Source organism: Citrobacter freundii ATCC 8090 = MTCC 1658 = NBRC 12681 (genome assembly GCF_011064845.1).
In the GTDB taxonomy this organism is placed as follows: domain Bacteria; phylum Pseudomonadota; class Gammaproteobacteria; order Enterobacterales; family Enterobacteriaceae; genus Citrobacter; species Citrobacter freundii.
Window position 1 is genome coordinate 3,329,006 of record NZ_CP049015.1, and the last position, 115,343, is coordinate 3,444,348.

The following is a 115,343-nucleotide window of genomic DNA, read 5'->3' on the forward strand; positions in this document are numbered from 1 at the left end:
GTTAAATGGCTTGAAGGAATAATGATGTCTGACTTTTTGCCTTTCTCTCGCCCGGCAATGGGTGCTGAAGAGCTTGCCGCTGTAAAAGCGGTGCTGGACTCTGGATGGATAACCACTGGCCCGAAGAACCAACAGTTGGAAGAAGCCTTCTGCCAGCTCACAGGAAATCAACACGCCGTCGCCGTCTGCTCTGCCACGGCGGGTATGCACATCACACTGATGGCGTTGGGCATAGGTGCAGGCGATGAGGTCATTACGCCGTCAATGACGTGGGTTTCCACCCTCAACATGATTGTCTTGCTGGGTGCGACGCCAGTCATGGTCGACGTCGACCGCGATACGCTTATGGTCACACCTGAGCAAATTGAAGCCGCTATTACCCCTCGAACCAAAGCCATTGTTCCAGTACATTACGCAGGCGCCCCCGCCGATCTTGACGCGATTTATGCCATTGGCGAGCGTTATGGCATCCCGGTAATAGAAGATGCTGCCCATGCCGTAGGGACATTGTATAAGGGCCGTCATGTCGGTGCGCGCGGTACGGCAATCTTCTCGTTTCACGCCATTAAAAATGTCACCTGTGCGGAAGGTGGACTGATCGTTACCGACGACAGCCAGCTTGCCCAGCGGCTTCGCAGCCTGAAGTTTCACGGTCTGGGCGTTGATGCTTTTGATCGACAAACCTATGGCCGGGCACCGCAGGCCGAAGTGCTTGCGCCAGGATACAAATACAACCTGACGGATATCAATGCCGCTATTGCGTTGGTACAGCTGAATAAGCTGGAGCAACTGAATTCACGCCGGGCGCAAATTGCCCAGCAATATCAGCAGGCGCTGGCTGATACGCCATTTCAACCGCTGGACCTGCCCCGGTGGCCGCACGTTCATGCCTGGCACTTATTCATCATTCGTGTTGACGAAACCCGCTGCGGGCTGAGCAGAGATGCCCTGATGGAAGCGCTGAAGACTAAAGATATCGGCACCGGTCTGCATTTTCGTGCAGCCCATACGCAAAAATATTATCGCGAACGCTTCACTACCCTTTCGCTCCCAAATACTGAATGGAACAGCGCGCGCATCTGCTCGCTGCCGTTATTCCCAGACATGACCGAAGCGGATACCCAGCGGGTCATTACGGCACTTCGCGAGATTGCAGGACAATAATCATGTTTGAAGCAGCACCAATCAAAAAAGTCTCGGTGGTCATTCCCGTTTTTAATGAACAGGAAAGCCTGCCAGAGTTAATCAGACGCACCAGCGCCGCCTGCGAGAAATTGGGTAAAGACTATGAAATTCTGCTAATCGACGACGGCAGCAGTGACAATTCCGCTCAGTTGATGATGAACGCCTCCCAGGCACCAAACAGCCATATTGTTTCTATTTTGCTGAATCGCAATTACGGACAACACTCGGCGATTATGGCCGGTTTCAGCCATGTCACTGGCGACTTGATCATCACACTGGATGCCGATTTGCAGAACCCGCCGGAGGAGATCCCTCGGTTGGTCGCCACCGCAGATGAAGGCTTCGATGTGGTGGGAACGGTACGTCAGAATCGTCAGGACAGCGTATTTCGTAAGACCGCCTCACGCATGATCAACCATCTGATTCAGCGCACCACCGGAAAAGCGATGGGCGACTACGGCTGCATGCTACGCGCCTATCGCCGTCACATCGTCGATGCCATGCTGCATTGCCAGGAGCGCAGCACCTTTATCCCTATTCTGGCCAACATTTTTGCCCGTCGCGCTACGGAGATCCCGGTACATCATGCAGAGCGCGAATTTGGTGACTCCAAATACAGCTTCATGCGTCTGATCAACCTGATGTATGACCTGGTGACTTGCCTTACCACAACACCGCTTCGCATGCTGAGTCTGTTGGGCAGCGTGATCGCCGCCACGGGCTTTACCTTATCAGTCTTGCTTGTTGTTCTGCGCCTGACGCTCGGCCCACAGTGGGCCGCGGAAGGGGTATTCATGCTGTTTGCCGTCCTGTTTACCTTTATCGGCGCACAGTTTATTGGCATGGGTTTACTCGGCGAATATATCGGTCGCATCTATAACGATGTCCGCGCCCGCCCCCGCTATTTTGTTCAACACGTTATCCGCCCACAAACCACGCAGTCAACCGAGGAAAACCGCGCATGAAAGCCGTCGTATTTGCCTATCACGATATGGGATGTCAGGGTGTCCAGGCCTTGTTGGATGCAGGTTATGAAATCGCTGCAATTTTTACGCACACCGACAATCCGGGTGAAAAAGCGTTCTTTGGATCTGTTTCTCGCCTCGCGGCCAGCGCCGGTATTCCGGTTTACGCCCCGGACGAGGTTAATCATCCCCTGTGGATTGAGCGCATTAGCCAACTGGCACCTGATGTTATCTTCTCGTTCTACTATCGCCATTTACTGAGTGATGAGATCCTCAGCCTTGCCCCTAAGGGTGCATTTAATCTGCACGGCTCGCTGCTGCCGAAATACCGTGGCCGCGCGCCGCTGAACTGGGTACTGGTCAATGGTGAAACCGAAACCGGCGTCACGCTTCACCGGATGGTCAAACGCGCGGATGCCGGTGCCATTGTTGCCCAGCAGCGGGTTGCTATTTCGCCCGATGATGTGGCGTTAACGCTGCACCATAAATTGTGCCAGGCAGCGCGTCAGTTACTGGAAGAGGCGCTGCCCGCGATTAAAACGGGAGATTATGCAGAACACCCCCAACAGGAAGCAGAGGCGACCTGTTTTGGTCGCCGTACGCCGGAAGATAGCTTCCTCGACTGGAACAAACCAGCCGCAGAGTTGCATAACCAGGTACGCGCCGTCAGCGATCCATGGCCGGGCGCATTTAGCTATGTTGGTACGCAAAAATTCACCGTCTGGTCGTCACGTGTTTGCAAAAATGACCGCGCAGCCCGGCCAGGAACCGTCATCTCCGTTTCTCCTTTGCTGATCGCATGCGCTGATGGCGCACTGGAGATTATTACCGGGCAAGCTGGCGATGGTATTGCCATGCAGGGGTCACAGCTGGCGCAGGTTCTGGGCCTGGTACCAGGTTCTCGCCTGAACAGCCAGTCAGTTACTACCGCTAAACGCCGTACTCGCGTGCTGATCCTTGGCGTCAATGGCTTCATTGGTAACCATCTGACCGAACGCCTGTTGCAAGAAGACAATTACGAAGTGTATGGACTCGACATTGGCAGCGACGCCATTAGTCGTTTTCTGCAGCATCCACGATTCCATTTCGTCGAAGGCGATATCAGCATTCACTCCGAATGGATTGAATATCATGTGAAAAAATGCGACGTCGTGCTGCCGCTGGTAGCGATCGCCACGCCAATCGAATATACCCGCAACCCGCTGCGCGTGTTTGAGCTCGATTTTGAAGAGAACCTGAAAATCATTCGCTACTGCGTGAAATACCGTAAGCGCATCATTTTCCCGTCAACCTCCGAAGTCTACGGCATGTGTACCGACAAAGTTTTTGATGAAGACAGCTCGAACCTGATCGTCGGTCCGGTCAATAAACCACGCTGGATCTACTCCGTTTCCAAGCAGTTGCTGGACCGCGTAATCTGGGCATACGGCGAAAAAGAGGGATTGCGCTTCACCCTGTTCCGTCCGTTTAACTGGATGGGACCGCGTCTGGACAGCCTTAACGCCGCGCGTATCGGCAGCTCACGCGCCATTACCCAACTGATCCTCAATCTGGTGGAAGGTTCACCGATTAAGCTGATTGAAGGCGGTAAGCAAAAACGCTGCTTTACTGATATTCGCGATGGTATCGAAGCCCTGTACCGCATCATTGAAAACGAAGGCGGACGCTGCGATGGCGAAATTATCAACATCGGTAACCCGGAGAATGAGGCCAGTATTCAGGAACTGGCAGAAATGCTGCTTACCTGCTTTGAAAAACACCCATTACGCAACCACTTCCCGCCGTTTGCCGGTTTCCGTGACGTCGAAAGTAGTAGCTACTATGGTAAAGGTTATCAGGACGTTGAGCATCGTAAGCCCAACATTCGTAATGCAAAACGCTGCCTGAACTGGGAGCCCACCATTGAGATGCAGGAAACGGTAGAAGAGACGCTGGACTTCTTCTTACGCAGTGTGGATATCACGGAACACACATCATGACCAAAGTAGGCTTGCGCATTGATGTCGATACTTTCCGGGGGACGCGCGAAGGTGTGCCCCGCCTGTTGGAGACATTGAACCGGCATAACGTTCGGGCAAGTTTTTTCTTTAGCGTTGGACCTGACAACATGGGGCGCCATCTCTGGCGTCTTGTGAAGCCACAATTTCTGTGGAAGATGCTGCGTTCAAACGCAGCATCGCTCTACGGATGGGATATATTGCTCGCGGGAACCGCGTGGCCGGGAAAAGAGATTGGGCAGGCCAATGCGGCGATCATTGCGCAAACCGCCCTGATTCATGAAACCGGTTTGCATGCCTGGGATCACCATGCCTGGCAAGCGCGAAGCGGAAACTGGAATGATAAACAGCTGATTGATGATATTTCACGAGGCATTACCGCCCTTGAAGCCATCATCGGACAACCGGTTACCTGTTCTGCGGTTGCCGGATGGCGTGCCGACAACCGCGTCGTCGAGGCAAAAGAAACGTTCCATTTACGCTATAACAGCGACTGTCGGGGAACGTCGCTATTTCGCCCTGTACTGGCGTCCGGGAAAACAGGTACGCCGCAAATTCCCGTCACGTTACCAACATGGGATGAAGTGGTTGGTCAGGAGGTCCAGGCGGTGGACTTCAACGCTTATATTCTCTCCCACATCCAGATGAGCAGAGGAACACCGGTGTACACCATTCATGCGGAAGTTGAAGGCATCGCCTTTCATCAGAATTTTGACGAGCTGCTTACTCGCGCCGCGGACATGGGGATGACATTTTGCCCGCTTGGCGAGCTGTTACCAGACGATATCAGCACCCTGCCAACAGGGCAGATCGTGCGGGGAAAAATACCGGGCAGAGAGGGATGGCTCGGCTGCCAACAACCGGTGAGTGCGACACAATGAAACCTGCTGCCCGCTACACTCTGGCCTGTATCGCGTTTATTGCGCTGTATTTTATTCTCCCCATCAACAGTCGCCTGCTCTGGCAGCCTGATGAAACACGCTATGCCGAAATCAGTCGGGAAATGCTGACGTCCGGCGACTGGATCGTGCCGCACTTTTTAGGGCTTCGTTACTTTGAAAAACCGATTGCCGGATACTGGTTAAACAGCATCGGGCAATGGTTATTTGGCGCTAATAATTTTGGCGTCAGAGCAGGGGCTATATTTGCCACCTTGCTGACGGCGCTACTGGTAGCCTGGCTTGCCATGCGGTTATGGCAGGATAAGCGTACCGCCGTACTCTCTTCTGCTATCTTTTTAACGTTTTTCTCGGTTTACAGCATCGGCACCTACGCGGTACTTGATCCCATAATTGCGCTTTGGCTGATGGCGGGCATGTGCTGCTTTTGGGAAGGCATGCAGGCCACCACCAGAACGCGTAAAATCATCGCTTTTTTGCTGTTAGGGTTAACCTGCGGCATGGGCGTGATGACCAAGGGCTTCCTGGCGCTTGCCGTTCCTGTGCTCAGCGTACTGCCGTGGGTTTTCGCGCAAAAGCGCTGGAAAGATCTCATACTCTACGGTCTGCTGGCGGTTATCGGCTGCGTCGTGATTGTGCTGCCGTGGGGAATAGCGATTGCCCAGCGTGAGCCGGATTTCTGGCATTACTTCTTCTGGGTTGAACATATTCAACGCTTCGCACAGGATGATGCCCAACACAAGGCTCCCATCTGGTACTACATTCCGGTATTCGTGGCTGGCGCATTACCATGGCTCGGGCTGCTTCCTGGCGCGCTGCGTACGGGCTGGCGTGAGCGGGATGTTCCGCGCAGCGCACTGTACCTGTTAAGCTGGATTGTCATGCCAATCCTGTTTTTCAGCATCGCCAAAGGAAAACTGCCGACCTATATTCTTTCTTGCTTCGCCCCGCTGGCGATATTAACGGCGCGTTTCGGCCTGCAGGCCGCGGAAAAAGGCTCCGCCGCACTGCGCGTGAATGGCTGGATCAACGTGCTGTTCGGCGTGACCGGCATTGTCGCCACATTTATTGTTTCCACATTGGGTCCGTTAAAGACGCCGGTCTGGTCGCATATCGAAACGTATAAGGTGTTTTGCGCGTGGGGTATTTTTATCACCTGGGCACTGTTCGGCTGGTATACGCTAAATAACCGCGAGAAGAACTGGAAATTCGCCGCGCTGTGTCCGCTGGGACTCGCGCTGTTGTTTGGTTTCTCAGTCCCTGACCGGGTGATGGAGTCTAAACAGCCGCAGTTTTTTGTCGAGATGACTAAAGAGTCGCTGGAGTCGAGCCGTTACATTCTCACCGACAACGTTGGCGTTGCCGCAGGGCTGGCCTGGAGCCTGAAGCGTGACGACATCATGATGTACGGCCAAACGGGAGAGTTAAAATATGGCCTCAACTACCCGGATGCTCAGGGGCGCTTTGTTAGTCGGGAAGACTTTGCCGACTGGTTAGCGCAACATCGTCAGCAAGGAACTATTACGCTCGTGCTCACGATTGATAAGGATGAAGATATTAATCATCTCGCTCTCCCTCCCGCTGATTACATTGATAATCAGGGGCGACTGGTCCTGATTCAGTATCGGCCAAAATGATCTGGATAGCCTTAGTTCTCGCCAGCCTGCTCAGCGTCTGCGGCCAGCTATGCCAGAAGCAGGCGACCCGACCGGTGTCCGTTCGTGCGCGAAAACGCCACGTCACGCAATGGATTGGGCTTGCTCTGACAAGCCTCGGTCTGGCCATGCTGCTATGGCTGGCGGTACTGCAGAACATTCCTGTCGGCATCGCCTACCCCATGCTGAGTCTTAACTTTGTATGGGTGACGCTGGCCGCGTGGAAAATCTGGCGCGAACCCGTCACTACACGCCACTGGCTGGGGGTTGGGCTGATCATTACCGGCATCTTTATTCTTGGGAGCGCAGTGTAATGGGCATCTTTTGGGGATTATGTAGCGTTATTATCACCTCCGCAGCCCAGTTGAGCCTCGGCTTCGCAATGGATAATCTGCCGCCAATGATGCAGCCGCTGGAGTTCATCTCCGCCGTATTCTCTCTCAGTATTGGAGCGTTTGCTTTATCTGCCGGGCTGGCAGGCTATTTGCTGTCGGTTATTTGCTGGCATAAAGCCCTGCACCAGCTCGCGCTGAGCAAAGCTTATGCCCTGCTCAGCCTGAGCTATGTGCTGGTTTGGGTTGCATCAATGATTCTGCCCGGCTGGCAGGGAACATTTTCAGTAAAGGCGCTGGTTGGGGTACTGTGCATCATGGCGGGTTTAATGACGATTTTTCTGCCTGCAGACAAGCACCGGCGCTGAGCTCATTTATCTGCCGACAGTCGTAACAGGCGCTCCCATTCGTCACATATGTACTGTCTGGCATCGATTATTTTAATCACGCGGGATACATCGCGATTAACACAATACTGCGCATCTTTCAGCGGTGAAAGAAGATCGCCAGGTTTAACCCGCTCGAAAGATTGCGCCTCAGCGAGCATCTTAAGCGAACCACCACTATCGCAAAGTACGATATAGAGCCTCTCTGCTTTCTTGTGACAGCAAGACTTCTTCACATGCCATTCCATAGCGCACCTTTTGTTAAAAAATTTCACAATAGGTTACACTTCAGCAGATAAACAAAAGGACAATAGCTGCGGAATGACAAAAATGAGAAATGTAATTAATGCTTTCTTAATGTTAATGATGAAGCACTTACCCAATCCGACAACGCACGACGCGAGATTTTTATCCCTCCGGCTTTAAGCTCGGGTGGCAATGTCAACCAACATACCGGTTGCTGAAAGCGTGCCAGCTTATCTTTTACCCACTCTGCCAGATTAGTTTCTCCAGCATTAGCGTCATACTCAACGACCGCCACCGGGCGATGGCCAAATTCTTTGTCTTCTATCGGCACAATAAAGGCCTGCAGAACATGTGGATGTGCGGCAATCACGCGTTCCACCTCTTCCGGCTGTATGCCTTCCCCGCCGCTAAAGAACAGATTGTCCATACGACCGACAATGGTTAACTTGCCGTCCTTCAACACGCCGCGATCGCGGGTTGCAAACCAGCCTTCCGCGTTCACTAAAGGCATAAGCTGTCCGTTACGCCAGTAACCTTGCGCCATGCTGGCGGCTCGTAGCCAAACTTCGTCATTAACGATCCTGACTTCCCGCCCCGGTAAAGCAGAGCCCACATCCGCCAGGCCATCTGCCTCTTTCGCACAAACCGTAGAAGCAAACTCCGTCAATCCGTAACCGCACCAGCAACGAATCCCCTGTTCACGCGCCTGTTCCGTCAACTCAACAGGAATTGCCGCACCGCCCAACAGCACCGCTTTTAGCGTGACTGGCGTGTTATTAACAAGTAAGCGCCACAGTTGCGTGGGCACCAGTGAAGCGTGAGTGCATCCAGCCAGCATTTGATCCAGCGGCTGTTTGTCGCGCACGGTCATTCGCGCCCCGGCGAACAACCATCGCCACAAAATGCCCTGCCCGGAAACATGAAACAGCGGCAGTGAGAGCAGCCAGTCATCCTCAGCACCAAACGGCATTAATGACAGTACGCCCTGCGCGCTTGCCAGATGCGCCTGACATGTATGCACCGCCGCCTTTGGTAATCCGGTAGAACCTGAGGTTAACGTCATCGTGCTCAAACGCTCGGGCAACCATGCAGCGGCGTGATCGCCTGGCAACGACTTCATCTGTAACGGACTGAGTTCCGGGAGTGCGATAGCAGCCTCCAGATCCAGCGCAAAACGTAGCGTTAAGTCCGGGACCAGCGCATCAAGCAGCGACTGAGGCAACTGTGGGTTCACAGGTAAAACCCGCGCCCCACACTGCAGCAGCGCGAGCCAGGCCAGCAAAGCGCGCGGATGATTCCAGGCGCGAAGCAGGACGCCATCGCCTTCTTCCACGCCCTGAGCGGCAAAACCGCTGGCCAGATGGTCGATGCGCGCGCAGAGCTCGCTCCAGCTTAATGCCTCATCGTTGAGGCGTAAGGCTGGCGCCTTCGCACGAACCTGTCGCCAGTGACGCCACGGCCAGTCACTGGGTTGTATCAGGCCCGATAAGCTCACGCTATCGGGCCTTTCCTGCTGGGTCATAGCAGACGTTCCAGCGCATCAACGTCGATACACGGCAACGCGCTACCGGGCCAGGTGCGTACCTGCTGGCACTGCATCAGGCTCAGGGTATCCAGACCCGGGATGGTTTGCGGCGTCAACCAGGCGGCAATTCGCGCCAGCTGGGTTAAGCCCAGACTCGACTCGATTGACGAACTGATAACGGCAGTAAGACCAAGCGCATGCGCCGCTGCCACCTGTTCACGGACTTTATCGAGACTGCCGGTCAGCGTAGGTTTGATAACCACAGCCTTGACGCCCTCTTCGGCTTCGAAGGTGAAATCCGCTTCACGCAGACTTTCATCCCAGGCGATGGCAATGCCGGTTTCACGCGCGAAGGCACGAGAATCATCACGGGTTTTGCACGGTTCTTCGAGGAAGGCAATGCGTCCGCGATACTCCGGATTAACGTATTTCGCGAACTGCTGAGCTTTCAACGGCGTCCAGGCCCGGTTGGCGTCAAGTCGCAAATGCAGCTCCGGGATCGCCTCAAGTAACAGATTGGCTACCATGCCGTCGCGAACCGCTTCATACAGACCGACCTTAATCTTCGCCACTTTTTCGCCCGGCATGTCCGCCAGTTGCAGTACCAGATCGTCAGGATCGCCCGTACACAGCGGTGCAGCACGATAGTCTGCGTCCTGTGGCAATACGCCAGCCAGTTCGGCCAGCGCACAGCTTACGCCAAAGGCGACTGAAGGCAGTTGCGGTAAGGAGGCATCCCCTTGCAGCCAGCCTTTCACCCAAGCCAGCAACTCGGTTTGCGCTTCTTCCCAGCTTTCCTGACTGAAGCCCGGCAGCGGGGAGATTTCTCCCCACCCTTCACGCTCACCGTCACGAAGACATACGTATAACCCGTCACGCGTTTTTAACCGCCTGTCGCGCAGAATCACCCCCGCGTCCATGGGGATCTGCCAGCGGTATACCTGCGCGCTACGCATTACGGATTCCGTTTGAATTTGCTGAAATCAGGCTGACGTTTCTGGTTAAAGGCGTTACGGCCTTCCTGACCTTCTTCCGTCATGTAGAACAGCATAGTGGCGTTACCTGCCAGCTCCTGCAGACCTGCCTGACCATCACAGTCGGCGTTCAGTGCAGCTTTCAGGCAGCGCAGCGCCATTGGGCTGTTTTGCAGCATTTCGCGACACCAGCGTACTGTCTCTTTTTCCAGATCCGCCAGCGGAACCACGGTGTTGACCAGCCCCATATCCAGCGCCTGTTTCGCATCGTACTGACGGCACAGGAACCAGATTTCACGCGCCTTTTTCTGACCGACGATACGCGCCATATAGGAAGCGCCCCAACCGCCGTCGAAGGAACCGACTTTCGGACCGGTCTGACCGAAGATGGCGTTTTCAGCCGCAATGGTCAGGTCACACATCATGTGCAGCACATGTCCGCCGCCAATGGAGAAACCTGCAACCATCGCTACTACCGGTTTCGGACAGGTACGAATCTGACGCTGGAAGTCCAGTACGTTCAGGTGATGCACACCGGAGTCATCCTGGTATCCGCCGTAGTCGCCACGTACCTTCTGATCGCCGCCTGCACAGAACGCTTTATCGCCCGCACCGGTCAGAATAATTACGCCGATGTTGTCATCATAGCGAGCATCCGCCAGCGCCTGGATCATCTCTTTCACGGTGACCGGACGGAAGGCATTGCGTACCTGCGGACGATTAATGGTGATTTTTGCGATACCGTCGGTGGATTTCTCGTAAAGAATGTCGGTATAGCCTTCAGAGCAATCGTGCCATTCTACCGGTGCGTAAAGCATTGTTTCATCAGGATAGATCATAAAATGTCCTATAGTCAGCGACGCAGAATCTGAGCCAGACAGTCCACTACACCCGCGGGGTTGTCCCGATGCGCGTTGTGTCCGGCATTACGAATCACATGGTTTGGTACTGATATTTCCGCCGCCAGAGCGCGGAATTTATCGTCACGTTCACCACATAAATAATAAAACGGAAATGTGCGCGTCGTGAGTTGCGCAAGTAAATCAGGTTGTACGGCAAGCGAGGTGGCCTCCAGCATTGCCGCCAGCGTTTGCCCATTATTCTGGCTACGCAGAGCGACCAGCGCCTCTCTTTGTGCCGTGTTCAGCGAGGAAAAAACGGGCTGTTGATACCAGTCATTAAACACCTCACGTAGCGGCTCTGCGCGAAAACGCGCAGCCCAGCGGCCATCCGAGAGACGACGCTGAACGCGCGCCTCTTCGCCTTGCAAGCCTGGATGTCCACCTTCAACCACCAGACCACAAAGCCCAGGCATCTCCTGACAGGCCGCCATCATCGCGACTCTGCCACCAAGAGAGTATCCCACCAGCCAGTAGTTGTGTATGTTGTAACTAAGCAGAGTGTTACGCAGCAAAACGTTTACGTCATCGAATCCGCTCACGCTGATGTCAGCAGAGCCACCGTGTCCCGGCAGATCGATGTATAGCCGCGAATAATCCTGAAACGCTTCGCCGACCGTCTGCCATTCCCGACAATCGCCAGAGAAACCGTGCAGGAAAACCAGCCAGGGAAATCCCGTCTGGCCCTCTTTCGCCTGCGCATGCAGGATCATAGATGACTTACCTTCGCCAGCAGTTGCTGCAAGGTTTGCGCCCCGTCAGTTTCATTCACCACCAGCTCAATCACCGTGGCCGCAGGAGTACGCCAGGCGTTAGTCAACGCGCTCTCCAGCTGCTCCCAGTTTTCCGGGCGCTCGTATTTAAGGTTAAACATGGCGGCAGCATGCTCGAAATGTACGTTCTGCGGCATCAGATAGAACCGTTCGCGTTCGCTGGCTGGCGTCGGCAGCAGAGAAAAAATCTGTCCGCCGTTATTGTTGACCACTATCAGGACAAACGGTGCAGAAACCTGGCGCAATAACGCCAGCGCATTCAGGTCATACAATGCAGATAAATCGCCAACAATCGCCAGCGTCGATTTCGCGCTGGCACGCTGTACACCTGCTGCCGTTGACAGCAGACCGTCAATACCGCTCGCGCCACGGTTGCTATAGACCGGGTAACCAGCCGGAAGCTGCGACAGCGCATCAATCAGGCGTACCACCAGACTGTTACCCACGAACAGCTGCCCCTGCTCCGGCAAGTATTCGTGAATACGGTGGGCTAATTGCGCTTCACCGAACGCCTCACGACGGGCTTCTACCGCCTGCCAGGCCAGTTGTGCCAGGCGAGGGATTTCCACGTACCAGGGCTGACGTTTCTCCGCCGGATGCAGCTCCAGCCAGTCGCCAACTTTCGCCACCAGCCTGCGGCCACGATGGTGAGCCGGATCGAGGCGGCCTTCGATATTATCGACAATCCAGTATTCCTGCGGATCGCAACTGGCCTGCCATTGCAGGAGTCGTTTTCCGGTCAGGCTGCTGCCAAGCTGCACCACAATCTGCGCCTGCTGTAACTCAGCTACCGCTTTCGCATTTCCCAGCCACAGGTCGGCGCACGGCAGCGGTTGTCCGGTTTGCGACAGAACATCACCAATCAGCGGCCAGCCTAACGTCTGCGCCCACTGCGCAACTTTCTTACCTTCTTCAGCGCTCATGCGGCCCGCAATGACTACGCCGCGTTTTTGTCGCCAGAAAAACCAGTCGCGCTGTTTGTCGCTTTCCAGCCGACGCGCTTCTCGCAGCCAGGGTTTATCGTCCTGCCACCAGTCGCCGAGGCGCTGCTGCCAGGCAATCCCCGTTTCGTCCATATCGCCATACAGCGGTTCCGCAAACGGGCAATTGATATGAACCGCCCCGCTATGCAGGGTTGCTAACGCATTATCAATAGTGGACACCAGCCAGCTTGCCGGAATGTCCTGAGTGGGACGCGGTAAAGAGAGCGTTTGCGATGGATGCGAGGCAAACATTCCGGCCTGACGAATCGCCTGGTTCGCACCACAGTCGATAAGCTCTGGCGGTCGGTCTGCCGTAAGTAAAATTAGTTTTTCACCGGTCAGGCCCGCTTCAATCAACGCGGGATATAAATTCGCCACCGCGGTACCGGACGTCACAATCACGGCGACAGGCTGACGGCTAACTTTTGCCAGACCTAAGGCCAGATGCCCAAGACCACGCTCGTCAAAATGGGTGTGATGGATGAATGCGGGGTTTTCCGCTGCCGCCAGCGTCAACGGTGTAGAACGAGAGCCAGGGGCAATGCAGACATGCCTGACGCCGTGGCGAGTGAGTGCTTCCAGAATGACCGCCGCCCAGCGTCGGTTAAATGCGCTTACTGACATGAGATTGTCCGGTATCAATATTGCGACACAGTATAAAGAATCGAATAAATGGATTTTTGATATGAGTCGGTAATGTGTGACTCATTAGGCTTCCATCTGTAATAAAGTACGTAAACCCGCCGCTTTGTTGTCTATTTCTTGCCATTCCTGCTCAGGATCTGAACCACGTACGATCCCTGCCCCGGCATACAGGCGCACCACGTTTGCGCTAATTTTCGCCGAACGTAGTGACACGCAAAACTCACTTTGGCGCCGTGAAAGATAACCCGCAGAACCGGCATACCACTCACGTTCAAAGGGTTCATTTTGTTGGATGAATTCACGCGCCAGCTCTCGCGGAATACCGGCGACAGCCGCCGTGGGCTGGAGTTGCATCAGGCAAAGCGTATCGTCGGCCTGATTCAGTTCCGTCCAGATGCAACGGCGCAGGTGCTGCACTTTACGCAGCCTGAGCACCTGTGGCGGCAGCACGTCGAGAGTTTGCGTACAGCCTTGCAGGCGCTGGCAAATATCTTCAACCACCAGCATATTCTCACGCTGGTTTTTATCATCTTTCATTAGCCATTCACCCAACTGCCAGGCGCGATGATCCTCAGGGTGGTTAGCAACGGTTCCGGCCAGCGCCTCGGTGCGCAGCGCCGTGTCTCGCCGCCGATACAGACGCTCAGGGGAAGAGCCAAGAAAAGCGGAGTCGGCAGAGAATGCCATAAAGAAATGGTAGCAGTTCAGGTTTAAGCGACGGCTGGATGCCATCACGGCCGCGGCATTAACCGGCTGAGAAAACTGTAAATCGGTCGCCCGCGCCAGCACGACCTTATCGAGGTCTTCTCCTGCGATCGTTTGGGTGGCGAGTTTTATCAGATTTGTCCAGCCCGCTTTATCTGGCCAGTTCTGTTCTCCCGTCAAACTGAGACGCAACGCGGGTAGCGGCTTAACATTGGCGAGCGATGAGATAAACGCCACCGCCTGCGCGGCGTCGTCACGTAACGATACGTCGCTGTAGAGATGTAAGCGTAAGCTCGCCACTCCGGCGCAACGTCGCCACTCCAGCCGCGGCAGCAGCAAATTGCCACGCTGTGGCTCAAAGGCATTCAGGCCCCAGATGCGCAGGTCGGGATGATTATCATGCTGGTGTAAAAATTGCTGGGCCGATTCCAGCGAGGAAAATGCGGCGACGGCCCCTAATACGGCGGCCTCTTCGTCGCCGTTACGCTGCTGCCAGTAAAATTGGGGCCAGACGGGTTGACTGGCCAGCCATCCTAAAGCGTCAAACGCATCATTCAGTGGGAAAGGTATATCGTAAATACGAATTCCAGGTGCTGCTGGCATCTCTTGCGATAAATGACGCATCAGACTTTCCAGCGCAGTAGTGATTGAATGCACGCGGACCTCTCCCTGTTAAAAACCTCACATTATACGGGGTACTGAGCAGAAAAAGCAGTACCCCCAGTTAGGGAGTACGTACAAATGCGATGACAGAACGGAATTTATCGCCGTGCTAACAATAATCCCATCACTAAACCGACTGTGGCGCCAACGCCAATCCCGCGCCAGGGTTTTTCGTGCACATAATCATCCGCCCGACAAACAGCTTTTTTCGCACGGTAATAGTAGCTGTCAGAAGCATGGCTGACGCGATTTCTCACCTCTTCTAACGCCCGTTCTGCCCGCGCTTTTAACTCAAGGTATTTTTGATCTGCTGGGTCGCCAGAAGAACGCAGCACCTCTTCCAGCGTTTCACTCAATAATTCCAGATCATCATCGATACGTGATTCATAAGAATGAAAAGACATTATATTCTCCCTTTCAATTGACGTACCCGCTAACTATAGACAACCTGGACTGTTTGTGCCTGTTTACGCCTGATGTGCTTCCCGCGCCATTCCGACGTGTGGAATACCGTCTTCGTCATAGATATCCGTTACCGGAACAAAGCCAAAGCGCGCATAGAACGATTGCAGATGCGCCTGCGCGCCCAGATATAACGCCTTGTGTGGCCAGTGTTGCGCGCAGGATGCCAGCGTCTGGGCCATCAGCTGTTGCCCCAGTTTTTCACCACGCAGCACTTCGCTTACAATCACCCGACCAATCACCACCGGCTCCAGCTCGTCATCGCTTTTCAGAATCCTCGCATACGCCACCAGCTCATCGTTATGCCAGCCCAGAATATGGCGATTCTCTCCAACCAGGTCATCGCCATCCACATCCTGGTACGGACACTGTTGCTCAACTACAAACACCGCGCATCGCAACTGAAGTAGTGCGTACAGTTGTTGGGTACTCAGCTTTGCATGGTGGAGATCTTGCCAGTGAATCATTGTCTGCCCCTATGTTGTGATAACCTGAACACCCTGCCTTATTGATGGCGAAAAGTGTAACGCGAAGATGGAATTACTATTTTTAGGCACGTCAGCGGGAGTCCCCACTCGCTCACGCAATGTAACGGCAATTTTACTGAATCTGCAACACCCGACTCAGGCGGGGCTGTGGCTTTTTGATTGCGGTGAAGGGACGCAGCATCAGATGCTGACCACCCCTTTCAATCCAGGAAAACTCGATCGTATTTTTATCAGCCATCTGCACGGCGATCACCTGTTTGGTTTACCGGGACTACTGTGCAGTCGCTCAATGGCCGGCAATGTCCAGCCTCTGACGCTTTACGGGCCAAAAGGGTTGCGAGAGTTTACCGAAACCGCATTACGTCTGAGCGGCTCCTGGACCGATTATCCGATGGAAATTGTGGAAATCACCGCAGGTGAGATTGTCGATGACGGCCTGCGTAAAGTCACGGCGTACCCGCTGGCGCATCCGCTGGAGTGCTACGGTTTTCGCATTCAAGAGCATGACAAACCCGGTGCGCTTGACGCTAACGCCCTGAAGGCGGCAGGTGTTAAAGCGGGCCCGTGGTTTCAGGATTTGAAAGCCGGGAAAACTATCGTGCTGGAGGATGGACGTACGATCCACGGCGCCGACTTCCTCTCCCCGGCCACCAGGGGAAAATCAGTCGCTATTTTCGGTGACACAGGACCCTGCGCGTCCGCCATTGAACTGGCTCGAGGTGTAGATGTCATGGTACACGAAACCACGCTGGATGCCTCAATGGAGGAGAAAGCGAACAGTCGCGGGCACAGCTCAACCCGACAAGCCGCACAGCTGGCGCTGGATGCCGGAGTGGGACGCCTGATCATGACCCACGTTAGCTCACGCTATGATGAAAAAGGCTGTCAGCGTTTGCTTGAAGAGTGCAAAGCGATTTTTCCAGACACGGAACTGGCACACGATTTCGCCATTTTCAGCGTTTAACGCTTTATTTTTCCGCCTCAGTGCCGATAACAGTGGAAAGGCTGGCTTTCACACTGAGGACAGGATGAACAATTTCCAGAAAGATATTGATGACAGGACAAACCTAACCCTGTCTAACCGTTTTGAACTGCTGCTATTTCGCCTCGGCAAATCTGTTGAGGAGCAGAAATCAGAGCTATTTGGCATCAACGTATTCAAGCTGCGTGAAATCGTGCCGATGCCGACCTTTACGCGTCCGGCTGGTATGAAGGCCCCGCTGCTGGGTATGGTTAATATTCGCGATCAGGTGATCCCGGTGATTGACCTGCCCGCCGTCGCGGGCTGTAAACCAGAGACCGGACTCAACATCCTGTTGATCACAGAATATGCCCGCAGCGTCCAGGCATTTGCGGTGGAGTCAGTGGAAAACATTATGCGCCTGGACTGGCAACAGGTGCATACCGCCGAGAAAGCCGTCAATGGTCGCTATATCACCAGTATCGCTTGCCTGGACGACAACAAAGAGACCAACAACCTGGCGCTGGTGCTCGACGTTGAGCAGATCTTGTATGACATAGTACCGGCGAACCACGACCTGCGCGCAACCGATCTGAAAACCAATAAATTCAACATCACGCCGGGTGCGGTGGCGATTGTGGCAGATGATTCAAAGGTGGCCCGCGCAATGCTGGAAAAAGGGCTTAACGCCATGGAAATCCCGCATCTGATGCATGTAACGGGCCAGGATGCGTGGGAAAAAATACAGCAGCTTTCCGCAGAAGCACTGGCGGAGGGCAAGCCTATTAGCGAGAAGATCGCCCTGGTACTCACCGATCTCGAAATGCCGGAGATGGACGGTTTTACGCTTACCCGCAAAATAAAAACCGACGAACGCCTGAAGAAGATCCCGGTCGTTATCCACTCTTCGCTTTCCGGTAGTGCGAACGAAGATCATGTTCGCCGAGTAAAAGCGGATGGCTACGTGGCCAAATTCGAAGTCAATGAGCTTTCTTCAGTGATCCAGGAAGTGATGGATCGCACAGCAAAAGGCATCAGCGGTCCGCTGGTGAGCCGTCAGCTATTGAACTGACCGTATTTCACGCATAAAAAAACCCGCCGAGGCGGGTTTTTTCGTTACTGCATGTAGCCTTACATCAGCGGAGTCGCTAACTGCACAATGCTGATCAGCGGTTGCGGGTAAATACCCAGCACCAGTACCAGCAGGGCAGAAATCAGCACCACGATACCGCCCGCGCTGTACTGCCAGTTGGATGGCGCATCGCGGTTCAGCTGTTGCGGTGCGCTCAGGTACAGGCTCACGGCAACACGCAGGTAGTAGTACAAACCAATCGCCGAACCGACCACCACAGCGGCAACCAGCCACCACAGGTTAGCCTGCACACCGACTGCCAGTACGTAGAACTTACCGATAAAGCCCAGCGTCATCGGGATACCGGCCAGAGACAGCATCATTACCGTCATCACTGCCGCGAGGATCGGACGATGCCAGAACAGACCACGGTAGGAGAACAGAGAGTCCGCATCCGGGCCACGGTACGGGCTGGACATCAGGCTGACCACACCGAACGCGCCGAGGCTGCTGAACAGGTAACCGGCCAGGTAAACGCCAACCGCTTCCATCGACATCTCGCCGCTCTGCAGAGCAATCAGCGCCACCAGCAGGTAGCCGAGATGAGAGATAGAAGAGTAACCGAGCAGACGTTTAATATTGGTCTGGCTCAGCGCCATCAGGTTACCGAAGATGATGGAAGCAAAGGCAATCACGCCCAGTACAATACGTACCGCTTCGCTATCCCCTACCGGTGCGTACAGGAACAGACGCATCACCACGCCGAAGATAGCGATTTTGCTCGCCGTCGCCAGGAAGGTGGAAACCGGAGCCGGAGCGCCCTGGTAAACGTCTGGCGTCCACAGGTGGAACGGAACCAGCGAAAGTTTAAAGCCGAGGCCAACAATCATCAGACCGAAGCCCGCCAGCAGCAGCGGTTCGTGCAGCATGCCGTCGCCGAGGCTCTTACCGAGCGCAACAAACGACAGATTGCCAGACTGCGCGTACACCAGCGCCATACCGAACAGCAGGAAGGAAGACGCTGCGGCAGACAGAATGGTGTATTTGATACTGGCTTCCAGCGAACGTTTCTGACGGAACGCATAGCCAACCAGACCAAACAGCGGCAGAGAGATCAGCTCAATACCAAGGAACAGCGCCGCCAGATGGTTAGCGTTAGCCAGCAGAATACCGCCGAGTGCGGCAATCAGCACCAACAGGTAGAACTCTTCCCGGTTGTCGTCGTAGCCTTCCAGCCACGGGTAAGCAAAGGTACAGGTGGCAAGACTCGCCAGCAGCACCAGTCCGGTGTAGAGCATGGCGAAACCGTCAACCCGCATCAGCGGGGTGACGTCCATGGCGCCCGCCTGGCCAACAAACCAGAGCGAAACCAGCGCGGCGTTAAGCCCAATGACCGATAACGTGGCATTGAGGAAGTGATTGCGTCGCCACGCAATGGAGAGCATCACAACCACCACCGTCAAGCCGACGATCAGCAGCGGTAGCAGCGCAATCAGGTGTTGTGGAGTTATTGTCATGGCGATTTACGGCCTTGTAGTAGTAACGGAATTAACAAACCACTGCTGGATGTTGCTCATCGCAGAATGCGAGGTATCCAGAATCGGCTGCGGATAGAAGCCAAGCAGTACCAGAAGCACGACCAGCAACAGGATGATAAACAGCTCACGCAGCGACATCCCTGGCAGTTCAACACTGGCAATCTGGCTCTTCGCTTTACCGAAGTAAGCGCGATGCAACATCGCCAGCGAGTAAACAGAGGCAAACACCAGACCAAAGGTCGAGATCACGGTAATGACCGGAACTACCTGGTAGCTGCCGAACAGAATCATAAATTCGCCAACGAAGTTACCTGTACCCGGCATACCCAGCGTACACACGGCGAAGAACATCGACAGCGCAGGCAACCATTTCATTTTGCCCCACAGGCCGCCCATCATACGCATATCACGCGTGTGCAGACGTTCGTACAGCTGACCACACAGAATGAACAGACCGGCTGCGGACAGACCGTGCGCAATCATCTGGATAACAGCACCCTGGTACGCCAGCTGGCTGCCGGTGTAGATAGCAATCAGTACGAAGCCCATGTGCGATACGGAGGTGTAAGCGATCAGGCGTTTGATATCGTACTGATTAAAGGCCATCCACGCGCCGTAGAAGATACCGATAACGCCCAGCCACATTGCGATAGGTGCAAACTCCGCCGACGCGTTCGGGAACAGCGGCAGAGAGAAGCGCAGCAGACCATAAGCCGCGGTTTTCAGCAAGATCCCCGCCAGGTCAACGGAACCTGCCGTCGGCGCCTGGGAGTGTGCATCCGGCAACCAGCCGTGCAGCGGAACCACCGGCATTTTCACCGCGAAGGCGATGAAGAAGCCCAGCATCAGCAGATATTCCACACCGTGGGACATCGGGGTATTCAGCAACTCTTCATAGTTGAAGGTCCACACACCGGTCGCTTTATAGTGCACAAACACCAGCGCCAGGATGGCAATCAACATCACCAGACCACTCGCCTGGGTATAAATGAAGAACTTGGTCGCCGCCGTGATACGCGTTTTACCGTCAGAGGCTTTATGCCCCCACAACGCGATCAGGAAGTACATCGGCACCAGCATCATTTCCCAGAAGAAGAAGAACAGGAACATGTCGATGGCAAGGAACACGCCGATCACGCCGCCTAAGATCCACATCAGGTTCAGATGGAAGAAGCCCTGGTATTTTTCGATTTCATTCCAGGAGCAAAGTACCGCCAGAACACCGAGCAGACCGGTCAGCACTACCATCAGCAGCGACAGACCGTCGATAGCCAGATGAATAGAGATGCCAAAACGTGGGATCCACGGCAGGACAAACTCAGACTGCCACTGCGGAATGCCAGCGGATTGCGTCAGTGAATAGCCGCCCTGCAACCACAGTTGCAGGCCAAGCGCCAGCGTCAATCCCATGGTAATCAGCGCGATCCAGCGCGGCACCTTCACGCCAAAGCGTTCGGTCTGCCAGCACAGGAAGCCACCAATAAAGGGAATTAATATTAGCCAGGGTAGTAACATGGCGATCTTTATTCCTTGTTAAAGTCCCATCAGGACCTGATTTTCAACGAATTCTCAAACAGAAAATTCACTTCGGATTGCGGCTTTTTTTGCCCGGCGGCGCGAACGCTTACCGGGCCTACAGATTCCCGTAGGTCGGATAAGCGCGAGCGCCATCCGACATCAACCCCACAATCCTCAAACTCAACGCAGTACCATCAACAGTGCCAGCACAACGACGGCGCCGATGCTCATTGATGCGACATACCAGCGCAGATAACCGTTCTCGCTCAACAACAGGCCTTTACCTGCAAAGCGGGAAAGGATCGCCGGAATGTTCATCATTGAGTTGAGCGGATCGCGTTTCAGCAACCAGGCAACACCCAGGAACGGCTTGACGAACACTTTGTCATACAGCCAGTCGAAGCCCCAGGCGTTATACCACCAGGTACCCAGCAGGCGGCCCGGCGCACTGTTGGCAATCGATGTCACAAGCTGGCGTTTACCCAGCCACAGCCATGCTGCAATCAGGATGCCCGCAATCGCTACGATACCGGAGGTAATTTCCAGCGTCATGACGCGACCATGCTCAAGCTCGGTCGTCGCAGGCAGTACACCCTGCAGCGGCGGCACAATCAGCGCGCCAACGAAGGTGGACAGGATCATCAGCACAATCAGCGGCAGATGATGGGTAATCCCCTTCCCTGCATGAGCGTGAATTTGTTCTTTACCGTGGAACACGATGAAAATCATACGGAAGGTGTACAGAGAGGTCATGAACGCACCGACCAGACCTGCAACCATCAGATTAATATGACCATTCGCCATTGCACCGGCCAGAATCTCATCCTTACTGAAGAAGCCAGCGGTAATCAGCGGCAGAGCCGACAGCGCCGCGCCACCGATCAGGAAGCAGAGATACACCAGCGGAATTGACTTACGCAGTCCGCCCATCTTGAAGATGTTCTGTTCGTGGTGGCAAGCCAGGATAACCGAGCCGGATGCCAGGAACAGCAGCGCTTTAAAGAAGGCGTGCGTCATCAGGTGGAAAATCGCCGCATCCCACGCCTGTACACCGAGAGCCAGGAACATATAACCAATCTGGCTCATGGTGGAGTACGCAAGAACGCGTTTGATGTCGGTCTGTACCAGCGCAGCAAAACCCGCCAGCACCAGAGTGATGGCACCGATAATCCCCACCAGGTGCAGGATTTCTGGGGTCATCAGGAACAGGCCGTGCGTACGTGCAATCAGGTAGACACCGGCGGTAACCATCGTCGCAGCGTGGATAAGCGCAGAGACAGGCGTCGGGCCGGCCATCGCATCAGCAAGCCATGTTTGCAACGGCAACTGCGCAGATTTACCGACCGCACCGCCCAGCAGCATCAGGGTTGCCCACATCAGCATGTTGTTACCATCTGCAAAGTGCGCAGGCGCCAGTTCCACCATTTCGCGGAAGTTCAGCGTGCCCAGCTCGTTGTAGAGGATGAACAGCGCGAACGCCAGGAATACGTCACCAACACGGGTTACCACAAAGGCTTTCATTGCCGCAGCGCCATTCTTCGGATCGGTATAGTAGAAACCAATCAGCAGATAGGAGCACAGGCCCACACCTTCCCAGCCGAGGTACATCAGCAGCAGGTTATCCGCCAGCACCAGAACCACCATGCTGGCGATAAACAGGTTGGTGTAGGCGAAGAAACGAGAATAGCCCTCTTCTCCGCGCATATACCAGGAGGCGAACATGTGGATCAGGAAACCGACGCCGGTCACCACGGAGAGCATGGTCAGCGACAGGCCGTCCAGCACCAGGTTAAAACCGATGTTGAAGTCGCCGACTGACATCCAGGTCCACAGCGGCTGGCTGTAAGCCTGCTGGCCATTGGCAAAGAAATCAACGCCAACAAACGCAGTCACCAGCGCGGCCAGACCAATCGACCCGATACCCACGGTAGCGGACAGATTTTCTGACCAACGACCACGAGAAAACGCCAGTAATACAAAGCCAATAAATGGCAGAATAATGGTTAAGGCAAGCATGTTCATCCACGCATCTCACTTACTGAATCGATGTTCAGGTTCTGGCGGCGGCGATGAAGTTGCAGCAACAGCGCAAGTCCAATGCTCGCTTCCGCAGCCGCAAGGCTGATAGCGAGAATGTACATCACCTGACCATCGGTCTGGCCCCAGTAGCTTCCGGCGACCACAAAGGCCAGCGCGGAGGCGTTAATCATGATTTCCAGTCCGATCAGCATAAACAGCAGATTGCGGCGGATAACCAGACCGGTCAAACCCAGGACGAATAAAATCGCAGCGAGGATCAGTCCATGTTGTAAGGGGATCATGCGTGCTCCTCCGTTTTTCTTTTCGCGCGGTCATCAGTGCGATTGCTCAGCACTTCACCTGAACGCTCTTCGCGCCCCACGTGGAAGGCCACAACCAGGCCCGCCAGCAGCAGCATCGAAGCCAGTTCGACCGCCAGTACATACGGTCCGAACAGGGAAATACCGACTGCTTTCGCGCTAATTGGCGTCCCGTCGATGCCCTGATCGTTTACGCCCAGAATGGCGTAAACAATGACCACCAGCATGATGGCCGACAGAATCGCCGGACCAATCCACACCTGAGGTTTCAGCCACTGGCGTTCCTGTTCAATTTCAGAACCACCGAGGTTGAGCATCATTACCACGAATACGAACAGCACCATGATAGCGCCCGCGTAGACGATAATTTCCAGCGCACCGGCGAAGTAAGCGCCTAACGAGAAGAACACCCCAGAAATCGCCAGCAGCGAAATAATCAGATACAGCAGTGCGTGTACCGGATTGGTGTGGGTGATCACCCGCAAGGTTGCGAGAATGGCTATCAGGCCACAGATATAAAAAGCGAACTCCATTGCCCCTCTCCTTACGGTAACAGGCTCTTGACGTCGATAGGCTTGGCTTCGTTCTCTGCTTCGCCCTTATCTTTGCCGTCGATTGCCATACCTGCCATCCGGTAGAAGTTATATTCCGGGTATTTGCCCGGACCGGAGATCAGCAGATCCTCTTTCTCGTAAACCAGGTCCTGGCGCTTGTACTCACCCAGCTCGAAATCTGGAGTCAGCTGAATAGCCGTTGTCGGACAGGCTTCTTCGCACAGGCCGCAGAAAATGCAGCGTGAGAAGTTAATGCGGAAAAACTCCGGATACCAGCGGCCATCTTTGGTCTCTGCTTTTTGCAAAGAGATACAGCCTACCGGACACGCTACCGCACACAGGTTACAGGCAACGCAGCGCTCTTCACCGTCTGGATCACGAGTCAGAACGATACGACCACGAAAACGGGGCGGTAGATAGACCGGCTCTTCCGGGTACATCTGCGTTTCGCGTTTCGCGAACGCATGCAGGCCGATCATCCAGATACTGCGTACCTGGGTGCCGAAACCTACGAACAATTCTTTTAAGGTCATGGTCTTTGTGTCCCTTATTGCGCCTGCCAGAGAATGACAGCCGCAGTTACCAGCAAGTTGACGAGCGTCAGCGGCAGACAGACTTTCCAGCCGAAGGACATTACCTGGTCATAACGAGGACGCGGTAACGACGCACGAATCAAAATGAACATCATCATGAAGAACGCGGTTTTCAGCGCGAACCAGACGAATGGCGGTAAGAACGGGCCATGCCAGCCACCGAAGAACAGGGTAACCATCAGTGCAGAAATGGTGACGATACCGATGTATTCACCCACGAAGAACAGACCGAATTTCATACCGGAATATTCAATGTGGTAACCGTCGGCCAGTTCCTGCTCGGCTTCTGGCTGGTCAAACGGGTGACGGTGACACACCGCCACGCCCGCGATGGCAAAGGTGACAAAACCAAAGAACTGCGGAATAACGTTCCAGATATCAGCCTGGTTGTTGACGATGTCGGTCATGTTAAATGAACCGGCCTGCGCCACCACGCCCATCAGGGAAAGTCCGAGGAACACTTCGTAGCTTAGGGTCTGCGCAGACGCACGCATCGCACCGAGCAGGGAGTATTTGTTGTTACTGGACCAGCCGGCGAACAGCACTGCGTATACCGCGAGGCCCGCCATCATCAGGAAGAACAGGATCCCGATGTTCAGGTCAGCAACCACCCAGTTCGGACTCACCGGCACGATGGCGAAAGCCAGCAGCAGCGAGGTGAAGGCGATCATCGGTGCCAGGGTAAAGATGACGCGATCCGAGAATTTCGGGATCCAGTCTTCTTTAAAGAACATCTTGATCATGTCCGCAACCAGCTGGAGCGAACCGCCCCAGCCAACACGGTTCGGTCCGTAACGGTTCTGGAACAGACCCAGCAGACGACGTTCGCCAAAGCTCATGAATGCCCCGCAGGTGACCACCACCAGCAGGATCACCACCGCTTTGAGAATGCTCAGCAGGATCTCAATCAGATCGGGTGTAATCCAACTCATTGTTGTGCCTCCTGCAGATCCTCAAGACGCGCACCTGCCAGAACCGGCGCGATGCCAGGCATGCCCATCGGTAAACCAACCTGCCCTGCCGTTAATCCTTCAGCGATTTCAACCGGCAGCGTAACCGTGTTGCCATCGTAGCTGAAAGAAACGCGCGTACCGGCATTAACACCCAACTTCGCGGCATCAGCCGGGTTGAGTTTGATGTACGGCTGCGGCATACGGGTCTGGAAGACCGGCGCACGCTGGGACATTTCGTCACTGCCAAACAGGTGATAGTAAGGCGCGATACGCCACTGACCATCCTGAGCCTGGAAGCTCGCCGGAACGGTAGTGAAGTAATCCATACCATCCGCAGAAGCTTCGATCAGGCGCACGCCCGGATCGCCATGACGCAGTTTACCGCCCACTTCATCCTGGAACTTGTTCCACGCCTGTGGGGAGTTCCAGCCCGGAGCCCAGGCAAACGGAATTTGTGAACGCGGTGCAGACGGCTGGTTGTTCCCTTCCATAGAGAAAGCGAACATAGTGTCTTTGTCCTGCGGTTGACGCGGTTCGTGTACGCTGATGTTGGCGCGCATTGCGGTACGCCCACTGTAGCGGTGCGGTTCACGCGCCAGCTTCTGTCCACGGATACGGAAGCTTGCGTCCGGCGCGGCATCTTTAATGCCCGCCAGCTGCGGCAACTTCTCAACGACTGCGTCGATAACGTGGTCGAGCTGCGTCCAGTCCACTTCACGGCTCTGCACGGTGCTGTGCAGCGAGTGCAGCCAGCGCCAGCTTTCCAGCATTACGGTGTTGCTGTCGTAGTAGGATGGGTCATAGACCTGGAAGAAACGCTGGGCGCGGCCTTCGTTGTTAATCACCGTACCATCGCTTTCGGCGAAGCTTGCAGCGGAAAGCACCAGATGGGCGTTTTCCATAATTGCCGTACGCTGATGGTCAACGACCAGTACCAGCGGCGCTTTCGCCAGCGCGGCATCAACGCGAGCGGCTGAAGCATGGCGATGCAGGTCATTTTCCAGCACCACAACAGCGTCAGCGCGGCCTGTTTCCAGCTCGGTCAGCGCATCGTCAAGGGAACCACCGCCAATCATGCCGAGGCCCATGCTGTTAACCGAGCGAGCAATCATGGTGATGCCAACGTCTGCGCCACGGCCTTTCAGCGCCTTCGCCACGTTGGCAGCCGCCTGAATCACTTCGGCGCTACCGGCGTTGGTGCCGGAAATAATCAGTGGTTTCTTCGCCCCGGCTAGTGCCTGAACGATAACGTCAATTTTGTTCTGCAGGTCACGGTCAATACCGTCAACCGCCGGCGCGTTGTTATCCAGCGCGTGGGCGATAGCGAAACCTAAACGCGCCTGATCTTCAACCGGTGCGCGATAGGTCCAAGCGGCGATATCGTCCAGACGGGTGTTATCGACGTTGGTAACGAACAGCGGATGCTTAGCACGCTGGCCGATATTAAGGATTGCTGCGATCTGCCAGTCAGCCACTTTCTGTGCCGCCGCCATTTCACGCGCTTTACCTTTCACCGCCTGACGCACCGCCAGCGCAACGCGTGCGCCGGTCTGGGTGACATCTTCGCCCAGCACCAGAACCGCATCATAAGATTCGATTTCGCGCAGAGCCGGAGTATGAATCCCGCCGTCACGCAGTACGCTCAACGCCAGTTGCAGACGATCCAGTTCGCCCTGAGCGATACCGGTATAGAAGTTATCCGCACCGACCAGTTCACGCAGCGCGAAGTTACTTTCAACGCTGGCGCGCGGGGAGCCGATACCAATCACTTTCTTCGACTGACGCAGAATATCTGCCGCGCCCTGCATCGCCTGCTCGGCGTTCAGCGTGATCAGGTCATCGCCACGACGCTGTACCGGCTGACGCGGACGGTCTTTCAGGTTCACGTAACCATAGCCGAAACGACCACGGTCGCAGAGGAAGTAGTGGTTAACGGTACCGTTATAACGGTTTTCGATACGACGCAGTTCACCGTAGCGCTCGCCCGGGCTGGTGTTACAGCCGATGGAACACTGCTGGCAGATGCTCGGCGCAAACTGCATGTCCCATTTACGGTTATAACGCTCGGAGTGCGTTTTATCGGTGAAGACGCCGGTTGGACAAATTTCGACCAGGTTGCCAGAGAATTCGCTTTCGAGCGTACCGTCTTCCGGACGACCGAAGTAGACGTTGTCATGTGCGCCATACACGCCCAGATCCGCACCATCGGCGTAATCTTTGTAGTAACGTACACAGCGATAGCAGGCGATGCAGCGGTTCATTTCGTGAGAGATGAACGGCCCCAGGTCCTGGTTACGGTGAGTACGCTTCGTGAAGCGGTATCGACGGAAGCTGTGACCGGTCATGACGGTCATATCCTGCAGGTGGCAGTTGCCGCCCTCTTCACAGACCGGACAGTCGTGCGGGTGGTTAGTCATCAACCACTCCACGACGCTTTCGCGGAACTGCTTCGCTTCTTCGTCATCAATAGAAATAAAGGTGCCTTCGGTGGCCGGTGTCATACAAGACATCACCAGGCGACCACGCGTGTCTTCCGCGTTCTGATATTGCTTCACCGCACACTGGCGGCAAGCACCGACGCTTCCCAGCGCCGGGTGCCAGCAAAAGTACGGAATATCAAGGCCAAGAGACAGACAAGCTTCCAGCAGGTTGTCCGCTCCGTTGACCTCATATTCTTTGCCGTCTACATGAATCGTAGCCATAGTCAGCATGCTTCCAGTTGGCTCGGTCGTAACCGAGCGTTAATCGAATTTCTTATCGCGACACAGGGCTAACCCTGTGATCACCAGCGCTCTTTCAGCAGGTTCGGCTGAATACCACCAATAGCGTGGGTATTGCTGAAGGTCTGCTTGATGCCAGCTTCGAATTCTTCGCGGAAATATTTAATGGCGCTCTGCAGCGGTTCCACTGCACCCGGTGCGTGTGCACAGAAGGTTTTACCCGGGCCGAGGAAACGACACAGTTGCTCAAGTGTCTCGATATCCCCAGGCTGGCCTTCGCCACGCTCAAGCGCGCGCAGAATTTTCACACTCCACGGCAGACCATCACGGCACGGCGTACACCAGCCACAGGACTCGCGGGCAAAGAACTCTTCGAGGTTACGCACCAGAGGAACCATGCCAATCTCGTGATCGACAGCCATTGCCAGCGCGGTGCCCAAACGGCTACCTGCTTTACCAATGCTTTCGAATTCCATCGGCAGATCGAGGTGTGCTTCGGTCAGGAAGTCAGTCCCCGCGCCGCCAGGTTGCCAGGCTTTGAACTTCAGGCCATCGCGCATGCCGCCCGCGTAATCTTCGAGGATCTCACGCGCGGTAGTACCGAAAGGCAGTTCCCACAGGCCTGGGTTCTTCACACGACCGGAGAAGCCCATCAGCTTGGTGCCCGCGTCTTTGCTCTTCGAAATGTTCTGGTACCACTCCACGCCGTTCGCGAGGATAGCCGGTACGTTACACAGGGTTTCGACGTTGTTTACGCAGGTCGGCTTACCCCATGCGCCAGAGCTTGCCGGGAACGGCGGCTTGGAGCGTGGGTTAGCACGGCGACCTTCGAGGGAGTTGATCAGCGCGGTTTCTTCACCGCAGATGTAACGCCCTGCCCCAGTGTGGACAAACAGTTCGAAGTCGAAACCGGTGCCCATAATGTTTTTGCCTAGCAGACCGGCTTCGGTCGCTTCGGCGATAGCGCGACGCAGATGCACGGCTGCTTCGATATATTCACCGCGCAGGAAGATGTAACCACGGTACGCTTTCAGCGCAAACGCGGAAATCAGCATGCCTTCCACCAGCAGGTGCGGCAGCTGTTCCATCAGCAGACGGTCTTTATAGGTGCCCGGCTCCATTTCATCGGCGTTACACAGCAGGTAACGGATGTTCATGGATTCGTCTTTCGGCATCAGGCTCCACTTCAGACCAGTGGAAAAGCCCGCGCCGCCGCGCCCTTTCAGGCCAGCGTCTTTTACCTGATTAACGATTTCATCCGGTGACAGCCCGGTCAGGGCCTTACGCGCACCTTCGTAGCCGTTCTTGCTACGGTATTCATCCAGCCAGACCGGCTGTTTGTCATCACGCAGACGCCAGGTCAGCGGATGGGTTTCGGGAGTACGGATAATGTCTTTCATTTATACCGCTCCAGCAGTTCGGGAATGCCTTCCGGGGTCAGATGAGCGTGAGTATCCTCATCGATCATCATGTTTGGCCCTTTGTCGCAGTTCCCCAGGCAACAGGTCGGCAGCAGCGTAAAGCGACCATCAAAAGTCGTCTGCCCCGGCTTGATGTTGAGTTTTTTCTCAAGCGCGGCCTGGATCCCCTGGTAGCCGTTGATATGGCACACCACGCTGTCGCAATAGCGGATCACGTGGCGACCTACCGGCTGGCGGAAGATCTGGCTATAAAACGTAGCAACACCTTCTACGTCGCTTGCCGGAATACCCAGCACATCAGCGATCGCATAGATCGCCCCATCCGGCACCCAGCCACGCTGTTTCTGAACGATTTTCAGCGCTTCAATGGACGCCGCACGCGGGTCTTCGTAGTGGTGCTTCTCGTGCTCAATCGCTTCACGCTCAGCCGCACTCAGCTCAAAAGCCTCGGTTTGTGGTTGTTGATTCTCGTGCATAATTAGCGGTCCACATCTGACATAACAAAATCGATACTACCCAGATGGACGATTAGGTCGGACACCAGGCTGCCACGTACCGCTACCGGGATCTGCTGCAGGTGCGCATAGCTCGGGGTACGGATACGGGTACGGTAACTCATGGTGCTGCCATCGCTGGTCAGGTAGTAACTGTTGATACCCTTGGTCGCTTCTACCATCTGGAAGGACTCGTTTGCCGGCATAACCGGACCCCACGAAACCTGCAGGAAGTGGGTGATAAGGGTTTCGATATGTTGCAGCGTGCGCTCTTTCGGTGGCGGCGTCGTCAGCGGGTGATCCGCTTTGAACGGGCCTTCCGGCATGTTATTGAGGCACTGCTCAAGGATGCGCAGACTCTGGCGCAGCTCTTCAACTTTCAGCATCACGCGGGTATAGCAGTCGGACACACCGCCGCCAACCGGGACCTCAAAGTCAAAGTTTTCATAGCCAGAGTACGGACGCGCTTTACGCACGTCGAAATCAATACCGGTCGCACGCAGCGCAGCACCGGTACAACCCCAGTCCAGCGCTTCTTTCTTACCGTAAGCGGCAACACCCTGCGAACGGCCTTTCAGGATGGTGTTACGCAGCGCGGCTTTCTCGTAAGAATCCAGACGTTTTGGCATCCAGTCGAGGAAATCACGCAGCAGTTTGTCCCAACCGCGCGGCAGATCGTGTGCCACACCGCCGATACGGAACCAGGCCGGGTGCATACGGAAACCGGTGATCGCTTCCACGACGTCGTAGATTTTCTGACGATCGGTAAAGGCGAAGAATACCGGGGTCATCGCGCCGACGTCCTGAATGAACGTGGAGATGTACAGCAGATGACTGTTGATACGGAATAGTTCAGACAGCATGACGCGAATCACGTTGACGCGATCCGGCGTGGTGATGCCTGCCAGTTTCTCAACCGCCAGTACGTAAGGCATTTCGTTAACGCAGCCGCCGAGGTACTCGATACGGTCGGTGTACGGAATGTAGCTGTGCCAGGACTGACGTTCGCCCATCTTTTCAGCGCCACGGTGGTGGTAGCCGATGTCAGGTACGCAGTCGACGATTTCTTCGCCATCAAGCTGCAGCACAATACGGAACGCACCGTGGGAAGACGGGTGGTTAGGACCGAGGTTGAGGAACATGAAGTCCTCATTTTCGGTGCTACGCTTCATGCCCCAATCTTCAGGTTTGAAGGTCAGCGCTTCCATTTCCAGATCCTGTTTGGCTTTAGTCAGCTCAAACGGGTCGAATTCAGTCGCACGCGCCGGGTAGTCTTTACGCAGCGGATGGCCTTCCCAGGTATGCGGCATCAGCAGACGCGTCAGGTGCGGGTGACCTTCGATATCGATGCCAAACATTTCCCAGGTTTCACGCTCATACCAGTTGGCGTTCGGGAACAGTTTGGTGAAAGTCGGTACGCGCAGATCGTTTTCAGACAAAGCCACCTTGAGCATGATATCGCGATTGCGTTCAATGGAGATCAGGTGATAGAAAACGGAAAAATCCGCGGCGGGTAACCCTTCGCGGTGCGTACGCAGACGTTCGTCCATGCCGTGTAAGTCAAACAGCATGACGTAAGGTTTCGGCAGTCTCTTTAAGAAATCGCCAACTTCCAGTAATTGTTCACGCTTGACCCAAACAACGGGTACCCCGGTGCGAGTCGCCTGAACGGTAAAGGCATCCGGCCCAAAACGGTTGCGCAGTTCGCCAATGACCGGGTCATCAAGGTGATCCCGTGTTTGCCATGCAGCGTCTTGCGCGGTTAAGTCGGTCATATTGTTCACCATTGCAAATGGTCCGTGGTGGTCGGCAGTGCTTCGCGCTATTTATGTAGTGATAAGCGAAGGAAGTGCTGCTGCCGACAGGCGCAAATTAAATCTCGTCTGGTGTACGAAGATTCGTTACAGCAATACGTTCGCCGCGTTTACGCTCGCGTTCTGATTGCATATTGGCGCGATAAACGCCCTGATCGCCAACCACCCAGGAGAGCGGACGGCGTTCTTTGCCAATGGAATCTTGCAGCAGCATCAGAGCCTGCATATACGCTTCTGGGCGCGGCGGACATCCCGGGATGTACACATCGACCGGAATAAATTTATCAACGCCCTGCACTACAGAATAGATGTCGTACATCCCGCCGGAGTTGGCGCATGCGCCCATGGAAATAACCCATTTCGGTTCCAGCATCTGATCGTAGAGGCGCTGAATAACTGGCGCCATTTTGGTAAAGCAGGTTCCGGCTACGACCATCAGGTCAGCCTGACGCGGCGATGCACGCAGTACTTCCGCACCAAAACGGGCCACATCGTGCACGGCGGTAAACGAGGTCACCATCTCAACGTAGCAGCAGGAAAGGCCAAAGTTATATGGCCAAATTGAGTTTTTACGGCCCCAGTTAACCATGTCATGCAGTTTGCCCATGAACACGTTTTTGTTAACTTCTTGTTCCAGGGGGTCGGTTACGATCTCCTGTTTTTGCAGGGGGTAACGGTCGTTCTCACCGTTAGGATCTATGCGGGTGAGCGTATAATCCATCTTAATGCCTCGCGGTTAGCGTTGACGATTAGCGATACTGTTCGTTTCCGGGTTCATACGCTCGCGGCGTGAACGCGCGGGCGTCCAGTCCAGCGCGCCAATACGCACCAGATAAACCAGACCTGCCAGTAACACAAAAATAAAAATTGCAGCTTCCACAAAGCCAATCCAACCGCTTTCACGGATAGAAGTTGACCATGCGAACAGATACAGCGCTTCAACGTCGAAGATAACGAAGAACATGGCTACCAGATAAAACTTGGCAGACAGGCGCAGGCGGGCGGTGCCGACCGAGTCGATACCTGATTCAAACGGCACGTTTTTAGATCTCGCGCGTGCGCGACCCCCTAAAAACCAGCCGCCGACGAGCATCAGGCAGCACAGGCCAATGGCAACGATAAGAAAGATAGCGAATGCCCAGTGATGAGCGATGATTTCAGTGGATGTTGACATACTCATTGCTTACTCATCAAAAGTAGCGCCAAATTCTCTGCTCTTTTCGGCAGATGAACGCCACATCGATTCATGGGGAGGAATAAAAAAAACCTTACAATCACTGTGAAAAATCATTTTATACAGCTAATTGATGGGTTTTTTTACTCCTTTCTATAACCTTTTGTCAACTTTAACAAAAGTTTCCTCACATTATTTTACACTACTCCAACTCCATTAACATAAAGTGCTCTTTAGACCCATTTCGATTGCATCATCGGTCATTTTTAATGTTGTTGAATCGTGTCCGTAGTGAAGTAAAAAAGATAATACACGTCTATTTTGACAGGAATTCACCCAGATGCCTCCCCCTAAATGGGAGTATTTTCTTGATCTGTGACACGCTTTTGTTAATTCACCATAAAAAACAGCAACAATTTCTCTAGTTTTTTAACATGGAAACATTTAGCAACGCGGCTGATTATTTTTCACCCTATTGTCAGTCTGTTTTTTTACCTGCTGATTTTGTTAAGTTTTAGTATATGAATGAACAGAAAGCAGTAATATTTGCATAAAAAAAGAGCCGCTGGATGTTTTTTCATCATCAGTGGCTCTTTTTTACACTTACATTTTTAAACGTTTTTTTGTGACGCTTTACTCAAAGTCGCCTTCAACAATCAGCGAGTCATCTCCCCCTTCAGGGGTAAACTGATTGTATTGCCAAGGATTTTGATATGTCTGCATCGACTTAAAGATAGCCTGAGCTAATTCATTTTGCGTGGCCGGATCGCTGCACAACAGATACTCGGTATCAGGCAGAGGTGGCAATCCGTCCGCCGCACCCAGTACGCGTAAATCCGGGCTCATCATTTCTACAGGACGCGCAGTAACGCCAAGCCCTGCTTTTACCGCCGCGCGGACCGCAGGCAATGTTGAAGCGACATAAGCCAGACGCCACGGGATCTGTGCGGCATTCAACGTCGCCAGCACGATATCGCGAAACGGGCTGGGATCGTCCAGCAGAACTAACGGCACCGGTTCGCCTTTTTGCAGGATATATTCGGCTGCGCAATACCAGTGCGTAGGTGAAGTCCGCAAATTCAGGCATTCAAAATCGTCAGGGCGATTCGTGGTTACCACTAAATCCACTTCTTGCGACTTAAGCATCTCCACCATGTAAGCATTGCGTTTCACTCTTACATCAAGGGCAAGTTTCGGATAAACCGAACTAATGCGGTTAAGCAGAAATGGGAGTATGGTGTCGGCGGATTCATCAGAAGCACCGATAGTTAACACCCCCTGAAGATTGTTAAACATCAATGATGAGCATGCCTCATCATTAAATCGCAGTATTTTCCTGGCGTAACCCAACAGTTGGATACCATGTTCGGTCAGCAGTTTGTTGCGTCCATGACGCGCGAACAACTCTTTCCCCACAAGTTGCTCAAGGCGCTGCATTTGCTGACTTACCGCAGACTGAGTTCGACATACTGCAGCTGCCGCAGCCGCGAAGGTATTTAGGTCGGCAACAGCAACAAAGGTTCTCAGCAGATCGAGGTCGAGGTTAATTATCGGACGATTTGCATTTATCATAGTTTTTCACTTACTCGCGGGTCATACCGGGTTAATGCTGTGCATTCAGAATCAAACAACTCCATTTGTAATGTGCCTCCCTTCAGTTTCGCTTAGTGTAACCAAGTGAAAATAAGGATGTATTTGGTTTAACAAACGAAACAATGCTCTTTCTGAGCTATTTTAAAACCCGTGATATTCATCGGAATATAGCAACGAGAAAGAGCCGTATTTTTAGCTGCCGGATGATTCTGACTAATGGAAAACATGTAAATTTTGTAAATTTAAAAAATAGTTAACGAACAATAATTTACACATTAAAAACTAACTTTTCAGTATGTTATGAACAACCAACAAACATTTGAATTATCGTAAAACTCGTACTACACACCATTTCATAGGAGTTATCTTAACCTAAAACCACTATATTTATAAGTGTTATTGCGAATAATTCCGGGCGAATTGGTGTTATGTCAGTGCAACGGTTTTCGTATTATTAGCCCACTCAATTTGATGCCGTTTAAATAATAAATAATAATTAATTAAGAATCTCTCAATTCATTAATTATGCTTAACAATGGATTCACACCGCGTCACGTAGGGATCAGACCGATAACAGAATTCGTGGATGAAACCTCAGTATTTTCGAATCGCGCCGTATCGCACATATATCGGCTGCATTTTGTTTTATAGGGCTAACTTTTTTCGACCAGACAAATCACCATACCAATACCAACAAAGCAAAACATAAATCATAAAAAACACAACAATCCAGATTATTACACTGTAATAATTGTATAATTTAGTTATTAAAAGTTAATTATCGCCCTCCTGCTTTCCAAAATCTTCTACTAAAGACCCTTCAAAACTCACCGTCGTGGGAGTACATTGTGCTGGGCTGACTTCCACGGCAGGGAGTGGCATTCACAGCTAAAAAGGTCAACGTTCATGTCCCCCATTGAAAAATCCAGCAAATTAGAAAACGTCTGTTATGACATTCGCGGCCCGGTTCTGAAGGAAGCAAAGCGCCTGGAAGAAGAAGGCAACAAAGTTCTGAAACTGAACATCGGCAACCCTGCGCCTTTCGGGTTTGAAGCACCAGATGAAATTTTAGTGGATGTGATCCGCAATTTGCCAACTGCGCAAGGATATTGCGATTCCAAAGGCCTTTATTCAGCCCGCAAAGCAATCATGCAGCATTACCAGGCCCGCGGGATGCGCGATGTAACCGTAGAAGATATCTATATCGGTAACGGCGTATCCGAATTGATTGTGCAGGCCATGCAGGCATTGCTGAACAGTGGGGACGAAATGCTGGTTCCTGCACCTGATTATCCACTGTGGACGGCGGCGGTTTCGCTCTCTGGTGGTAATGCCGTGCATTACCTGTGTGATGAATCATCAGACTGGTTCCCGGACCTGGATGATATCCGCGCCAAAATTACGCCGCGTACGCGTGGGATCGTCATCATCAACCCCAACAACCCAACCGGCGCTGTTTATTCTAAAGAGCTGCTGATGGAGATTGTTGAGATTGCTCGCCAGAACAACCTCATCATCTTTGCAGATGAGATTTACGACAAAATTCTCTACGATGACGCCGAGCACCACTCGATAGCGGCAATGGCCCCGGATCTGCTGACTATTACCTTTAACGGCCTGTCAAAAACCTATCGTGTTGCCGGTTTCCGTCAGGGCTGGATGGTACTGAACGGACCGAAGAAACATGCCAAAGGGTATATCGAAGGCCTTGAGATGCTGGCTTCTATGCGCCTGTGTGCGAACGTCCCTGCACAACATGCCATTCAGACCGCGCTGGGTGGATATCAGAGCATCAGCGAATTCATCATGCCTGGCGGACGTCTGTATGAGCAACGTAACCGCGCCTGGGAACTGCTCAATGATATTCCTGGCGTCTCTTGCGTAAAACCGCGCGGTGCACTGTATATGTTCCCGAAAATTGACGCCAAGCGCTTCAATATTCATGACGACCAGAAGATGGTGCTCGACTTCCTGTTGCAGGAAAAAGTACTGCTGGTTCAGGGGACGGCATTCAACTGGCCATGGCCGGATCATTTCCGCATCGTTACGCTGCCGCGAATTGATGATATCGAAATGTCGTTGAGTAAATTTGAGCGTTTCCTGTCAGGGTATCGCCAGCTGTAACCACGCAAAGTGCTACCGGGTTTGCATCCGGTAGCACTCTCTGCGCAAAATACCGTTACTGAAGTCACTGAGTAAGGGTCGTTATGAAGCAGAGCCACTTTTTTGCCCACCTCTCCCGTCTGAAACTCATTAACCGCTGGCCGCTGATGCGCAACGTGCGCACCGAAAACGTGTCCGAACACAGTCTGCAGGTTGCTATGGTTGCTCATGCGCTGGCCGCGATCAAAAACCGTAAATTTGGTGGTCAGGTAAATGCTGAGCGTATTGCCCTGCTGGCGATGTATCACGATGCGTCAGAGGTGTTAACCGGCGATCTTCCTACCCCAGTGAAATATTTCAACTCGCAGATTGCTCAGGAATATAAAGCGATAGAGAAAATTGCCCAGCAAAAACTGGTCGATATGGTTCCCGATGAGTTACGCGATATTTTTGCACCGCTCATTGATGAACATGCCTCAAGTGAAGAAGAAAGATCGATTGTTAAACAGGCCGATGCCCTGTGCGCGTATCTGAAGTGCCTGGAAGAACTCTCCGCCGGTAACAACGAATTTCTGCTGGCGAAAACACGTCTGGAAAAAACGCTGGAGTCACGACGCAGCGAAGAGATGGACTACTTTATGGACGTGTTTGTCCCAAGCTTTCACCTTTCATTAGATGAAATCAGCCAGGATTCACCGCTTTAAACGATTTTGCCGGATGGCGTCTAACGCCTTATCCGGCCTACAGATAACGTGATATCCGTATGCCTGATAAGCGCAGCGCCATCAGGCGTTTACTGCGGCGGTCAAAACGGAAACAGCATCGGGATCATCACCACGCACACTGCCATGACAATCACCGTAAACGGTACGCCAATCTTCACGAAGTCGCTAAAGCTGTAGTTACCCGGCCCGAGCACCAGTGTGTTTACCGGTGAAGACACTGGCGTCATAAAGGCTGCGGAAGCCGCCATCGCAATCACCATCGCAAACGGATACGGCGAAACGCCCATCGACTTTGCCGCCGCCAGCGCAATCGGCGCCATCAGTACCGCCGTCGCGGTGTTAGAGATAAATAACCCAATGGTCGCGCACAGCACGAACAGGCAGCCCAGCATCATATACGGGCCGTACCCACCACCAACGTCCATTAGCCCTTTCACCACCAGATCGACGCCGCCCGTTTTCTGTAACGCCAGCGCAAAAGGCATCATCCCGACAATCAAAATAATGCTTGGCCAGTGAATGGCTTTGTAGGCGCTTTCGGCATCGATGCAACGGAATTTTCCCATCAGCAAACAAGCGATAATCGCGGCAACCGTATTAGGGATTTCATCGGTGAGCATTAACGCGACCATCAGTACCAGACAGAAAATCGCATGCGGCGCCTGGCTGTGCGCCGGAGAAGCTTCACTGACTTCCACAGGCATATTTAGCACCACAAAATCGCGCCCTTTTTGTCCAAGCAGCGTGATCAGCTTCCAGTTGCCCACCACTAAAATGATATCGCCCATCAACAGCGGCTCATCAACCACCGCCCCGGCCAGCGCCGTACCATCGCGCTTCAGCCCAACGACATTCAGCCCGTAACGCGTACGAAAAGCGATTTCCCGTACCGTTTTGCCGATCAATTCCGACTCAGGGATCAGAGAGATTTCGGCCATGCCCACATCAAGCGCTTGCTCGGAGAAGTATTCTCCACGCAGCACCATCGGTTCCAACAGTTGCTCAGCGCAAAATTCACGCAGGTCGACATCGGCCGCAGACATATCAATCAGCAATACGTCACGAGCACGAAACTCAGAAACCCCGTTTACGTCAACGATCACGCGACGAAAGCGACGCCAGCGCTCCACGCCAATCACGTTTGCCCCGTAGCGCTCACGCAGTTTCAGGTCGTCCAGACGCTGGCCTATCATAGGAGAACCCGGGCGAATCGCCAGGCGACGCGCGCGCCCGGTCAGGCGATATTCTTTAATCAGATCGCGAAAGGTCCGGCGCTTCCAGCCGTCGCCCGGCTGCCCGGAGTCTTCACCCTTCAGCATAAAACGCATCACCAGCATATAAATTATGCCAAGTACCAACACCACCAATCCCAGTGGGGTTACGCTAAAAAAGCTAAAACCATTAAGTCCTTCACGTAACAGTTCACTGTTGACGACCAGGTTTGGCGGCGTTGCCACCAGCGTCATCATGCCGCTTATCAAGCCGGCAAAACTTAGCGGCATCATCAGGCGTGAAGGGGAAATTTCCATGCGCATGGAAACACTTAAGACAACCGGAATAAAGATGGCGACCACACCGGTCGAACTCATGAATGCACCGAGTCCAGCTACGGTTATCATCAGCAACACCAGCATTTTGACTTCACTGCTACCGGCGACCTTCACCAGCCAGGCGCCCATTACTGTCGCCACACCGGTACGCACGAGGCCGTCACCGATAATGAATAAAGCCGCTATCAAAATAACGTTAGGATCGCTGAACCCTGAAAAAGCCTCTGTGATGCTCAATGTTCCACTCAGAACAAAGGCAATAATGACCAGCAAAGCGATCGCGTCCATACGCACTCTGCCAGTTGCAAACAAGACGACGGCAATCGCCAGCAATGAGAGAACCCATATCAATTCACCGTTCACAACATATCCTTGTTAAATGAGAGGATGGACTGATTCTGCCATAAAAAAGCCCCAACAATCTGGGGCTAAATCATGATCAGGTATTTCTTATAACGACCACATTTCCGTTGGGTTGTTTGGTCACAGAAATATGTTCCAGACTGGTCAGCGAAAAATCAACCTCGTTCAGACGCGGCGTATCCGCTGGCGCGTTGACCGCGATGACATGACACCCAGCTGCCAGTCCTGAAAGCACCCCGGCGGGGGCATCTTCCACCACGGCACATTCCTGCGGCGCCAGGCCCAGAAGCTGAGCGCCTAACAGATACGCGTCTGGCTCTGGTTTCCCTCTTTTTACCCGCTCGGCGGTGACAAACACTTCAGGAGCAGGAAGCCCAGCAACACGATGGCGCGCCCGTGCGACCGGCATAGAGCCGGAGGTCACAATTGCCCATGGAATACCCGCTTTATTGAGATGGTTGAGTAAATCAACAGCCCCAGGCAGCGCAGTGATCCCGGCGGTTTCCGTCGCTTCGATCTGCTCCAGACGGGTAAACTCCGCGGCGATCTCTGCCTCAGATTTGCCCACCATAAAGTGTCGCAGGGAGGTAATGGCCTGCTTGCCATGAATAAAGCCGAGCACCTCGGCGTGATCGAGGCCAAAACGATCGGCCCAGTTGCACCACGCACGTTCTACTGCGGGTAAGGAATCGACCAGCGTTCCATCCAGATCAAACAGAAAACCTTTGCACTGCACGCTCGCCCCCTCAGGCATTAATGATTTGGTTAATTTCATTCGCGCTCAGGTGATACTGGCGCGGGCAAGAGTGCCAGACGTTCAACATACGCTGATATTTTTCCCACATCGGGGTTTGGGCGTTGAAGCCATGCGTACCCGCATCAAAGTGGGTATAGCGACCTTCCACATTCACCATAAAGCGAACGTATCCGAGGAAACGGGCTTCCGTTGCGGCGTCAAAACCGAGGAAAGTCACGCGGCGCTCATCAATAGCCTGTGCATCCTTAAGATTAGTCCAGGACACATGTAATGCGTGATACATCTCCATAATATCGATAATCGTACGACAGGTTTCTTCCGTCAGTTCACCAAACTCACGATCCAGCTCACGCATCTGCAAGCCGTAACCGCGTTCAATAATCGTCTGCAAACGACGATAACGCTCGGCGTTAGTTGGGTCGAGCATAGTCATCATTTTGTACTGATTCGACAAAATCAGACGTTGAGCGTTGGTCATTTCCATTTGGGACTCCTGTATCACTACTACTGCGATGAAAAAAAAGAAGGCATCTTGTGCCTTCTTTTATATGCGTAATCAGGGGTCAATTACAAATCATCAAGGAAAGTTTTATCCAGTTGTTTGAAGGCGCGCTTAAGCGTGTCAGCCAGCGCCTGGTAATCCGGCTTTCCTTCTACCGGAGAGAGCGCCTGCCCGGCTTCTTGCAATTTACCCCGAACTTCGTAGAACCAGTTGAGTATTGAAGGCGGCAGCGGCGTTACGGAACGTTTACCCAGCCACCACATGCCTTGCATCGGCAGGCTGAGCGCAAACAGCGCGGTCGCCACGGCCGGTCCCAACTGTCCCCCTAGCGCAATTTGCCAGCATAAGGTGAAGACGGCGATAGGCGGCATAAAACGGATTGCGTAACGTGTCATACGGATCACGCGGTTCTCTACAAACACGGGCGCGAGGCGCTTTTCCATTGGCCACGTCTTCGCGTAGTGCTGCCCCCGGCGAAACAAGCTAAAAAAATTGACGGAACGATTATCCGGTGTCGACATGGCGGTTACCTCAACTTCACATATAAAAATTAAAAAATTTGTGCAAAACAACAACTACAAGGGACATCGTTCAAAACATTTTGTCTTTGATACCCACATTCAGGTATCCTGTGCCGGCCTGTAAGGCCTTTAGTCCAAAATCATTGAGTCGTCAAATTGACACATAGTATGCCATTGGCTGAAAAATACGCAAAATGACATAGACTCAAAGGTATTTATTCCATCGTGCCCAAAAAGACCATGGCGCATGATGTTAATCATAAACGTCGGTGTCATCATGCGCTACGCTCTATGACTCCCTGACGTTTTTTTAGCCACGTATCATAAATAGGTACTTCCATGTCGAGTAAGTTAGTACTGGTTCTGAACTGCGGTAGCTCCTCACTGAAATTTGCCATCATCGATGCAGTAAACGGTGAAGAATACCTTTCTGGTTTAGCCGAATGTTTCCATCTCCCAGAAGCACGTATCAAATGGAAAATGGATGGCGGTAAACAAGAAGCGGCTTTAGGTGCAGGCGCCGCTCACAGTGAAGCGCTGAATTTTATCGTTAATACTATTCTGGCACAAAAACCAGAACTGTCTGCTCAGCTGACTGCGATTGGTCACCGTGTTGTTCACGGCGGCGAAAAATACACCGGCTCTGTAGTTATCGACGATTCCGTTATTCAGGGTATCAAAGATGCAGCCTCTTTTGCACCGCTGCACAACCCTGCACACCTGATCGGTATCGCTGAAGCGCTGAAATCCTTCCCGAATCTGAAAGACAAAAACGTGGCCGTATTCGACACCGCGTTCCATCAGACTATGCCGGAAGAATCTTACCTCTACGCCCTGCCGTACAGCCTGTACAAAGAACATGGCGTTCGTCGTTACGGCGCGCACGGTACCAGCCACTTCTTCGTTACTCAGGAAGCGGCTAAAGTGCTGAACAAACCGGTTGATGAGCTGAACATCATCACTTGCCACCTGGGCAACGGCGGTTCTGTATCTGCTATCCGTAACGGTAAATGTGTTGATACCTCCATGGGTCTGACCCCACTGGAAGGTCTGGTGATGGGTACACGTTCCGGTGACATCGACCCGGCGATCATCTTCCACCTGCACGACACCCTGGGCATGAGCGTTGACCAGATCAACAAAATGCTGACCAAAGAGTCCGGCCTGCTGGGTCTGACCGAAGTCACCAGCGACTGCCGCTATGTTGAAGATAACTACGCGACTAAAGAAGACGCTAAACGTGCAATGGACGTTTACTGCCACCGTCTGGCGAAATACATCGGTTCTTACACTGCGCTGATGGATGGTCGTCTGGATGCCGTTGTCTTCACCGGTGGTATCGGTGAAAACGCCGCGATGGTTCGTGAACTGTCTCTGGGCAAACTGGGCGTTCTGGGCTTTGAAGTAGACCACGAACGTAACCTGGCCGCACGTTTCGGCAAATCTGGTTTCATCAACAAAGAAGGTACCCGTCCTGCGTTGGTTATCCCAACCAACGAAGAACTGGTTATCGCGCAAGACGCGAGCCGTCTGACCGCCTGATTTCACACCGCCAGCCTAGCTGGCGGTGCTGTTTTGTAACCCGCCTGAAACGGGCGGTAACGAAAGAGGATAAACCGTGTCCCGTATTATTATGCTGATCCCTACCGGAACCAGCGTCGGTCTGACCAGCGTCAGCCTTGGCGTGATCCGCGCAATGGAACGCAAAGGCGTTCGTCTGAGCGTCTTCAAGCCGATCGCTCAACCGCGTGCCGGTGGCGATGCGCCAGACCAGACTACCAGCATCGTCCGTGCTAACTCTTCTCTGCCAGCCGCTGAGCCGCTGAAGATGAGCCACGTTGAATCTCTGCTGTCCAGCAATCAGAAAGATGTGCTGATGGAAGAGATCATCGCGAACTACCACGCGAACACTAAAGACGCTGAAGTTGTCCTGGTTGAAGGCCTGGTCCCAACCCGTAAACATCAGTTCGCGCAGTCTCTGAACTACGAAATCGCGAAAACGCTGAATGCAGAAATCGTCTTCGTTATGTCTCAGGGCACCGATACCCCGGAACAACTGAACGAGCGTATTGAACTGACTCGCAGCAGCTTCGGTGGCGCGAAAAACACCAACATCACCGGCGTAATCGTTAACAAACTGAACGCACCGGTTGATGAGCAGGGCCGTACTCGCCCGGATCTGTCCGAGATTTTCGACGACTCTTCCAAAGCGAAAGTGATCAAAGTTGATCCGGCTAAACTGCAAGAATCCAGCCCGCTGCCGGTTCTGGGCGCGGTGCCATGGAGCTTCGATCTGATCGCTACTCGTGCAATCGATATGGCGCGTCACCTGAACGCCACTATCGTAAACGAAGGCGATATCAATACCCGTCGCGTGAAGTCTGTGACTTTCTGCGCACGCAGCATTCCGCACATGCTGGAACACTTCCGCGCAGGTTCCCTGCTGGTGACTTCCGCTGACCGTCCGGACGTGCTGGTTGCTGCATGCCTGGCAGCGATGAACGGCGTAGAAATTGGCGCCCTGCTGCTGACCGGTGGCTACGAAATGGACGCGCGCATTACCAAACTGTGCGAACGTGCATTCGAAACCGGCCTGCCGGTATTCATGGTCAACACCAACACCTGGCAGACCTCTCTGAGCCTGCAGAGCTTCAACCTGGAAGTTCCGGTTGACGATCACGAGCGTATCGAAAAAGTTCAGGAATACGTTGCTAACTTCATCAACGCTGACTGGATTGAATCTCTGACCGCAACGTCTGAGCGCAGCCGTCGTCTGTCTCCACCAGCGTTCCGTTATCAGTTGACCGAGCTGGCACGTAAAGCGGGCAAACGCGTTGTTCTGCCGGAAGGCGACGAACCGCGTACCGTTAAAGCGGCAGCCATCTGTGCTGAACGTGGTATCGCAACCTGCGTACTGCTGGGTAACCCGGATGAGATCACCCGCGTTGCGGCCTCTCAGGGCGTTGAACTTGGCGCTGGCGTAGAAATCGTTGATCCAGATGTGGTTCGCGAAAGCTACGTTGCTCGTCTGGTCGAACTGCGTAAGAACAAAGGCATGACCGAAACCGTTGCCCGCGAACAGCTGGAAGACAACGTGGTTCTCGGTACCCTGATGCTGGAACAGGACGACGTTGACGGTCTGGTTTCCGGTGCCGTTCACACTACTGCGAACACCATTCGTCCACCGCTGCAGCTGATCAAAACTGCACCGGGTAGTTCCCTGGTGTCTTCTGTGTTCTTCATGCTGCTGCCGGATCAGGTTTACGTTTACGGCGACTGCGCGATCAACCCGGATCCAACCGCAGAACAGCTGGCAGAAATCGCTATTCAGTCCGCTGAATCCGCGATTGCCTTCGGTATCGAACCGCGCGTTGCGATGCTCTCCTACTCCACCGGTACCTCTGGTGCAGGTAGCGACGTAGAGAAAGTTCGTGAAGCGACTCGTCTGGCGCAGGAAAAACGTCCTGACCTGATGATCGACGGACCGCTGCAGTACGACGCCGCCGTTATGGCTGACGTTGCGAAATCCAAAGCGCCGAACTCTCCGGTTGCAGGTCGCGCTACCGTGTTCATCTTCCCGGATCTGAACACCGGTAACACCACCTACAAAGCGGTACAGCGTTCTGCCGACCTGATCTCCATCGGGCCGATGCTGCAGGGTATGCGCAAGCCGGTGAACGACCTGTCTCGTGGCGCGCTGGTAGACGATATCGTCTATACCATCGCACTGACCGCGATCCAGTCTTCCCAGCAGCAGCAGTAATCTGCCGAGTGTGCCGGATCTCTTATCCGGCAACATATCTACTTATCAAACCGGAAATAGCTGATATTTCCGGTTTTTTTATGTCTGTTTCCCCTTTGGCATAATCTGAAATATTTGCCTGAATGCGCTGCATCAATGAATAACTATTCTTCTGTTCGCATACTTACCCTCTTTTGCATTGCAACAGGGATAGTCTTTCATGTCAGCAGTAACAGAATCACAGCCAGCCAAAAAATGGGCGATGCCCGACACGCTGGTGATTATTTTTTTCGTCGCCATTTTAACCAGTCTGGCGACATGGGTTGTTCCCGTCGGGATGTTCGACAGCCAGGAAGTGCAATATCAGGTTGATGGACAAACCAAAACCCGTAAAGTCGTTGATCCCCACTCTTTCCGCATTCTGACCAATGAAGCCGGTGAAGAGCAGTATCACCCGGTTAAGTTCTTTACCACCGGAGATGAGCGCCCAGGCCTGATGAATTTTCCGTTCGAAGGCTTAACCTCCGGCTCGAAATTCGGCACTGCGGTCGGCATCATTATGTTTATGCTGGTCATTGGCGGCGCATTTGGCATCGTTATGCGTACCGGCACCATTGATAACGGCATCCTGGCGCTCATCCGCCATACGCGGGGCAACGAGGTCCTCTTTATCCCAGTGCTGTTTATTCTCTTCTCCTTAGGCGGCGCGGTGTTTGGCATGGGGGAAGAGGCGGTTGCCTTTGCCATTATCATCGCGCCGCTGATGGTCCGGCTAGGTTACGACAGTATCACCACCGTTCTGGTTACCTATATCGCGACTCAGATTGGTTTCGCCAGCTCATGGATGAACCCATTTTGCGTGGTGGTCGCGCAAGGTATTGCGGGGGTGCCAGTGCTCTCTGGTTCCGGTCTGCGCATCGTGGTCTGGGTGGTCGCTACGCTAATAGGACTAACCTTCACGCTGGCCTATGCGGCACGCATCAAAAAGAATCCGCTTTTGTCCCGGGTACATGAATCCGACCGCTTCTTTCGCGAGCAGCAGGACGAGGTCGTGGAACGACGCTTCACGCTCGGTGACTGGCTGGTACTGATGGTGTTGACGGGCGTGATCGTGTGGGTCATTTGGGGCGTTATTGTCCACGCATGGTTTATTCCTGAGATCGCCAGTCAGTTCTTCACGATGGGCCTGGTGATTGGCATTATCGGCGTCGTGTTTCGGCTCAACGGCATGAAGGTCAACATCATGGCCTCCTCATTCACTGAGGGAGCACGAATGATGATTGCCCCTGCCCTGCTGGTTGGTTTTGCCAAGGGCATTTTACTGCTGGTCGGTAATGGAGAGGCGAGTGAAGCCAGCGTGTTAAACACTCTGCTGCACAGTATTGCCAACGGCATTAGCGGGCTGGATAACGCCATAGCGGCGTGGTTTATGCTGTTGTTCCAGGCGGTGTTTAATTTCTTCGTCACCTCCGGCTCCGGTCAGGCAGCATTGACCATGCCGCTGTTAGCGCCGCTGGGCGATCTGGTTGGCGTCAACCGTCAGGTTACCGTGCTGGCCTTCCAGTTTGGCGACGGATTCAGCCATATTATCTATCCGACATCGGCATCTCTGATGGCTACGTTAGGTGTTTGTCGGGTGGATTTTCGTAACTGGCTGAAGGTAGGTGCTACGCTGTTGGGGCTGCTGTTTATTATGTCCAGCGTGGTGGTGATTGGTGCGCAGATAATGGGTTACCATTAAAAAGCGCGCGTCCGGCCTACTCGATTTCTCGACGCAGTAGGCCGGATGAACAGAGGTTACTCAGCTTCTTCCTGCTTTTCGGCTTTCGCACCTTCATTCTTGGCGTTGCGGGTCATCCACAGCGCCAGGGCTTTCAGGGAGTCCGGAGTAAATTCGTCGCAGCGCGCGGTAATTTCTTCCGGCGTCAGCCAGCAAACTTCGCTAATTTCTTCTTCCTGCAGCGCAAACGGTCCGTGGGAAACGCAGCTAAACAACCCGCCCCATACGCGACAGTTCTGGTCTTCAAAGTAAAACTGACCATGCTCGGCAAACGGCACGCCCGCAATCCCCAGTTCCTCTTCTGCTTCACGGCGCGCTGATTCCAGCATCTGCTCGTCAGCCTGAACAACACCGCCTGCGGTGGCATCCAGCATACCGGGCAAAAAATCTTTTGTCTCAGTGCGACGTTGAACCAGAATTTTGCCCATACCATCATGCACAACGATATACGTTGCACGATGGCGTAAGCGTTGCGCTCGCATTTGTTCCCGGCTGGACTGTGCAATGACTTCGTTGTCTTCATTCACAATATCCACCCATTCAGTACTTGCCAAACGACGCTGTTCCACCATCAGGAAACCTTCTTTTTTCTGGCGCTCTTACGGCGCGTTTATGTTTGTGGGGTAAATTACGGATTAATCTCGACCTGTGCAATAACACTTTGATCATTGAGTGCCATTACGCTGAGAACATTATCATCCAGAATCCCGTAACTTGCCGCAAAGCCCCCTTTAGGGATGCTTACCGAGCCGGGATTGAAATGATAGATATCCTCGCGCCGCTCAGCAACCGGCAGATGAGTATGCCCATAAACCAGAACATCGCCCGCATTGAGCGCCGGCATATTTTGCAGGCCAAAAAGGTGTCCGTGCGTCAAAAAGAGTCGCTGGTTTTCTGTCAGAATTTGCTGCCACGGCGCAGTCATCGGAAAATGCAGGAGCATCTGATCCACTTCGCTGTCGCAATTACCACGCACCGCAATAATTCGCGATGCCTGTTCATTCAGCCGTTCTGCAACCTGCGCAGGTGCATAGCCTTCTGGAAGCGCATTACGCGGCCCGTGGTTTAAAACATCACCCAATATCACCAGCCATTGCGCGCCGCTTGCAGCAAACCGTTCGAGTACGCGTTCCGTGGCTGGCAACGAACCATGAATGTCCGATGCGAACATCAGTTTCATCACTCACTCCTCGCTGAAAAGTACCTTGTAATGATACTGGATTACGGCCCGTTTTTCAGCAGGAACGCTTCGCTGAAAGCGCGATAAAACGCTGTACTGAAGCGCGCTGCCACTGGAAGGTGGCGTATTCCGCAAGCGCTTCCGGAACCTCATCGCCATTCAGGACCAGGCGATTAAGCATTAGCGCTAAATCACAGTCAGCGATACACCATTCGCCAAATAAGTTCTGCTTACCGTGGCTCAGTAAACTTCCGGCAGTAGCGAACAATTTTTCCGCACTGGCTTTTCCCGCTTCGCTTAACGGTCCTTTCTTGACGCCAGCAAAAACGACATCCGTTGAGCGTTCTTCACGGATAGGCATTAAATCGCTGCGGATCCACGCCTGAACCTGGCGCGCCCGCGCGCGTTTTTGCACATCGTGCGGATAGATACGCTCCCACTGTGGCGGCGCGAAGCTCTCTTCGAGGAATTCCGTAATCGCTGATGATTCGCTCAGTTCAAAACCATCGATCTCAAGAACCGGCACGCGGCGCGTCAAGGCGTAACCTTGCCATGAAGGTTGCAAATGTTCGCCACTGTTGAGATCAACAGTTTTCAGCGTAAAAGGCAGCCCTTTCTCTTGCAGAGCGACATAAACAGACAGCACGTAAGGGGAGAAAAAATTGGCATCTGACCACAGCGTAATTGCAGGTTTGCTCATAATGTCCTCTGAAGTGTATTAGCTTGCCTTCAAAATATAGAGTCTTTCTCTCGCTGTCACTTGATGAAAACTCAAGCACGCCAACAGGCTCTATACTTGTTATGACCCGGTTCATGACAAAACGGATGCTGAAAATGATCGATCTCTATTACACGCCATCGCCAAACGGTCACAAAATCACGTTGTTTCTTGAAGAGGCGCAGCTGCAATACCGTCTGATTCATGTCGATATCAGCAAAGGTAGCCAGTTTCACCCCGATTTTCTGCAGATCTCGCCGAACAATAAAATCCCGGCCATTATCGATCATGCCCCGGTGGACGGCGGAAGGCCCATCAGCTTGTTTGAGTCCGGAGAAATTTTACTCTATCTGGCGGAAAAGAGCGGTAAGCTGCTCAGCGGTGAATTACGCGAACGCCACACCACGCTGCAGTGGCTGTTCTGGCAGGTCAGCGGTCTGGGTCCTATGCTGGGGCAGAATCATCATTTCAGTCATTACGCTCCGCAAACGATCCCTTACGCCATTGAAAGATACCAGGTTGAAACCCAGCGCCTGTACAACGTGATGAATAAACGTCTGGAATCGTCACCCTGGCTGGGAGGCGATCACTACAGCATTGCCGACATTGCCAGCTGGCCGTGGATCCACGCCCATCAACGTCAGCGCATCGACCTCGACAACTATCCGGCGGTCAATAACTGGCACGAACGCATCTGTACGCGTCCCGCGACTGAACGCGCCATGCAGCACGCACAAAGCGAGAAGCGATGACGCAATTCGGTTCTCGTGTATCATGCAAAGGTTCATACATGGAGGAAACCTGCAATGTCACAACCTGACGCTATTATTCGTATAAAAAACCTTCGTCTGCGCACTTTTATCGGCATCAAAGAAGAGGAGATCCTTAACCGCCAGGATATCGTCATCAACATTGCCATTCACTATCCGGCAGACAAAGCCCGTACCAGCGAAGATATCAACGACGCGCTGAATTATCGCACAATCACCAAAAGCATCATTGCCCACGTGGAGGGTAACCGCTTCTCATTATTAGAAAAATTAACTCAAGATGTGCTCGATATCGCACGCGAACATCACTGGGTCACTTATGCTGAAGTGGAGATAGATAAACTTCACGCATTGCGTTACGCCGACTCAGTTTCTATGACGCTGAGCTGGCAGCGCTAAAACGTAACCCGGGAGGCGACATGCAGATTCTGATTACTGGCGGTACTGGCCTGATTGGACGTCATCTGATCCCCTGCCTGCTGGAACTGGGGCATCAGATAATTGTAGTGACACGTACCCCTGATAAGGCTCGTCAGATTCTCGACTCTCGGGTCACGTTATGGGAAGGACTGGAAGAGCGGCAGCATCTCAATGACATTGATGCCGTGATTAACCTTGCCGGAGAACCTATTGCAGATAAGCGCTGGAGCACACAACAAAAGGAACGCCTGTGTCAGAGCCGTTGGGGCATTACGCAGAAACTGGTCGATTTAATCAATGCCAGCGAGACGCCGCCCTTAGTGTTAATCTCCGGTTCCGCTATCGGTTACTACGGCGATTTGGGCGAAGTTGTGGTTACGGAAGAAGAGCCACCGCATAACGAATTTACCCATAAGCTATGTGCCCGCTGGGAGCAAATTGCCAGCACTGCGCAAAGCGACAAAACTCGCGTGTGTATGCTGCGTACCGGCGTGGTACTAGCCTCTGCTGGCGGTATTCTGGCGAAAATGGTCCCGCCATTTCGTCTTGGCTTAGGCGGCCCAATCGGTAACGGACGACAATATATGGCCTGGATCCATGTTGATGATATGGTCAACGGAATTATCTGGCTGCTGAATAATGAGCTACGCGGTCCCTTCAATATGGTTTCGCCATACCCGGTGCACAATGAGCAGTTTGCCCACGCGCTAGGACACGCTCTAAACCGCCCTGCCATTCTGCGCATTCCCGCCACCGCTATGCGGCTGCTGATGGGGGAATCTTCAGTACTGGTCCTCGGCGGGCAGCGAGCATTACCCAAACGCCTGGAAGCGTCCGGTTTTGCATTTCGCTGGTACGATTTAGAAGAAGCGCTGGCGGATGTGATCCGATAATCCCGTAGCTCTATTCACGGTCGCTGTTGTGGTGGTAAGGTTATAGGCCAGATTTCCGCAATGGCGACGTTATGGCGATAATTTCGACTCCCCGACTTACCCTCTCCTTATTTAAATTTTCTGACTGGTCATTTTTCCAGAGATTACGTGAATCCCCGGAAGTCATGCGCTATATGGGTGATATTGCCCCGGCGAAAGATACGCGGCTGTTATTCGCCAGACGTCTGGCTGCACAGCATACTTTTGTCATCCGCGAGCATAACAAATCAACACCTCTCGGTGATATTGGTCTGCAAATCAGCCATTTATACCCACACGAGGCCGACCTCGGCTACGCCATTTTGCCAGAAGCTCAGGGGAAAGGGATTGCCAGCGAAGCCGTGACGGCAGTGTGCCAGTACGCTTTCGAGCGCACGGACGTCACTGCGATAAACGCTTACGCACTCGCGGAGAATAAGGGTTCTGTTCGTATTCTGGAAAAAACGGGGTTTGTGCGTACGCAGGTACTGGAAAAGGCGTATGAGATTGATGGCATCGCCTACGACGACTGGGTGTTTCGGCTGGAGCGCGACGCGCTAAAATTGTAAGCCCGGAAAACGTAACGCCTCCGGGCAGGTGATTTACTTCAACGAACCTTTGAGGAACTGCTGCAAACGTGGACTTTGCGGATTACCGAATACCTGCTCCGGGTCGCCCTCTTCCTCAATTTTCCCCTGATGCAGGAAAATCACGTGCGTGGAAACATGACGGGCAAACCCCATTTCGTGAGTCACCACCACCATGGTTTTCCCCTCTTCGGCCAGCTGTTGCATAATGCGCAGCACTTCACCCACCAGTTCAGGATCTAGTGCCGATGTGGGTTCATCAAACAGCAACACTTCCGGCTCCATCGCCAGCGCACGGGCAATGGAAACACGCTGCTGCTGACCACCGGACAGATGCACCGGATATTTGCCCTGCGCGCGCTCATCAATGCCCACTTTAGCCAGATACTTCACCGCACGGTCGCGGGCTTCCTGTTTGCTCAGCCCCAACACCTGGATCGGCGCTTCCATGACGTTTTCCAGCACCGTCATGTGGCTCCACAGATTAAAGTGCTGAAAGACCATCGTCAGACGCGTGCGCAGCAGGCGCAGCTGATTTTTGTCCGCAACCTTGAGCTGACCGTCTTTGTCGCGCACCAGACCAATGTTCTGACCACTGACTATAATCGACCCGGCGCTTGGTTTCTCAAGAAAGTTAATGCAGCGCAGGAAGGTACTTTTACCGGAACCTGACGAGCCAATAATACTGATAACATCACCCGCGTTGGCCTGCAGCGACACCCCTTTCAGCACTTCATGTTCGCCGTAGTGCTTATGTAAATCGATAACGTTTAATTTATTTTCAGACATCGTGTTACTCGAATCATTTAGAGGATACATGCTGCAACCAGCGTTTTTCCGCTTTACGGAACAGACTGATCAGGAAATACGAAATAATCAAATACAGTACAGCGGCAATACCGAAGGCGGTAAACGGCTGATACGTTGCCGAGTTGATATCGCGGGCGATTTTCAACAGGTCAGGTACCGTTGCGGTAAACGCCAGCGCCGTGGAGTGCAGCATTAAAATGACTTCATTGCTGTAAGCCGGCAGCGCAATACGCAGCGCGGAAGGTAAAATAATGCATCGATACAGTTTGAATGACGAGAAACCGTATGCGCGAGCAGCCTCAATCTCACCGTGAGGCACGGAACGGATAGCCCCGGCGAAAATCTCAGTGGTATAGGCGCAGGTATTCAGCGTCAGTGCCAGCACGGTGCAATTCAACCCGCTGCGGAAAAACGCGTTGAGGAAGTCCGTGCCTTTGACTATCTCCAGCGTATACATTCCGGAATAAAACACCAGTAGCTGAACGTACAGCGGCGTGCCACGAAAAATATAGGTGAACAGCCAGATAGGGAACTGGATAAATTTATTACTGGAAACGCGGCCAATAGCCAAAAAGAGCGCAAGTATTCCGCCCATCACTACTGACGAAATCAAAAGCCACAGGGTGATAGCGACGCCAGTGTAGCGATATCCGTCGGTCCACAGCAGGGACTTCCAGTATTCCTGAATAATCTCGATCACAGGTCAGCCCTCTTCACACCCACGGAATAGCGGCGCTCAAGGTACAGCAGCACACCATTAGAAACAGTGGTAAACACCAGATAGATGACCCCGCACACCACGGCAAAATAGAACGGCTCCCAGGTACTCTTCCCGGCAAGCTGGGTCGCTTTCACCACGTCTTCCAGGCCGAGCAGCGACACCAGTGCCGTGGCCTTAAGAATAACCTGCCAGTTATTACCGATTCCCGGTAAGGCATAACGCATCATCGCCGGGAACATAATGCGACGAAATATTTGTGAGCTGGTAAAGCCAAACGCCGTCGCGGCTTCAATATGGCCTTTTGGTACAGCCATAAACGCACCGCGAAAAGTTTCGGTAAAGTAGGCGCCGTAGATAAATCCAAGGGTGATAATGCCCGCAACCATCGGATCGATATCAATCTGGCCGATACCGATGGCATCGGTAATGGTATTCAGCGCGATTTGTAATCCGTAGAAGATGAGCAGCATTAAGACCAGATCGGGCACACCGCGAATTAGCGTTGTGTACCCTTCGAAAATAAGCCCCATTGCCCGGCTTTGCGACAGCTTTGCTGCTGCGCCGACAAGACCTATCAGAACCGCCAGTACCACCGAGCTGAGTGCCAGCTCCAGCGTAACAATTGCGCCCTGTAAAATAACACCTGAAAAGCCATACAACATGCTGCCTGTCCTGTCGTGTGTGGTGGAGTAGTAAGCCTCTTTTGATATTTTGTCTCGTCACTTTATGCCTGATGGCGCTTCGCTTATCAGGCCTACAAGCTTTCGTCGTAGGCCTGATAAGGCGCAGCCGCCATCAGGCAATAAGTCGATCAAAAATCTACGGGCTTTATCAGCACCTGCGGTAATTAACCGCCGTAAACATCAAAATCGAAGTACTTTTTCGCCAGCTTCTCGTAAGTCCCATCAGCTCGCATTTCGGCGAAGGCTTTGTTCAGCGCTTCGCGCAGCTCGTTATCGTCTTTGCGCAGCCCCATCCCGGTACCCACGCCGAACAACTTCTCGTCTTTCACAGACGGACCGCCGAATTTGTAATCTTTACCGACTGGCTGTTTCAGGAAGCCTTCGCTGGCCGCGACTTCATCCTGGAACGCGGCGTCAATACGCCCGGCAGTCAGGTCAGAATAGATATTGTCCTGCCCCTGATAAGAGACAATCTCAATACCTTTTGGCGCCCAGTGTTCGTTGCCGAACGTTTCCTGGGTGGTGCCCTGCAGCACACCAACACGTTTACCTTTCAGAGACTCAATGGTCGGCTGAATAGCTGAATCTTTAGCGACAACCAGACGCGAGTCGGCTGCATAAAGCTTGTCAGTAAAAGCGATTTCCTGCTGACGTTTTTCAGTAATGGAAAGCGAGGACATGATGGCATCGATTTTCTTCGCTTTTAACGAAGGGATCAGCGCGTCCAGCGGGTTTTCCACGAAAGTACATTGCGTATTAATACGTTTGCACAGCTCTTTAGCCAGATCGATATCAAAACCGACTAATTCACCCTGTGCATTTTTAGATTCGAACGGCGCATAAGTAGGATCGGTACCGATACGAATTTTTTGCGGAATGGCTGCAAATGCTGCGGTAGCACTGGAGAAAGCCAGAACCAGAGAAAGAGACAACACCAGTTTTTTCATAACTATCCTCAACAGACTGTCTTTTATAGGGGATCTTTACAGGACCAGGTGCAGTTATCGTGCCATTAATCAGGCCGACAAGGCAAAGTATTCTACCCTGCCGGCGGTATTTATTTGCATGAAAAGCGCTTAAGTATGCACTCATGCTTATTAAGTCAGCGATAAAAGCACCAAAACAGTGCACTGAATGTATTATGCACCGTAATAGTTACCCGCAATGGTGCAGTCAATTCCCCACGCCGCTGTATTAATCGCCGTAGACATTAAAATTAAAATATTTGCTCGCCATTTTGTCGTAGGTGCCGTCTTTACGCAGTTCACCCAGCGCTTTGTCGAAAGCGGCTTTCAGCTCTGCATCATCTTTGCGCAAGCCAATCCCGGTTCCGTCGCCAAAGTATTTTTTATCTTTCACCGAAGGACCTGCAAAGTCGTAGTCCTTACCGGCAGGTTGCTTCAGGAAGCCTTCGCTGGCCGCGACTTCATCCTGCAGTGCTGCGTCGAGACGACCCGCCGTCAGGTCAGAATAGATAAGATCCTGGTTCGCATAGGCCACCACATCCACGCCTTTGCTACGCCAGTTGTCATTGGCATACGCTTCCTGAGTAGAGCCTTGCAGCACGCCAACGTGTTTACCCTTGAGGGAGTCCAGAGTCGGTTTAATTGGGGAACCTTTCGCGGCGATCAGCCGTGAGTCTGCTGCGTAAAGTTTGTCTGAGAATGCAATCTCTTGCTGACGCTTCTCGGTGATAGAAAGCGAGGAGATAATGGCATCAATTTTTTTCGCTTTCAGCGACGGGATCAGCGCATCAAAGTCGCTGGCAACCCAGGTACATTTGATCTGCATGCGCTTACACATCTCATTTCCCAGATCGATATCAAAGCCGACAAAGTCGCCTTTGGCATCTTTAGAGGAAAAAGGTGCGTACGTTGTATCTGTACCAATACGAACCGTCTGCGGAAGTGCTGCGTAGCTGGCCGCGGTGGCGGAGAGTCCTACCAGCAAAGACAAAGCAAGAACCGTCTTCTTCATACATAACCCTCAAGTGGCGTAATTTTATTATGTTTTACGTTGTGTTGTGTGTTTGCAGACTTTTTCATGCAGGTCTTATGCCATTTTCGCGTCGATGAGGATATTCGACGTTAAATATGTTAATAAAACGTTGCAATAATGTCCTGATTTTGAAGATAGCAGGTCTGACGGTCGAACCGCAGCGTTTCGTTGAGTTTTAACGAATTAAATGTTGAGGATATGATCGCGGTTACAAAATTGCCCTGAAACAGGGCAACGGATATTTCTTTGCACGCTGATGGAACGGCTTACGCCCCTTGCCAGCGGGTGAACAGGTCCTGCGGAAGGGTAATATCAAACTGGTCAAGCACGCGATTAACCGTTTGATTAATCACATCATCGAGCGTTTGTGGACGATGATAGAACGCCGGGACTGGTGGCATAATCACTGCGCCAATTTCTGCCGCCTGGGTCATGAGGCGCAGATGCCCCAGATGCAGCGGCGTTTCGCGTACACACAGCACCAGCGGACGACGTTCTTTCAACACCACATCTGCCGCACGGGTAAGCAACCCATCGGTGTAACTGTGGGCAATGCCGGAAAGGGTTTTGATTGAACACGGCAGGATAACCATGCCGGCGGTCTGAAAAGAGCCGGAGGAGATACTGGCGGCGATATCGCGCGTATCATGATTCACATTTGCCAGCGCCTGCACGTCGCGCACAGAGAGGTCCGTTTCCAGTGCCAGCGTCTGCCGGGCAGCGGCACTCATCACCAGATGGGTTTCCACATCGGTAACGTCACGCAAAACCTGCAGCAGGCGCACGCCGTAAATTGCCCCGCTTGCGCCAGAAATACCAATGATGAGTCGTTTCATGTGTAATAGCCCTTACTTGCTCAGGGCCGACTTTGCAGGAAATTACGGTGAGTTGCAAGCAAGGGTGCAGGTTGCGCCCTTGCTTGCGAGCAAACATTAACCTTCGTTGTGCATTTCAAGGTTTTCCGCTTCGTTCTGACGCAATACCGCTTTAGCATCATCATTACGCAGGGAGTCGAGGAAATCGAGATATTGCTGGTCGACGTCTTTGGTGACGTACACACCGTTAAACACTGAACATTCAAACTGCTGAATATCCGGATTCTCAGCACGGACAGCTTCAATCAGATCGTTCAGGTCCTGGAAGATCAGACCATCTGCGCCGATTATCTGGCGAATCTCGTCCACTTCACGACCATGCGCAATCAGCTCCGTCGCCGTAGGCATATCGATGCCATAAACGTTCGGGAAGCGAATTTCCGGGGCGGCAGAGGCCAGATACACCTTCTTCGCTCCGGCTTCACGCGCCATCTCGATAATCTGTTCTGAAGTGGTGCCGCGCACGATGGAGTCATCCACCAGCAGCACGTTTTTATCACGGAATTCCGCACGGTTAGCGTTCAGCTTACGGCGCACTGATTTACGGCGCAGCTGCTGGCCCGGCATGATAAAGGTGCGTCCCACATAGCGGTTTTTCACAAACCCCTGACGGTACGGCTTACCGAGAATGCGGGCAATTTCCAGCGCGATATCGCAGGAGGTTTCCGGGATTGGGATTACTACGTCGATGTCCAGATCTTCCCAATCACGGGCAATTTTTTCGCCAAGCTTAGTCCCCATATTCACACGGGCGCTGTAGACGGAAATCTTGTCGATAAAGGAGTCAGGACGAGCGAAGTAAACGTATTCAAACAGACACGGATTGCTCACCGGGTTATCAGCACACTGACGGGTAAACAGCTGGCCTTTTTCGGTGATATACACCGCTTCGCCAGGGGCTACGTCGCGCAGGAATTCAAAGCCCAACGTGTCCAGCGCTACGCTCTCAGACGCCACCATATACTCGGTACGGCCATCGCCAATATCGCGTTTGCCCATTACCAGCGGACGGATACCGTTAGGGTCGCGGAAGGCAACCATACCGTGACCGATAATCATCGCCACGCAAGCATAGGCGCCGCGAATCTGGCGGTTGGTTGCCGCAATGGCAGCAAAAATATTGTCGGCCTCCAGCGGGTAATGGCGGAAGTTATCCAGCTCGCTGGCGAAAATATTCAGCAGAATTTCAGAATCTGAAGTGGTATTGATGTGGCGGCGCTTTTCTTCAAACAGCTTTTTACGCAACTCATGCGCGTTGGTCAGGTTGCCATTATGGGCAAGAGTGATGCCATACGGTGAGTTGACGTAAAAAGGTTGAGCTTCGGAGGCGCTGGAGCTGCCAGCCGTTGGGTAACGCACATGACCGATGCCCATATTGCCCTGCAAACGCTGCATATGGCGCGCTTCAAAAATATCGCTCACCATTCCGTTTGCTTTACGCAAGCGGAAGCAGTTGTTGGCATCAATGGTGATGATGCCCGCAGCATCCTGACCACGATGCTGGAGCACCGTTAACGCGTCATAAATCGACTGGTTTACCGGCATAACACCGGCGATACCGACAATACCGCACATACGTCTTTTCCTCGTTCAGCAACGACCCAAAGTTTATACTTTGGGCAAGAAACTTGACGAGCTTTGCAGATAGTCAAAGAACCATCTGATGATGAAACTGAACTGCGGAATCAGCTGCGACTTACCCCAGTCTTCACTTTTCGACAGACCGGTAAAGGTATCGAGAAAGAACAGTATGGCGGAAACGATCAACGCTCCACGCAAAGCACCGAAGCAGATCCCCAACACCCTGTCGGTACCCGACAGTCCTGTTTTCTCTACCAGTTGGCCTATCACAAAGTTAACGATAGCGCCGACGATAAGTGTCGCGATGAACAGTATCGCGATAGCAATCCCATTTCGAACCAGTTCGTCTTCAAAGCCCGTAAACCAGACAGACAGGTAAGTGTAGTAATGGCTGGCGACAAAGAAAGCACAACCCCAAGTCACCAACGATAATGCTTCACGAACAAAGCCACGGATCAGGCTAACCAGACAGGAAAAACCAATCACCGCGATAATGGCGTAATCAATCCAGACCATATGTGTCCCACGATTTTACGCCCTGTCGTCCTGTTCGGGGCGCATTCTAACAGAAAAAGAAAACGTTTGCGTAGGGATTTCCTTTCCACGCGTAAATAAAAATGGCGCTGAAAAAATCTTCAACGCCATACCGTTTTATGCCTCTTCGGGCACTGCCGGATAGCGGTGAAAACACCGTATCCGGCCTGAATAAGAGCTGCGCCGTAAACAGCGCAATCCCTTAATTAGGGGTGTACCCCATCACGACGCCACTCAGACCAGAGATCTTCTGCAGCTCGCCCAGCGAGTTCTTTAGCTTATCTTTGGAGGCGTCCGGCCCGACGAGAATGCGGGTTATTTTACCCTGCACCGGCGTTGACGGGGAAGTATATACCCGGAAGCCCGCGCCACGAAGTTTACCCACGATCTCATTGACCTTATCCGCATTTTTCAGTGCACCGAGCTGTACAACGTACGCTTTGCCGGTTGGGGCTGGCGCTTCTTCAGCGGCCGGTTTCGGCGCAGGAGTCGGTGCCGGCGTCGGAGCGACGGCAACAGGCTGCGGTTTCGGTTTAGGTTTCGGTGGTTCCACAGGCGCAGGGACAGGATCTAATTCCGCGCTGTTTGTCGTCGTCAAACGTGATGGATCCAACGATGGCGCGGCAGCATCACCCGCACGCACCTCTTCTGCCGCCCCTTCCGGCGGCTGAGTCGGCAGCGCCTGCGTTGCTGCAGGCATCATGTCTGGTTCATCGCGATCACCGGGTTTAGGCACCAGTGGGATCGCTGCAAATTCATCCTGATAATGCTTTTTCTGCCCGTCAAGCAGCCCGGGAAGCACAATTACCCCGAGCGCGACTAGCACAATTGTGCCGACTAATCGATTCTGAAACTTACTCGCCACCGCTTCTCCCCACGTCTATTACTTCCATGACATGTGCGACAGTGTGAAAGGATCCACACACCAACACGGTATCTTCTGGCTTCGCCTCAGCAAGTGCTGCAGACCATGCCTGCGCCACGCTGTCATAAGCGTTGCCTTTGCCCAGGTGCTCCAGCAGTTGTTCTGCCGTTGCGCCACGCGGCCCTTCCAGGGGCGCACAGTACCAGACGTCAACCACGCTTTTTAACCAGGCTAACGTACCGGCAATATCTTTATCATGTAGCATACCGATAACCGCAAGTACACGCCCGCTTTTCACTAACTTTTTCAGACGTCCGGTCAGATACTCTGCCGCATGCGGGTTATGGGCAACATCGAAAATCACTCGCGGCGACTCGCTCACAATCTGGAAGCGCCCCGGTAAAATCGCGCGTTCGATGCCGTCACGAATCGCCTGCTCGCTAACGTTCAGCCCGCTTGCGCGCAGCGCGGCCAGCGCGGTAGCAGCATTAGGTTGTGGTACCTGCGGCAACGGCAAATGCGCCAACGTTCCATGAGCATCCGTAAACGACCAGTCGTTCTCAGTGACCGCATAGCGCCAGTCCACGCCGCAGCGTTGCAAAATCGCCCCGCACTCTTGCGCGACATCCGCGATGGTGTAAGGCATTTCAGGCTCGCCGACGATAGCCGGTTTCTCTGCACGGAAAATGCCCGCCTTCTCACGACCAATACTTTCGCGATCCGGGCCCAGCCAGTCAGTATGGTCAAGCGCAATACTGGTGACTACAGCGACATCGGCATCGACGATATTGGTGGCGTCAAGGCGGCCGCCTAATCCCACCTCCAGAATAACGACATCCAGTTGGGCCTGTTTAAACAGCCAGAGTGCCGATAACGTACCGTATTCAAAATAAGTCAGGGAAATATCACCACGAGCGTCTTCAATCTCAGCAAACGAGGCGGTATGGGCTGATTCCGGCAGTTCCCCCCCCTGCACGCGTACGCGTTCCGTGTAGCGCACCAGATGAGGCGAACTATATACCCCAACTTTATATCCTGCCGCAGTCAGCACAGATTCCAGCGTACGACAGGTCGTGCCTTTTCCGTTGGTTCCTGCCACCGTAAACACAAATGGCGCGGGTTTCAATACACCCAGTTTGCGCGCTACCTGGCTTACGCGCTCAAGGCCAAGATCGATGGTTTTACTGTGCAGGTTTTCCAGATAAGAAAGCCACGACGCCAGGGGCGACGCGGCTTGAGGAATACGTTTATTGTCCATGATGCCTGTAATTTTATTACGTAGATTAAAGCAAAAGGCAGCGCCAGTTGGCCCTGCCCTTTTTTACTCGTCGTCTTTCAAGCTGCAGGTGTGTTGGCTGCTCTCGCTCACCCGAATCACTTGCCCGTGCAAGCTCATCGGGGTTCACTCTCTTGCCGTCTTCCTGCAACTCGAAATCCATAGAGTAAGTTATCAGGCTTCTGATTCCTGATCGGGTACCGGAGATACCACCTCGCCTTCACGCGGCTCATCCGGATTCGGCGCAGGAAGATTCATCAGCTTCGCCAGGATGCTTGCCAGTTTCAGGCGCATTTCTGGACGGCGGACGATCATATCGATAGCGCCTTTTTCAATCAGGAACTCGCTGCGCTGGAATCCCGGCGGCAGTTTCTCACGTACGGTTTGCTCGATAACACGCGGACCCGCGAAGCCGATCAGTGCTTTCGGTTCTGCAATGTTGAGATCGCCCAGCATCGCGAAGCTTGCGGAAACACCACCCATTGTTGGGTCGGTCAGTACAGAAATATACGGTAAACCGCGTTCCTGCATTTTCGCCAGCGCAGCAGAGGTTTTTGCCATCTGCATCAGAGACATCAGCGCTTCCTGCATACGCGCCCCGCCAGAAGCGGAGAAGCAGATCAGCGGACAGTTGTCTTCCAGTGCCTGCTCAACGGCACGGACAAAACGCGCACCGACCACAGAGCCCATGGAGCCGCCCATAAACGCGAACTCGAATGCCGCAGCAACGACCGGCATACCATGCAGCGTGCCTTTCATCACCACCAGCGCATCTTTCTCGCCGGTTTCTTTCTGCGCAGAAGCCAGTCTGTCTTTGTATTTTTTGGAGTCACGAAACTTCAGCACGTCTTTCGGCTCAAGCTCGCTACCCAGTTCCACAAGAGAACCTTCATCTAACAGGCTATGCAGGCGATTGCGCGCCGACATGCGCATATGATGGTCACACTTCGGACAGACCTCAAGATTACGTTCCAGCTCAGCACGGTATAAAACCTGACCGCAGCTATCACACTTGGTCCACACCCCTTCAGGAATGCTTGCCTTGCGGGTGGGAGTAATGTTGCTTTTAATTCGTTCAATCCAGCTCATTGGTGACCTTTCTGCCTGAACCCTAGTCAGCTTTGTTATAAGGGGCGCATAATGCCATTTTTGCCCCTAACAGACCATGAATGTTGCACATTAAAACATAACAGCCCGAAACTTTGGATAAAAAAGTGGTCGAACCGCTGAGTTACTTTCTATTTTGCAGCCCGTGACGCAGCACGCTTATGGCGAATTACTTCAATCACCCCCGGCAATACGGAAAGGACGATAATCGCCACAATCAGTAATTTCAGGTTTTCCTGGACAATCGGCAGATCGCCGAACAGGTAGCCTGCGTAGGTGAACAACAATACCCACAGCAATGCACCTACGACGTTATACATCGCAAAGTGACGGTAGGACATATGTCCCATACCGGCAACAAACGGCGCAAATGTGCGCACGATAGGCACGAAACGCGCCAGGATAATCGTCTTACCGCCATGACGCTCGTAGAACGCATGGGTTTTATCCAGGTAGCTGCGGCGGAAAATTTTGGAGTTCGGGTTACTGAAAAGTTTTTCCCCGAACAATCGGCCAATCGTGTAGTTCACTGCATCGCCCACAATCGCCGCCACAATCATCAGTGCCACCATCAGATGAACATTGAGATCATTGGTCGGCAGCGCAGAAAGCGCACCAGCAACAAACAGCAGCGAGTCTCCTGGCAGGAATGGTGTCACCACCAGCCCGGTTTCACAGAACAGGATCAGAAACAGAATGGCGTATACCCAGATACCGTATTCCGCAACCAGCTCCGCCAGGTGCACATCAATGTGCAGGATAAAATCGATAAGAAAGTAAATCAGGTCCATAGTTTTGCCTTTATACGACTCAAATTAGTCCGCCAGAAATAGCGGGCCCATAGGCGGTTTTGGCAGGTCGAACCGGTCCGGGTAATCTACTGCAACCAGATACAGTCCTTCCGCTTTCGCCGTTGCCGCTGCCAGCGTTCTGTCCTTTGCCGCTAACAGTTCTGCTATCCAGCTCTCCGGCTGGTTGTTGGCGCCAACTTCCATCAGGCTGCCGACAATATTCCTGACCATATGATGTACAAAGGCATTCGCTTTAATATCCACCACCACATATGCACCGAAACGTTCAACGTTAATGTGCATCACGTTACGCCACGGTGTGCGCGACTGGCACTGTACCGCACGGAACGAGGTAAAATCATTTTCGCCAATCAGACACTGGGCTGCACGATGCATACGCTCAGCGTCCAGCGGTTCATAATAATGGGTTACCCCTTTACCCAAAACCGCAGGGCGCAACCGATGATTGTAGATGATGTAGCGATAACGGCGAGCCGTAGCGCTAAATCTGGCATGAAAATCATCAGGTACAGCTTTCACCCAGCGCACGGCGATGTCACCAGGTAAATTCGCATTTACCCCCAGTGTCCAAGCCGCATCTTTACGCTGAGCAGTGGTTTCAAAATGCACGACCTGCCCAGTGCCATGAACGCCCGCATCCGTGCGACCTGCACAAAAAACATTAATGCGTTCGTTCGCCACCTGAGAAAGCGCTTTTTCCAGTTTTTCCTGAACGCTACGCACTTCGTTCTGGCGCTGCCAGCCATAATATTTGCTGCCGTCATACTCAATGCCCAGCGCAATTTTATGGGTTGACGGCTGTTGCTGGTCAGACATTAGTACAGGTACTCCTGCACCAGTTTTTCCGCAATTTTCACCGCCATTAACGCGCCGCCAAAGCGTACGTTGTCTGCCACAGACCAGAACTGAACTTGCTCCGGCATACCGTAATCGTTATGCACGCAGCCAATAGAAAGGTGCGGAGTACCTGACGCGTCGCCAACCTGAGTCGGGAAGTCGGTCTCTTCCGACAACACCACATCTTCGCCGCGTGAAAACGCATCACGTGCTTCTTCCGCCGCCAACGGGCGCAGGGCTTCAAAATTCACCATCTGCGCATGGCCATAAAACACCGGGGACTGCACGATGCTGGCTGAGATAAGCAGACCGTCATCCTGCATAATTTTGCGCACTTCATCAACAATACGACGCTCTTCACGCACGCTGCCTTCGCGATCGGGCAGCAGCGGCAGCATATTGAACGCCAGCTGACGACCAAAGAAATCATCTTCGTCAATCGGGATGCCGTTAAGCAATTTCGCGCTTTGTCCGGCCAGTGCGTCTACGGCTTTTTTGCCGTGAGCGGAAGCCGAAATAATATTGGTCACCGTAATCCGTGACAGCCCGCCGTCATCAATCAATGGTTTCAGCGCAGACAGCAACTGGCTTGTCAGGCTGTTTGGTACCGCAATCACATTGCGGTTACGGTAATCCGCCAGCACGAACGGGTTAACGTCCGGAACCACCAGCGGAACGTCTGGCTCAAGCGCGAACAGACCGCTGCTGTCAATCACCAGGCAACCCGCATTTGTTGCTTCTTCTACCCATGCGGCGGTGGCTTCAGTGCCCGCAACAAAAAATGCCAACTGTGCCTGCGTCCAGTCAAATTCTGCAACGTCCTGCACTATGACCGATTTACCGTTAAAACGCAGATGCTCACCGGCGCTTTCATTACGCGCCAGCGCATAAATTTCACCGACCGGGAACTGGCGTTCAGCCAGCGTATCGAGCAGGGCTTCGCCTACGGCGCCCGTTGCGCCCAGAATGGCAATATTCCAGCCTTCAGACATGGTGATTTACTCCAAGAAATACGTAAGCGTCCCTGTCGCATTATTCGACAGGGAGCATTAAGAAGACATTAATGTGCCGGATGATGAACAGCGTTAAAACCCAGCTTACACAATAAGGCAGCAGCCGTTGCGTCGTCACACATCACATATAAAGACGACCATTCACGACGCTCAAGGTAATTTTTACGCAGTTTATCAAACTCACCCGGAATTCCAGCGACTTTACGCAGCGGCGCATCATCGCGGCGCACATCATACACTAAATGCGCCAGCCTTTTCAGCGTTGGCTGATCTAACGGGCCATGCAGGGTGATACGACCAAATTCCGGCGCGGGTAACAGGGTACTGAGCGCAACGTGCTGCTCGTGACCAATAAACTTACTATAGGCCTCAAAGACCTGCGTGGTGCCACGCGCTTTTCCTTCAAGGGTATACCCGGCAATGTGCGCCGTGCCGATATCGGCTTTCTCCAGCAACGCCACATTGAGATCCGGCTCTCCTTCCCAGACATCCAGCACAACGCTCAGCGACTGACCGGCATTCAACCGGTTCAGCAATGCTGTATTGTCGATGACCGGCCCACGGCAGGCGTTGATCATAATAGTGCCCGGCTTCAGTCGGCTAATCAGCGCATCATCCGCCATGTGCAGCGTTTTGTAGGGTCCGTCTTTAAACAGTGGCGTATGGAAAGTCAGCACATCGGCTTGCTCTACCAGTTCGTCCAGCGAGCGGAAATCGCCCTCGTCACCGCGATCGGCTCGCGGTGGATCGCACAGCAGCGTGCGGATCCCCAGCGCTTCCAGACGCGCCTGCAAACGCCCACCCACGTTGCCCACACCCACAATGCCTACGGTACGATCGCGTAACGAAAACCCGTCACGCTCCGCCAGCATCAGCAACGCTGAAAAAACATATTCTACGACCGCTATCGCGTTACAACCGGGCGCGGCGGAAAAACCGATCCCAGCCTGCGCAAGCCAGGCGTCATCCACATGGTCTGTACCAGCGGTTGCCGTACCGACAAATTTAACCGGTTTTCCTCCAAGCAGTGATTCATTTACTTTCGTCACCGAGCGCACCATTAAAGCATCCGCATCATCCAGTTCAGCAACGGGAATCGGACGACCGGGAACCGCTTTGACCTCCCCCAAACGACTGAACAGTTCGCGGGCATAGGGCATATTTTCATCAACGAGGATTTTCACGTCTTTCGCACCTGTTTGAGAACGAGAGTTAACCGGGCAAGTGTGCCATAATCTCGCCGCCAGGCATACTGCGAGACCTGGTCAGCACAGATTTAAGGAACAGAGATGATGCAGCCCATTTCAGGTACGCCCGCACGCCCTCCCGGTGAAGGCCCAAATGCCCCTTCCGCTGCGGGTGAACAACCATTATCCACGCAACAACGTACTGTGTTGGAACGACTAATTACCCGTTTGATTTCACTCACCCAGCAGCAAAGTGCTGAGGTGTGGGCCGGAATGAAGCACGATCTGGGCGTCAAAAGTGATACTCCGCTGCAGTCACGTCACTTTCCAGCCGCTGAGCAAAACCTTAACCAACGGCTGGGAGTTGCTCAGCAAAATCATGTTAATCGTCAGGTGCTTTCGCAGCTCACTGAATTACTGAGCCAGGGAAATAATCGCCAGGCGGTGAGTGATTTTATCCGTCAGCAGTATGGGCAAACGGCGCTCAGCCAGCTCACGCCTGAGCAGTTGAAAAACGTGCTCACGCTACTGCAACAAGGGCAGCTGTCGATACCACAGCCGCAGCAGCGCCCGGCAACCGATCGCCCGTTACTCCCCGCAGAGCACAATACGCTGAACCAGTTAGTTACCAAACTGGCGGCGGCCACGGGAGAATCCGGGAAGATGATCTGGCAGTCGATGCTGGAGTTGTCTGGCGTAAAAAGCGGTGAGCTGATCCCTGCCAAACAGTTTACGCACCTGGTCACCTGGCTGCAGGCGCGCCAGACGCTCAGCCTGCAAAGCGCCCCGACGCTACAAACGCTCCAGGCTGCGCTGAAGCTGCCATTAGAGCCGAATGAGCTGACAGCAATAAAAGAGTACGCGCAGCAGACGTATCAGATCCAACCACAATCGATTCTGACCACGGTGCAGGTGCAGGACTTGCTCAATCAAATTTTCCTGCGTCGCGTGGAACGAGAACGCGAGCTCAGCGATCCGCGTCATCTGCAGCCCATTTACAGCCCGTTCGCCCCGATGATTGAAACGGTTAAATCTCTGTCGGCACGACCGGGACTGTTGTTTGTTGCATTGATGATTGCGTTAGCCATTTTCTGGCTGGTCGCTTAACCTTTACGCAGCGTAAGCAACGTTACAATAATCCCCACCACGGCGGATATCGCCCCGGCAAGGAACACTGAGGGATAACCGTACGCGGTGGCCAGCACCCCGGCGACCGGCCCGCTTATGCCGTAGGAGATATCCTGAAATGCGGCGTACCCGCCCAGCGCCGTACCGCGAACCTGCGCGGGTACTCGCTTCACCACCTCGACGCCCAAGGCCGGGAAGATAAGCGAACACCCGGCCCCGGTTAATGCCGCTCCAAGCAGTGCAACCCAGGCTGTTGGGGCCTGCCACAGCAGAATCAGTCCTGCGGTTTCCACCAGCAAAGAGACAACGGCAACCTTCACGCCGCCGAACCGGTCCGGCATCCAGCCAAACAGAATGCGCATCAGCACAAACGCCCCGCCAAACGCGGTCAGGGTGAACCCCGCCATCGTCCAGCCGTTGCTGACAAAATAGAGTGAAATAAATGTACCGATCACCGCAAAGCCAACGCCCTGCAGCGCCAGGCCCAGGCACGGTTTCCAGATAAGCCCTACCACGCTCCATAACGAAGGACGTTCTCCTGCATGTGCAGGCACTTTACGCACGGTGCCGTTGAATACCCATGCCAGCAGCGGTAATACCATCGTGGTTCCCGCCAGCGCCGCGAAGCCAAAGTGGCTGTGGATCAACAGGCCCAACGGTGCACCGGCGGCCAGCGCGCCGTAAATCGCCATTCCGTTCCATGACATCACCTTACCGGAGCGTGTTGGGCCGACCAGCCCCAGCCCCCAGGTCAACGTTCCGGTGAGCAGTTGGCTTTCGCCAAAACCGAGGATCAAACGACCGACGATTAGCAACGCAAATTTTACGGGAACAGAAACGGGCAATAGCGCGGCTAACAGCCACGCCGCACCCGCCAGCCCACAGGCAAACATCCCCTGTAGCGCCGAGCGTTTGGCACCATATTGATCGGCTAACCGCCCGGCGTAGCCGCGTGTTAATACCGTCGCCAGAAACTGTACGCCGACGGCGATGCCGACCATGGTATTGCCATAGCCCAGTTCCTGGTGCACAAACAGAGGAATGACGGGCAAAGGTAAACCGACCGTCATATAGGTCAGGAAAACCGCAAAAGCGATGCGAAACAGCGAAAAGTTCGCCGAAGGTGTTTTTTCTTGTTGGGTTACAGCTGTCATGCGTTACTCCAAAATGCAGAGTAAGGCGAGGAATGCCCACGCCCCCTCTACCTGACTATCAGGATTAAGGTGCGTTGGATAACGTTAAACGCTTACGCATTATCAAGAGGATAATGTTGAAGCTGGAGTCTGCCTGTAAACCAGAGCGGTTGTCAACGATATAAAAAAGGGAGCCATCAGGCTCCCCTCTTGCATAATCTTTCAGTCTTACGCTTACAGCTTACGCATAACCAGCGTGGCGTTGGTGCCGCCAAAACCGAAGCTGTTGGACATTACGGTGGTCAGCGCCTGCTCGGTCGGTTTGGTCACGATGTTCAGACCTGCCGCCTGCTCGTCCAGCTCTTCAATGTTGATGCTTGGCGCGATAAAACCGTGTTCCAGCATCAGCAGAGAGTAGATAGCTTCCTGAACGCCAGCCGCGCCCAGTGAGTGACCGGTCATCGCTTTGGTTGCGGAGATTGCCGGGCTGTTGTCGCCAAACACTTCACGAATCGCACCCAGCTCTTTCACGTCGCCTACCGGAGTAGAAGTACCGTGGGAGTTCAGGTAGTCGATCGGCGTGTCTACGCCGTGCATCGCCATCTGCATGCAACGTACTGCGCCTTCGCCAGACGGAGCAACCATGTCTGCGCCATCGGACGTTGCGCCGTAACCGACGATTTCCGCATAGATATGCGCGCCACGTGCCAGAGCGTGTTCCAGCTCTTCGACCACGACCATACCACCGCCGCCAGCAATAACGAAACCGTCACGGTGTGCGTCATAGGTACGGGAAGCTTTGGATGGATCGTCGTTATATTTGGTAGACAGCGCGCCCATGGCGTCGAATTCACACGCCATTTCCCAGCACAGCTCTTCGCCGCCGCCAGCGAAAACGATGTCTTGTTTGCCCAGCTGAATTTGTTCTACTGCGTTGCCGATACAGTGCGCAGATGTCGCACAGGCAGAGCTGATAGAGTAGTTTACGCCGTGGATTTTGAACGGCGTTGCGAGGCAGGCAGAAACGCCGGACGCCATCGCTTTGGTGACCACATACGGGCCAACCGCTTTCAGGCCACGCGGGCTACGCATTGCGTCAGCACCGAACACCTGAAAACGCGGGGAGCCGCCGCCGGAACCTGCAATCAGGCCAACGCGCGGGTTGTTCTGGTAATCTTCTGCTGCAAGGCCGGCATCAGCCACTGCCTGTTCCATAGAAAGGAATGCATAGATGGATGCGTCGCTCATGAAGCGCACTACTTTGCGGTCAATGAGGCCAGTGGTATCCAGTTTTACGTTGCCCCAAACGTGGCTACGCATGCCGGAGTCCTTCAGCTCCTGAGAGAAAGTGATCCCTGAACGTCCTTCACGCAGAGATGCCAGGACTTCCTGCTGGTTATTACCGATGCTGGAAACGATGCCCAAGCCAGTAATCACTGCACGTTTCATTCAATACCTCTGTAAGTCGCACTATTTTAAAGTTTCGAGTGGCACAATAGCGTACACTTGTACGCCGAACAAGTCCGATCAGCCATTTAATGTGGAAATTTGCGCAGCCAGGCACTCATCGCTAAGATCGGGGCACAGCCTGCCAGACGAGTAACTTACGTGAAACAATACGCTATACAACCTGCCAACCTTGAATTCAACGCTGAGGGTACACCTGTTTCCCGAGATTTTGACGATGTCTATTTTTCTAATGATAACGGGCTGGAAGAGACACGTTACGTCTTTCTCGGCGGGAATCATCTCGCCCAGCGATTCCCTGCACATTCACGTCCCCTCTTCGTAGTAGCAGAAAGTGGGTTTGGCACCGGACTTAACTTCCTGACACTCTGGCAGGCGTTTGCCGAATTCCGCGATACCCACCCTGACGCTACCCTGGAAAGATTACATTTCATCAGTTTTGAAAAATTTCCGCTGACGCGTGAAGATCTGACCTTAGCCCATCAGCACTGGCCAGAACTTGCCCCGTGGGCCACGGCGCTGCAAGAGCAATGGCCGCTGCCGCTGGCGGGATGCCATCGCCTGCTCCTTGATGAAGGACGCGTCACGCTGGATCTGTGGTTTGGCGATATTAACGAACTGACCAGCAAGCTGGATGACTCCCTGAATCAAAAAGTGGATGCCTGGTTTCTGGACGGTTTCGCGCCGGCAAAAAATCCGGATATGTGGACGCCAACGCTGTTTAACGCAATGGCCCGTCTGGCTCGCCCCGGCGGCACGCTGGCGACCTTCACCTCAGCAGGCTTTGTGCGTCGGGGATTGCAGGAAGCCGGGTTTACGATGCAAAAATGCAAAGGCTTTGGTCGCAAACGAGAAATGCTTTGTGGCGTAATGGATAAGACGCTGGCGCTCCCCTCCTCGGCACCCTGGTTTGCACGTACCGGAACAGATAAACGCGAAGCCGCCATTATTGGCGGGGGGATTGCCAGCGCATTGCTGTCGCTGGCACTCCTGCGCCGTGGCTGGCAGGTCACGCTCTATTGCGCAGACGCGAAACCAGCCGAAGGCGCATCAGGCAATCGCCAGGGCGCTCTTTATCCGCTACTGAGCAAGCATGACGCGGCCATTAATCTCTTTTTCCCCACCGCGTTTACCTTCGCTCGCCGGCTGTATGACGCCCTCCCCGTTGAGTTCGCGCATGACTGGTGCGGCGTGACGCAACTGGCGTGGGATGAGAAAAGCCAGCAAAAAATCGACCAAATGTTGTCCCTTGAATTGCCCGATGCGCTCGCCGTCGGGGTTGACGCAGAGCAGGTTTTACAAACGACCGGCGTAAAAACCGGATGCGGCGGGATTCAGTACCCCGCCGGAGGATGGCTGTGTCCGGCACAGTTAACCGCCGCCGTATTCGACTATGCCGCAACGCTGGGATTACGCACCCGGTATCAACATACGCTGGCCTCACTGTCTCGACAGACAGAAAACTGGAAATTGGCGTTTGCCAATGGAGCAACCGCCACTCACGCTGCGGTAGTGCTGGCTAACGGGCATCGCATTAACAGCGTTGAACAGACGCAGTTGCTACCGGTGTACTCCGTAGGCGGTCAGGTGAGTCACATTCCTACTACGCCTTCGCTTTCAGCGCTGCGTCAGGTGCTGTGCTATGACGGCTACCTCACGCCGCACAACCCGCAAAATCAGCAGCACTGCATTGGCGCCAGTTATCATCGCGGAAGTGAAGAAACGGTGTATCGTGCTGACGATCAGCAGCAAAACCGTCAGCGCTTAATAGATTGTTTCCCGAATGCCGCGTGGGCAAAAGAAGTAGACGTTAGTGGCAATGCCGCCCGTTGTGGAGTGCGCTGCGCCACGCGCGATCACATGCCGATGGTCGGCAACGTCGCGGATTATGACGCCACGCTCAGCCAGTATGCCACTCTTGCCGAAGACAGAGAGCACGCCGTAAACGCCCCGGTTTATTCCGATTTATTTATGTTGGGTGCGCTGGGCTCGCGCGGGCTGTGTACTGCCCCGCTGTGTGCAGAAATTCTGGCATCGCAAATGAGCGATGAACCTATCCCTATGGATGCCAGCACGCTGGCTGCGCTGAATCCGAATCGTCTGTGGGTAAGGAAGTTATTGAAGGGTAAAGCGGTGAAATAAGATACCATCTCATCATTGCCTGATGGCGCTACGCTTATCAGGCCAACACCCCCCGTCCACGTAGGCCGGATAAGACGCCTTCGCGTCGCCATCCGGCACAATCCACTGCAATTATTATTGCGTTGCCTTTTGAAATAAAGTGTCCCACATCTCTTTCACTAACGCCTGGTCACGCGGCGAGAGTTCGCCTGCGCTGATGGCTTTTTCCAGGCTGCTGGTCACATTGGCGTACAATGCCTCAGCGGAATGGTCCTCGCCAGCATCCAACTCAGCCACAGCCAGCGTCAGGTGTCCACGCAAATAGCCACTGGCAAACAACTCATCATCGCTGGCGTGCTCTACCATATCGTCGATTAATGCCAGAATGCGTGATTCAAACTCCGCGATCATCTTCTTTCCTCATTGTAAACGTGGCAGCGGCTTCAGTTGAGCGCTTCGGGCCACGGGAATTGTTCCGCCGTAAGTTCAGGCGTGTGATAATAATTCTGTAACGCGTTAATAAAACGCGCCGGACGTTCAGGGATCCCCTTTTCCAGGTACTCCATTACCTGAGCATGAACACGGCGCTGGAATACCACGCGGTCCGGTTCAAAGTCCCCTTCGAGGTTGTCGCAACTGACGTTAAACGGGTACCCCGCCGCCATGCAAAACAACCAGTCAAACGCCTGCGGCTTCACTTCCACATCTTCAAACTGGCATTGTGTCTTCGCGTCGCGTCCGTCCGGGCAGTACCAGTAACCAAAATCGACCAGCTCACGACGAGCTTTACCGGCGATGCACCAGTGTGAAATTTCGTGTAACGCACTGGCGTAATAACCATGCGCAAAAACGATACGGTGATACGGTAATTCCGCATCCGCAGGAAGATAGATCGGTTCGTCGTCGCCTTTAATCAGACGGGTATTAAATTCATCGGCAAAGCAGCCGTTAAAAATCTCAATTAACTGTTCGTAGTGGTGCGTATTATTCATTAATTCATCCCCAGCCAGTGGAGAATCTCCTGTCCATGATTATCATAAAGTAGCTTGGCGCTCATCACGGCGGAGACAATAACGATCATTGGCCGAATGAGTTTTTGTCCTTTGCTGAGCACCAGTCGAGAGCCCATCCGTGCGCCAATAAACTGGCCAATGAGCATCACAAAACCTGTCGCCCAAATCACTTTGCCGCCGAGGGCAAACAACAACAACCCACCGATATTCGATGTGGCATTTAATACTTTGGCGTGGGCCGTCGATTTCGCCAGGTTGTATCCGCACAGCATGACAAAGGCCAGCGCGTAGAACGACCCTGCCGCCGGACCAAAAAAGCCATCGTAAAAACCGACGCAGCCTCCCGCCACCAGCGCGAAAGGTAAACCGTGCAATCGACGCTGTCGGTCCTCTTCCCCCACTTTCGGCATCAACAGAAAGTAAAGGCCAATACAGATAACCAGAACCGGCAGGATCTGGCGCAGAACATCTGACTGCACGTGCTGAACCAATAGCGCCCCGCTCATTGATCCGACAAACGTCATGAAGATATTGAGCTTCTGATCCGCCAGATTAACCACGCCACGACGAATAAAATAGAGGGAGGAAGAGATAGATCCCCCGCAGGCTTGCAACTTATTGGTCGCCAGCGCTTGCGCTGGTGGCATCCCGGCCGCCATCAATGCCGGGATGGTGAGTAGACCACCGCCTCCGGCCAGAGAATCAATAAAACCTGCCAGCATCGCCACAAAAAAAAGCACACCTAACAGCAGTGGCGACACCATAAACAGAGAGGCAAAATGATCCATTAGAGTACATGCTCGTCCAGTAGCGCCTGGCAGGAAGGCGGCAACGGCGGCGGTGTCTTCTTCTCAGGCTTGGTGGTTCCAGGTTTTGGAGGTTCGAACCAGCTTTGCAGCTCTGCGCCACAGCCGTCACCCGGTGGCGGTAACGGTTGATCTTCGCACTCAAGGCTGTCGGCAGGGCAACGTAACCGCACGTGCATATGCGCACGATGCTGGAACCATGGCCGCACTTTACGCAACCAGTCCCTGTCGGTCCCTGCATCCAGACAAAGTTGTTGCTTAATCGCCGGATTCACGAAAATACGCGTTACTTCATTATCTTTTGCAGCCAGCCTTACCAGGCTAAAAATCTCCGGTTTCCACAGTGATGGCACAACACATTTGCCGTCCTGTGAGACCAGATCTAACGCCTGCGGCCGCAGCAGTTGCGACTGGGTCCAGCGCGTTTTCGGCAGTTGCAGGAAAATATCCACATCCAGTCCCGTCTGGTGGCTGGCGTGACCGCCATTGAATCGCCCACCGGCCGGCATACCCATATCGCCGATTAACACCGTGCCTAGCCCCTGACTATTAGCCTGATTACTCAGACGCTGGATAAACCTCACCAGATCCGGATGGCCAAAGTAACGACGCTGATCGGTGCGCATCACCTGATAATGTTCTGACTGTACAGGCAGCGTATCTGCGCCAACAATACAGCCATTGGAAAACGCGCCGATAGACTGCGCGCTGCCCGCAACCGGATGGGTAATTTTCTGCCAGGGCGTCGCCGCCAGACAGGCGGTACTGGCAAACAGAGCCAGCGCCGCAAGTGCCGTTTTTTTCATCTCTTACCAGCGTGGAATATCGGTCTTCACGTCCGCATTTTGCGCCCGCTGACGCAGCAGGTGATCCATCAATACGATCGCCAGCATCGCCTCGGCGATCGGTACGGCGCGGATCCCAACGCACGGATCGTGACGACCTTTAGTGATCATTTCGACTTCTTCACCAAAGCGGTTAATGGTGCGCCCTGGAACGGTAATACTGGACGTCGGTTTCAGCGCCATATGAGCAATGATTTGTTGCCCGCTGCTGATCCCACCCAGAATGCCGCCCGCATGGTTACTCTGGAAACCTTCTTTGGTGATTTCATCTCGGTTCTGGCTGCCACGCAGCGCAACAACGTCAAATCCGTCGCCAATCTCAACGCCCTTAACGGCGTTAATGCTCATCAGCGCATGGGCGATGTCGGCATCCAGGCGGTCGAATACAGGTTCGCCAAGACCCGCAGGCACACCGCTTGCAACAACGGTCACCTTCGCCCCGATGGAGTCGCCCTCTTTCTTCAGCCCGCGCATCAGTTCGTCCAGCGCTTCGAGTTTATCCGGGTCCGGACAAAAGAACGGGTTAAGTTCCACCTGGGACCAGTCTTTGATCTCCAAAGGAATATCACCCATCTGCGTCAGGCAACCGCGAATCTCAACGCCGAACTTTTCCGCCAGATATTTTTTGGCAATCGCTCCGGCCGCCACGCGCATCGCTGTTTCACGTGCGGACGAACGCCCGCCACCACGGTAGTCGCGCAGGCCATATTTCTGCTCATAGGTATAGTCGGCGTGTCCTGGACGAAAAACGTCCTTAATCGCGCCGTAATCCTGTGAACGCTGATCGGTATTTTCGATCAGCAGGCCAATGCTGGTGCCAGTGGTAACGCCCTCGAACACCCCGGAGAGGATTTTCACCTGATCCGGCTCACGACGCTGCGTAGTGTAGCGCGATGTGCCTGGACGCCGTCTGTCGAGATCGTGCTGCAGGTCAGCTTCTGTCAGAGAAATGCCCGGCGGAACACCATCGACAATACAACCGAGCGCCAGCCCGTGTGATTCGCCGAAAGTGGTTACGCGAAAGAGTTGCCCAATTGTGTTTCCTGCCATCACGGCTCCGTTATGAGTGTTGTGTATGTGCGCGTGTAATTAGTCTTTATAAATGCTGAAGTGCTCACGAGCAGCAACTAACTGCTCTTTGGTCAGCATGAATACGCCGTCACCGCCGTTGTCGAACTCCAGCCAGGTGAACGGTACATCCGGATATTGCTCTATCAGATGTACCATGCTGTTTCCGACTTCACAAATCAGAATACCGTTATCTGACAGGTAGTCTGGGGCGTTCCCCAGAATGCGGCGGGTAAGTTTCAGCCCATCACTGCCGGACGCCAGACCCAGCTCAGGTTCGTGACGATATTCGTTTGGCAGATCGGACATATCTTCCGCATCGACATACGGCGGGTTGGTCACAATCAGGTCATACTGGACTTTCAGCAGATCGCGGAACAGATCGGAACGGATCGGCGTGACGTGATGGATCAGGCCGTGTTCTTCAATATTGTGTTCGGTCACCGCCAGCGCGTCAGTGGAGATATCCACCGCATCAACTTCGGCTTCCGGGAAGGCATACGCGCAGGCAATGGCAATACAACCGCTGCCGGTACACATATCGAGGATATGCTGCGGCTGCTCATTAATAAGGCCCGCAAAGCGGTTATTGATAAGCTCGCCAATCGGTGAACGCGGAACCAGCACGCGTTCATCAACATAAAACTCATGCCCGCAGAACCAGGCTTTGTTGGTCAGATAAGCAACCGGAATGCGCTCGTTGACGCGGCGAATCACGCGTTCAACAATACGATGACGCTCGCTGGAGGTCAGACGCGCTGTACGCATGTCTTCCGGAATATCCAACGGCAAATAAAGTGACGGCAGCACCAGTTGTACGGCCTCGTCCCATGGGTTATCCGTGCCATGGCCATACCAGATGTTCGCCGCGCTAAAACGGCTGACCGCCCAACGCAACATGTCCTGAATGGTATGCAGTTCACTCACTGCTTCATCGACGAAAATTTTATCCACGTATTCCTCCAGGGCATGCTCGTATTAATTTCGGCGGCTAGTTTGCCACGAAGACGGCGATAAATCAGCATTCACACAGGGCCTGAGCGCGAAAATTGCGTTTTAAGCGATCGGATGCCCGCCGAGTCGGGTTAAACTAATGGAAAATAAAAGTTGAGACTCTCGAATGAAAAAGAAAACATCGCTCAGCGAGGAGGATCAGACGCTGTTTCGCCAGCTGATGACCGGCACGCGTAAAATTAAACAGGACACCATTGTTCACCGACCTCCACGTAAAAAAATTGCCGAGGTTCCGGTTAAAAGACTGCTACAGGAGCAGGCTGATGCCAGCCACTATTTCTCGGATGAGTTTCAGCCGCTGCTGAATACGGACGGCCCGGTAAGATACCTGCGTGCCGACGTCAGCCATTTCGAACTGAAGAAAATGCGCCGTGGCGATTACTCTCCGGAGCTGTTTCTCGATCTGCATGGGCTGACCCAGCAGCAGGCCAAACAAGAGTTAGGCGCGCTGATTGCCGCCTGTCGTCGTGAGCATGTATTTTGCGCCTGCGTGATGCATGGCCACGGAAAACATATTTTGAAACAGCAAACGCCGCTTTGGCTGGCCCAGCATCCGCACGTGATGGCTTTTCATCAGGCACCGAAAGAGTACGGTGGCGACGCCGCGCTGCTGGTGCTAATTGAAGTAGAAGAGTGGCTACCGCCCGAACTTCCGTGATGCAGAAAAACAGAAAGAGCCGCGTTTGCGGCTCTTTGCATTTTCGGATGACGGCTGCGCCTTATCCGATACCAACCTTTTTAAATCGCTTTTGCCATTTTCAGGTTACACGGGCTCATCTGCCAGTTAAAAGTCCCCTTCCCGCTCTCATCAAGCGTTACGCTGGCAATCGCTGATGTGGTAAACATCGGCGGTGTTTCACCTGGGCAAAGCTCAGACACCAGATACCCCACTAAAGGCAAGTGAGAGATAACCAGTGCCGTGGCGATACCTTCATTGGCCAGAGCCTGTAAATAGGCACTGACCAGACCGACATCGCCGCAAGGAGTCAACTCCAGCAAAACATCCACACCGGTTGGCAGGTTCATACACTCCCCCACCACATCCAGCGTTTGTTCGGCTCGTAGGAACGGGCTCACCAGAACACGTTCGATATCCACTTTTTGACCTTTCAGCCAGTTCGCCATCAGGCGAGATTCGTCACAACCACAGGAAGTTAAGGGACGAACCGAATCACTGGCGGCATCGAGGGCCGCGTCGCCGTGACGCATGATAAAAACTTGCATATTGCACCGCTTTTGTTAACCAGAATCACCAATACCTTTATTCACAGCCCCTATTGGCCGTGCTAACGATATGGTGGCCGGCATTGTGCCTTATCCATTCACCGAATGAAACGCTGTTTTTTACCTCAACGGCGTAAGTATAGTCAATCTCTGTTTACATTTTGAGCGCGAGCCATACATTCAGTGCGGATTCATCCTACCTTTGACCTCATGAATTCAGGTCAGTTTCCCCAATATTCCAGAATTTTTCACTGTGTGCCGCCATCTGCAATAACTGTTCACACGGCGCAAACCGCGAGCCGTATTGCGTGGTCAGCCGTTGCAGAGTCGCAACCACTTCTCCCGCGCCAAGTGAATCCATATACCGGAACGGGCCGCCGAGGAATGGCGGAAAACCAATACCAAATACAGCGCCGATGTCGCCATCACGTGCGCTACGGACTATCTTCTCGTCGAAACAACGAGCAGCTTCATTGAGCATTAACATGACGCACCGCTCTGCTACCTGTGCAGCGGTAAGTCGGCCCTGACCCTGAACGCCAATAAGCGTATAAATTGCAGGGTCGACCTGTTTTTTGCTTTTACGCCCTTTCACACCATAAAGATAGAAACCCCGACCATTTTTTCTACCTTTGCGATCGTCATTCAAAATTGAAGCAACAACATTTGCAGGCGCGCTAAAACGTTCTCCATATGCAGCCTCAAGCACTGGTATAATTTTAGTGCCCGTATCAATTCCGACCTCATCCAAAAGTTGGATTGGCCCAACTGGAAAACCAAACTTAACCAGCGCGGCGTCTATGGTTTCGACCCGCTCGCCCTCGGTCAACATACGAATCGCTTCGTTAATGTAAGGCGCTAAAATGCGGTTAACGTAAAAGCCGGCCTTATCTCTGACCACTATCGGCGTTTTGCCCTGTTTTTTCGCTAACTTAACGGTAGTTGCAATCGTCTGCTCGGAGGTCGTGGCATGTGGGATCACTTCGACCAACGGCATTTTTTCCACCGGACTAAAAAAGTGTAAACCAATCACTTGTTCAGGCCTGGTAGCATTCGCAGCAATATCGCCAATGGGCAAAGATGAGGTGTTAGAAGCAAAAACGGTATGAGGTGCGCAATTTTGCTCAACTTCTGCCACCATCCGTTGTTTTAGCGACAGATCTTCAAACACGGCTTCAATAATCAAATCGCGATGCGCAAAGCCACGGTAGTCGATCGATCCCGAAATCAGCGCCAGTTGTTTATCGCGTTCGCTGGCTTTGATATGACGGCGACGAACCTTCGTTTCAAGCTGATCCCAGCTATACTTCAGCGCATGGTTGATTCCCTTAGCGTTTATATCTTTGATGCGCACAGGCAAGCCACCTTTACAGGCCGTCACGTAGGCAATACCGCCGCCCATCAGACCGCCGCCCAAAACACCTACACTGTTTAGCGGGCCAGGTTTCGCATCACTTCCCGGATCCTTTTTCACGTCGGTGTTGGCAAAAAAGATGTGCCGTAGCGCCTGAGACTGGGATGTCATCGCCAGCTCACCAAACGCGCGGGCCTCCGCGTCGTAACCACTACTGCTGCCTTGCGCTAGCCCGGTTTCGATGACCTCAAGGATACGTTCTGTTGCAGGGTAGTTACCTTGCGTTTTTTGCGCCGTCTTTTTACTGGCCATGCGGAACAACAGCGCCCGCCCCAGCGGCCCCGCCAACACTCGCTCTCTTACGGGCAGTGTTCGTTGCGCAGAACTGTCCTTTTTAGCCAGTTCAACGGCCGCTTCCAGCAAAATGGAATGCGGTACAACTTCATCCACTAAACCAACTTTCAGCGCCTGTTTTGCGCGTAATTGTTTTCCGGTGAGGATCATATCCAGTGCGGTACTGACGCCAATCAGGCGCGGCAGCCGCTGCGTACCACCGGAGCCGGGCAACAAGCCAAGTTGTACTTCCGGTAAACCCAGTACGGTTTTAGCATCATCGGTACAAATACGGTTGTGGCACGCCAGCGCCATCTCCAGGCCACCGCCGAGGCATGCACCATGAATCGCGGCGATAACCGGGATCGGTAAAGCATTAATTTCCGCCATCATCTGCTGCCCCTGACGGGCCAGCGTTTCGGCTTCCTGCGCGCTGCGACAGCTACCAATCATGTTGATATCCGCCCCGGCAATGAAGTTATCGGGTTTAGCCGAAATAAACACCACACCACGCAATGCTTTGTTGTCGCGGATTTGTTTCAGAATGGCCCGCACCTGAGAAGCAAACTCTGCTTTCAGGGTGTTCATTTTCTCTCCGGGCACATCAATGGTGACAACAGCAACGTTATCCAGACGTAAGTTTAGTGTAAAAGCCGATGTCATTTCCATTATTCCGCCTCCAGAACCATTGCCGCACCCAGACCACCAGCTGCACAGGCTGTCACTAAACCAAAACCGCCGCCACGACGACGCAGCTCATGGAGGGTTTGAGTGATCATGCGCGCACCGGTGGCAGCAAAGGGGTGTCCATAGGCAATCGATCCACCCAGCACGTTAAATTTACTGTCATCAACCTCGCCAGTGGCATGCCCCCTGCCCAGCACGTCGCGGGCAAAACGTTCGCTACCCAACAGCTGAAGATTCGCCAGCGTTTGCGCGGCAAAGGCTTCATGCATATCGATCAGGGTTAAATCTGCCATCGTCAGACCGGCTCTCTCCAGGGCAAGCGGTGTTGACCACGCCGGTCCCAGCAGCATGTCCTGCCAGACATCGATGGCGGTAAAAGCAAAACTACGCAAGTACCCCAGCGGCACCAGCCCCAACTCTTTCGCACGCGACTCCGTCATCATGATCACGGCGGCTGCGCCGTCCGTTAGCGGGGTACTGTTTGCCGCGGTGACGGTGCCGTGCTTACGGTCAAACGCCGGACGTAGTTTGGCGTAATCGGCCAGCGTAGAGTTACCGCGAATGTTGTTATCTTCTGAAAAAGGATCTTTAAACGGTGGCGCGTAGGTAGTCATTACCTCATCAGCCAGCTTTCCTTCAGCCCATGCCTGAGCGGCACGCTGATGAGAGCGGTGCGCCAGAGCATCCTGCTGCTCTCGGGTAATACCATAGGTTTTGGCCATTTGCTCAGCCGTATCCCCCATACGCAAACCGGTGGAATACTCTGCGACGGCCGGCGGCACAGGCATCAGGTCACGTAAGCGCAATCGGGAAAAGAGTTTAAGGCGTTGACCGGTTGTCCGGGCCTTATTGACATCCACCAGCACCCGCGCCAGCTTTTTACTAACGCCAATAGGCAAGACTGACGAGGAGTCCGCACCACCCGCAATTCCAGCACGAATAGACCCCGCCATCAGGCTTTCCGCGACATTCGCCACCGCCTGGAAACTGGTCGCGCAGGCCCTGCTCACGCTGTATGCATCGGTATGTACATTCATACCGGTTCCCAGCACAATTTCACGAGCAATATTTGGTGCTTCAGGCATTTGCACCACCTGGCCAAAAACCAGTTGCTCGATCACATCGGCAGGAATTTCGCTGCGCGCCAGCAGCTCACCGACGACCATCTTTCCTAAATCAACGGCGGGAATGCCATGAAACGCGGTAGCCTGACGAGCAAATGGCGTACGCAATCCACTTACAATGGCAATACGGTCGCCCTGGCGGGTAACCAGCGGTAAAGCCTGACTCATAACACTCCCCTGTAAAAAAATAAAATAAGTGGTCTGACCTGATCATAGTCTTAACCAATTTTTTACATTTAGCCAAGCGGGGAGAAAAGAAAGTGGGAGCTAAGACACAGTGAATAATCACTGACAGTTACGAAAAAGCCCTTGCTATCAGATAGCAAGGGCTTTTGCAGAGGGGGATTAACGCAGGCCCAGCTGGAAAATCAGCGTTTCAGCTTCACAGGCAAAAACAAAGTCGATATCCAGACGCACACCTTCTGACTCTTCAGTAAAGGTCGAAGTGATTTGGCAAGGCTCAGATTCCACGCCACGTGCCTTTTCAGTAAGAGCGGCCAGTGTTTCTTCTGCCTCTGCGCGATTCGCGAACACACGGCTGTAGGACGCGGTGCAATCGGAGTTGTCCATGATGGTGCCAACATCCATACAGCAGCAAACCGGGGTTTCATCAGCACTGCATTTACTCATTGTAGATTTCCTCTGTATTCGCACCTGAGGTGCCAGATAAACGATGGGGATATTTTACGCTCCCATTATTCGCCTCTCCAGTCGTTAATTGTACGAAATGCGATAAGTGACCGAAATCACACTTAAAAATGATCTAAAACAAAAATCGCCCAAACAGGTGAGTGCGCACCTCCGCAATTTTGCCAGCTGGATCGCGTTTCTCTGATCAAATTTGAAAATATTTATAAACATACTTGCAACATTCCAGCTGGTCCGACCTATACTCACGCCACTGGTCTGATTTCTAAGTCGTACCTCAGACCCTACACTTCGCGCTCCTGTTACGGTATGTAACATTGTTTGTATAAAAATAAATCTATGAGGTTATGGTCATGAGCCAGAAAACCCTGTTTACAAAGTCTGCTCTCGCAGTCGCAGTGGCAATTATCTCCACACAGGCCTGGTCTGCAGGCTTTCAGTTAAACGAATTTTCTTCCTCTGGCCTTGGCCGGGCATATTCGGGTGAAGGCGCAATTGCGGATGATGCAGGAAACGCCAGTCGTAACCCGGCACTGATTATGATGTTCGATCGCCCTACTTTTTCTGCGGGTGCAATTTTCGTTGACCCGGATGTAGATATTTCCGGTCGCTCGCGTATTGGCAATGACGCCAGCCAGGATAATATCGCCCCAACAGCCTGGATACCGAACGTGCATTTTGTTGCTCCGATTAACGATCAGTTTGGTTGGGGGGCCTCAGTCACCTCTAACTACGGCCTGGCTACGGAGTTTAACAATAATTACACAGCAGGCTCGATGGGCGGAAAAACCGATTTGGAAACGCTCAATCTAAACCTGAGCGGTGCTTATCGCCTGAACAATCATTTTAGCTTCGGTCTCGGTTTAAACGCCATCTATGCCAAAGCGAAGCTTGAACGCTATGCAGGCGATTTACCACAGCAGATCGTTGCAGGCTCCGGGGGTAGAATTCCTCCATCACTGGCTGCGCAATATCCGGCAGATACACAGATTGCGCGCTTGAAAGGTGACGAATGGGGCTTCGGTTGGAATGCTGGTCTTCTTTATGAAGTAGACAAAGATAACCGCTACGGTTTCACCTACCGTTCTGAAGTAAAAATTGACTTCAACGGTGATTACCGCAGCAATCTGCCATCAATGGATCGTATTCCTGCGCAGTTGCGTCCAGTGTTCGCCAGCCTGCCAGCAGGAACCAACGGCAGTACGATCGATGGTTCACTTGATCTGAACCTGCCGGAAATGTGGGAGTTTTCAGGTTATAACCGCGTTGCACCACAGTGGGCGGTTCACTACAGCATGGCTTATACCAGCTGGAGTCAGTTCCAGGAGCTGAAAGCAAAAGGCAACAACGGCCAAACCTTGTTCTATAAAGAAGAAGGCTTCAAAGACTCCTATCGCATCGCGCTCGGTACTACTTATTACTATGATGATACCTGGACGTTCCGTACCGGTATCGCCTTTGATGATAGCCCGGTTCCGGCAAACCGTCGTTCCATCTCTATTCCGGATCAGGACCGCTTCTGGCTGAGCGCGGGCACAACCTACGCCTTTAATAAGGATGCATCGTTGGATGTTGGCATCTCTTATATGCACGGTCAGAAAGTAAAGTTCGAAGAAGGCCCATACTCCTTTGAATCTGAAGGGAAAGCCTGGTTGTACGGTATGAACTTGAACTACGCATTCTGATTTTCTTCAGACGTAAAAAAGGTGAGCTTTTTAGCTCACCTTTTTATTTGCCCAATTCCTTACTCAGAATCGATCTCTTTTAAATCGTCCTGAATGTCTTTCGCGTTCGGGTTTTCTTCTGGTTTGAGTTTCCCACCATTCGCAATAAAGTCATGACGCTGGAAGTAAGCTTCACGCACCATAATGTAAGGATCGGAAGACTGACGCAGCAGACCGTCAGAATCGAGCAATTGCGCGCGAGTTTCAATCCCTTCAACCGTCCATTTGCCTATCGACAACGGCCAGGTCAGCCAGGACAGTACCGGATACAGGGTATCGACCATATCGCCGCCGTCATCACGCAGTGTGAAACTACCGTAGAACGGAAGCTGCATATACGGCCCGTAACCCACGTCATAGTGGCCTAACGTACTGCCAAAGCGGTGTGGTTCAACGCGCTGCAACTTCGGATTAGCCATACCTGCCACATCGATAAAGCCGCCCATACCTAACAGGGTATTCAGGAAGAAACGGGTAAAGTGCACCATCCCCTGATAAGGATCGCCTTGCAGGAAATAGTTGACCATGACGGCCGGTTCTTCAAGGTTCCCCGTAAAGTTGCTTAAACCATTACGCGCCGGCTGCGGAACATAATCACGCCAGGCCACTGCTACCGGTCGAACAACATAGGGATCCAACACGTTAAAGTTGAAGTTGTACATGGTACGGTTGAACCCTTCAAATGGGTCCGAACGCCCCTGCTGTTCAGTACCGGAGCTCGCACACCCCACCAAAAGTGTGGTTCCCAGCGCAAGCGCCGACAGGCGAAGCTTCATAAGTATCTCCCTGTGTTTTATGGCTATCGCTGATTGCCATCCATGACGGAACGATGACGTATCCGCCTGTTTAGATGTGAGCGATTGTAACAGCACGTCAAATGATGTCTATATACCCTGTCTTACTGATTTGATCATAGCCTGGTAATACGCACTCCGCGGCGGTTCTATTCTAACTAACCCGATAAAAACAAACGTTACCATTTTTGCTATCTCAGACTTTCTCCCGCTGATTTTCAGAGAAAAGCCGCTACGCTTTAGCAATACGTGCTTATTCAGGATTCGGCCATGAATGACATCAAGAAAGATAAGATTGATCGACACAGCGACGAACTCGAAGTGGAAAGCGATGAAAAACTAACAGGGAAAAAGATAGAGCTTGATGAGGACAGACTCCCCTCCCGCGCCATGGCGATCCATGAACATATTCGCCAGGATGGGGAGAAAGAGATGGAGCGCGACGCAATGGCCCTGCTGTGGTCAGCCATCGCAGCCGGACTGTCGATGGGCGCCTCGCTACTGGCTAAAGGGATTTTTCACGTACAGCTGGAAGGTGTGCCAGGGGGATTTTTACTCGAGAACCTCGGTTATACCTTCGGCTTTATTATTGTCATTATGGCCCGCCAACAACTCTTTACCGAAAATACCGTCACCGCCGTACTGCCGGTGATGCAAAACCCTACCCTCGGCAATTTTGGCCTGTTGATGCGCCTGTGGAGCGTGGTACTGCTGGGTAATATTATTGGCACCGGGGTTGCAGCATGGGCGTTTGAACATATGCCGATTTTTGATGAAGAGACCCGCGATGCTTTCGTCAAAATTGGCATGGATGTGATGAAAAACTCTCCTGTGGAGATGTTTTCCAACGCCATCATTTCTGGCTGGTTAATTGCCACGATGGTGTGGATGTTCCCCGCCGCCGGAGCGGCAAAAATTGTGGTCATTATTCTGATGACCTGGCTGATTGCGTTAGGCGATACCACGCATATCGTCGTTGGCTCGGTGGAAATTCTCTATCTGGTCTTTAATGGCACGCTGCACTGGAGTGATTTTTTCTGGCCCTTTGCGCTACCAACGCTCGCCGGGAATATCTGTGGCGGAACGTTTATTTTCGCGCTGATGAGCCATGCGCAGATCCGCAATGATATGAGCAACAAACGCAAGGAAGAAGCCCGGTTACAAGCAAAGCGTGATGAGCAAACGCAGAAAAACCAGAAAAAACAGGCCTGAATGGTGACTGTTTGAGCAGTCGGGCGGCCTGAGACTTACCGTTGTGAGTAAAAAACGCTATACTCGTGCCGCTTCGTCCCCTTAGTTAAATGGATATAACGAGCCCCTCCTAAGGGCTAGTTGCAGGTTCGATTCCTGCAGGGGACACCATATATACTTCTCATGTTCATCCATTAATTAGCCAGGCGATAAAACGGCACATTCCTCACTGTTGCAGTAAGATTGTCGGACACCATTGTCTGCTTGGTAGCTATCCGCATCCCTGCTTTTCTCAGCCTCAACACATCAGCGGCAATACGCTGGCTGCCAAACCAGAAAAGCCCGTCCAGCGCAGTGACATCAAGGCCTGATTCAAGTGCCAGCTTCAGACGTTCGCGTGGTGCTTTTACTGTTTTAGCAATCTGCTGATACGGCGCTTCGCTTGAACCTGCAGGACTAATGCGCCGGATTCGATGCGACAGGCGGTACTGAAATTCATCCGGTATCCCACCGAGACTCGCTTTCAGGCTGTAAACACAACCAAAGCGTTTGCCGTTAAAGATGACGTTTTTCTGACTAAGCTGCAGCTCTTCACGCACGCTGGCAATCAGTTGCGGGGTACGGAGTAATAACAGGCGGAAAGGCAACTCAAAACTGGTCACGTAGTCCACATTCAATAAAGCAATACGCAGACGCTCTTGCGGTCCCGCCTTCAATTCGCGACATTCAGTAATAACATCAGCCCACTGGCCGGTAAGGCGGGAGCTCTCAGTCGCCTCAGTAAAGCTGTATTTTTCAGTCTCATAATCAATACGTTCAGTCACACGGAATTCCCTTCTGGCCACATCTCGGTATCGGTTGTTCACTTTACCAGCGACAAGATTGCTATGTCAGGAATCTTTGCTTAACCCGCCCAATATTTGCTTCATACCATCACACTAAGATGACGACAACTGACCGATCCGGCGCGTTTACCGGATCGGTACAGCGGCGTCATGTCAGACAACAAAACGATTGACCAGCCCCTTCATGGTGACCGACAGATTGTCCAGCCGCTGGCTGTCGCTCGCGGCCTGAGAAACCAGCGCCGCATTTTGCTGCGTAACCTGCTCCATCGGTCGCAGAGCCTGGTTTATCTGGGTTACCCCTTGCGACTGTTCCGTCGCCACACGCGCGATATCCGCAATATATTGCTTCATACTGGTGGTATTGTCCGCTGCCGCTTCCAGCGCGGTAGCGGACGCCGTGACCCGCTCAACGCCCTCACTAATTTTAACCATGTTCTGCGCAACCAGCTCGCGGATCTGGTTAGCTTCTTTGGCGCAACGCTGCGAAAGATTCCGCACTTCACTGGCCACAACCGCAAACCCCCTGCCCATCTCTCCTGCCCGCGCAGCTTCCACTGCCGCATTCAGCGCCAGTAAGTTAGTCTGAAACGAGATATCATCAATTGAGGTCACAATATTCGATATTTTCTCACTGGAAGCGCGAATATCCCCCATACTCTGGTTCGCCGCAGTGGCAACGTTACTGGCCTGTCGGACCTCTTTTTCCAGCCTGATTGTCAGATGCTCCGCTTCGCGGGCATTATCCGCTGTTTGCGTAATCGCAGTTGATAGCTGCTCCATACTGGCCACGGCTTGTACTATTGATGCAGCCTGTTCATCTGTACGTTGAGCCAAATCCTGATTTCCCACCGTAATACTGCTGCTGGCATCGGACAAAACCACGGCGCCTTGTTTAATCTCCTGTACGATATGCTGAATACTTTCCAGCATCGTGTTATAGGCACGATTAAGTGAGGAAAGCTCATCTTTACCCGGCGTCGCCAGACGTTGAGTCAGATCGCCATTCATCCCCGCAATCTTGCGCAGCGTGTCGCTGAATTGTCGATGCATATTGATTGCGATGGCTCCAGCGAAGGTCAATGATGCCAGTAGCGCTAACAAGCTGACGACCATATATATTTGCCAGTTTTTTCGTGCATCCTGCGCGAGTTTTTCTGCATTCGCCAACAGAAAATTCGCCGTCACATTTTCTATCTGCCGCATCACTTCAATACGCTGAGTTTGTACTTTGAACCAGGTAGTAGGATCGACACCAAATCCACCGTTCTCGACATGATTAAACGCGGTTTCACGAAATGAGAGGGCTTTTGACGCTTCTGCAGATTGTAAGCGATTTTTCAACATGGCCGCCTGTTCAGGCGAGCTCAGGCGCAACGATTGTGCCAGCCAGACGTTCTGTTTACTGACGACATCACTGAGCTGATGTAACTGTCCGTCGGCGAAATGACCGGAGGAAAAGATATTTGATAACAGTGCCCGTTCAATACCCGCTTGTTCTTTCAAATTCAGCAGATTGTAGTAGGCGGCGAATGCGTTTGCCATTTCGCCAGAATCCGTCAACTGCCCCAACTTACCGACAAAACTCAGCACATCAGCAATGACGTTGGTGTAAAACTTGACCACATCTGCGGCTGGAAGCCCCAACTGCGTGACATTTTCCCGGATGGTGGCGAGCGAAAGAATGTTTTTCTTAAACGCAGCGACAGAGGTAGCAACATCCCCTTCCGGTAATGCAGTATCGGACAACGAGCGCACGAATACCTCGATCTCGCGATCGGTCAAAGCCCGCTGTGCGTTTAACTCATCTTTGAACGTAGTCCCTGCAGCCCCCAGAAATCCGACACTCATTCCCCGTTCTTTTTGCAGTTCATGCACCACATTTCCAGCACTGCGTGCGAGCGCTGTCAGTTGGGCAATATTCTCCATCTGCCGTTCTGTCTCAATACGCGTCAATATTCCTGAACCTGCAAACCAACACAACGCCAGTAATAGTGGTTGTAGCGCGATTATTAACTTCATTTTCATCGGCATTCGATAAACCCACCACATGCCACTTCCCTCCATTGTCCATATTTTCATTATGGTTATCGGCGTAAAGAAGCGGCTCTTTAAATTTGAGCAATGGGCAACTGTTTGTTTTTTAGATTAAATATTTACCAGGATAACTCTATTTAATTACTTCAATCAGAATAAAACGCTGTCTAATCTGAATCTGCAAACCTATGCTCCATCTTATTAACTTATTCGGCATATTATTTTTTATTAAAAAAATCAGGTAATCATCAACTGATTCAGCAAGGGAGAGAGACTCAGGACAGTGATAGCAGCCGAGATAACAGCCGTGACTGCGGCCATCATTCTGGCATCCCGCCGAACGTTAAGGTTATAATCCTTACAACAATTTTTTGGATTAGAAGCGACAATGACAAAACTTACCCTACAAGAACAGATGCTTAAAGCGGGTCTGGTCAGCAGCAAAAAAATGGCGAAAGTGCAGAGAACGGCGAAAAAATCGCGCGTTCAGGCTCGTGAAGCCAGAGAAGCGGTTGAAGAGAATAAAAAAGCGCAGATCGAGCGTGATAAGCAACTCAGCGAACAACAGAAGCAGGCCACGTTGTCTAAAGAGTATAAAGCGCAGATCAAGCAACTAATTGAAATGAATAAAATCACCATTACCCGTGGCGATATTGGTTACAACTTTACTGACAATAATCTGATCAAAAAAGTCTATGTTGATAAGGTGACTCAGTCTCAGTTGATCAAGGGCCGTCTGGCTATTGCCCGTCTGACGGCTGAAAGTGGTAGCGAGAGCGAATACGCCATCATTCCGGCAGTCGTCGCCGACAAGATTGCCCAGCGCGATGCAAGCTATATCGTGCTTAATTGCGAACTGAGCCAGGAAGCTAAGGATGAAGACGATCCGTATGCTGATTTTGTCATTCCTGATGATCTGATGTGGTAAGCAAAACCCCTCAATAATCACCCGGAATTTCGTCACATATTTCGGTGAACGCTCACGCTGCCACCGAAATACTGTCAACGTCTCTTCATCCCCACATTCCGCCTGCTAAAACTTATAGTGTTCTTTGCTCAGTCCGTATTTTCTCATGCGTAAATAGAGTTTTTTACGCGGGATTTGTAGATACTCCGCGACTTCATTAATACGCCCCTGATGGATATTTAGCGCTTCAGTAATGATCTGCCGCTCGTACTCGTCGACCCGACGATCGAGCGGTGTCGGTTGAGGCAAATGCAGTTGCGGATTCGCGGTTTCAGCCAGTGGCAATAGCCCAACGGCAAAAAGCTCGGCGGCATTGGCCAGTTCCCGAACATTGCTTAACCACACGCGACGCCGCATACCTTTTAGTAATTCCCCGTCAATCTCAGGCACAGGATGGTTCAGACGCAGACAGGCTTTCTGCAGATAATGGCGAAACAGCGGTTCAACATCATCCGGGCGCTGAGACAACGGCTGGCAACCAATTTGCGTCATCGCAAAACAGTAATAGAGTTCGGCCACAATCTGGTTGGTTGCCGCCAGTTCCACCAACGAAGTGGCGCCAATGCCAATTAGGCGAAACGGACGTCGCTCCTGGCTTTGCAAATGCACCAGATGGTGCTGCTGTTCACGCGTCAGGCACTCAATATGGCTCAGAACCAGCGTTCCCCCTTGCGCCTGGGCAATAAGGTCATTGAGTTGTTCCGAGTTCCCGGGCGTCAGTTCACCGCGAATAAACGCGCCTTCAGCGCTGCGCCCAAGTTGATGTAAATAACGGGCCCCGGTCATACGCCCGGTTCCCGGCTCGCCATAAAACCAGACGGCAATATCCGTTTCCGCCAGTTGCCGTAAACGCTGGCGATACTGATTAACCCAGTCACTGTAGCCGACCAGTTCAACTTGTAGCTTTTGCTGGCAATAGTGACGACGTGCAATCACAGATTTTCTCTGACGCAACGCATCCTCTACCAACACCAGCAGTTTGCCAGGATCAACCGGTTTTTGCAGAAAGTCCCACGCCCCTTTCTTCACCGCGTCCACCGCCATCGGAACATCGCCATGCCCGGTGATCAACAGGATCGGAAGCTGATTGTCATCCTGATGAAACAACGTCATCAGGTCGATTCCATTACAGCCAGGCATACACACATCGCTCAGGACAATCCCTGGCCAGTCGGCCTGCAACCAATTTCGGGCATCAAAAGGGTTACTGCATGCGAATACATGATATCCCTCCTGTTCAAGCAACAGGGTGTAAGCGTCGAGAACATCGGCATCATCATCAATAAGCAGAACAGAATATTCATCACTCAACATCGTTTACATCCGTCAGATTAAATTGCAGAACGACGCAGGCATTGCGCCCCGGGGTTGACGCCAGGCGCAGTTCGCCGTTCATTTGCATCATTAACGATACACAAATCGATAAGCCAATACCGAGGCCAACATCCTTACTGGTGGTAAACGGTTTTAACAGTGATGGTAATAATGCCCCAGGCCAGCCGGGGCCGTTATCGCTGATAAATACGCACAACCGGCTGCCTTCGGCCTGCCAGTGAACATCTATTTTCGCCGCTACCGGACAGGCATCCAGCGCATTTGCCAGGACGTTTACCAGCACCTGCTGAATACGCACTTCATCACCAGCCACCCACACGCTCCGATCTGGGAGCGTCAGCGTACCCTGCTGTGGCTTATGCCGCATGGACAACAGTTCCCAGGCAGCATTGAACGTTTGTCGGAGATCGACCGGATGCAGAGGCGTACCTGGCTCGGCCCGGCGCGCAAACTGACGCAGCGAACGGATAATGGCATCAATGCGAGTAATCAGTCCCTCCGCTTTGGTTAATGTGCTTCTGGCCTGAGCGGATTGCCCCTGTTCAATTGTCCTCCCCGCCGTAAACAGGTACATCGACAGCGCATTCAGCGGTTGATTAATCTCGTGCGCCAGCGTGGTCATAGTCTGGCCGACCACCGCCAGTTTTGCGGTTTGGATCAGCTCATCCTGCGTTGCGCGAAGATCGGATTCAATCTCTTTGCGCTCGGTCACTTCCTGCTCCAGCTGATTTTTTTGCGCGCTCAACTGGCCCAGAGTATGGCGCAGCAAGCCTGCGATACGCCCCAGTTCATCGCGTCCATATACCGGGATAGTGGCATCCGTTCTGCCAAGACCAATTTGCACCACGGCCTGGTTGAGCGCAGTAAAACGTTTCACCAGACGCGAACGAATGAAAAAGTGATTAAGCCCCCAGGCGAGAAGTAGCGCCAGCAGCGTCGCCAGCAGGATAAGTCCACCGCTGACACGAACAATTTGTTCCAGCCGTTGGTTAAACGTCTGCATTTGCTGATGGCTGCTCCCCAGTTGCGCTTCAAGCAGTGTTCGAAAGCGCCCAAGTGTGGCCTCTCTGGCATGGCTGGCATCAACGAGCGCTTTTTGCGCTGCGACATAATCGCGCATGGTATCGGGCATTTTATTTTTCATCATCCCGATTTCCAGCAGCTCATCGATAGTTTGTCGCAGGGTGATAGTGCTGGGCCAGTCATCAAGGGTACGGATATTTTCATCCGCCGTTTTCTTCAGATTTTCCAGGTAGCGGATGTGATTCTCCACCAGCATTCCGTCGTCGCTACCCGATTTCAGTTCATTAAGCCTGTCGCGTAAATCATCAACGATCTGGTTTTCAATTCTTGCCAGGGTGTAAACCTGCTGCTGCTCGTTTTGCACCTCTCGGGCACGTTTGAGATACAGCGCCGCATCACCATTTTTGGCCTCGATTTGATCCAGCAACGTCCCCTGCTGCCAGGTAAAATCCTGCACCAGTGAATTCAGCTCAGTAGTAAAATCATCATGTAGCCAATCAATGCGCGCGGAAAGTTCGCTCACTTTTTCGCGTACTAGGAACATGTTGTAGAGCACCCGATCCAGTTCCGCCATCAGCGCCCGGCTGTCTTGCAAAATCACCGCCAGTTGCTGCTGTTCTGCTGGTTGCAACCCCCTGCTCAGCACTTCGATTTTATCCAGATGCGAGATTATCTGATTGCGCAGTTGCAGCCTTACCGTCGTATTGGGAGCCAGCAGGAATTCATTAAGCTGGTCCACAACCAGGTTGAGATTCCCTTCAATCAAAAAAGCGGAATGCACGCGCGGGAAGTAATCATCAAGCGAATAGCGTATCTGCGAGCTCTGTTCATGCCAGGAGTACAGACTGACGCAGCTTACGCTCAACGTCAGTAATGCACCCGTCAGAAAGGCTCCTCGCAGACTGCTGCTGATGCTGAGCTGACGCAGACGGTGCAGTATCGATCCACCTTTCATTTTAATTCTTCCAGTTTTGATATCGCCTGACGCTGATTTTTAAGAAACCAGAGCTGCCACTCCATCATCTGCTGTTCGGCAACGCTTTTATTATCAAACTGCGCAAGCCAGGCTTCATCTTCACTACTTTTGGCATCTATCGGAACGCTGGTCAGTAAGGCTCTGATTTCGGGTAGCGGGCGTTTCAGGCGAGCTTCCGCACTGTATAGCGCCCGCCATGCATCCTTTAGTTGCGCAAGACGAAAACTGATGGCGGTATCAAACATCCGCTGCACCAACTGTTGCCGCTTAAGGATCAGCCGATAGTTAAGCGCAGGCTGGTTCATTAAAATGGCCTGCTGAGCGGCGCGGGGATTATCAGATGCGAGCTGCGTTACCGGGTATTTCCCCGTATTCGCATCCGCAAGGATCCGCTGTCCCTCCGGGCTTAACAAATAGCGGATAAAACGACGCGCTTCATTGGGGTGCTGGCTGTTATTGAGAACAGCAACATAGGTTGGCGATACCGCCGAGCGTGGAAAATAGGTAAATGCCAGGTGAGGATCGTTAAGCAGCAAGTTGGCATAATTATCAATGACCGGCCCCGCAACGCCAAGGCCGCTCTTAATTTTGTCGGCTACGCCAAAACTGCGTGATGAAATCGTCACCAAATTTCCAGCACTCGCCAGTAATGTCGCCCAGCCCTCTTCCCACCCTTTTTGCTGTAGCAACGATTCAACCATCAGATGGTTGGTATCGGAACGCGATGGGCTACTCATTAACAAAGCGTTCTGATATTTAGGATGCGTTAAATCCCCCCAGTCAGCAGGAGGCGACAAATGACGCGCCGCCAGCGCAGAACGGTTAATCAACAGGCCAAAACCAGATATCGCAACAGCCACGGAGGTAGAACGAATCGAGTCCGGCACCAGCCGCTGGCTTTCCGGCAGCACATTATCGAAGGGCGCCAGCTTCTGATGCTCCTGAAGATGCTGCAACAGCATGGGCGACGAGGTCAAAATCAAATCGACGTTCTCCGCATTGGCAGTATCAAGCAGTTGTTCCAGTGAACTGCTGGTCCGGTTTAATGTGCGAATCATCACCGACCCCGGTTCCGTCTGCCAACGCTGAATAATCCAGGCCGTTGCCCCCGGTGAAAAGGTTGTTGCCATTACCAGCTCTTTACCCTGCGCCAGACAACTCACCGACAGCGACATAAAACAGAGCGAGATCGCCCAACAACGCCCCCGGTCCAAAAGTCTGTTTGTGATCCCGTTCATAAATACCAACATGTGCAAAAAATAATATTGAGACAAAACTTACCCGTTTATCACTGCCAGAGTTAAGAATAAGGTTATTCGTAGAATAACCAAACGGAAAGTGACGGCATCGGTAAAGAATACCCGAAAATGCAGCCTGAATTTGTTAATATCCGCACACGCTGATGATAAAAACGTCCGTAAAAGAATAGAATTTAAAATCCATTATTTAAAAAGAGTCAAAATCAGCCACGCAATCCACAAATTGTGTCAATAGTGACTCATTTCATCAACTTGAGTTTCTCTGCCACCTATTTCACTCTTCACTGCGAAAAATCCTGATATTCACATCAATATAAATTTAGGTGATGATATGTTATCAATATTTAAAGCAGGGCCAGCGGCAAATAAAGTCCCGGCGGAGAAAGTCCAGGAAACTTATGGCCGATACCGCATTCAGGCATTACTCAGCGTATTTCTTGGCTATCTTGCGTACTATATTGTGCGCAATAATTTCACGCTCTCAACACCGTACCTGAAGGAACATCTGGATCTCAGTGCCACACAAATTGGTCTACTCAGCAGCTGCATGCTTATTGCTTATGGGATCAGTAAAGGCATTATGAGCAGCCTGGCAGACAAGGCCAGCCCTAAGGTCTTTATGGCATGCGGCCTGATTCTGTGTGCCATTGTAAACGTCGGTTTAGGATTCAGTACCGGATTCTGGATTTTTGCCGCTCTGGTCGTTTTCAATGGTTTGTTCCAGGGTATGGGCGTTGGCCCTTCATTTATTACCATTGCCAACTGGTTTCCGCGTAAAGAACGTGGACGCGTTGGCGCATTCTGGAATATCTCTCACAATGTTGGCGGTGGTATTGTTGCCCCGATCGTGGGTGCCGCATTTGCCATTTTGGGGAGCGAGCACTGGCAAAGTGCTAGCTATATTGTTCCGGCCGGTGTGGCCGTCCTGTTCGCTTTTATTGTGCTAATGCTCGGGAAAGGTTCACCACGCCAGGAAGGCTTACCGGCTCTGGAACAAATGATGCCGGAAGAAAAAGTCGTATTAAATTCCCGACACACTGTCCAGGCGCCAGAAAATATGAGTGCCTTCCAGATCTTCTGCACCTATGTGCTGCGTAATAAGAATGCCTGGTATGTATCACTGGTAGATGTCTTCGTCTATATGGTGCGTTTTGGCATGATTAGCTGGTTGCCTATTTATCTGTTAACCGAAAAACATTTTTCGAAAGAGCAAATGAGCATCGCTTTTCTGTTTTTTGAATGGGCGGCAATCCCTTCCACATTACTGGCGGGTTGGCTTACCGATAAACTGTTTAAAGGCCGTCGCATGCCGCTGGCCATGATTTGTATGGCGCTGATTTTCGTCTGTTTGATCGGCTACTGGAAAAGTGAATCCCTGCTGATGGTCACTATTTTTGCCGCCATTGTGGGTTGCCTGATCTATGTTCCACAGTTCCTCGCTTCTGTTCAGACGATGGAAATCGTCCCCAGCTTCGCAGTGGGGTCAGCGGTAGGTTTACGCGGATTTATGAGCTACATTTTTGGCGCGTCGCTGGGAACCAGCCTGTTTGGCGTAATGGTCGACAAAATGGGATGGCATGGCGGATTCTATCTGTTGATGGGTGGGATTGTCTGCTGCATCCTGTTTTGCTACCTCTCTCATCGTGGCGCGCTGGAGCTCGAACAGCAGCGAAAAAATGCTCAGCAAGAGGAAGCCTCACTCCAGTTGGCGGATGCCCGGTAATTCATTTCGCTCTCACAAAAAAGTGCCAGCGATGCTGGCACTTCAATAACTCAGATAAATAAAAAAGCTCAACGTGATAATTTATTGCTAAACGTAACATTCCAAATTATTGCTTACCGTAACCCACCATAAAGCGAATAATCAAACCGCAAGCAGGAGCAAGAAACAGGAATAACCCGGTTACCATTTCGTTACCATTGGTCAATCGCATAGTAAAAAAGTAAATTAATGCCGTAAGGATGGCCATGCCGAGAAAAGCGCTGATTGACGCCGCAGCGCCCATAACCTGCCAGATATAGCAACTGACGCACAAAATGCTCAGAGCGAGAAAGATCCAGAAATAGAGCATAGCGATACCTCCTGTTTGCCGTAAACTTAACGTAAGTCCTTACACTCCCTTAACTTTATATTCTAAGACAATTCCTATCCTCGTGCAATTTCAGCAACATCTTAGTTACAAAAATCCTTCACCTGCATACTATTACTCTCTCGGGCAGACATTTATTTAATCTGCATAAAAACAACGGATTATATATAGGTTAATTTTTGTTCTTAATCGCCTTAAAAACATTTACGAATCTTGAGTAATTATTTCTGGCTGACATTAATTTTCGGGTGTACATTGTGCGTCCGATCATTCATGCCCCCTCGTGGTTTTGTCCTGACTCAGTTTTACACTCTTTACAGGAACCAATGTCGTTCATGGCGGCCTAACGATCAGTACAGAGTGTAAAGCGAAAGACAAAGAATCTTCGCGATACATCTATTTCGTATCAACAACAGGTGCTTATGTTCCCCCAATGTAAATTTTCACGCGCGTTTTTGCATCCGCGCTACTGGCTCACGTGGTTTGGTGTTGGAGTGCTCTGGTTACTGGTACAGCTTCCCTATCCCGTATTGTGTTTTCTTGGTACTCGTACAGGAACGCTGGCTCGTCCATTTTTAAAACGCCGTGAATCTATTGCACGTAAAAATCTCGAACTCTGTTTCCCAAATTTGTCGCAGGAAGAAAGAGACAAACTGGTCGATGAGAATTTCCGTTCACTCGGCATGGGGCTACTTGAAACAGGTATGGCCTGGTTCTGGCCGGACCGTCGGGTGCGTAAATGGTTTGATGTAGAAGGACTGGACAACCTGAAGCGCGCCCAGTTGCAAAATCGTGGCGTGATGGTTGTAGGTGTACACTTTATGTCGCTCGAGTTGGGTGGCCGCGTAATGGGGCTTTGTCAGCCAATGATGGCGACCTATCGCCCGCACAACAATAAGTTGATGGAGTGGATCCAAACCCGTGGTCGTATGCGCTCCAACAAGGCGATGATCGGCAGAAATAATCTACGTGGTATTGTCGGTGCTCTGAAAAAAGGAGAAGCCGTATGGTTTGCCCCCGATCAGGACTACGGTCGTAAAGGAAGCTCATTTGCCCCCTTCTTTGCCGTCAAAGATGTGGCAACCACCAACGGTACCTACGTGCTGTCGCGTTTGTCTGGTGCAGCGATGCTGACCGTAACCATGGTGAGAAAAGCAGATAACTCTGGTTATCGCCTGTTCATCACGCCTGAAATGGAAGGTTACCCGTCTGATGAGTGCCAGGCAGCGGCCTATATGAATAAAATTATCGAAAAAGAGATCATGCGCGCCCCCGAGCAGTATCTCTGGATCCACCGTCGCTTCAAAACGCGCCCGATGGGTGAAGCCTCGTTGTATATCTGAAAAGAAAGGCCGCAAGGCCTTTCTTTTTTTCTACGGCTGAATTACTTCACGCCCCATTTATTGTGGAGTTCAGTCATTCGTTCGCTATAGCTTCGGGCAATGCAGGCTGGCTCATCATCCTTCTCCTTCCAGCACTCGTTGCGTCCTTTGATCCAACCGCGCTGCTCTGCTTTTAACATCGGATCATTCTTCGATTTAGCCAGTGCCTGTTTAAAAATTTCGTTCAATTTCAGATCCATTGCAGAGAGCGATGGGCTCTGGCAAATAATATCTTCCGCACTTCCCTTTTGAACAGCAGAGCAGGAGTAAGACGGACCTGCGTTGGTCGATTTTTTCGCTGGAGAATAATCAATATTATCCTCCGGCAGGCAAACCCCGTGCTTACGATTAGGTCCAGTCCAGGATACGTCCGGATTTCCGTCATCTTTGCGGGAGATAGAAACGGTATTTTTACCACTTGTCGCCTCCCAATAGTTTTCATTGAAAGCCTTCACCGTCGCCTTCCCGCCATCAATCCAGACATTGCCTTTACCATCACTATTCACACCACCAATACTTGCGCAGCTGAAATTGAACGCCAGCGGCGAGGCCGCCATCGACGTCAACGGCGTAAGAGCGAGTGCTAACATCATTAACCTGGTCATTTTTAACCTTTTCATTATTAAATTCCGCGAAAAATTAACCGCATTAACATCATGGCGATATGAGAACTATCCGAGTAAGCATTCCGTCGCTCAATAGCAATTTATTACCGAGAGAAATTAAACTGTCGCCGAATCACGACACTTGTAAGTTATTAAAATTAAATAAAAAAATGCCTCTTGTCTCACCTCATTTTTAGGCGTACATTAGCGCCGTCTGGAGCATTAAAGCTCAGAATTCTGAGGTGATGCAGCCAAGTAAACGAGGGGAATTCTCCATTTCGTTTATGCGTGCATCAGCTCTCTGTCAGGTAAGCATATGTTCATTTAGACATACCCAAGGTATGCGGAGAGATGAAAAGTGAAATATTTCTTTATGGGCATTTCTTTTATGGTCATCGTTTGGGCCGGTACTTTCGCCCTGATGATCTAAATTAAAAGACGCAGCAAAAAACAGGAGCCATCAGGCTCCTGTTTGCATTTTGGGGGAACATTCGGTCAGTCGGTACTTTCAGAAGTCGATTTTGCACTGGTCGGTAACAGGCCATCTGCACGGAACATTGCTTTGATACCGCGAATAGCCTGACGGGTACGGTCACGGTTTTCAATTAACGCAAAACGCACATGCGTATCACCATAATCACCAAACCCAATCCCCGGTGAAACGCATACCTTCGCTTCATTCAGCAGTTTCTTGGCAAACTCAAGTGACCCCATCCCGGCGTATTGCTCTGGAATTTTCGCCCAAACGTACATCGAGGCTTTTGGCACCTCGACCATCCAGCCAGCTTCATGCAGCCCTTTGACCAGCACATCACGACGACGTTTATATTGCTCTGCAATATCTCGCACGCACTGCTGATCGCCTTCCAGCGCGGCGATAGCCGCAACCTGTAACGGTGTAAAGGTCCCGTAATCGTGATAGCTCTTAATTCGCGCCAGCGCGTTCACCAGCGTTTTATTGCCCACCATAAAACCGATACGCCAGCCCGCCATGTTGTAGCTTTTCGACAGGGTGAAAAATTCAACTGCGACATCGCGAGCGCCCGGTACCTGCATAATCGACGGCGCTTTCCAGCCGTCGTAGACAATATCGGCATAGGCCAGATCATGAACCACCAGCACGTCATAGCGTTTAGCCAGAGCCACAACTTTTTCGAAGAACTCCAGCTCGACGCATTGCGCAGTCGGGTTCGACGGGAAACCTAAGATCATCATCTTCGGTTTCGGATAGCTTTCGCGAATCGCGCGCTCCAGCTCATTAAAGAAATCGACGCCTTCGACCAGCGGCACAGATCGTACCTGCGCGCCGGCAATCACCGCGCCATAAATATGGATGGGATAACTTGGGTTGGGTACGAGGACCGTATCACCGTGATCGAGCGTTGCCAGCATCAGGTGCGCAAGTCCCTCTTTGGAACCGATGGTCACAATGGCTTCGGATTCAGGATCGATCTCAACGTCATAGCGTTCCTGGTACCAGCGGGAAATCGCCCGACGCAGACGCGGAATACCGCGAGAGGTGGAATAACCGTGCGTATCCGGGCGCTGCGCTACGGTACACAGTTTTTCAACAATGTGAGGAGGCGTGGCCCCATCCGGGTTCCCCATGCTGAAGTCGATAATATCTTCGCCGCGCCGACGCGCAGCCATCTTCAGTTCAGCCGTGATGTTAAAAACGTACGGGGGAAGGCGATCAATACGCGTAAAGCGACGTTCAGGGCGGGAGTCAGCCATAATATCCTCAGATTAACGTTAGCGCCCGGACCGTCCGAGCGACGCTGCCACGATGGTGGCACGTTTAGAAAATAGCCTGAATAATTTCCTTCTGTCGAGAGGCAAAACAAAATATTTTTTCCTGACAAAAAAGAGGAACAACATAGTAAAATGAGGAAATATTCATTTTCACAACCCGCTTAAAATTACCATCATTTAACATTTTGTTGTTAAATACATTACCTTGAACGCAGCGCTGACAGGACAGGTATTGTAAATACAACAATCATGCAACAATCCCCTTTTAATATTATGGTTTTTCCTCATTAGGCACAGGCTGCGTGGGCGCTGGTCATCCTGGCCCAGGTTACCTATCATAGAGGTTTAACCCTTGCGCAAGAGTCACCCGTGCACGAAATATTCAATATGCTGCTGGCGGTATTTGACCGGGCAGCACTGATGCTGTTCTGTCTGTTTTTCCTGATTCGTATCCGCCTGTTCCGCGAACTGTTGCACAAATCAGCCCACTCCCCAAAAGAGCTGCTCGCCGTTACCGCGATTTTCTCAATGTTTGCCCTGTTCAGTACCTGGTCCGGCGTACCGGTTGAAGGCTCACTGGTTAACGTGCGTATTATCGCGGTCATGTCAGGGGGGATTCTGTTTGGCCCGTGGGTCGGTATCATTACGGGCCTCATCGCGGGTACCCACCGCTATCTGATCGACATCGGCGGCGTCACCGCCCTGCCCTGTTTTATCACCAGTATTCTGGCAGGCTGTATTGCCGGGTGGATCAACCGTAAGATCCCTAAAGCGCAGCACTGGCGAGCGGGCATTTTAGGCGGAATGCTGTGCGAATCCCTGACGATGATCCTCGTCGTCGTCTGGGCCCCCTCTATCGCATTGGGACTGGATATTGTCTCAAAAATCGGTATCCCAATGATCCTGGGCAGCGTCTGCATTGGCTTTATCGTCATGCTGGTGCAAAGCGTGGAGGGCGAGAAAGAGGCCAGCGCCGCGAAGCAGGCCAAGCTGGCGCTGGATATTGCCAACAAAACCTTGCCGCTTTTTCGGCAGGTTAACAGCGAGTCGCTCCGCCAGGTATGCGAAATTATTCGCCATGACATCCATGCGGACGCCGTCGCGATTACCAATACCCAGCACGTTCTGGCCTACGTTGGCGTGGGGGAACTTAACTACCGTGATAACGATGATTTCGTCAGTCCTACCACTCAGCAGGCGATCAATTACGGAAAAATCATCATTAAAAACAATGATGAAGCGCATCGCACACCGGAAATACACTCCATGCTGGTGATCCCGCTGTGGGAGAAAGGTGTTGTCACCGGTACGCTAAAAATCTACTACTGTCACGCCCACCAGATAACCTCCTCGCTGCAGGAAATGGCTATTGGCCTGTCGCAAATTATCTCGACTCAGCTTGAAGTTTCCCGGGCGGAACAGCTACGCGAAATGGCAAATAAGGCAGAGCTACGCGCACTACAAAGTAAAATAAATCCTCATTTCCTGTTTAACGCCCTGAACGCGATTTCATCCTCGGTACGACTTAACCCAGACACCGCACGCCAGCTCATTTTTAATTTGTCGCGTTATCTTCGCTACAATATCGAATTAAAAGACGATGAGCAGATCGACATCAAAAAAGAGCTGTATCAAATCAAGGATTACATCGCCATCGAACAAGCGCGTTTTGGCGACAAACTAACGGTTATTTATGATATCGATGAAGAGGTAAGCTGTTATATTCCCAGCCTGCTGATTCAGCCGCTGGTAGAAAACGCTATCGTCCATGGGATTCAGCCCTGCAAAGGGAAAGGTGTGGTCACCATCAGCGTGGCGGAGTGTGGTAACCGGGTACGGATAGCCGTGCGGGATACGGGCCACGGTATCGATCCAAAAGTGATTGAACGGGTCGAATCCAATGAAATGCCGGGCAATAAAATTGGTCTATTGAATGTGCACCATCGCGTTAAGCTGCTCTACGGTGAGGGATTACATATCCGCCGTCTGGAGCCAGGCACTGAGATTGCCTTTTATGTACCGAATCAGCATTCGCCCGCAGCCGCACCGGCCACATTGTTGCTTTAACCAGGAGTGAAGTCGTGAAAGTCATCATTGTTGAAGATGAATTCCTGGCCCAACAGGAACTGAGCTGGCTGATAAAAGAGCACAGCCAGATGGAGATTGTCGGCACGTTTGACGATGGTCTGGACGTGCTGAAATATCTCCAGCACAACCGCGTTGACGCCATTTTTCTGGATATTAATATTCCCTCGCTGGACGGCGTATTGCTGGCACAAAATATCAGCCAGTTCGCGCATAAACCCTTTATTGTGTTTATTACCGCGTGGAAAGAGCACGCCGTTGAAGCCTTCGAACTGGAAGCTTTTGACTACATTCTGAAGCCGTACCAGGAATCACGCATTGTCAGCATGCTGCAAAAGCTGGAAGCCGCCTGGCAACAGCAGCAAACGGGAACTTCGCTCGCCAGTCCGGTGGCCCGCGAAAACGATACGATCAACCTGATCAAAGATGAGCGGATCATCGTGACCCCGATCAACGACATCTACTACGCAGAAGCCCATGAAAAGATGACGTTTGTCTACACCCGGCGCGAATCGTACGTGATGCCGATGAACATCACCGAATTTTGCAGCAAACTGCCGGCTTCGCATTTCTTCCGCTGCCACCGCTCGTTCTGCGTGAATCTGAATAAAATCCGCGAGATCGAACCCTGGTTTAACAATACCTATATTTTGCGCTTAAAAGATCTGGAATTTGAAATCCCGGTTAGTCGGAGTAAAGTGAAAGAGTTCAGACAGTTAATGCACTTATAGCGCAGAGAAAGAGCGATGAAAGAGCCAGGCCTTCCCGCAGACCAACAGTTTTTCGCCGATCTGTTCAGTGGCCTGGTGTTAAACCCACAGCGTCTGGGGCACGTGTGGTTCGCAACCCAGCCCACCACGTTACCGACCGGCAGTTTATGTATTGATCTTCCGCGCCTTGATATCGTGCTACGTGGGGAATACAGCAACCAACTGCAAAAACAGCAGCATAACCTGGCAGAAGGCGACATGCTGTTTATCCCGGCGAAAGCGGCCAATCTGCCCGGCGGCGACAAACCCGTGATGCTGCTGAGCCTGGTTTTTTCTCCGGCATGGCTGGGACTCTCTTTTTACGATAATCGAACTGCATCGCTGCTTCGTCCGGTACGCCGTATTGAGTTACCCCATCCACAGCGCGGCGAAGGCGAGGCGATGCTCACCGCATTAACGCATTTAAGCCGCTCTCCTCAGGCCCAGGATATCATTCAGCCGTTGGTGCTTAGTCTGCTGCATCTGTGTCGTAGCGTGGTGAATACCCGCCCAGACACAGAGCGCCCACGCGCTGAATTTCTCTATCATAGTATGTGTAATTGGATACAAGATAACTATGCCCAGCCGCTGACTCGCGAAAGCGTGGCGCAGTTTTTTAATATCACACCCAATCACCTGTCAAAAGTGTTTGCCCAGCACGGCACTATGGGGTTCGTCGAGTATCTGCGGTGGGTAAGAATGGCGAAGGCGCGCATTATCTTGCAGAAATACCATCTGTCGATTAGCGAAGTTGCACAGCGGTGTGGATACCATGACAGTGATTATTTCTGCCGCCTGTTCCGGCGTCAGTTTGGCCTGACGCCGGGAGAGTACGGCGCGCGTTTTCAGTCAGCGCGTTGATTATGTCAACACCTGCCAGGGCCGCCGCATCTTTGCTTTATGGTGAGTCGTTACAGCCGATGTCTGTGTGTTTAGCCCAATTGACCATTCCCTGGAAATCAACAATCACCACGGATTCATCGCCAACCACCCAAGCATCATGGCCTGGAGGAATGCGCGACAGCTCACCGGGCTTACAATCAAATTCGCTGCCATCATCCATTTTTACCCGCAGCACACCGGAAACGTGGTACTGAAAATGAGGGGCTTCGCAACTCTTCGTTCCAGCGATAGGTTGAACTGACGTAGACCACCGCCAGCCTGGCTCCAGGACAGCACGGCCGACGATTGCACCTCCCACATCGAGAAGCTCCAGTCGCCCGTGAGGGAACTCACGAACTTCGTCTGGAAGACCAAATGACTTCACTTCTGCTTTGTCCATTGCGCACCTCCTTAGGTTGATTACGCGCATGGCCGCTCTTAAATTATATCAGCAGCGGTCATTTATTGTACGATTCGTAATCTCAGCCAGGATCGTTGTAAAATAACGGCCTTTAGCTAAACCCTGCAGGCTTACTCAATAAAGTGAATATACGATGAAGAACAGACGTGCACTCTCCCTGATGTGTTTTCAGATGCTGGAATCAGGTGCGGATCGTCGGACCGTGAAAAGAGCCCTGACCTCCCGCCGTGTTAAAGGTCGCCAGGCGGTAGTTCTGCTCTGCAAGCAAGAGATGACGCTGTTGAGGGCCGGGAAACTACCGTTCTCTGATTGATAATTTCCCTTTCTGACCCTCTTATCCACTCTTGCTGTCAAACTTAAAACGTCAGTTCTGCCTCCAGCAGCGCAAGAATGCTCTCAGCATTTTCAGCGGCAAACAACGACTGGCGGAACTGCTTGTTCACCAGCTTGCGCGCCAGCTGCGAGAAGACCTTCACGTGGTTTATGCCTTCATCGGCACCCAGCGTCAGCATGATCACCAGTTCTACATCACCCATCTCAGACTGCCAGTCAACGGGCTGCAGAAGCCGGGCAATGCTGATGCTGGAATGGCGGATCCACTGGGATTTCGTGTGCGGAATAGCCACACCGAAGCCGACGGCGGTGGTGACGATCTCTTCGCGCTGCCAGACATCCTCTTCCAGTTCAAACGGATGTTCAGTCCGTCCATTAACGCCAAGATTGCCGCACAGGAACTGGATCACCTGCTCTTTGTTACTCAGAGATTCGCCGACAAAGATGTTCTCCAGCGCCAGCAGCGGACGCACATCTTTCTGCGGTGCAAACTGGTTTAGCAGATCTTCTATCTCCTGAGCGCTACGGCATTCGCAGGCCTGCATGGCGAGCTCACGACATGCCCGACCGTCCAGTTGACGAAGCTGGCTTTTTACCGCCGGAATACGTGGGCTGCTCATGCTCAGCTCGTCCAGCCCGAGGCCCAGAAGCAGCGGTAAATAACGTCCTTCACCGCCCAGTTCGCCGCAAATACCCACCCATTTACCGCGTTCGTGCGCCACGCGAATAATCTGCTGTAACATGCGCAGGAACGACGGCGTAATCGGGTTGTACAGCGGCGAAACGCGCGGGTTATTGCGATCAACGGCGTACAAATACTGGGTCATGTCATTTGAGCCAATACTGAAGAAATCCACCTCATCACAGAAATGGTCGATGATGTAACACACCGAAGGGACTTCAACCATAATTCCCAGTGAGATTGTCGGAGCATGACGTAAGCCGTCCGCTTTCAGCGCCACCAACGCTTTTTGCAGTTCGCTTTTTACCCATAAAATCTGGTCGAGGCTGTGCACCATCGGGATCATCAGTTGCGCATTGCCGAAGGTCGCCGCCCGTAAAATCGCGCGCAATTGAGTGCGAAAAAGCCCGGCAAACTCCGGATAAATCCGCACCGCGCGATAACCCAGGAACGGATTCTCTTCCTGCGGAATATTAAGATAGCGGATGTTCTTATCGCCGCCGATATCCATGGTGCGAAAGATAACCGGCTTGTCGCCCGCGGCCAGTAAGACCTGCTGGTAGGCTTCAAACTGTTCCTGCTCATCAGGTGCGCTGTCGCGGTCCATAAACAGCATTTCAGTACGAAACAGCCCAATCCCTTCCGCACCATTGGCAAACGCTCCCGGCGCTTCCAGCGCGGTACCGATATTCGCTGCAACGTCAATACGCTGATTATCTTTGGTCAACGCAGGCTGGGCGGCATCAAGCGCTTGCCGCCGCTGGCATTCATCGGCCAGCTTCTGCGCAATCGCGTAATAGCCGCGAACGGCATCGTCTGGATTGATGGCTAATACCCCACATCGGGCATCCAGTACCGCATGCTGCCCGGAATACCGGTTAAAGGCCGCCAGCGGCAAGCCGCTAAGTACTGGAATAGCTGACGCACGGGCAAGGATCAGGGTATGCGAAGTGCGCCCCGTTTTCTCCAGGATCATGCCAGACAGATGCTGCAAATCGAGGCTTAAAAACTGGCTGGGCGTCAGATCCTCAGCAACCAGAATTGTCGGTTTATTCAGCACCAACGCATTACGCGGCCGTCTTTCAGGCCAGGTGATGTGCAGCAACTGTTCGCTGATATCACGGATATCACTGACGCGTTCGCGCAGGTAATCACTACCGGAGGCCGACAGCTTGTCGCACACCAGCTCCATATTGGCAATGATTGCCGCCCCTAGCCCCAGATGTTGCTCCAGCATTAAGCGGCGAATATTCCCGGCAAACTCGTCATCCTGAATCAGAGACAGATGCGCGCTAAGGATGGTTTTACTCTCGCCGTCGCGCTCGCGCAGCTGCTGATTGAGCTGTTCGGCAAGCGTCGCCAGACTATGCTCCAGCCGGGTATTGTCTTCCGCACTCGCCGCAATCTCACGATAACTTTCCAGGTTATCACTCTGCCAAAGCGTGAGCGTACCTGCTCCCACGCCCCCTGCCAGCACGCTGCCGTACAGCAGGTCCGGGTTGAGGCGAATCAGCGAACGCGGCAACGGGTGCGCCGCCAGTTCCGCCGGGGTCGGCTGAACGCTATCGCTGTCAATAAACCGGTGCTGCAGGTACTCCTCCAGCGCTCGCCGGGCCTGTTCTTCATCGCGACCAGTAATGGACAGGCTGCAACTGTCGTTAAACAGCGTTCCGGTGCCTATCAGCGCCAGCGAGCTTTTCGCATCCGCCCGCGCATTCTGGCGATGATTAATAAATACCACCTCACTTTGCCACTGGCTGCATTGTTCTTTCAGCTCCCACGCCGGACGCGCATGCAGACCATTGGGTAACGGGCAAAGAAATTGAATCGTTAGCATAACAACTCCTGATTAGCGCGAAATCAGCACCTGAAATCCGTCAGATGAGCCACGGTTTCGCACGTAAGATGTGAAATAAGAGCCGACAACAGCTGCTGCGTCTGGATGATGTCCCGGCAGTCGGCAATCGACGCCGCGCAATGTCCATACCGTGTGGCGGGTCCCATGACAACCGTTGGGATCCCTGTGCCGCTTACGTGCACCGCCCCGCCGTCGGTGCCGCCGTTACTGAACATATCGAGCTGCAGGGAAATACCCGCGTCAGCGGCCATGCTTTCAACCCACACCGTCAGCTTTGGCGGTGCAATCAGCGATTTATCGCTCAGCACCAGCATCGGACCTTTGCCGAGCTGCCGATGGTTGGCCACACTGTAATCAAAGTTTTTGGCCCAGCAGGCGGTATCCAGCACAAATGCCACATCCGGTGCGACAACGCGTGCAGCCGTTTGTCCTCCGCGCAGTCCCACTTCTTCACTGGAACTGGCCACCAGCCAGACCTCGCAAGGAAGGATGGCGTTATGCCATTCACGCAGTAGCGCCACCAGCAAATAACATCCAAGACGGTCATCAAAGGCTTTGCCCATGATTCGCTGGTGCGGCAAGACCTGAAAGGTTGTGTCGAATGTGACGCGATCGCCGGGGCGTACGCCGGCCTGGAGTACCTCATCATAAGATCGCGCGCCAATATCTACCCGCAGCGTATTGACCTCATTACCGCATCGCTCTCCGTCGAGCAGACCGGGAATTTTGCTCTCTTCACGGGTGGTGATCCGCACCGGCTGCAGTTGTCTGGCCGCCATACGCACATTTCCCACCGGCAATACATCGATCGCCCCTTCGCTGGAAATACTACGCACGATAAACCCCACTTCATCCATATGCGCGCAGATCATCACCTTCGGACCGGTTGATTCATTGAGACGGATCAGCACCGATCCCAGACCATCGAAGCGCACCTCTTTATTAAGACGATCCGCCTCCTCAAGCAGGATCTGCCGCACTTCCTGTTCTGACGAGGCGATCGCGTCCGCCTCGCTCAGCGCCTTTAGTAACGATAAATCCATTACGCCTCTCCCGTGTGTAGCAATGTTTTCGCCATGGTATAGAGCACCTCTCCGCCGTCAGGCGTAACCAGCACAACATCTTCAATACGCACCCCCCCCTGCCCCGGCAGATAAATACCCGGCTCAACGGTGAGCAGCATGCCAGCGACCAGAGGTGTTGTGTCAGCGGGGGAAAAATGTGGATTTTCATGCACTTCAATGCCGATAGCATGTCCGGTGTTGTGACCAAATGCATCGCCATAGCCCGCCTGGGTAATGACTCGCCTGGCTGCGGCGTCTACCTCATTGCATCGCGCACCTGGTCGAATTGCCGCCACCGCGGCACGCTGCGCCGCAAGGACAATCTGGTACACGGCAAACAGCGCGCTTTCTTCCGCTGGCTGGTTCGCATCGGGGATGCGAAAGGTTCGCGTCATATCCGAACAATAACCCTGATACAGCGCGCCAAAATCCAGCGTGATGAACTCACCCGCCTCAACACGTTTGTCGCTGGCTTTGCCGTGTGGCAGCGCACCGCGCCAGCCGCTGGCGACAATGGTGTCAAAAGAAGCTTTATCTGCGCCGAGCGTGCGCATAAACCACTCCAGTTCAGCGGCAATTTCGCGCTCACTGAGACCGGGTTGAATAAAGCGTCGTATATGTTCCGCGCTGAGGTCAGCTATCCGGCAGGCTTCGCGTATGCAGGCTATTTCCTGCGCCGTTTTCACCTGCCGGAGCACATCCGGTACGGCGCTCACCAGTCGGGCACGCAGTTTTTCCGACCACGCGTTCGCCGTTTCCCAGCTTACTTGCTCACCTTCGAATCCCACCGTCTGCAGCTTTTCGTGTGCAATAATGTGATTCACCTGCGAATACAGCGTCTGCGTTCCATCGAGCCGATGGATCTGATAGCCCTGAGTACGCGTGGCAACATCGGTGTAGTAACGGGCATCAACCAGGATATGCGCACTTTCATGGCTGATAAACACAAACCCTGAACTGCTGGAGATCCCCATATGCGGCTGTTTGTTCTGCCGTGATGACAACAGCATCGCGTCAAGTTGTTGCGCCGTTAACCAGTCGCGCAGTGAAGCAAGTAAGCTCATAGTTACAATCCTTTTAATCAGAGGCTTTCAATCAGCAACTTGCCTTTGCGATACATCAGATGGCGAAGGAACACCACCATCAGCGCCGTAATCACCGCGCCTAACAGGATCCCCGCCATATAGACGCCGAGGTTAGTCACCAGCGGCCACGCCCAGATAGCGGATTCCGGGAACCACTGCACGGCCCCCAGCCAGACGGCAGCCGTCGACCCGACAATGGCGCCAACCATATAAGAAGGAATTGCGGTGATGGGACTTTCCAGTGCAAACGGGATCGCCCCTTCGCTGATGCCCATAAATGCGAGGAACATTGCCGTTTTCCCCTGCGGGTAAAGCTGTGCGCTGAACAGGCGTTTGCCGGTTAAGCGACGGTCAATAAGCGTGGCCAGTCCGAGGCCAATCGGCGGAATGACAATCGCAATAGAGCGCGCGGTGACCGGCAGAACGTGATCGGTAGTAAAGCTGAAGGCGACAAAACCTGCGGCTTTATTAATCGGGCCGCCGAGGTCAATCGCCGTTGCCGCGGAAATTCCCATCGCGTACATCAGCGTGCCTTTCTCGCCAGCCGCCGTCAGCAAAGTACGGATCCCGCCGTTAATCCAGCCGCCAAACGGCGTTATCACGTAATACATCGCCAGCATGACGAAAATGGCGGAGAGAATGGGCAGTAAAAAGGTGGTTTTGAATGCCAGCAGGAAATCAGGCAGCTGGATTTTTTGGTTCATCCACTTCACCAGATACCCGGCGACAATCGAGATAATCAGCGCACCAATAAAGGTTGACGGAACCGGAGCACTGGTTACCCATTGCAGCGTTGATGGGTCAAAATTCAGTATCTGTGTCGGCTGAGTAGACATCAGCCCGCCAATGAACCCCGCCGGAAACGCCAGCTTGCCGCCGATGGAGTTGGCGACAAACGCGGCAAACATCGGAATAGCAAAACCAAACAGCACGCCGCCAAAAGATTGCGACAGCCAGGCAAACTTCAGTAATGAGAGATTAAAACCGGTAAATTTTCCGCTGTTCAGCGCATCCATGATGCCAGTGTCAGCAGGAATATCGAGCCAGCTATAGGCGATCAGTTGCGAGAAGGCGAGAATCACCCCGCCCATAATTAACGTCGGCACCATGCGTGAAATACCCGACATCACATGTTGCGGAAGTTCGCCCCAGAAGCTATTGCGGGAGGCCGGTGGATTTTTTATTGCCGCTGCCGCACCAGATGCGCCAGGCACAACGGTTGCACTGCGTTTTTTAATGGCCATATGTAATTCCCTGTCGATGATTATTGTTGTTCAGCGGCAACCATCTCTTCGATCTCTTTAATGATGCCGGCAGCATTTTTTATCGCGTCCTGTAGCGTAATTTCGTAGACATCACGCGACTCAAAACGCTCGTTATCTTCTGGAGTTACGGCAACTGAATGGATGATTAACGTCGCCTCAGCAATATCCTGCGCCGTCAGGCGATTTTGTATTCCGTCGGCACCCTGGGTTTCGATTTTCACTTCATAACCGGCTTCAACCGCGGCTTCTTCCAGCGCCTGAGCCGCCATAAAGGTGTGGGCCAGCCCCATTGGGCACGCGCAGACGGCAATTAATTTTTTACTCATAATCATTTCCTCGTAATAGTTAACGAGTGAAATTATGGTCCGAGGAAAGTAACAACCGTTATCAGACAAATAATGCTTTTACTGGACAAATAATCCAGCAATCAGGAAGTGTGACGAAGGTCGGAAAGGTGGGCGGCAGGCATAAAAAAACCGCGTGATTTACGCGGTTTTGCAGATTTCTGATTGAAGAATTAAAGAATATGGCCCAGCGTCTGACGCAAATGCGCACCTGCGCCAAGTAGTCCAGGATTATCGTGCACAATCAGGTACACCGGAATATCCTGCACGTAGGCTTTAAAACGGCCTTTATCTTCAAAACCACCGCGGAAGCCTGAAGCCTTAAAGAAGTCGAGGAAGCGCGGCACGATACCACCAGCGATGTACACACCGCCAAACGTGCCCAGCGTTAACGCCAGATCGCCACCAAAACGCCCCATAATGACGCAGAACAGCGACAGCGCGCGGCGGCAGTCGATACAGGAATCTTCCAGCGCGCGGGCAGTGATATCCTTCGGCTGCAGATTTTCCGGCAACCGCCCGTCTGATTTGACGATGGCGCGATACAGATTCACCAGCCCCGGACCGGACAGCACGCGTTCTGCGGAAACATGGCCAATTTCGGCGCGCAGGACTTCAAGGATAATTCCTTCTTCTTCGCTGTTAGGCGCAAAATCTACATGACCGCCTTCACCGGGCAGGCTCACCCAGCGTTTGTCCACGTGCACCAGATGCGCCACGCCGAGCCCGGTTCCTGCGCCATAGACGGCTATCGGTTTACCTTCAACAGGTTCCGCGCCACCAAACTGGATCAAATGCTCTTTTTTCAGCATCGGGATCGCCATCGACACGGCGGTGAAATCATTGATGATTTCCAGATGGCTAAAGCCCAGATTTTTTTTCATCTCAGCAATAGAGAATGCCCAGGTATGGTTGGTCATTGCCACCCAGTCGCCAGTAATCGGACAGGCAATGGCAATGCAGCCATCTTCGACGCTGACGCTATGCTCATCCAGGTACACGCGCACCACGGCTTCCAGACTAGGGTAATCCAGCCCGGAATAGGTTTTTGCCTGCGAAATCTCGCCGCTGGCAATATCGCACAGAGCAAGACGCGCGTTGGTGCCGCCAACATCCCCTACTAAAGCATATTTTGTCATTCTTCCACTGCTCCGCTAAAGTCAGATTAAATCTTTGCCACACTGTAAATTCATGGGGACATAACAACAACGGTCTGAAGGCTGATGCCCGTGGAAAATCGATCCAGATCACACAATTACTTTATCGTTTCAGCATCATTTGCAGCGATGCCGTCAGGCATGCTGTGCAAACTATTTCTATGACTCTGTTTTAAGGAATACAAAATGCTCCATCCGCGAGCCAGAACGATGCTCTTGCTATCAACCCCAGCGCTAATCATTGGCATAGCGTCCAGCCTGGTGTTGATCGTTGTGATGAAAGTGGCTTCCGTTTTACAGCAGTTTTTGTGGGAACGTCTGCCTGTTAGCATCGGTATAGCCCAGGACTCTCCGGTCTGGATTATCGGTATGCTGACGCTCACGGGGATCATGGTCGGGTTAGTTATCCGTTACAGCCATGGTCACGCAGGTCCGGATCCGGCCTGTGAACCGTTAATTGGTATGCCGGTGCCAACTTCAGCACTACCGGGCCTGCTGGCAGCGCTAATCCTTGGCCTCGCGGGTGGCGTCAGTCTGGGTCCGGAACACCCCATCATGACCGTAAATATCGCTCTGGCAGTGGCACTTGGTAGCCGCATGTTTCCCCGCATTGCGAAACTGGACTGGACCATTCTCGCCTCTGCCGGCACCATCGGCGCGCTATTTGGCACCCCCGTTGCCGCTGCGCTGATATTTTCGCAAACGCTGAATAGCTCAAACGATGTGCCCTTGTGGGATCGCCTGTTCGCGCCGTTAATGGCCGCGGCCGCGGGTTCGCTAACCACCAGCCTGTTTTTTCACCCCCATTTTTCACTGCCCATCGCGCACTACACGCAGATGCACTTGATCGATATCCTCAGCGGCGCGGTTGTTGCCGCAATCGCTATTGCTGCCGGAATGGTAGCCGTCTGGTGTCTGCCACGTTTGCACCATTTAATGCATCGATTAAAACACCCGGTACTGATCCTCGGGGCAGGCGGTTTTATCCTTGGAATTTTGGGTGTTATCGGCGGGCCGCTTACCTTGTTTAAGGGACTGGACGAAATGCAGCAGATGGCGTTTAGCCAAACGCTGGGGACATCGGATTATTTCATGCTCGCCGTAATTAAGCTGGCGGCGTTAGTAGTTGCGGCAGCGAGTGGTTTTCGCGGAGGGCGAATATTCCCGGCGGTATTCGTTGGTGTCGCCTTGGGTCTGATGCTGCACGCCCATGTTGAAGCGGTGCCGGCTGCCATCACGGTTTCTTGCTGTATCCTCGGGCTGGTGCTGGTCGTCACCCGCGACGCCTGGCTGAGCCTGTTTATGGCAGCAGTAGTGGTACCAGATTCCACCCTGCTGCCGCTGCTGTGCATCGTCATGCTGCCCGCCTGGCTGCTGCTGGCAGGCAAGCCGTTGATGGTCGCTGAGCGCCCTGATAAATAACTATCCGCTGTTGCGAGATTCCAGCGCACGGGTCACCGTGCGCAATAATTCAGGAAGATCGGCTTTCGGTAGCACCACCTCAATTAACGATAATCGTTGCGGATGGGACAGCCTGGCCAAAACTTCCTCCAGCTGTACCGCCTGCCTCACCCGCCAACATTCCGCCTGACATTCACGACTAAACGCCTGCGGCACCATCGTCCAGCTCCAGGCGGCGATATCGTTATAGCGCTGATTTGCCCCGTGTATGGCCCGCTCCACGGTATAGCCGTCATTGTTGAGGAGTAAAATAACGGGTGATTGCCCGTCTCTGAGCATGGAGCCCAGCTCCTGAATGGTGAGCTGCGCCGCGCCATCGCCAATAATCAGGATCACCCGACGGTCCGGACAGGCCGTTTGCGCGCCGAATGCCGCCGGTAGCGCGTAGCCAATAGATCCCCACAACGGTTGAACCAGTACTTCCGCCCCGCAAGGTAATGAGAGCGCAGCCGCGCCAAAGGCGGCGGTTCCCTGATCGACGAGGATAATGTCATTAGGCGCCAGATACTGCTGCACCGTATGCCAGAAGTTTTCCTGCGTCAGAGGCCCCTTCTCAACCTGAATGCGCGCAACTGGCGGACGTTCTGGCGGCAGTGAAAACGACATTTCCAGACACAGCTCCCGCAATGTGGTGACCGCCTGCTCCATCGGGATGTTAAACCAGCTGGTTCCAATCCGTGAGGCATGTGGCTGAACCTCAATGGTGCGCTCCTGCGGTAGCTGTTGCGTAAACCCGGCGGTCAGGGTGTCGACAAATTGTGTGCCGACACAAAATATCGTGTCGGCATCTTCGATAGCCAGACGAACATAATCGCTACTGGCTCCGGCACTGTATGTGCCAACAAACGCCGGATGACGTTCATCGAACAGCCCTTTGCCCATCAACAACGTAGCGTGGGCCATCGGCGTTTCCGCCATCCAGCGCTGTAAAACCGGCTGCAAACCAAAACGTAGCGCGAGAAAGTCCGCGAGCAGCGCGACGCGCGGGCTGTCCAACAATCGTTCACGGGCATGGTAGCGAAACGATTCTGCCACACTGCTCTCCGGCTCGCTCAGAGGAACAATCAGGATGTCATTCGGTGGTGTGGCGGGCTGTTTTGCCACATCAGCAGGTAACATCAGATAGCCCGGCCTGCGTTCGATGAGCATTGCTCGCAACACGCGGTCAATTTCATAACAGGCGTTTTGTTCATCCAGTACCGCGCTCGCCGTCGTCACCGCCTGCTGCATACGGTAAAAATGTTGAAAGTCACCATCACCCAGCGTGTGATGCATCAACTCCCCACGACGCTGTGCACCGCGACAGGGCGCGCCAACAATATGCAAAACAGGAACATATTCCGCATAACTTCCTGCAATACCGTTAATCGCACTTAACTCGCCCACACCAAACGTGGTGAGCAGCGCCCCTACCCCGGAGACCCGTGCATAGCCATCTGCCGCATAAGCCGCATTCAACTCGTTCGCACACCCGACCCAACATACGTTGGGATGTTCAATCACGTGGTCAAGAAACTGCAAATTATAATCGCCTGGCACACCAAAGAGATGGCCGACGCCACAGCCTGCCAGCCTGTCCAGCAGATAATCAGCAACGGAATACGGGGTTTGCATGACAGCTATCCTTCTGACGGTAACCTCATGTTGAGTATCGAAGAACTGTGATGACTGTCCAGGAAAGTCGCTGTGAAGGGGTGGAAAGCAGGATTTACAGTTTTGGCGGTAAAAATTCATTGAAGAATAGACGGTGTAACCGTATACACTGAAAGATACACGCATTGTGGAAGGGGGTGACATGGTTTATCACGCAGATGAAAATCGTTATCAGACAATGGAGTACCGCCGCTGCGGTCAGAGCGGCCTTAAACTGCCGATTGTCTCGCTGGGTTTGTGGCACAATTTTGGCGATACCACACAGGTCGAAAACAGTCGGGCATTGTTACAGCGCGCATTCGATCTGGGGATCAACCATTTTGATCTGGCAAATAACTATGGTCCACCGCCGGGTTCGGCAGAACGGAATTTTGGTCGGATCCTGCAGGAAGATTTTTTACCGTGGCGAGATGAGCTTATTATCTCCACTAAAGCGGGCTACACCATGTGGGAAGGTCCCTACGGTGACTGGGGTTCACGCAAATATCTGATTGCCAGTCTCGATCAAAGCCTGAAGCGCCTGGGACTGGAGTATGTCGATATTTTCTACCACCATCGCCCCGACCCTGAAACACCGCTCAAAGAAACCATGCGCGCACTGGATCACATCGTCCGTCAGGGCAAAGCCCTGTACGTCGGGTTATCTAACTATCCGGCAGATCTTGCCAGGCAGGCGATTGAAATACTCGACGATTTAGGTACGCCATGCCTTATTCACCAGCCCAAATATTCCATGTTTGAACGTTGGGTCGAAGGCGGTCTGCTGTCGTTGTTACAGGAAAAAGGCGTCGGCAGTATCGCCTTTTCACCGCTGGCAGGCGGGCAGTTAACCGACCGCTACCTGAACGGCATTCCTGCGGATTCTCGTGCGGCAAGCGGCAGCCGTTTCCTGAACCCGGATCAAA

Annotated in this window: 107 protein-coding genes and 1 tRNA gene (1 of these 108 cut by a window edge); 34 read left to right on the forward strand and 74 right to left on the reverse strand. The window is 52.9% G+C overall.

The window, feature by feature from the left end:
• Window positions 1-24: 24 nt before the first annotated feature.
• Genes arnB through arnF form a run of 7 tightly spaced genes read left to right on the forward strand, consistent with a single transcriptional unit; the run spans window position 25 to window position 7,401 of the window.
• A complete protein-coding gene (arnB, locus tag G4551_RS16145) occupies window positions 25-1,164 on the forward strand; it encodes a UDP-4-amino-4-deoxy-L-arabinose aminotransferase (protein ID WP_003839389.1) in 1,140 nt (379 codons plus the stop codon).
• Between the two features lie 2 nt (window positions 1,165-1,166).
• Window positions 1,167-2,150, forward strand: a complete 984-nt coding sequence (gene arnC, locus G4551_RS16150) for an undecaprenyl-phosphate 4-deoxy-4-formamido-L-arabinose transferase (RefSeq protein WP_003027648.1) — start codon at window positions 1,167-1,169, stop codon at window positions 2,148-2,150.
• On the forward strand, window positions 2,147-4,129 hold the full coding sequence (arnA, locus tag G4551_RS16155; RefSeq protein WP_003839386.1) for a bifunctional UDP-4-amino-4-deoxy-L-arabinose formyltransferase/UDP-glucuronic acid oxidase ArnA: 1,983 nt from the start codon (window positions 2,147-2,149) through the stop codon (window positions 4,127-4,129). Before arnC ends, arnA begins: the two co-directional genes overlap by 4 nt.
• Entirely contained in the window at window positions 4,126-5,028 is a 903-nt protein-coding gene (gene arnD / locus G4551_RS16160; RefSeq protein ID WP_003027653.1) for a 4-deoxy-4-formamido-L-arabinose-phosphoundecaprenol deformylase, read from the forward strand. Before arnA ends, arnD begins: the two co-directional genes overlap by 4 nt.
• Window positions 5,025-6,683: a lipid IV(A) 4-amino-4-deoxy-L-arabinosyltransferase gene (arnT, locus tag G4551_RS16165; RefSeq protein WP_003839383.1), complete on the forward strand. Its 1,659-nt coding sequence runs from the start codon at window positions 5,025-5,027 to the stop codon at window positions 6,681-6,683. The genes arnD and arnT overlap by 4 nt, the downstream gene beginning before the upstream one ends.
• On the forward strand, window positions 6,680-7,015 hold the full coding sequence (gene arnE, locus G4551_RS16170) for a 4-amino-4-deoxy-L-arabinose-phosphoundecaprenol flippase subunit ArnE (protein ID WP_003839381.1): 336 nt from the start codon (window positions 6,680-6,682) through the stop codon (window positions 7,013-7,015). Before arnT ends, arnE begins: the two co-directional genes overlap by 4 nt.
• Window positions 7,015-7,401 carry a 4-amino-4-deoxy-L-arabinose-phosphoundecaprenol flippase subunit ArnF gene (gene arnF, locus G4551_RS16175; RefSeq protein WP_003839379.1) on the forward strand — a complete coding sequence of 129 codons (387 nt, stop codon included), beginning with the start codon at window positions 7,015-7,017 and terminating at the stop codon, window positions 7,399-7,401. Before arnE ends, arnF begins: the two co-directional genes overlap by 1 nt.
• A 2-nt stretch (window positions 7,402-7,403) precedes the next feature.
• Here arnF and pmrD read toward each other — a convergent pair whose 3' ends face one another.
• The 9 genes from pmrD to G4551_RS16220 all read right to left on the reverse strand — a co-directional run bounded on the left by pmrD (window position 7,404) and on the right by G4551_RS16220 (window position 15,761).
• A complete protein-coding gene (gene pmrD / locus G4551_RS16180; protein ID WP_003839377.1) occupies window positions 7,404-7,667 on the reverse strand; it encodes a signal transduction protein PmrD in 264 nt (87 codons plus the stop codon).
• Window positions 7,668-7,762: 95 nt separating this feature from the next.
• Window positions 7,763-9,187: an o-succinylbenzoate--CoA ligase gene (gene menE / locus G4551_RS16185; RefSeq protein WP_003839375.1), complete on the reverse strand. Its 1,425-nt coding sequence runs from the start codon at window positions 9,185-9,187 to the stop codon at window positions 7,763-7,765.
• On the reverse strand, window positions 9,184-10,146 hold the full coding sequence (gene menC, locus G4551_RS16190; protein WP_003027669.1) for an o-succinylbenzoate synthase: 963 nt from the start codon (window positions 10,144-10,146) through the stop codon (window positions 9,184-9,186). Before menC ends, menE begins: the two co-directional genes overlap by 4 nt.
• Window positions 10,146-11,003 (reverse strand): 1,4-dihydroxy-2-naphthoyl-CoA synthase, encoded by an 858-nt coding sequence (menB, locus tag G4551_RS16195; protein WP_003027671.1) that lies wholly within the window; start codon window positions 11,001-11,003, stop codon window positions 10,146-10,148. The genes menC and menB overlap by 1 nt, the downstream gene beginning before the upstream one ends.
• A gap of 14 nt (window positions 11,004-11,017) precedes the next feature.
• Window positions 11,018-11,776, reverse strand: a complete 759-nt coding sequence (gene menH / locus G4551_RS16200; RefSeq protein ID WP_003839371.1) for a 2-succinyl-6-hydroxy-2,4-cyclohexadiene-1-carboxylate synthase — start codon at window positions 11,774-11,776, stop codon at window positions 11,018-11,020.
• Entirely contained in the window at window positions 11,773-13,443 is a 1,671-nt protein-coding gene (gene menD / locus G4551_RS16205) for a 2-succinyl-5-enolpyruvyl-6-hydroxy-3-cyclohexene-1-carboxylic-acid synthase (RefSeq protein ID WP_003839369.1), read from the reverse strand. Before menD ends, menH begins: the two co-directional genes overlap by 4 nt.
• A gap of 84 nt (window positions 13,444-13,527) precedes the next feature.
• Window positions 13,528-14,826 (reverse strand): isochorismate synthase MenF, encoded by a 1,299-nt coding sequence (menF, locus tag G4551_RS16210; RefSeq protein WP_003027680.1) that lies wholly within the window; start codon window positions 14,824-14,826, stop codon window positions 13,528-13,530.
• A gap of 104 nt (window positions 14,827-14,930) precedes the next feature.
• Window positions 14,931-15,236 (reverse strand): stress response protein ElaB, encoded by a 306-nt coding sequence (elaB, locus tag G4551_RS16215; protein WP_003027683.1) that lies wholly within the window; start codon window positions 15,234-15,236, stop codon window positions 14,931-14,933.
• A gap of 63 nt (window positions 15,237-15,299) precedes the next feature.
• Window positions 15,300-15,761, reverse strand: coding sequence for a GNAT family N-acetyltransferase (locus tag G4551_RS16220; protein ID WP_003839366.1), 462 nt, complete (start codon window positions 15,759-15,761; stop codon window positions 15,300-15,302).
• A 67-nt stretch (window positions 15,762-15,828) separates the two neighbouring features.
• Here G4551_RS16220 and rbn point away from each other — a divergent pair, with 67 nt between their 5' ends.
• Window positions 15,829-16,746 carry a ribonuclease BN gene (gene rbn, locus G4551_RS16225; RefSeq protein WP_003839365.1) on the forward strand — a complete coding sequence of 306 codons (918 nt, stop codon included), beginning with the start codon at window positions 15,829-15,831 and terminating at the stop codon, window positions 16,744-16,746.
• 64 nt (window positions 16,747-16,810) lie between these two features.
• The gene (locus G4551_RS16230) at window positions 16,811-17,815 is read left to right on the forward strand and encodes a chemotaxis protein (RefSeq protein ID WP_003839364.1); all 1,005 of its coding nucleotides are present in this window, start codon (window positions 16,811-16,813) and stop codon (window positions 17,813-17,815) included.
• 59 nt (window positions 17,816-17,874) lie between these two features.
• Here the strand turns inward: G4551_RS16230 and nuoN are convergent, their stop codons facing one another.
• The 14 genes from nuoN to lrhA all read right to left on the reverse strand — a co-directional run bounded on the left by nuoN (window position 17,875) and on the right by lrhA (window position 34,505).
• Window positions 17,875-19,332 (reverse strand): NADH-quinone oxidoreductase subunit NuoN, encoded by a 1,458-nt coding sequence (nuoN, locus tag G4551_RS16235; RefSeq protein ID WP_003027689.1) that lies wholly within the window; start codon window positions 19,330-19,332, stop codon window positions 17,875-17,877.
• Between the two features lie 6 nt (window positions 19,333-19,338).
• Entirely contained in the window at window positions 19,339-20,868 is a 1,530-nt protein-coding gene (gene nuoM, locus G4551_RS16240) for an NADH-quinone oxidoreductase subunit M (RefSeq protein ID WP_003027692.1), read from the reverse strand.
• A gap of 183 nt (window positions 20,869-21,051) precedes the next feature.
• Window positions 21,052-22,893 (reverse strand): NADH-quinone oxidoreductase subunit L, encoded by a 1,842-nt coding sequence (gene nuoL, locus G4551_RS16245; protein ID WP_003839362.1) that lies wholly within the window; start codon window positions 22,891-22,893, stop codon window positions 21,052-21,054.
• Window positions 22,890-23,192 (reverse strand): NADH-quinone oxidoreductase subunit NuoK, encoded by a 303-nt coding sequence (nuoK, locus tag G4551_RS16250; RefSeq protein WP_000612644.1) that lies wholly within the window; start codon window positions 23,190-23,192, stop codon window positions 22,890-22,892. Before nuoK ends, nuoL begins: the two co-directional genes overlap by 4 nt.
• Window positions 23,189-23,743 (reverse strand): NADH-quinone oxidoreductase subunit J, encoded by a 555-nt coding sequence (gene nuoJ / locus G4551_RS16255; RefSeq protein ID WP_003028059.1) that lies wholly within the window; start codon window positions 23,741-23,743, stop codon window positions 23,189-23,191. Before nuoJ ends, nuoK begins: the two co-directional genes overlap by 4 nt.
• An 11-nt stretch (window positions 23,744-23,754) precedes the next feature.
• Window positions 23,755-24,297 (reverse strand): NADH-quinone oxidoreductase subunit NuoI, encoded by a 543-nt coding sequence (gene nuoI / locus G4551_RS16260; RefSeq protein WP_003028062.1) that lies wholly within the window; start codon window positions 24,295-24,297, stop codon window positions 23,755-23,757.
• 14 nt (window positions 24,298-24,311) lie between these two features.
• Window positions 24,312-25,289 carry an NADH-quinone oxidoreductase subunit NuoH gene (gene nuoH / locus G4551_RS16265; protein WP_003028063.1) on the reverse strand — a complete coding sequence of 326 codons (978 nt, stop codon included), beginning with the start codon at window positions 25,287-25,289 and terminating at the stop codon, window positions 24,312-24,314.
• Entirely contained in the window at window positions 25,286-28,012 is a 2,727-nt protein-coding gene (gene nuoG, locus G4551_RS16270) for an NADH-quinone oxidoreductase subunit NuoG (protein ID WP_003839358.1), read from the reverse strand. Before nuoG ends, nuoH begins: the two co-directional genes overlap by 4 nt.
• 80 nt (window positions 28,013-28,092) lie before the next feature.
• Entirely contained in the window at window positions 28,093-29,430 is a 1,338-nt protein-coding gene (gene nuoF, locus G4551_RS16275; RefSeq protein ID WP_003839356.1) for an NADH-quinone oxidoreductase subunit NuoF, read from the reverse strand.
• Entirely contained in the window at window positions 29,427-29,927 is a 501-nt protein-coding gene (nuoE, locus tag G4551_RS16280; protein WP_003028069.1) for an NADH-quinone oxidoreductase subunit NuoE, read from the reverse strand. The genes nuoF and nuoE overlap by 4 nt, the downstream gene beginning before the upstream one ends.
• 2 nt (window positions 29,928-29,929) lie before the next feature.
• Complete coding sequence (gene nuoC / locus G4551_RS16285; protein ID WP_003028072.1) at window positions 29,930-31,732, reverse strand: NADH-quinone oxidoreductase subunit C/D; 1,803 nt, start codon at window positions 31,730-31,732, stop codon at window positions 29,930-29,932.
• Between the two features lie 85 nt (window positions 31,733-31,817).
• Window positions 31,818-32,480, reverse strand: coding sequence for an NADH-quinone oxidoreductase subunit NuoB (gene nuoB / locus G4551_RS16290; protein WP_003028075.1), 663 nt, complete (start codon window positions 32,478-32,480; stop codon window positions 31,818-31,820).
• A 15-nt stretch (window positions 32,481-32,495) separates the two neighbouring features.
• Complete coding sequence (gene nuoA, locus G4551_RS16295) at window positions 32,496-32,939, reverse strand: NADH-quinone oxidoreductase subunit NuoA (RefSeq protein ID WP_003028077.1); 444 nt, start codon at window positions 32,937-32,939, stop codon at window positions 32,496-32,498.
• A 627-nt stretch (window positions 32,940-33,566) separates the two neighbouring features.
• Window positions 33,567-34,505 carry a transcriptional regulator LrhA gene (lrhA, locus tag G4551_RS16300; RefSeq protein ID WP_003028079.1) on the reverse strand — a complete coding sequence of 313 codons (939 nt, stop codon included), beginning with the start codon at window positions 34,503-34,505 and terminating at the stop codon, window positions 33,567-33,569.
• A 927-nt stretch (window positions 34,506-35,432) separates the two neighbouring features.
• Here lrhA and alaA point away from each other — a divergent pair.
• Together alaA and yfbR are read left to right on the forward strand one after the other, a co-directional pair.
• Window positions 35,433-36,650 carry an alanine transaminase AlaA gene (gene alaA / locus G4551_RS16305; protein WP_003028082.1) on the forward strand — a complete coding sequence of 406 codons (1,218 nt, stop codon included), beginning with the start codon at window positions 35,433-35,435 and terminating at the stop codon, window positions 36,648-36,650.
• Window positions 36,651-36,733: 83 nt separating this feature from the next.
• A complete protein-coding gene (gene yfbR, locus G4551_RS16310; RefSeq protein ID WP_003839353.1) occupies window positions 36,734-37,333 on the forward strand; it encodes a 5'-deoxynucleotidase in 600 nt (199 codons plus the stop codon).
• Window positions 37,334-37,434: 101 nt separating this feature from the next.
• Here yfbR and G4551_RS16315 read toward each other — a convergent pair whose 3' ends face one another.
• The 4 genes from G4551_RS16315 to yfbV all read right to left on the reverse strand — a co-directional run bounded on the left by G4551_RS16315 (window position 37,435) and on the right by yfbV (window position 41,047).
• Window positions 37,435-39,267, reverse strand: coding sequence for an SLC13 family permease (locus tag G4551_RS16315; RefSeq protein ID WP_003028084.1), 1,833 nt, complete (start codon window positions 39,265-39,267; stop codon window positions 37,435-37,437).
• A 76-nt stretch (window positions 39,268-39,343) separates the two neighbouring features.
• Window positions 39,344-40,021: a sugar phosphatase gene (locus G4551_RS16320; protein WP_085951580.1), complete on the reverse strand. Its 678-nt coding sequence runs from the start codon at window positions 40,019-40,021 to the stop codon at window positions 39,344-39,346.
• A complete protein-coding gene (locus tag G4551_RS16325; protein ID WP_003028086.1) occupies window positions 40,014-40,508 on the reverse strand; it encodes a YfbU family protein in 495 nt (164 codons plus the stop codon). Before G4551_RS16325 ends, G4551_RS16320 begins: the two co-directional genes overlap by 8 nt.
• A gap of 83 nt (window positions 40,509-40,591) precedes the next feature.
• Window positions 40,592-41,047 (reverse strand): terminus macrodomain insulation protein YfbV, encoded by a 456-nt coding sequence (gene yfbV, locus G4551_RS16330; RefSeq protein WP_003028087.1) that lies wholly within the window; start codon window positions 41,045-41,047, stop codon window positions 40,592-40,594.
• A gap of 339 nt (window positions 41,048-41,386) precedes the next feature.
• Here yfbV and ackA point away from each other — a divergent pair, with 339 nt between their 5' ends.
• From ackA to yfcC, 3 genes are all read left to right on the forward strand, one after another.
• The gene (ackA, locus tag G4551_RS16335; RefSeq protein WP_003839347.1) at window positions 41,387-42,589 is read left to right on the forward strand and encodes an acetate kinase; all 1,203 of its coding nucleotides are present in this window, start codon (window positions 41,387-41,389) and stop codon (window positions 42,587-42,589) included.
• 76 nt (window positions 42,590-42,665) lie between these two features.
• Window positions 42,666-44,810, forward strand: coding sequence for a phosphate acetyltransferase (gene pta / locus G4551_RS16340; protein ID WP_003028094.1), 2,145 nt, complete (start codon window positions 42,666-42,668; stop codon window positions 44,808-44,810).
• Between the two features lie 199 nt (window positions 44,811-45,009).
• The gene (yfcC, locus tag G4551_RS16345; protein WP_003839344.1) at window positions 45,010-46,530 is read left to right on the forward strand and encodes a putative basic amino acid antiporter YfcC; all 1,521 of its coding nucleotides are present in this window, start codon (window positions 45,010-45,012) and stop codon (window positions 46,528-46,530) included.
• Between the two features lie 56 nt (window positions 46,531-46,586).
• Here the strand turns inward: yfcC and yfcD are convergent, their stop codons facing one another.
• From yfcD to yfcF, 3 genes are read right to left on the reverse strand one after another with little or no spacing between them, the layout of a single operon-like run.
• The gene (gene yfcD, locus G4551_RS16350) at window positions 46,587-47,141 is read right to left on the reverse strand and encodes an NUDIX hydrolase YfcD (protein WP_003839343.1); all 555 of its coding nucleotides are present in this window, start codon (window positions 47,139-47,141) and stop codon (window positions 46,587-46,589) included.
• Window positions 47,142-47,197: 56 nt separating this feature from the next.
• A complete protein-coding gene (yfcE, locus tag G4551_RS16355) occupies window positions 47,198-47,749 on the reverse strand; it encodes a phosphodiesterase (RefSeq protein WP_003839341.1) in 552 nt (183 codons plus the stop codon).
• Between the two features lie 55 nt (window positions 47,750-47,804).
• Entirely contained in the window at window positions 47,805-48,449 is a 645-nt protein-coding gene (gene yfcF / locus G4551_RS16360) for a glutathione transferase (RefSeq protein WP_003839339.1), read from the reverse strand.
• Window positions 48,450-48,583: 134 nt separating this feature from the next.
• Here yfcF and yfcG point away from each other — a divergent pair, with 134 nt between their 5' ends.
• The 4 genes from yfcG (at window position 48,584) to G4551_RS16380 (ending at window position 51,137) form a co-directional block, all read left to right on the forward strand.
• Entirely contained in the window at window positions 48,584-49,219 is a 636-nt protein-coding gene (yfcG, locus tag G4551_RS16365; protein WP_003839337.1) for a GSH-dependent disulfide bond oxidoreductase, read from the forward strand.
• Between the two features lie 54 nt (window positions 49,220-49,273).
• Window positions 49,274-49,636 carry a dihydroneopterin triphosphate 2'-epimerase gene (gene folX, locus G4551_RS16370; protein ID WP_003028107.1) on the forward strand — a complete coding sequence of 121 codons (363 nt, stop codon included), beginning with the start codon at window positions 49,274-49,276 and terminating at the stop codon, window positions 49,634-49,636.
• Window positions 49,637-49,656: 20 nt separating this feature from the next.
• On the forward strand, window positions 49,657-50,550 hold the full coding sequence (locus G4551_RS16375) for a TIGR01777 family oxidoreductase (RefSeq protein ID WP_003839335.1): 894 nt from the start codon (window positions 49,657-49,659) through the stop codon (window positions 50,548-50,550).
• A 71-nt stretch (window positions 50,551-50,621) separates the two neighbouring features.
• Window positions 50,622-51,137: a GNAT family N-acetyltransferase gene (locus tag G4551_RS16380; RefSeq protein WP_071524309.1), complete on the forward strand. Its 516-nt coding sequence runs from the start codon at window positions 50,622-50,624 to the stop codon at window positions 51,135-51,137.
• 33 nt (window positions 51,138-51,170) lie between these two features.
• On the opposite strand, the gene hisP is transcribed toward G4551_RS16380, so the two are convergent.
• The 15 genes from hisP to pdxB all read right to left on the reverse strand — a co-directional run bounded on the left by hisP (window position 51,171) and on the right by pdxB (window position 65,451).
• Entirely contained in the window at window positions 51,171-51,944 is a 774-nt protein-coding gene (gene hisP, locus G4551_RS16385) for a histidine ABC transporter ATP-binding protein HisP (RefSeq protein ID WP_003839331.1), read from the reverse strand.
• A 13-nt stretch (window positions 51,945-51,957) separates the two neighbouring features.
• Window positions 51,958-52,665: a histidine ABC transporter permease HisM gene (gene hisM / locus G4551_RS16390; protein ID WP_003839329.1), complete on the reverse strand. Its 708-nt coding sequence runs from the start codon at window positions 52,663-52,665 to the stop codon at window positions 51,958-51,960.
• Entirely contained in the window at window positions 52,662-53,348 is a 687-nt protein-coding gene (locus tag G4551_RS16395) for a histidine ABC transporter permease HisQ (protein WP_003028118.1), read from the reverse strand. The genes hisM and G4551_RS16395 overlap by 4 nt, the downstream gene beginning before the upstream one ends.
• Window positions 53,349-53,533: 185 nt before the next feature.
• Window positions 53,534-54,316 (reverse strand): histidine ABC transporter substrate-binding protein HisJ, encoded by a 783-nt coding sequence (hisJ, locus tag G4551_RS16400; RefSeq protein WP_003028120.1) that lies wholly within the window; start codon window positions 54,314-54,316, stop codon window positions 53,534-53,536.
• A 247-nt stretch (window positions 54,317-54,563) separates the two neighbouring features.
• Window positions 54,564-55,346, reverse strand: a complete 783-nt coding sequence (argT, locus tag G4551_RS16405) for a lysine/arginine/ornithine ABC transporter substrate-binding protein ArgT (RefSeq protein ID WP_003839327.1) — start codon at window positions 55,344-55,346, stop codon at window positions 54,564-54,566.
• Window positions 55,347-55,633: 287 nt separating this feature from the next.
• Window positions 55,634-56,203: a UbiX family flavin prenyltransferase gene (locus tag G4551_RS16410; RefSeq protein ID WP_003839326.1), complete on the reverse strand. Its 570-nt coding sequence runs from the start codon at window positions 56,201-56,203 to the stop codon at window positions 55,634-55,636.
• Between the two features lie 96 nt (window positions 56,204-56,299).
• Window positions 56,300-57,817, reverse strand: coding sequence for an amidophosphoribosyltransferase (gene purF / locus G4551_RS16415; protein ID WP_003839323.1), 1,518 nt, complete (start codon window positions 57,815-57,817; stop codon window positions 56,300-56,302).
• A 33-nt stretch (window positions 57,818-57,850) separates the two neighbouring features.
• Window positions 57,851-58,339, reverse strand: a complete 489-nt coding sequence (gene cvpA, locus G4551_RS16420) for a colicin V production protein (protein WP_003839322.1) — start codon at window positions 58,337-58,339, stop codon at window positions 57,851-57,853.
• A 220-nt stretch (window positions 58,340-58,559) separates the two neighbouring features.
• Window positions 58,560-59,222: a cell division protein DedD gene (dedD, locus tag G4551_RS16425; RefSeq protein WP_003839320.1), complete on the reverse strand. Its 663-nt coding sequence runs from the start codon at window positions 59,220-59,222 to the stop codon at window positions 58,560-58,562.
• On the reverse strand, window positions 59,212-60,480 hold the full coding sequence (gene folC, locus G4551_RS16430; RefSeq protein WP_003839318.1) for a bifunctional tetrahydrofolate synthase/dihydrofolate synthase: 1,269 nt from the start codon (window positions 60,478-60,480) through the stop codon (window positions 59,212-59,214). Before folC ends, dedD begins: the two co-directional genes overlap by 11 nt.
• A gap of 192 nt (window positions 60,481-60,672) precedes the next feature.
• Window positions 60,673-61,587 carry an acetyl-CoA carboxylase, carboxyltransferase subunit beta gene (gene accD, locus G4551_RS16435; protein WP_003839317.1) on the reverse strand — a complete coding sequence of 305 codons (915 nt, stop codon included), beginning with the start codon at window positions 61,585-61,587 and terminating at the stop codon, window positions 60,673-60,675.
• Window positions 61,588-61,736: 149 nt separating this feature from the next.
• On the reverse strand, window positions 61,737-62,396 hold the full coding sequence (locus tag G4551_RS16440) for a DedA family protein (RefSeq protein WP_003028140.1): 660 nt from the start codon (window positions 62,394-62,396) through the stop codon (window positions 61,737-61,739).
• Between the two features lie 24 nt (window positions 62,397-62,420).
• On the reverse strand, window positions 62,421-63,233 hold the full coding sequence (gene truA, locus G4551_RS16445) for a tRNA pseudouridine(38-40) synthase TruA (RefSeq protein ID WP_003028142.1): 813 nt from the start codon (window positions 63,231-63,233) through the stop codon (window positions 62,421-62,423).
• Window positions 63,233-64,246, reverse strand: coding sequence for an aspartate-semialdehyde dehydrogenase (locus G4551_RS16450; protein ID WP_003839313.1), 1,014 nt, complete (start codon window positions 64,244-64,246; stop codon window positions 63,233-63,235). The genes truA and G4551_RS16450 overlap by 1 nt, the downstream gene beginning before the upstream one ends.
• Window positions 64,247-64,314: 68 nt before the next feature.
• Window positions 64,315-65,451, reverse strand: coding sequence for a 4-phosphoerythronate dehydrogenase PdxB (gene pdxB, locus G4551_RS16455; protein WP_003839311.1), 1,137 nt, complete (start codon window positions 65,449-65,451; stop codon window positions 64,315-64,317).
• Window positions 65,452-65,559: 108 nt separating this feature from the next.
• On the opposite strand from pdxB, the gene flk reads away from it, so the two are divergent.
• Window positions 65,560-66,561, forward strand: a complete 1,002-nt coding sequence (gene flk / locus G4551_RS16460) for a flagella biosynthesis regulator Flk (RefSeq protein WP_003028147.1) — start codon at window positions 65,560-65,562, stop codon at window positions 66,559-66,561.
• On the opposite strand, the gene G4551_RS16465 is transcribed toward flk, so the two are convergent.
• Both G4551_RS16465 and fabB read right to left on the reverse strand, forming a co-directional pair.
• Complete coding sequence (locus tag G4551_RS16465; protein WP_003839307.1) at window positions 66,558-67,736, reverse strand: MFS transporter; 1,179 nt, start codon at window positions 67,734-67,736, stop codon at window positions 66,558-66,560. The two genes, flk and G4551_RS16465, sit on opposite strands and share 4 nt — an antisense overlap.
• 213 nt (window positions 67,737-67,949) lie before the next feature.
• On the reverse strand, window positions 67,950-69,164 hold the full coding sequence (gene fabB / locus G4551_RS16470) for a beta-ketoacyl-ACP synthase I (protein WP_003834815.1): 1,215 nt from the start codon (window positions 69,162-69,164) through the stop codon (window positions 67,950-67,952).
• Window positions 69,165-69,323: 159 nt separating this feature from the next.
• On the opposite strand from fabB, the gene mnmC reads away from it, so the two are divergent.
• Entirely contained in the window at window positions 69,324-71,324 is a 2,001-nt protein-coding gene (mnmC, locus tag G4551_RS16475; RefSeq protein WP_003839306.1) for a bifunctional tRNA (5-methylaminomethyl-2-thiouridine)(34)-methyltransferase MnmC2/FAD-dependent 5-carboxymethylaminomethyl-2-thiouridine(34) oxidoreductase MnmC1, read from the forward strand.
• A gap of 114 nt (window positions 71,325-71,438) precedes the next feature.
• Here mnmC and G4551_RS16480 read toward each other — a convergent pair whose 3' ends face one another.
• The 6 genes from G4551_RS16480 to prmB are packed head-to-tail and all read right to left on the reverse strand — an operon-like array spanning window position 71,439 to window position 75,989.
• Window positions 71,439-71,714, reverse strand: coding sequence for a YfcL family protein (locus G4551_RS16480; RefSeq protein WP_003028163.1), 276 nt, complete (start codon window positions 71,712-71,714; stop codon window positions 71,439-71,441).
• A 32-nt stretch (window positions 71,715-71,746) separates the two neighbouring features.
• The gene (locus G4551_RS16485; protein ID WP_003834819.1) at window positions 71,747-72,295 is read right to left on the reverse strand and encodes an elongation factor P hydroxylase; all 549 of its coding nucleotides are present in this window, start codon (window positions 72,293-72,295) and stop codon (window positions 71,747-71,749) included.
• Window positions 72,295-73,104, reverse strand: a complete 810-nt coding sequence (locus G4551_RS16490; protein ID WP_003028167.1) for a sulfite exporter TauE/SafE family protein — start codon at window positions 73,102-73,104, stop codon at window positions 72,295-72,297. Before G4551_RS16490 ends, G4551_RS16485 begins: the two co-directional genes overlap by 1 nt.
• Window positions 73,104-73,928 (reverse strand): penicillin-insensitive murein endopeptidase, encoded by an 825-nt coding sequence (gene mepA, locus G4551_RS16495; RefSeq protein WP_003839299.1) that lies wholly within the window; start codon window positions 73,926-73,928, stop codon window positions 73,104-73,106. The genes G4551_RS16490 and mepA overlap by 1 nt, the downstream gene beginning before the upstream one ends.
• 3 nt (window positions 73,929-73,931) lie before the next feature.
• Window positions 73,932-75,017 (reverse strand): chorismate synthase, encoded by a 1,086-nt coding sequence (gene aroC, locus G4551_RS16500; protein ID WP_003028170.1) that lies wholly within the window; start codon window positions 75,015-75,017, stop codon window positions 73,932-73,934.
• 39 nt (window positions 75,018-75,056) lie between these two features.
• Window positions 75,057-75,989: a 50S ribosomal protein L3 N(5)-glutamine methyltransferase gene (prmB, locus tag G4551_RS16505; RefSeq protein ID WP_003028173.1), complete on the reverse strand. Its 933-nt coding sequence runs from the start codon at window positions 75,987-75,989 to the stop codon at window positions 75,057-75,059.
• 166 nt (window positions 75,990-76,155) lie between these two features.
• Between prmB and smrB the strand changes: the two genes are divergently transcribed.
• Window positions 76,156-76,707, forward strand: coding sequence for an endonuclease SmrB (gene smrB / locus G4551_RS16510; protein ID WP_003839296.1), 552 nt, complete (start codon window positions 76,156-76,158; stop codon window positions 76,705-76,707).
• Window positions 76,708-76,787: 80 nt separating this feature from the next.
• Here the strand turns inward: smrB and sixA are convergent, their stop codons facing one another.
• From sixA to G4551_RS16530, 4 genes are all read right to left on the reverse strand, one after another.
• Entirely contained in the window at window positions 76,788-77,273 is a 486-nt protein-coding gene (gene sixA / locus G4551_RS16515; protein WP_003839295.1) for a phosphohistidine phosphatase SixA, read from the reverse strand.
• Between the two features lie 208 nt (window positions 77,274-77,481).
• Entirely contained in the window at window positions 77,482-79,629 is a 2,148-nt protein-coding gene (gene fadJ / locus G4551_RS16520) for a fatty acid oxidation complex subunit alpha FadJ (RefSeq protein WP_003839294.1), read from the reverse strand.
• Window positions 79,629-80,939 carry an acetyl-CoA C-acyltransferase FadI gene (gene fadI, locus G4551_RS16525; RefSeq protein ID WP_003028183.1) on the reverse strand — a complete coding sequence of 437 codons (1,311 nt, stop codon included), beginning with the start codon at window positions 80,937-80,939 and terminating at the stop codon, window positions 79,629-79,631. Before fadI ends, fadJ begins: the two co-directional genes overlap by 1 nt.
• 177 nt (window positions 80,940-81,116) lie before the next feature.
• On the reverse strand, window positions 81,117-81,401 hold the full coding sequence (locus G4551_RS16530) for a YfcZ/YiiS family protein (protein ID WP_003834838.1): 285 nt from the start codon (window positions 81,399-81,401) through the stop codon (window positions 81,117-81,119).
• Between the two features lie 371 nt (window positions 81,402-81,772).
• Here G4551_RS16530 and fadL point away from each other — a divergent pair, with 371 nt between their 5' ends.
• On the forward strand, window positions 81,773-83,104 hold the full coding sequence (fadL, locus tag G4551_RS16535) for a long-chain fatty acid transporter FadL (RefSeq protein WP_032941151.1): 1,332 nt from the start codon (window positions 81,773-81,775) through the stop codon (window positions 83,102-83,104).
• A 59-nt stretch (window positions 83,105-83,163) separates the two neighbouring features.
• On the opposite strand, the gene mlaA is transcribed toward fadL, so the two are convergent.
• On the reverse strand, window positions 83,164-83,919 hold the full coding sequence (gene mlaA, locus G4551_RS16540; protein WP_003028190.1) for a phospholipid-binding lipoprotein MlaA: 756 nt from the start codon (window positions 83,917-83,919) through the stop codon (window positions 83,164-83,166).
• Between the two features lie 288 nt (window positions 83,920-84,207).
• Here mlaA and G4551_RS16545 point away from each other — a divergent pair, with 288 nt between their 5' ends.
• On the forward strand, window positions 84,208-85,149 hold the full coding sequence (locus G4551_RS16545; RefSeq protein WP_003839292.1) for a formate/nitrite transporter family protein: 942 nt from the start codon (window positions 84,208-84,210) through the stop codon (window positions 85,147-85,149).
• Between the two features lie 75 nt (window positions 85,150-85,224).
• A tRNA-Arg gene (locus G4551_RS16550) sits at window positions 85,225-85,299 on the forward strand.
• Window positions 85,300-85,322: 23 nt separating this feature from the next.
• Here the strand turns inward: G4551_RS16550 and G4551_RS16555 are convergent.
• Window positions 85,323-85,952, reverse strand: coding sequence for an ECs1377 family protein (locus tag G4551_RS16555; RefSeq protein WP_003839291.1), 630 nt, complete (start codon window positions 85,950-85,952; stop codon window positions 85,323-85,325).
• A gap of 174 nt (window positions 85,953-86,126) precedes the next feature.
• On the reverse strand, window positions 86,127-88,025 hold the full coding sequence (locus G4551_RS16560) for a methyl-accepting chemotaxis protein (RefSeq protein ID WP_003839290.1): 1,899 nt from the start codon (window positions 88,023-88,025) through the stop codon (window positions 86,127-86,129).
• A gap of 373 nt (window positions 88,026-88,398) precedes the next feature.
• On the opposite strand from G4551_RS16560, the gene G4551_RS16565 reads away from it, so the two are divergent.
• Window positions 88,399-88,938 carry a DUF2058 domain-containing protein gene (locus G4551_RS16565; protein WP_003839289.1) on the forward strand — a complete coding sequence of 180 codons (540 nt, stop codon included), beginning with the start codon at window positions 88,399-88,401 and terminating at the stop codon, window positions 88,936-88,938.
• 105 nt (window positions 88,939-89,043) lie between these two features.
• Here the strand turns inward: G4551_RS16565 and pgtA are convergent, their stop codons facing one another.
• The 3 genes from pgtA to pgtC are packed head-to-tail and all read right to left on the reverse strand — an operon-like array spanning window position 89,044 to window position 93,486.
• Window positions 89,044-90,291, reverse strand: coding sequence for a two-component system response regulator PgtA (gene pgtA, locus G4551_RS16570; RefSeq protein WP_003839279.1), 1,248 nt, complete (start codon window positions 90,289-90,291; stop codon window positions 89,044-89,046).
• Window positions 90,281-92,275 carry a two-component system sensor histidine kinase PgtB gene (pgtB, locus tag G4551_RS16575; RefSeq protein ID WP_174435666.1) on the reverse strand — a complete coding sequence of 665 codons (1,995 nt, stop codon included), beginning with the start codon at window positions 92,273-92,275 and terminating at the stop codon, window positions 90,281-90,283. Before pgtB ends, pgtA begins: the two co-directional genes overlap by 11 nt.
• An 11-nt stretch (window positions 92,276-92,286) precedes the next feature.
• Entirely contained in the window at window positions 92,287-93,486 is a 1,200-nt protein-coding gene (gene pgtC, locus G4551_RS16580) for a phosphoglycerate transport regulator PgtC (RefSeq protein ID WP_103790837.1), read from the reverse strand.
• Between the two features lie 415 nt (window positions 93,487-93,901).
• On the opposite strand from pgtC, the gene pgtP reads away from it, so the two are divergent.
• Window positions 93,902-95,293 (forward strand): phosphoglycerate transporter PgtP, encoded by a 1,392-nt coding sequence (gene pgtP / locus G4551_RS16585; protein WP_003839270.1) that lies wholly within the window; start codon window positions 93,902-93,904, stop codon window positions 95,291-95,293.
• Window positions 95,294-95,399: 106 nt separating this feature from the next.
• Here pgtP and G4551_RS16590 read toward each other — a convergent pair whose 3' ends face one another.
• Window positions 95,400-95,642, reverse strand: coding sequence for a YfdY family protein (locus G4551_RS16590; RefSeq protein WP_003028231.1), 243 nt, complete (start codon window positions 95,640-95,642; stop codon window positions 95,400-95,402).
• 440 nt (window positions 95,643-96,082) lie between these two features.
• Between G4551_RS16590 and lpxP the strand changes: the two genes are divergently transcribed.
• The gene (lpxP, locus tag G4551_RS16595) at window positions 96,083-97,003 is read left to right on the forward strand and encodes a kdo(2)-lipid IV(A) palmitoleoyltransferase (RefSeq protein WP_003839269.1); all 921 of its coding nucleotides are present in this window, start codon (window positions 96,083-96,085) and stop codon (window positions 97,001-97,003) included.
• Window positions 97,004-97,044: 41 nt separating this feature from the next.
• On the opposite strand, the gene G4551_RS16600 is transcribed toward lpxP, so the two are convergent.
• Window positions 97,045-97,662 carry a lysozyme inhibitor LprI family protein gene (locus G4551_RS16600; protein ID WP_003839265.1) on the reverse strand — a complete coding sequence of 206 codons (618 nt, stop codon included), beginning with the start codon at window positions 97,660-97,662 and terminating at the stop codon, window positions 97,045-97,047.
• A gap of 343 nt (window positions 97,663-98,005) precedes the next feature.
• Here G4551_RS16600 and ypdK point away from each other — a divergent pair, with 343 nt between their 5' ends.
• Complete coding sequence (gene ypdK / locus G4551_RS16605) at window positions 98,006-98,077, forward strand: membrane protein YpdK (protein ID WP_010723117.1); 72 nt, start codon at window positions 98,006-98,008, stop codon at window positions 98,075-98,077.
• 65 nt (window positions 98,078-98,142) lie between these two features.
• Here the strand turns inward: ypdK and alaC are convergent, their stop codons facing one another.
• Window positions 98,143-99,381, reverse strand: a complete 1,239-nt coding sequence (gene alaC / locus G4551_RS16610) for an alanine transaminase (protein WP_003028236.1) — start codon at window positions 99,379-99,381, stop codon at window positions 98,143-98,145.
• A gap of 387 nt (window positions 99,382-99,768) precedes the next feature.
• Here alaC and G4551_RS16615 point away from each other — a divergent pair, with 387 nt between their 5' ends.
• From G4551_RS16615 to G4551_RS16625, 3 genes are read left to right on the forward strand one after another with little or no spacing between them, the layout of a single operon-like run.
• Window positions 99,769-101,466 (forward strand): sensor histidine kinase, encoded by a 1,698-nt coding sequence (locus G4551_RS16615; protein WP_003839259.1) that lies wholly within the window; start codon window positions 99,769-99,771, stop codon window positions 101,464-101,466.
• A gap of 14 nt (window positions 101,467-101,480) precedes the next feature.
• A complete protein-coding gene (gene ypdB, locus G4551_RS16620) occupies window positions 101,481-102,215 on the forward strand; it encodes a two-component system response regulator YpdB (protein WP_003028240.1) in 735 nt (244 codons plus the stop codon).
• Between the two features lie 15 nt (window positions 102,216-102,230).
• A complete protein-coding gene (locus G4551_RS16625) occupies window positions 102,231-103,094 on the forward strand; it encodes an AraC family transcriptional regulator (RefSeq protein ID WP_003839254.1) in 864 nt (287 codons plus the stop codon).
• A gap of 37 nt (window positions 103,095-103,131) precedes the next feature.
• Here the strand turns inward: G4551_RS16625 and G4551_RS16630 are convergent, their stop codons facing one another.
• The gene (locus G4551_RS16630; RefSeq protein ID WP_003028244.1) at window positions 103,132-103,515 is read right to left on the reverse strand and encodes a cupin domain-containing protein; all 384 of its coding nucleotides are present in this window, start codon (window positions 103,513-103,515) and stop codon (window positions 103,132-103,134) included.
• 154 nt (window positions 103,516-103,669) lie between these two features.
• On the opposite strand from G4551_RS16630, the gene G4551_RS16635 reads away from it, so the two are divergent.
• A complete protein-coding gene (locus G4551_RS16635; RefSeq protein WP_071524306.1) occupies window positions 103,670-103,849 on the forward strand; it encodes a hypothetical protein in 180 nt (59 codons plus the stop codon).
• 43 nt (window positions 103,850-103,892) lie between these two features.
• On the opposite strand, the gene ptsP is transcribed toward G4551_RS16635, so the two are convergent.
• From ptsP to glk, 6 genes are all read right to left on the reverse strand, one after another.
• Entirely contained in the window at window positions 103,893-106,388 is a 2,496-nt protein-coding gene (gene ptsP / locus G4551_RS16640; protein WP_003839252.1) for a phosphoenolpyruvate--protein phosphotransferase, read from the reverse strand.
• Between the two features lie 23 nt (window positions 106,389-106,411).
• Window positions 106,412-107,452 carry an aminopeptidase gene (gene ypdE, locus G4551_RS16645; protein WP_003839250.1) on the reverse strand — a complete coding sequence of 347 codons (1,041 nt, stop codon included), beginning with the start codon at window positions 107,450-107,452 and terminating at the stop codon, window positions 106,412-106,414.
• A complete protein-coding gene (gene ypdF / locus G4551_RS16650; RefSeq protein ID WP_003839248.1) occupies window positions 107,452-108,537 on the reverse strand; it encodes an aminopeptidase in 1,086 nt (361 codons plus the stop codon). The genes ypdE and ypdF overlap by 1 nt, the downstream gene beginning before the upstream one ends.
• A gap of 17 nt (window positions 108,538-108,554) precedes the next feature.
• Window positions 108,555-109,802: a PTS fructose transporter subunit IIC gene (locus G4551_RS16655; RefSeq protein ID WP_003028252.1), complete on the reverse strand. Its 1,248-nt coding sequence runs from the start codon at window positions 109,800-109,802 to the stop codon at window positions 108,555-108,557.
• Window positions 109,803-109,822: 20 nt separating this feature from the next.
• Window positions 109,823-110,149 carry a PTS fructose transporter subunit IIB gene (locus G4551_RS16660; RefSeq protein WP_003028254.1) on the reverse strand — a complete coding sequence of 109 codons (327 nt, stop codon included), beginning with the start codon at window positions 110,147-110,149 and terminating at the stop codon, window positions 109,823-109,825.
• Window positions 110,150-110,340: 191 nt separating this feature from the next.
• A complete protein-coding gene (gene glk / locus G4551_RS16665; protein ID WP_003028256.1) occupies window positions 110,341-111,306 on the reverse strand; it encodes a glucokinase in 966 nt (321 codons plus the stop codon).
• Between the two features lie 204 nt (window positions 111,307-111,510).
• Between glk and G4551_RS16670 the strand changes: the two genes are divergently transcribed.
• Window positions 111,511-112,746 (forward strand): ion channel protein, encoded by a 1,236-nt coding sequence (locus G4551_RS16670; protein ID WP_003839246.1) that lies wholly within the window; start codon window positions 111,511-111,513, stop codon window positions 112,744-112,746.
• On the opposite strand, the gene G4551_RS16675 is transcribed toward G4551_RS16670, so the two are convergent.
• Window positions 112,747-114,399: an alpha-keto acid decarboxylase family protein gene (locus G4551_RS16675; RefSeq protein WP_003839245.1), complete on the reverse strand. Its 1,653-nt coding sequence runs from the start codon at window positions 114,397-114,399 to the stop codon at window positions 112,747-112,749.
• Between the two features lie 181 nt (window positions 114,400-114,580).
• On the opposite strand from G4551_RS16675, the gene mgrA reads away from it, so the two are divergent.
• On the forward strand, window positions 114,581-115,343 hold the 5' portion of the coding sequence (gene mgrA / locus G4551_RS16680; RefSeq protein ID WP_003839244.1) for an L-glyceraldehyde 3-phosphate reductase. 227 nt of this gene lie beyond the right edge of the window; only the first 763 of its 990 coding nucleotides appear in the window; the start codon lies at window positions 114,581-114,583; its stop codon lies beyond the right edge, outside the window.

Coding starts and splice junctions, on each gene's coding strand:
- G4551_RS16560 (WP_003839290.1), bottom strand. CDS start 88,025: ATGTGGTGGGTTTATCGAATGCCGATGAAAATGAAGTTAATAATCGCG.
- smrB (WP_003839296.1), top strand. CDS start 76,156: ATGAAAAAGAAAACATCGCTCAGCGAGGAGGATCAGACGCTGTTTCGC.
- yfbR (WP_003839353.1), top strand. CDS start 36,734: ATGAAGCAGAGCCACTTTTTTGCCCACCTCTCCCGTCTGAAACTCATT.
- fadL (WP_032941151.1), top strand. CDS start 81,773: ATGAGCCAGAAAACCCTGTTTACAAAGTCTGCTCTCGCAGTCGCAGTG.
- menH (WP_003839371.1), bottom strand. CDS start 11,776: ATGATCCTGCATGCGCAGGCGAAAGAGGGCCAGACGGGATTTCCCTGG.
- G4551_RS16655 (WP_003028252.1), bottom strand. CDS start 109,802: ATGGCCATTAAAAAACGCAGTGCAACCGTTGTGCCTGGCGCATCTGGT.
- nuoK (WP_000612644.1), bottom strand. CDS start 23,192: ATGATCCCCTTACAACATGGACTGATCCTCGCTGCGATTTTATTCGTC.
- arnA (WP_003839386.1), top strand. CDS start 2,147: ATGAAAGCCGTCGTATTTGCCTATCACGATATGGGATGTCAGGGTGTC.
- menD (WP_003839369.1), bottom strand. CDS start 13,443: ATGTCAGTAAGCGCATTTAACCGACGCTGGGCGGCGGTCATTCTGGAA.
- nuoI (WP_003028062.1), bottom strand. CDS start 24,297: ATGACCTTAAAAGAATTGTTCGTAGGTTTCGGCACCCAGGTACGCAGT.
- G4551_RS16490 (WP_003028167.1), bottom strand. CDS start 73,104: ATGGATCATTTTGCCTCTCTGTTTATGGTGTCGCCACTGCTGTTAGGT.
- truA (WP_003028142.1), bottom strand. CDS start 63,233: ATGTCTGACCAGCAACAGCCGTCAACCCATAAAATTGCGCTGGGCATT.
- menE (WP_003839375.1), bottom strand. CDS start 9,187: ATGACCCAGCAGGAAAGGCCCGATAGCGTGAGCTTATCGGGCCTGATA.
- arnD (WP_003027653.1), top strand. CDS start 4,126: ATGACCAAAGTAGGCTTGCGCATTGATGTCGATACTTTCCGGGGGACG.
- cvpA (WP_003839322.1), bottom strand. CDS start 58,339: ATGGTCTGGATTGATTACGCCATTATCGCGGTGATTGGTTTTTCCTGT.
- ypdF (WP_003839248.1), bottom strand. CDS start 108,537: ATGAGCTTACTTGCTTCACTGCGCGACTGGTTAACGGCGCAACAACTT.
- nuoA (WP_003028077.1), bottom strand. CDS start 32,939: ATGAGTATGTCAACATCCACTGAAATCATCGCTCATCACTGGGCATTC.
- menC (WP_003027669.1), bottom strand. CDS start 10,146: ATGCGTAGCGCGCAGGTATACCGCTGGCAGATCCCCATGGACGCGGGG.
- folC (WP_003839318.1), bottom strand. CDS start 60,480: ATGGACAATAAACGTATTCCTCAAGCCGCGTCGCCCCTGGCGTCGTGG.
- G4551_RS16635 (WP_071524306.1), top strand. CDS start 103,670: ATGAAGAACAGACGTGCACTCTCCCTGATGTGTTTTCAGATGCTGGAA.
- sixA (WP_003839295.1), bottom strand. CDS start 77,273: ATGCAAGTTTTTATCATGCGTCACGGCGACGCGGCCCTCGATGCCGCC.
- G4551_RS16480 (WP_003028163.1), bottom strand. CDS start 71,714: ATGATCGCGGAGTTTGAATCACGCATTCTGGCATTAATCGACGATATG.
- arnC (WP_003027648.1), top strand. CDS start 1,167: ATGTTTGAAGCAGCACCAATCAAAAAAGTCTCGGTGGTCATTCCCGTT.
- nuoJ (WP_003028059.1), bottom strand. CDS start 23,743: ATGGAGTTCGCTTTTTATATCTGTGGCCTGATAGCCATTCTCGCAACC.
- arnE (WP_003839381.1), top strand. CDS start 6,680: ATGATCTGGATAGCCTTAGTTCTCGCCAGCCTGCTCAGCGTCTGCGGC.
- mlaA (WP_003028190.1), bottom strand. CDS start 83,919: ATGAAGCTTCGCCTGTCGGCGCTTGCGCTGGGAACCACACTTTTGGTG.
- elaB (WP_003027683.1), bottom strand. CDS start 15,236: ATGTCTTTTCATTCTTATGAATCACGTATCGATGATGATCTGGAATTA.
- nuoG (WP_003839358.1), bottom strand. CDS start 28,012: ATGGCTACGATTCATGTAGACGGCAAAGAATATGAGGTCAACGGAGCG.
- G4551_RS16625 (WP_003839254.1), top strand. CDS start 102,231: ATGAAAGAGCCAGGCCTTCCCGCAGACCAACAGTTTTTCGCCGATCTG.
- fabB (WP_003834815.1), bottom strand. CDS start 69,164: ATGAAACGTGCAGTGATTACTGGCTTGGGCATCGTTTCCAGCATCGGT.
- alaA (WP_003028082.1), top strand. CDS start 35,433: ATGTCCCCCATTGAAAAATCCAGCAAATTAGAAAACGTCTGTTATGAC.
- folX (WP_003028107.1), top strand. CDS start 49,274: ATGTCACAACCTGACGCTATTATTCGTATAAAAAACCTTCGTCTGCGC.
- fadJ (WP_003839294.1), bottom strand. CDS start 79,629: ATGGAAATGACATCGGCTTTTACACTAAACTTACGTCTGGATAACGTT.
- arnT (WP_003839383.1), top strand. CDS start 5,025: ATGAAACCTGCTGCCCGCTACACTCTGGCCTGTATCGCGTTTATTGCG.
- G4551_RS16675 (WP_003839245.1), bottom strand. CDS start 114,399: ATGCAAACCCCGTATTCCGTTGCTGATTATCTGCTGGACAGGCTGGCA.
- argT (WP_003839327.1), bottom strand. CDS start 55,346: ATGAAGAAGACGGTTCTTGCTTTGTCTTTGCTGGTAGGACTCTCCGCC.
- G4551_RS16630 (WP_003028244.1), bottom strand. CDS start 103,515: ATGGACAAAGCAGAAGTGAAGTCATTTGGTCTTCCAGACGAAGTTCGT.
- pgtP (WP_003839270.1), top strand. CDS start 93,902: ATGTTATCAATATTTAAAGCAGGGCCAGCGGCAAATAAAGTCCCGGCG.
- menB (WP_003027671.1), bottom strand. CDS start 11,003: ATGATCTATCCTGATGAAACAATGCTTTACGCACCGGTAGAATGGCAC.
- pgtA (WP_003839279.1), bottom strand. CDS start 90,291: ATGTTGAGTGATGAATATTCTGTTCTGCTTATTGATGATGATGCCGAT.
- G4551_RS16565 (WP_003839289.1), top strand. CDS start 88,399: ATGACAAAACTTACCCTACAAGAACAGATGCTTAAAGCGGGTCTGGTC.
- yfbV (WP_003028087.1), bottom strand. CDS start 41,047: ATGTCGACACCGGATAATCGTTCCGTCAATTTTTTTAGCTTGTTTCGC.
- nuoC (WP_003028072.1), bottom strand. CDS start 31,732: ATGGTGAACAATATGACCGACTTAACCGCGCAAGACGCTGCATGGCAA.
- nuoM (WP_003027692.1), bottom strand. CDS start 20,868: ATGTTACTACCCTGGCTAATATTAATTCCCTTTATTGGTGGCTTCCTG.
- yfcG (WP_003839337.1), top strand. CDS start 48,584: ATGATCGATCTCTATTACACGCCATCGCCAAACGGTCACAAAATCACG.
- yfcD (WP_003839343.1), bottom strand. CDS start 47,141: ATGGTGGAACAGCGTCGTTTGGCAAGTACTGAATGGGTGGATATTGTG.
- G4551_RS16485 (WP_003834819.1), bottom strand. CDS start 72,295: ATGAATAATACGCACCACTACGAACAGTTAATTGAGATTTTTAACGGC.
- yfcF (WP_003839339.1), bottom strand. CDS start 48,449: ATGAGCAAACCTGCAATTACGCTGTGGTCAGATGCCAATTTTTTCTCC.
- mepA (WP_003839299.1), bottom strand. CDS start 73,928: ATGAAAAAAACGGCACTTGCGGCGCTGGCTCTGTTTGCCAGTACCGCC.
- G4551_RS16230 (WP_003839364.1), top strand. CDS start 16,811: ATGAACAATTTCCAGAAAGATATTGATGACAGGACAAACCTAACCCTG.
- arnB (WP_003839389.1), top strand. CDS start 25: ATGTCTGACTTTTTGCCTTTCTCTCGCCCGGCAATGGGTGCTGAAGAG.
- nuoH (WP_003028063.1), bottom strand. CDS start 25,289: ATGAGTTGGATTACACCCGATCTGATTGAGATCCTGCTGAGCATTCTC.
- ackA (WP_003839347.1), top strand. CDS start 41,387: ATGTCGAGTAAGTTAGTACTGGTTCTGAACTGCGGTAGCTCCTCACTG.
- ptsP (WP_003839252.1), bottom strand. CDS start 106,388: ATGCTAACGATTCAATTTCTTTGCCCGTTACCCAATGGTCTGCATGCG.
- G4551_RS16395 (WP_003028118.1), bottom strand. CDS start 53,348: ATGTTGTATGGCTTTTCAGGTGTTATTTTACAGGGCGCAATTGTTACG.
- G4551_RS16375 (WP_003839335.1), top strand. CDS start 49,657: ATGCAGATTCTGATTACTGGCGGTACTGGCCTGATTGGACGTCATCTG.
- glk (WP_003028256.1), bottom strand. CDS start 111,306: ATGACAAAATATGCTTTAGTAGGGGATGTTGGCGGCACCAACGCGCGT.
- G4551_RS16600 (WP_003839265.1), bottom strand. CDS start 97,662: ATGAAAAGGTTAAAAATGACCAGGTTAATGATGTTAGCACTCGCTCTT.
- nuoL (WP_003839362.1), bottom strand. CDS start 22,893: ATGAACATGCTTGCCTTAACCATTATTCTGCCATTTATTGGCTTTGTA.
- G4551_RS16325 (WP_003028086.1), bottom strand. CDS start 40,508: ATGGAAATGACCAACGCTCAACGTCTGATTTTGTCGAATCAGTACAAA.
- lrhA (WP_003028079.1), bottom strand. CDS start 34,505: ATGATAAATGCAAATCGTCCGATAATTAACCTCGACCTCGATCTGCTG.
- yfcC (WP_003839344.1), top strand. CDS start 45,010: ATGTCAGCAGTAACAGAATCACAGCCAGCCAAAAAATGGGCGATGCCC.
- hisJ (WP_003028120.1), bottom strand. CDS start 54,316: ATGAAAAAACTGGTGTTGTCTCTTTCTCTGGTTCTGGCTTTCTCCAGT.
- arnF (WP_003839379.1), top strand. CDS start 7,015: ATGGGCATCTTTTGGGGATTATGTAGCGTTATTATCACCTCCGCAGCC.
- alaC (WP_003028236.1), bottom strand. CDS start 99,381: ATGGCTGACTCCCGCCCTGAACGTCGCTTTACGCGTATTGATCGCCTT.
- G4551_RS16530 (WP_003834838.1), bottom strand. CDS start 81,401: ATGAGTAAATGCAGTGCTGATGAAACCCCGGTTTGCTGCTGTATGGAT.
- ypdE (WP_003839250.1), bottom strand. CDS start 107,452: ATGGATTTATCGTTACTAAAGGCGCTGAGCGAGGCGGACGCGATCGCC.
- purF (WP_003839323.1), bottom strand. CDS start 57,817: ATGTGCGGTATTGTCGGTATCGCCGGTGTTATGCCGGTAAACCAGTCG.
- fadI (WP_003028183.1), bottom strand. CDS start 80,939: ATGAGTCAGGCTTTACCGCTGGTTACCCGCCAGGGCGACCGTATTGCC.
- G4551_RS16440 (WP_003028140.1), bottom strand. CDS start 62,396: ATGGACCTGATTTACTTTCTTATCGATTTTATCCTGCACATTGATGTG.
- flk (WP_003028147.1), top strand. CDS start 65,560: ATGCAGCCCATTTCAGGTACGCCCGCACGCCCTCCCGGTGAAGGCCCA.
- rbn (WP_003839365.1), top strand. CDS start 15,829: ATGGAATTACTATTTTTAGGCACGTCAGCGGGAGTCCCCACTCGCTCA.
- G4551_RS16220 (WP_003839366.1), bottom strand. CDS start 15,761: ATGATTCACTGGCAAGATCTCCACCATGCAAAGCTGAGTACCCAACAA.
- G4551_RS16465 (WP_003839307.1), bottom strand. CDS start 67,736: ATGACAGCTGTAACCCAACAAGAAAAAACACCTTCGGCGAACTTTTCG.
- G4551_RS16590 (WP_003028231.1), bottom strand. CDS start 95,642: ATGCTCTATTTCTGGATCTTTCTCGCTCTGAGCATTTTGTGCGTCAGT.
- pgtC (WP_103790837.1), bottom strand. CDS start 93,486: ATGTCGCTGTCGGTGAGTTGTCTGGCGCAGGGTAAAGAGCTGGTAATG.
- G4551_RS16410 (WP_003839326.1), bottom strand. CDS start 56,203: ATGAAACGACTCATCATTGGTATTTCTGGCGCAAGCGGGGCAATTTAC.
- yfcE (WP_003839341.1), bottom strand. CDS start 47,749: ATGAAACTGATGTTCGCATCGGACATTCATGGTTCGTTGCCAGCCACG.
- G4551_RS16545 (WP_003839292.1), top strand. CDS start 84,208: ATGAATGACATCAAGAAAGATAAGATTGATCGACACAGCGACGAACTC.
- nuoF (WP_003839356.1), bottom strand. CDS start 29,430: ATGAAAGACATTATCCGTACTCCCGAAACCCATCCGCTGACCTGGCGT.
- pmrD (WP_003839377.1), bottom strand. CDS start 7,667: ATGGAATGGCATGTGAAGAAGTCTTGCTGTCACAAGAAAGCAGAGAGG.
- lpxP (WP_003839269.1), top strand. CDS start 96,083: ATGTTCCCCCAATGTAAATTTTCACGCGCGTTTTTGCATCCGCGCTAC.
- nuoE (WP_003028069.1), bottom strand. CDS start 29,927: ATGCACGAGAATCAACAACCACAAACCGAGGCTTTTGAGCTGAGTGCG.
- G4551_RS16670 (WP_003839246.1), top strand. CDS start 111,511: ATGCTCCATCCGCGAGCCAGAACGATGCTCTTGCTATCAACCCCAGCG.
- G4551_RS16380 (WP_071524309.1), top strand. CDS start 50,622: ATGGCGATAATTTCGACTCCCCGACTTACCCTCTCCTTATTTAAATTT.
- aroC (WP_003028170.1), bottom strand. CDS start 75,017: ATGGCAGGAAACACAATTGGGCAACTCTTTCGCGTAACCACTTTCGGC.
- nuoB (WP_003028075.1), bottom strand. CDS start 32,480: ATGGATTATACGCTCACCCGCATAGATCCTAACGGTGAGAACGACCGT.
- G4551_RS16450 (WP_003839313.1), bottom strand. CDS start 64,246: ATGTCTGAAGGCTGGAATATTGCCATTCTGGGCGCAACGGGCGCCGTA.
- hisP (WP_003839331.1), bottom strand. CDS start 51,944: ATGTCTGAAAATAAATTAAACGTTATCGATTTACATAAGCACTACGGC.
- accD (WP_003839317.1), bottom strand. CDS start 61,587: ATGAGCTGGATTGAACGAATTAAAAGCAACATTACTCCCACCCGCAAG.
- nuoN (WP_003027689.1), bottom strand. CDS start 19,332: ATGACAATAACTCCACAACACCTGATTGCGCTGCTACCGCTGCTGATC.
- G4551_RS16320 (WP_085951580.1), bottom strand. CDS start 40,021: ATGCCTGAGGGGGCGAGCGTGCAGTGCAAAGGTTTTCTGTTTGATCTG.
- G4551_RS16660 (WP_003028254.1), bottom strand. CDS start 110,149: ATGAGTAAAAAATTAATTGCCGTCTGCGCGTGCCCAATGGGGCTGGCC.